This window comes from Mesorhizobium caraganae (assembly GCF_016836705.1).
Taxonomy (GTDB): Bacteria; Pseudomonadota; Alphaproteobacteria; order Rhizobiales; family Rhizobiaceae; genus Mesorhizobium; species Mesorhizobium caraganae.
Genome location: NZ_JAFCGY010000005.1, coordinates 112,704 through 224,643, shown reverse-complemented (window position 1 = coordinate 224,643; position 111,940 = coordinate 112,704). Strand labels below are relative to the sequence as shown.

At 63.2% G+C, this 111,940-nt stretch carries 113 protein-coding genes and 2 tRNA genes (2 of these 115 only partly in view); 56 read left to right on the top strand and 59 right to left on the bottom strand.

Annotated elements, in window-relative coordinates; genetic code table 11:
- The 7 genes from JQK88_RS14350 to JQK88_RS14320 form a co-directional block, all read right to left on the bottom strand.
- On the bottom strand, nt 1-496 hold the 5' portion of the coding sequence (locus tag JQK88_RS14350; protein WP_203278640.1) for a DUF4142 domain-containing protein. It extends 269 nt beyond the left edge of the window; the window shows 496 of its 765 coding nt (coding positions 1-496); it begins with the start codon at nt 494-496; its stop codon lies off the left edge, out of view.
- A gap of 266 nt (nt 497-762) precedes the next feature.
- Complete coding sequence (locus JQK88_RS14345; protein WP_203278639.1) at nt 763-930, bottom strand: hypothetical protein; 168 nt, start codon at nt 928-930, stop codon at nt 763-765.
- Nucleotides 931-1,012: 82 nt separating this feature from the next.
- A complete protein-coding gene (locus tag JQK88_RS14340; protein WP_192259083.1) occupies nt 1,013-1,651 on the bottom strand; it encodes a DUF6766 family protein in 639 nt (212 codons plus the stop codon).
- 20 nt (nt 1,652-1,671) lie between these two features.
- Entirely contained in the window at nt 1,672-2,280 is a 609-nt protein-coding gene (locus JQK88_RS14335; protein ID WP_203278638.1) for a cysteine hydrolase family protein, read from the bottom strand.
- 34 nt (nt 2,281-2,314) lie between these two features.
- Nucleotides 2,315-2,836, bottom strand: a complete 522-nt coding sequence (locus tag JQK88_RS14330) for a DUF6894 family protein (protein ID WP_203278637.1) — start codon at nt 2,834-2,836, stop codon at nt 2,315-2,317.
- A gap of 99 nt (nt 2,837-2,935) precedes the next feature.
- A complete protein-coding gene (locus tag JQK88_RS14325; RefSeq protein WP_192259080.1) occupies nt 2,936-3,445 on the bottom strand; it encodes a YciE/YciF ferroxidase family protein in 510 nt (169 codons plus the stop codon).
- Between the two features lie 135 nt (nt 3,446-3,580).
- Nucleotides 3,581-3,790, bottom strand: coding sequence for a hypothetical protein (locus tag JQK88_RS14320; RefSeq protein WP_112559176.1), 210 nt, complete (start codon nt 3,788-3,790; stop codon nt 3,581-3,583).
- Between the two features lie 103 nt (nt 3,791-3,893).
- On the opposite strand from JQK88_RS14320, the gene JQK88_RS14315 reads away from it, so the two are divergent.
- Complete coding sequence (locus JQK88_RS14315; protein ID WP_203278636.1) at nt 3,894-4,427, top strand: inorganic diphosphatase; 534 nt, start codon at nt 3,894-3,896, stop codon at nt 4,425-4,427.
- Nucleotides 4,428-4,454: 27 nt separating this feature from the next.
- Here JQK88_RS14315 and JQK88_RS14310 read toward each other — a convergent pair whose 3' ends face one another.
- Both JQK88_RS14310 and JQK88_RS14305 read right to left on the bottom strand, forming a co-directional pair.
- On the bottom strand, nt 4,455-4,718 hold the full coding sequence (locus tag JQK88_RS14310; protein ID WP_162711959.1) for a hypothetical protein: 264 nt from the start codon (nt 4,716-4,718) through the stop codon (nt 4,455-4,457).
- A gap of 91 nt (nt 4,719-4,809) precedes the next feature.
- Entirely contained in the window at nt 4,810-4,956 is a 147-nt protein-coding gene (locus JQK88_RS14305) for a hypothetical protein (protein ID WP_203278635.1), read from the bottom strand.
- Between the two features lie 192 nt (nt 4,957-5,148).
- Between JQK88_RS14305 and JQK88_RS14300 the strand changes: the two genes are divergently transcribed.
- From JQK88_RS14300 to JQK88_RS37390, 6 genes are all read left to right on the top strand, one after another.
- Nucleotides 5,149-5,487 (top strand): hypothetical protein, encoded by a 339-nt coding sequence (locus JQK88_RS14300; protein WP_142866117.1) that lies wholly within the window; start codon nt 5,149-5,151, stop codon nt 5,485-5,487.
- Between the two features lie 192 nt (nt 5,488-5,679).
- Nucleotides 5,680-6,267, top strand: coding sequence for a TetR/AcrR family transcriptional regulator (locus tag JQK88_RS14295; RefSeq protein WP_203278634.1), 588 nt, complete (start codon nt 5,680-5,682; stop codon nt 6,265-6,267).
- Between the two features lie 108 nt (nt 6,268-6,375).
- Nucleotides 6,376-6,951 carry a DUF308 domain-containing protein gene (locus JQK88_RS14290; RefSeq protein ID WP_203278633.1) on the top strand — a complete coding sequence of 192 codons (576 nt, stop codon included), beginning with the start codon at nt 6,376-6,378 and terminating at the stop codon, nt 6,949-6,951.
- Nucleotides 6,948-7,388 (top strand): type 2 periplasmic-binding domain-containing protein, encoded by a 441-nt coding sequence (locus JQK88_RS14285; RefSeq protein WP_376740403.1) that lies wholly within the window; start codon nt 6,948-6,950, stop codon nt 7,386-7,388. The genes JQK88_RS14290 and JQK88_RS14285 overlap by 4 nt, the downstream gene beginning before the upstream one ends.
- Before the next feature lie 139 nt (nt 7,389-7,527).
- A complete protein-coding gene (locus JQK88_RS37155; RefSeq protein ID WP_312037271.1) occupies nt 7,528-7,737 on the top strand; it encodes a hypothetical protein in 210 nt (69 codons plus the stop codon).
- A 63-nt stretch (nt 7,738-7,800) separates the two neighbouring features.
- Nucleotides 7,801-8,070, top strand: coding sequence for a PilZ domain-containing protein (locus JQK88_RS37390; protein ID WP_376740402.1), 270 nt, complete (start codon nt 7,801-7,803; stop codon nt 8,068-8,070).
- Nucleotides 8,071-8,368: 298 nt separating this feature from the next.
- On the opposite strand, the gene JQK88_RS14280 is transcribed toward JQK88_RS37390, so the two are convergent.
- Nucleotides 8,369-8,668, bottom strand: a complete 300-nt coding sequence (locus tag JQK88_RS14280) for a DUF1236 domain-containing protein (RefSeq protein WP_203278632.1) — start codon at nt 8,666-8,668, stop codon at nt 8,369-8,371.
- 196 nt (nt 8,669-8,864) lie between these two features.
- Between JQK88_RS14280 and JQK88_RS14275 the strand changes: the two genes are divergently transcribed.
- Nucleotides 8,865-9,479, top strand: coding sequence for a DUF1236 domain-containing protein (locus JQK88_RS14275; RefSeq protein ID WP_203278631.1), 615 nt, complete (start codon nt 8,865-8,867; stop codon nt 9,477-9,479).
- Nucleotides 9,480-9,650: 171 nt separating this feature from the next.
- Entirely contained in the window at nt 9,651-10,628 is a 978-nt protein-coding gene (locus JQK88_RS14270) for a L,D-transpeptidase family protein (RefSeq protein WP_312037270.1), read from the top strand.
- Between the two features lie 51 nt (nt 10,629-10,679).
- Here JQK88_RS14270 and JQK88_RS14265 read toward each other — a convergent pair whose 3' ends face one another.
- Both JQK88_RS14265 and JQK88_RS14260 read right to left on the bottom strand, forming a co-directional pair.
- The gene (locus JQK88_RS14265) at nt 10,680-10,871 is read right to left on the bottom strand and encodes a hypothetical protein (protein WP_192259073.1); all 192 of its coding nucleotides are present in this window, start codon (nt 10,869-10,871) and stop codon (nt 10,680-10,682) included.
- Nucleotides 10,872-11,266: 395 nt separating this feature from the next.
- A complete protein-coding gene (locus tag JQK88_RS14260; RefSeq protein ID WP_203278630.1) occupies nt 11,267-12,211 on the bottom strand; it encodes a DMT family transporter in 945 nt (314 codons plus the stop codon).
- 354 nt (nt 12,212-12,565) lie between these two features.
- Between JQK88_RS14260 and JQK88_RS14255 the strand changes: the two genes are divergently transcribed.
- Nucleotides 12,566-14,566 carry an AI-2E family transporter gene (locus JQK88_RS14255; protein WP_203278629.1) on the top strand — a complete coding sequence of 667 codons (2,001 nt, stop codon included), beginning with the start codon at nt 12,566-12,568 and terminating at the stop codon, nt 14,564-14,566.
- Between the two features lie 119 nt (nt 14,567-14,685).
- Here the strand turns inward: JQK88_RS14255 and JQK88_RS14250 are convergent.
- Nucleotides 14,686-14,775 (bottom strand) — tRNA-Ser (locus JQK88_RS14250).
- 360 nt (nt 14,776-15,135) lie between these two features.
- Here JQK88_RS14250 and JQK88_RS14245 point away from each other — a divergent pair.
- The 3 genes from JQK88_RS14245 to JQK88_RS14235 all read left to right on the top strand — a co-directional run bounded on the left by JQK88_RS14245 (nt 15,136) and on the right by JQK88_RS14235 (nt 17,540).
- Nucleotides 15,136-15,879, top strand: coding sequence for a hypothetical protein (locus JQK88_RS14245; RefSeq protein WP_246749828.1), 744 nt, complete (start codon nt 15,136-15,138; stop codon nt 15,877-15,879).
- A gap of 116 nt (nt 15,880-15,995) precedes the next feature.
- Nucleotides 15,996-16,319 carry a hypothetical protein gene (locus JQK88_RS14240; protein WP_203278627.1) on the top strand — a complete coding sequence of 108 codons (324 nt, stop codon included), beginning with the start codon at nt 15,996-15,998 and terminating at the stop codon, nt 16,317-16,319.
- Nucleotides 16,320-16,550: 231 nt separating this feature from the next.
- Nucleotides 16,551-17,540 carry a BMP family lipoprotein gene (locus JQK88_RS14235; RefSeq protein WP_203278626.1) on the top strand — a complete coding sequence of 330 codons (990 nt, stop codon included), beginning with the start codon at nt 16,551-16,553 and terminating at the stop codon, nt 17,538-17,540.
- Nucleotides 17,541-17,645: 105 nt separating this feature from the next.
- Here JQK88_RS14235 and JQK88_RS14230 read toward each other — a convergent pair whose 3' ends face one another.
- Nucleotides 17,646-18,065 (bottom strand): hypothetical protein, encoded by a 420-nt coding sequence (locus tag JQK88_RS14230; RefSeq protein ID WP_203278625.1) that lies wholly within the window; start codon nt 18,063-18,065, stop codon nt 17,646-17,648.
- A 13-nt stretch (nt 18,066-18,078) separates the two neighbouring features.
- Nucleotides 18,079-18,288 (bottom strand): SlyX family protein, encoded by a 210-nt coding sequence (locus JQK88_RS14225; RefSeq protein ID WP_192259064.1) that lies wholly within the window; start codon nt 18,286-18,288, stop codon nt 18,079-18,081.
- A gap of 215 nt (nt 18,289-18,503) precedes the next feature.
- Here JQK88_RS14225 and JQK88_RS14220 point away from each other — a divergent pair, with 215 nt between their 5' ends.
- The 6 genes from JQK88_RS14220 to deoA all read left to right on the top strand — a co-directional run bounded on the left by JQK88_RS14220 (nt 18,504) and on the right by deoA (nt 24,803).
- Complete coding sequence (locus JQK88_RS14220) at nt 18,504-20,036, top strand: ABC transporter ATP-binding protein (RefSeq protein WP_203278624.1); 1,533 nt, start codon at nt 18,504-18,506, stop codon at nt 20,034-20,036.
- Nucleotides 20,033-21,172 (top strand): ABC transporter permease, encoded by a 1,140-nt coding sequence (locus JQK88_RS14215; protein WP_112559200.1) that lies wholly within the window; start codon nt 20,033-20,035, stop codon nt 21,170-21,172. The genes JQK88_RS14220 and JQK88_RS14215 overlap by 4 nt, the downstream gene beginning before the upstream one ends.
- A 1-nt stretch (nt 21,173) precedes the next feature.
- Nucleotides 21,174-22,145, top strand: a complete 972-nt coding sequence (locus tag JQK88_RS14210; RefSeq protein WP_023671125.1) for an ABC transporter permease — start codon at nt 21,174-21,176, stop codon at nt 22,143-22,145.
- Between the two features lie 114 nt (nt 22,146-22,259).
- A complete protein-coding gene (cdd, locus tag JQK88_RS14205; RefSeq protein WP_192259063.1) occupies nt 22,260-22,652 on the top strand; it encodes a cytidine deaminase in 393 nt (130 codons plus the stop codon).
- A 10-nt stretch (nt 22,653-22,662) separates the two neighbouring features.
- Complete coding sequence (locus tag JQK88_RS14200; RefSeq protein WP_203278623.1) at nt 22,663-23,484, top strand: purine-nucleoside phosphorylase; 822 nt, start codon at nt 22,663-22,665, stop codon at nt 23,482-23,484.
- Nucleotides 23,484-24,803 (top strand): thymidine phosphorylase, encoded by a 1,320-nt coding sequence (gene deoA, locus JQK88_RS14195; RefSeq protein WP_203278622.1) that lies wholly within the window; start codon nt 23,484-23,486, stop codon nt 24,801-24,803. Before JQK88_RS14200 ends, deoA begins: the two co-directional genes overlap by 1 nt.
- Nucleotides 24,804-25,100: 297 nt before the next feature.
- On the opposite strand, the gene JQK88_RS14190 is transcribed toward deoA, so the two are convergent.
- The 3 genes from JQK88_RS14190 to JQK88_RS14180 form a co-directional block, all read right to left on the bottom strand.
- Nucleotides 25,101-25,664 (bottom strand): TIGR02281 family clan AA aspartic protease, encoded by a 564-nt coding sequence (locus tag JQK88_RS14190; RefSeq protein ID WP_203278621.1) that lies wholly within the window; start codon nt 25,662-25,664, stop codon nt 25,101-25,103.
- A gap of 129 nt (nt 25,665-25,793) precedes the next feature.
- Nucleotides 25,794-26,423, bottom strand: coding sequence for a uracil phosphoribosyltransferase (gene upp, locus JQK88_RS14185; protein WP_095084682.1), 630 nt, complete (start codon nt 26,421-26,423; stop codon nt 25,794-25,796).
- Between the two features lie 100 nt (nt 26,424-26,523).
- The gene (locus JQK88_RS14180; protein ID WP_192259059.1) at nt 26,524-27,498 is read right to left on the bottom strand and encodes an adenosine deaminase; all 975 of its coding nucleotides are present in this window, start codon (nt 27,496-27,498) and stop codon (nt 26,524-26,526) included.
- Nucleotides 27,499-27,632: 134 nt separating this feature from the next.
- On the opposite strand from JQK88_RS14180, the gene ubiE reads away from it, so the two are divergent.
- From ubiE to coaBC, 3 genes are all read left to right on the top strand, one after another.
- Nucleotides 27,633-28,409 (top strand): bifunctional demethylmenaquinone methyltransferase/2-methoxy-6-polyprenyl-1,4-benzoquinol methylase UbiE, encoded by a 777-nt coding sequence (ubiE, locus tag JQK88_RS14175; protein ID WP_203278620.1) that lies wholly within the window; start codon nt 27,633-27,635, stop codon nt 28,407-28,409.
- A gap of 58 nt (nt 28,410-28,467) precedes the next feature.
- On the top strand, nt 28,468-30,042 hold the full coding sequence (gene ubiB, locus JQK88_RS14170; RefSeq protein WP_203278619.1) for a 2-polyprenylphenol 6-hydroxylase: 1,575 nt from the start codon (nt 28,468-28,470) through the stop codon (nt 30,040-30,042).
- Nucleotides 30,043-30,122: 80 nt separating this feature from the next.
- A complete protein-coding gene (coaBC, locus tag JQK88_RS14165) occupies nt 30,123-31,595 on the top strand; it encodes a bifunctional phosphopantothenoylcysteine decarboxylase/phosphopantothenate--cysteine ligase CoaBC (RefSeq protein WP_203278618.1) in 1,473 nt (490 codons plus the stop codon).
- 23 nt (nt 31,596-31,618) lie between these two features.
- Here coaBC and JQK88_RS14160 read toward each other — a convergent pair whose 3' ends face one another.
- Nucleotides 31,619-32,944: an aspartate aminotransferase family protein gene (locus JQK88_RS14160; RefSeq protein WP_203278617.1), complete on the bottom strand. Its 1,326-nt coding sequence runs from the start codon at nt 32,942-32,944 to the stop codon at nt 31,619-31,621.
- Nucleotides 32,945-33,041: 97 nt separating this feature from the next.
- Here JQK88_RS14160 and JQK88_RS14155 point away from each other — a divergent pair, with 97 nt between their 5' ends.
- On the top strand, nt 33,042-33,881 hold the full coding sequence (locus JQK88_RS14155) for a LysR family transcriptional regulator (RefSeq protein ID WP_203278616.1): 840 nt from the start codon (nt 33,042-33,044) through the stop codon (nt 33,879-33,881).
- A 46-nt stretch (nt 33,882-33,927) separates the two neighbouring features.
- Here the strand turns inward: JQK88_RS14155 and JQK88_RS14150 are convergent, their stop codons facing one another.
- The 8 genes from JQK88_RS14150 to JQK88_RS14115 all read right to left on the bottom strand — a co-directional run bounded on the left by JQK88_RS14150 (nt 33,928) and on the right by JQK88_RS14115 (nt 40,204).
- Complete coding sequence (locus tag JQK88_RS14150) at nt 33,928-35,364, bottom strand: MFS transporter (RefSeq protein WP_203278615.1); 1,437 nt, start codon at nt 35,362-35,364, stop codon at nt 33,928-33,930.
- A 153-nt stretch (nt 35,365-35,517) separates the two neighbouring features.
- The gene (locus JQK88_RS14145) at nt 35,518-36,000 is read right to left on the bottom strand and encodes a DUF992 domain-containing protein (protein ID WP_112559212.1); all 483 of its coding nucleotides are present in this window, start codon (nt 35,998-36,000) and stop codon (nt 35,518-35,520) included.
- 90 nt (nt 36,001-36,090) lie between these two features.
- The gene (locus JQK88_RS14140) at nt 36,091-36,564 is read right to left on the bottom strand and encodes a DUF992 domain-containing protein (RefSeq protein WP_192259053.1); all 474 of its coding nucleotides are present in this window, start codon (nt 36,562-36,564) and stop codon (nt 36,091-36,093) included.
- Nucleotides 36,565-36,705: 141 nt separating this feature from the next.
- The gene (locus tag JQK88_RS14135; RefSeq protein ID WP_192259052.1) at nt 36,706-37,365 is read right to left on the bottom strand and encodes a DUF4274 domain-containing protein; all 660 of its coding nucleotides are present in this window, start codon (nt 37,363-37,365) and stop codon (nt 36,706-36,708) included.
- A 65-nt stretch (nt 37,366-37,430) separates the two neighbouring features.
- Complete coding sequence (locus tag JQK88_RS14130) at nt 37,431-38,285, bottom strand: tetratricopeptide repeat protein (RefSeq protein WP_192259051.1); 855 nt, start codon at nt 38,283-38,285, stop codon at nt 37,431-37,433.
- 214 nt (nt 38,286-38,499) lie between these two features.
- Nucleotides 38,500-38,778, bottom strand: a complete 279-nt coding sequence (gene rpsU, locus JQK88_RS14125) for a 30S ribosomal protein S21 (RefSeq protein ID WP_023671138.1) — start codon at nt 38,776-38,778, stop codon at nt 38,500-38,502.
- 176 nt (nt 38,779-38,954) lie between these two features.
- Nucleotides 38,955-39,341 carry an SET domain-containing protein gene (locus JQK88_RS14120; RefSeq protein WP_203278614.1) on the bottom strand — a complete coding sequence of 129 codons (387 nt, stop codon included), beginning with the start codon at nt 39,339-39,341 and terminating at the stop codon, nt 38,955-38,957.
- 104 nt (nt 39,342-39,445) lie between these two features.
- Complete coding sequence (locus JQK88_RS14115; RefSeq protein ID WP_203278613.1) at nt 39,446-40,204, bottom strand: SDR family oxidoreductase; 759 nt, start codon at nt 40,202-40,204, stop codon at nt 39,446-39,448.
- Between the two features lie 236 nt (nt 40,205-40,440).
- Between JQK88_RS14115 and JQK88_RS14110 the strand changes: the two genes are divergently transcribed.
- The 5 genes from JQK88_RS14110 (at nt 40,441) to JQK88_RS14090 (ending at nt 45,913) form a co-directional block, all read left to right on the top strand.
- Nucleotides 40,441-41,694: a sarcosine oxidase subunit beta gene (locus JQK88_RS14110; protein ID WP_112559217.1), complete on the top strand. Its 1,254-nt coding sequence runs from the start codon at nt 40,441-40,443 to the stop codon at nt 41,692-41,694.
- Between the two features lie 63 nt (nt 41,695-41,757).
- Nucleotides 41,758-42,054: a sarcosine oxidase subunit delta gene (locus JQK88_RS14105; RefSeq protein WP_112559219.1), complete on the top strand. Its 297-nt coding sequence runs from the start codon at nt 41,758-41,760 to the stop codon at nt 42,052-42,054.
- Complete coding sequence (locus tag JQK88_RS14100) at nt 42,051-45,044, top strand: sarcosine oxidase subunit alpha (protein ID WP_192259049.1); 2,994 nt, start codon at nt 42,051-42,053, stop codon at nt 45,042-45,044. The genes JQK88_RS14105 and JQK88_RS14100 overlap by 4 nt, the downstream gene beginning before the upstream one ends.
- Nucleotides 45,037-45,609 (top strand): sarcosine oxidase subunit gamma, encoded by a 573-nt coding sequence (locus JQK88_RS14095; protein ID WP_192259048.1) that lies wholly within the window; start codon nt 45,037-45,039, stop codon nt 45,607-45,609. Before JQK88_RS14100 ends, JQK88_RS14095 begins: the two co-directional genes overlap by 8 nt.
- 76 nt (nt 45,610-45,685) lie before the next feature.
- Nucleotides 45,686-45,913, top strand: coding sequence for a hypothetical protein (locus JQK88_RS14090; protein WP_192259047.1), 228 nt, complete (start codon nt 45,686-45,688; stop codon nt 45,911-45,913).
- Nucleotides 45,914-46,032: 119 nt separating this feature from the next.
- Here JQK88_RS14090 and JQK88_RS14085 read toward each other — a convergent pair whose 3' ends face one another.
- The 6 genes from JQK88_RS14085 to JQK88_RS14060 all read right to left on the bottom strand — a co-directional run bounded on the left by JQK88_RS14085 (nt 46,033) and on the right by JQK88_RS14060 (nt 50,388).
- Complete coding sequence (locus tag JQK88_RS14085; protein ID WP_203278612.1) at nt 46,033-46,266, bottom strand: DUF680 domain-containing protein; 234 nt, start codon at nt 46,264-46,266, stop codon at nt 46,033-46,035.
- 187 nt (nt 46,267-46,453) lie between these two features.
- Nucleotides 46,454-47,098, bottom strand: a complete 645-nt coding sequence (locus JQK88_RS14080; RefSeq protein WP_192259046.1) for a TetR/AcrR family transcriptional regulator — start codon at nt 47,096-47,098, stop codon at nt 46,454-46,456.
- 125 nt (nt 47,099-47,223) lie between these two features.
- Nucleotides 47,224-48,000: an SDR family NAD(P)-dependent oxidoreductase gene (locus JQK88_RS14075; RefSeq protein WP_192259045.1), complete on the bottom strand. Its 777-nt coding sequence runs from the start codon at nt 47,998-48,000 to the stop codon at nt 47,224-47,226.
- Nucleotides 48,001-48,029: 29 nt separating this feature from the next.
- Nucleotides 48,030-49,064, bottom strand: a complete 1,035-nt coding sequence (locus tag JQK88_RS14070) for a phosphotransferase family protein (RefSeq protein WP_192259044.1) — start codon at nt 49,062-49,064, stop codon at nt 48,030-48,032.
- Nucleotides 49,061-49,555: a MaoC family dehydratase gene (locus JQK88_RS14065; RefSeq protein WP_210328423.1), complete on the bottom strand. Its 495-nt coding sequence runs from the start codon at nt 49,553-49,555 to the stop codon at nt 49,061-49,063. The genes JQK88_RS14070 and JQK88_RS14065 overlap by 4 nt, the downstream gene beginning before the upstream one ends.
- Before the next feature lie 17 nt (nt 49,556-49,572).
- Nucleotides 49,573-50,388 carry an SDR family oxidoreductase gene (locus JQK88_RS14060; RefSeq protein WP_203278611.1) on the bottom strand — a complete coding sequence of 272 codons (816 nt, stop codon included), beginning with the start codon at nt 50,386-50,388 and terminating at the stop codon, nt 49,573-49,575.
- A 137-nt stretch (nt 50,389-50,525) separates the two neighbouring features.
- On the opposite strand from JQK88_RS14060, the gene JQK88_RS14055 reads away from it, so the two are divergent.
- From JQK88_RS14055 to JQK88_RS14040, 4 genes are read left to right on the top strand one after another with little or no spacing between them, the layout of a single operon-like run.
- On the top strand, nt 50,526-51,167 hold the full coding sequence (locus JQK88_RS14055) for a TetR family transcriptional regulator (protein ID WP_192259041.1): 642 nt from the start codon (nt 50,526-50,528) through the stop codon (nt 51,165-51,167).
- Nucleotides 51,164-52,405: an acyl-CoA dehydrogenase family protein gene (locus JQK88_RS14050; RefSeq protein WP_192259040.1), complete on the top strand. Its 1,242-nt coding sequence runs from the start codon at nt 51,164-51,166 to the stop codon at nt 52,403-52,405. The genes JQK88_RS14055 and JQK88_RS14050 overlap by 4 nt, the downstream gene beginning before the upstream one ends.
- Nucleotides 52,406-52,409: 4 nt before the next feature.
- Complete coding sequence (locus tag JQK88_RS14045) at nt 52,410-53,378, top strand: NADPH:quinone oxidoreductase family protein (protein WP_203278610.1); 969 nt, start codon at nt 52,410-52,412, stop codon at nt 53,376-53,378.
- Nucleotides 53,379-53,389: 11 nt separating this feature from the next.
- Nucleotides 53,390-54,427, top strand: coding sequence for a zinc-binding dehydrogenase (locus JQK88_RS14040; RefSeq protein ID WP_192259038.1), 1,038 nt, complete (start codon nt 53,390-53,392; stop codon nt 54,425-54,427).
- Between the two features lie 185 nt (nt 54,428-54,612).
- Here JQK88_RS14040 and JQK88_RS14035 read toward each other — a convergent pair whose 3' ends face one another.
- From JQK88_RS14035 to JQK88_RS14025, 3 genes are all read right to left on the bottom strand, one after another.
- On the bottom strand, nt 54,613-57,744 hold the full coding sequence (locus JQK88_RS14035) for an efflux RND transporter permease subunit (protein WP_203278609.1): 3,132 nt from the start codon (nt 57,742-57,744) through the stop codon (nt 54,613-54,615).
- On the bottom strand, nt 57,741-58,904 hold the full coding sequence (locus JQK88_RS14030; protein WP_203278608.1) for an efflux RND transporter periplasmic adaptor subunit: 1,164 nt from the start codon (nt 58,902-58,904) through the stop codon (nt 57,741-57,743). Before JQK88_RS14030 ends, JQK88_RS14035 begins: the two co-directional genes overlap by 4 nt.
- Before the next feature lie 167 nt (nt 58,905-59,071).
- The gene (locus JQK88_RS14025; RefSeq protein WP_203278607.1) at nt 59,072-59,896 is read right to left on the bottom strand and encodes a MurR/RpiR family transcriptional regulator; all 825 of its coding nucleotides are present in this window, start codon (nt 59,894-59,896) and stop codon (nt 59,072-59,074) included.
- Nucleotides 59,897-60,041: 145 nt separating this feature from the next.
- Here JQK88_RS14025 and JQK88_RS14020 point away from each other — a divergent pair, with 145 nt between their 5' ends.
- The 13 genes from JQK88_RS14020 (at nt 60,042) to JQK88_RS13960 (ending at nt 76,169) form a co-directional block, all read left to right on the top strand.
- On the top strand, nt 60,042-60,860 hold the full coding sequence (locus JQK88_RS14020; protein ID WP_203278606.1) for an N-formylglutamate amidohydrolase: 819 nt from the start codon (nt 60,042-60,044) through the stop codon (nt 60,858-60,860).
- A gap of 18 nt (nt 60,861-60,878) precedes the next feature.
- Nucleotides 60,879-62,423, top strand: coding sequence for an amino acid permease (locus tag JQK88_RS14015; protein WP_203278605.1), 1,545 nt, complete (start codon nt 60,879-60,881; stop codon nt 62,421-62,423).
- Between the two features lie 78 nt (nt 62,424-62,501).
- A complete protein-coding gene (locus tag JQK88_RS14010; RefSeq protein WP_192259032.1) occupies nt 62,502-64,058 on the top strand; it encodes an amino acid permease in 1,557 nt (518 codons plus the stop codon).
- 85 nt (nt 64,059-64,143) lie between these two features.
- Entirely contained in the window at nt 64,144-65,514 is a 1,371-nt protein-coding gene (locus JQK88_RS14005; protein WP_192259031.1) for a glutamine synthetase family protein, read from the top strand.
- A 193-nt stretch (nt 65,515-65,707) separates the two neighbouring features.
- On the top strand, nt 65,708-67,096 hold the full coding sequence (locus JQK88_RS14000; RefSeq protein WP_192259030.1) for an aldehyde dehydrogenase family protein: 1,389 nt from the start codon (nt 65,708-65,710) through the stop codon (nt 67,094-67,096).
- An 18-nt stretch (nt 67,097-67,114) separates the two neighbouring features.
- Nucleotides 67,115-68,287, top strand: coding sequence for an iron-containing alcohol dehydrogenase (locus tag JQK88_RS13995; protein WP_203278604.1), 1,173 nt, complete (start codon nt 67,115-67,117; stop codon nt 68,285-68,287).
- Between the two features lie 242 nt (nt 68,288-68,529).
- Nucleotides 68,530-69,636: an ABC transporter substrate-binding protein gene (locus JQK88_RS13990; protein WP_142866056.1), complete on the top strand. Its 1,107-nt coding sequence runs from the start codon at nt 68,530-68,532 to the stop codon at nt 69,634-69,636.
- Between the two features lie 63 nt (nt 69,637-69,699).
- Entirely contained in the window at nt 69,700-70,614 is a 915-nt protein-coding gene (locus JQK88_RS13985; RefSeq protein WP_112559240.1) for an ABC transporter permease, read from the top strand.
- Nucleotides 70,611-71,402, top strand: a complete 792-nt coding sequence (locus tag JQK88_RS13980; protein ID WP_203278603.1) for an ABC transporter permease — start codon at nt 70,611-70,613, stop codon at nt 71,400-71,402. Before JQK88_RS13985 ends, JQK88_RS13980 begins: the two co-directional genes overlap by 4 nt.
- A gap of 30 nt (nt 71,403-71,432) precedes the next feature.
- Nucleotides 71,433-72,497, top strand: a complete 1,065-nt coding sequence (locus JQK88_RS13975; protein ID WP_203278602.1) for an ABC transporter ATP-binding protein — start codon at nt 71,433-71,435, stop codon at nt 72,495-72,497.
- Nucleotides 72,498-72,648: 151 nt separating this feature from the next.
- Nucleotides 72,649-74,202 (top strand): cation:proton antiporter, encoded by a 1,554-nt coding sequence (locus tag JQK88_RS13970; protein ID WP_192254606.1) that lies wholly within the window; start codon nt 72,649-72,651, stop codon nt 74,200-74,202.
- Between the two features lie 205 nt (nt 74,203-74,407).
- Nucleotides 74,408-75,316 carry an endonuclease/exonuclease/phosphatase family protein gene (locus JQK88_RS13965; RefSeq protein WP_192254604.1) on the top strand — a complete coding sequence of 303 codons (909 nt, stop codon included), beginning with the start codon at nt 74,408-74,410 and terminating at the stop codon, nt 75,314-75,316.
- Between the two features lie 7 nt (nt 75,317-75,323).
- Nucleotides 75,324-76,169: an EamA family transporter gene (locus tag JQK88_RS13960; protein ID WP_192254602.1), complete on the top strand. Its 846-nt coding sequence runs from the start codon at nt 75,324-75,326 to the stop codon at nt 76,167-76,169.
- Here the strand turns inward: JQK88_RS13960 and JQK88_RS13955 are convergent.
- The 14 genes from JQK88_RS13955 to JQK88_RS13890 form a co-directional block, all read right to left on the bottom strand.
- Complete coding sequence (locus JQK88_RS13955) at nt 76,166-77,401, bottom strand: MFS transporter (RefSeq protein WP_210388302.1); 1,236 nt, start codon at nt 77,399-77,401, stop codon at nt 76,166-76,168. The two genes, JQK88_RS13960 and JQK88_RS13955, sit on opposite strands and share 4 nt — an antisense overlap.
- A 72-nt stretch (nt 77,402-77,473) precedes the next feature.
- A complete protein-coding gene (locus JQK88_RS13950) occupies nt 77,474-77,791 on the bottom strand; it encodes a Dabb family protein (RefSeq protein ID WP_203278600.1) in 318 nt (105 codons plus the stop codon).
- Nucleotides 77,792-77,811: 20 nt separating this feature from the next.
- Nucleotides 77,812-79,440, bottom strand: coding sequence for a GMC family oxidoreductase (locus JQK88_RS13945; protein ID WP_203278599.1), 1,629 nt, complete (start codon nt 79,438-79,440; stop codon nt 77,812-77,814).
- 10 nt (nt 79,441-79,450) lie between these two features.
- Nucleotides 79,451-80,218, bottom strand: a complete 768-nt coding sequence (locus JQK88_RS13940) for a 3-ketoacyl-ACP reductase (RefSeq protein ID WP_192254627.1) — start codon at nt 80,216-80,218, stop codon at nt 79,451-79,453.
- 193 nt (nt 80,219-80,411) lie between these two features.
- Complete coding sequence (locus tag JQK88_RS13935; RefSeq protein ID WP_203278598.1) at nt 80,412-81,914, bottom strand: FAD-dependent oxidoreductase; 1,503 nt, start codon at nt 81,912-81,914, stop codon at nt 80,412-80,414.
- Nucleotides 81,915-81,919: 5 nt separating this feature from the next.
- Entirely contained in the window at nt 81,920-83,035 is a 1,116-nt protein-coding gene (locus JQK88_RS13930) for an ABC transporter ATP-binding protein (RefSeq protein WP_192254592.1), read from the bottom strand.
- 21 nt (nt 83,036-83,056) lie between these two features.
- Nucleotides 83,057-84,016, bottom strand: coding sequence for a carbohydrate ABC transporter permease (locus JQK88_RS13925; RefSeq protein ID WP_192254590.1), 960 nt, complete (start codon nt 84,014-84,016; stop codon nt 83,057-83,059).
- Nucleotides 84,013-84,963: a carbohydrate ABC transporter permease gene (locus tag JQK88_RS13920; RefSeq protein ID WP_027043147.1), complete on the bottom strand. Its 951-nt coding sequence runs from the start codon at nt 84,961-84,963 to the stop codon at nt 84,013-84,015. Before JQK88_RS13920 ends, JQK88_RS13925 begins: the two co-directional genes overlap by 4 nt.
- A 148-nt stretch (nt 84,964-85,111) precedes the next feature.
- Nucleotides 85,112-86,365: an ABC transporter substrate-binding protein gene (locus tag JQK88_RS13915; RefSeq protein ID WP_192254588.1), complete on the bottom strand. Its 1,254-nt coding sequence runs from the start codon at nt 86,363-86,365 to the stop codon at nt 85,112-85,114.
- 59 nt (nt 86,366-86,424) lie between these two features.
- A complete protein-coding gene (locus JQK88_RS13910) occupies nt 86,425-87,936 on the bottom strand; it encodes an aldehyde dehydrogenase family protein (protein ID WP_203278597.1) in 1,512 nt (503 codons plus the stop codon).
- Nucleotides 87,937-87,946: 10 nt separating this feature from the next.
- Nucleotides 87,947-88,723: an enoyl-CoA hydratase/isomerase family protein gene (locus JQK88_RS13905; RefSeq protein ID WP_192254584.1), complete on the bottom strand. Its 777-nt coding sequence runs from the start codon at nt 88,721-88,723 to the stop codon at nt 87,947-87,949.
- The gene (locus JQK88_RS13900) at nt 88,716-90,317 is read right to left on the bottom strand and encodes an acyl CoA:acetate/3-ketoacid CoA transferase (RefSeq protein ID WP_203278596.1); all 1,602 of its coding nucleotides are present in this window, start codon (nt 90,315-90,317) and stop codon (nt 88,716-88,718) included. Before JQK88_RS13900 ends, JQK88_RS13905 begins: the two co-directional genes overlap by 8 nt.
- Entirely contained in the window at nt 90,314-91,330 is a 1,017-nt protein-coding gene (locus JQK88_RS13895; RefSeq protein ID WP_203278595.1) for a Gfo/Idh/MocA family protein, read from the bottom strand. The genes JQK88_RS13900 and JQK88_RS13895 overlap by 4 nt, the downstream gene beginning before the upstream one ends.
- The gene (locus JQK88_RS13890; protein WP_203278594.1) at nt 91,327-92,385 is read right to left on the bottom strand and encodes a LacI family DNA-binding transcriptional regulator; all 1,059 of its coding nucleotides are present in this window, start codon (nt 92,383-92,385) and stop codon (nt 91,327-91,329) included. Before JQK88_RS13890 ends, JQK88_RS13895 begins: the two co-directional genes overlap by 4 nt.
- 228 nt (nt 92,386-92,613) lie before the next feature.
- Between JQK88_RS13890 and JQK88_RS13885 the strand changes: the two genes are divergently transcribed.
- The 4 genes from JQK88_RS13885 (at nt 92,614) to JQK88_RS13870 (ending at nt 97,351) form a co-directional block, all read left to right on the top strand.
- On the top strand, nt 92,614-93,768 hold the full coding sequence (locus JQK88_RS13885; protein ID WP_203278593.1) for a dihydrodipicolinate synthase family protein: 1,155 nt from the start codon (nt 92,614-92,616) through the stop codon (nt 93,766-93,768).
- A gap of 105 nt (nt 93,769-93,873) precedes the next feature.
- A complete protein-coding gene (gene gmd, locus JQK88_RS13880) occupies nt 93,874-94,944 on the top strand; it encodes a GDP-mannose 4,6-dehydratase (protein WP_203278592.1) in 1,071 nt (356 codons plus the stop codon).
- A 9-nt stretch (nt 94,945-94,953) separates the two neighbouring features.
- The gene (gene fcl / locus JQK88_RS13875) at nt 94,954-95,922 is read left to right on the top strand and encodes a GDP-L-fucose synthase (RefSeq protein WP_281434862.1); all 969 of its coding nucleotides are present in this window, start codon (nt 94,954-94,956) and stop codon (nt 95,920-95,922) included.
- Nucleotides 95,867-97,351: a hypothetical protein gene (locus tag JQK88_RS13870; protein ID WP_246749827.1), complete on the top strand. Its 1,485-nt coding sequence runs from the start codon at nt 95,867-95,869 to the stop codon at nt 97,349-97,351. The genes fcl and JQK88_RS13870 overlap by 56 nt, the downstream gene beginning before the upstream one ends.
- Nucleotides 97,352-97,355: 4 nt before the next feature.
- On the opposite strand, the gene JQK88_RS13865 is transcribed toward JQK88_RS13870, so the two are convergent.
- Nucleotides 97,356-99,401 carry an alginate lyase family protein gene (locus tag JQK88_RS13865; protein ID WP_203278591.1) on the bottom strand — a complete coding sequence of 682 codons (2,046 nt, stop codon included), beginning with the start codon at nt 99,399-99,401 and terminating at the stop codon, nt 97,356-97,358.
- A gap of 578 nt (nt 99,402-99,979) precedes the next feature.
- Between JQK88_RS13865 and JQK88_RS36070 the strand changes: the two genes are divergently transcribed.
- Both JQK88_RS36070 and JQK88_RS36065 read left to right on the top strand, forming a co-directional pair.
- On the top strand, nt 99,980-100,375 hold the full coding sequence (locus tag JQK88_RS36070) for a Stf0 family sulfotransferase (protein ID WP_246501665.1): 396 nt from the start codon (nt 99,980-99,982) through the stop codon (nt 100,373-100,375).
- Nucleotides 100,336-100,734, top strand: coding sequence for a Stf0 family sulfotransferase (locus JQK88_RS36065; protein ID WP_312037269.1), 399 nt, complete (start codon nt 100,336-100,338; stop codon nt 100,732-100,734). Before JQK88_RS36070 ends, JQK88_RS36065 begins: the two co-directional genes overlap by 40 nt.
- 73 nt (nt 100,735-100,807) lie before the next feature.
- Here the strand turns inward: JQK88_RS36065 and JQK88_RS13855 are convergent.
- Together JQK88_RS13855 and cpdR are read right to left on the bottom strand one after the other, a co-directional pair.
- Nucleotides 100,808-100,882: transfer RNA gene (locus tag JQK88_RS13855), tRNA-Val, on the bottom strand.
- Between the two features lie 116 nt (nt 100,883-100,998).
- A complete protein-coding gene (cpdR, locus tag JQK88_RS13850; RefSeq protein ID WP_023671195.1) occupies nt 100,999-101,361 on the bottom strand; it encodes a cell cycle two-component system response regulator CpdR in 363 nt (120 codons plus the stop codon).
- Nucleotides 101,362-101,524: 163 nt separating this feature from the next.
- Here cpdR and JQK88_RS13845 point away from each other — a divergent pair, with 163 nt between their 5' ends.
- Nucleotides 101,525-102,466, top strand: a complete 942-nt coding sequence (locus JQK88_RS13845) for an N-formylglutamate amidohydrolase (protein ID WP_203278590.1) — start codon at nt 101,525-101,527, stop codon at nt 102,464-102,466.
- Nucleotides 102,467-102,803: 337 nt separating this feature from the next.
- Entirely contained in the window at nt 102,804-103,577 is a 774-nt protein-coding gene (hisN, locus tag JQK88_RS13840; RefSeq protein WP_203278589.1) for a histidinol-phosphatase, read from the top strand.
- A gap of 12 nt (nt 103,578-103,589) precedes the next feature.
- On the opposite strand, the gene JQK88_RS13835 is transcribed toward hisN, so the two are convergent.
- The 4 genes from JQK88_RS13835 to JQK88_RS13820 form a co-directional block, all read right to left on the bottom strand.
- Nucleotides 103,590-104,420, bottom strand: a complete 831-nt coding sequence (locus tag JQK88_RS13835) for a helix-turn-helix transcriptional regulator (RefSeq protein ID WP_203278588.1) — start codon at nt 104,418-104,420, stop codon at nt 103,590-103,592.
- 110 nt (nt 104,421-104,530) lie between these two features.
- On the bottom strand, nt 104,531-104,767 hold the full coding sequence (locus JQK88_RS13830; protein ID WP_203278587.1) for a DUF1127 domain-containing protein: 237 nt from the start codon (nt 104,765-104,767) through the stop codon (nt 104,531-104,533).
- Between the two features lie 3 nt (nt 104,768-104,770).
- Nucleotides 104,771-104,941: a hypothetical protein gene (locus tag JQK88_RS13825; protein ID WP_181057448.1), complete on the bottom strand. Its 171-nt coding sequence runs from the start codon at nt 104,939-104,941 to the stop codon at nt 104,771-104,773.
- Nucleotides 104,942-105,113: 172 nt separating this feature from the next.
- Nucleotides 105,114-106,073, bottom strand: a complete 960-nt coding sequence (locus tag JQK88_RS13820; RefSeq protein ID WP_203278586.1) for an alpha/beta fold hydrolase — start codon at nt 106,071-106,073, stop codon at nt 105,114-105,116.
- A gap of 461 nt (nt 106,074-106,534) precedes the next feature.
- On the opposite strand from JQK88_RS13820, the gene JQK88_RS13815 reads away from it, so the two are divergent.
- Nucleotides 106,535-107,002: an Hsp20 family protein gene (locus JQK88_RS13815; RefSeq protein WP_203278585.1), complete on the top strand. Its 468-nt coding sequence runs from the start codon at nt 106,535-106,537 to the stop codon at nt 107,000-107,002.
- 175 nt (nt 107,003-107,177) lie between these two features.
- Entirely contained in the window at nt 107,178-107,930 is a 753-nt protein-coding gene (locus tag JQK88_RS13810; RefSeq protein ID WP_192254556.1) for a sulfite exporter TauE/SafE family protein, read from the top strand.
- On the opposite strand, the gene JQK88_RS13805 is transcribed toward JQK88_RS13810, so the two are convergent.
- Nucleotides 107,927-108,823 carry an MBL fold metallo-hydrolase gene (locus tag JQK88_RS13805; protein ID WP_192254554.1) on the bottom strand — a complete coding sequence of 299 codons (897 nt, stop codon included), beginning with the start codon at nt 108,821-108,823 and terminating at the stop codon, nt 107,927-107,929. The genes JQK88_RS13810 and JQK88_RS13805 overlap by 4 nt on opposite strands.
- 8 nt (nt 108,824-108,831) lie before the next feature.
- The gene (locus JQK88_RS13800; RefSeq protein WP_203278584.1) at nt 108,832-109,881 is read right to left on the bottom strand and encodes a threonine aldolase family protein; all 1,050 of its coding nucleotides are present in this window, start codon (nt 109,879-109,881) and stop codon (nt 108,832-108,834) included.
- A 497-nt stretch (nt 109,882-110,378) separates the two neighbouring features.
- On the opposite strand from JQK88_RS13800, the gene gltB reads away from it, so the two are divergent.
- Nucleotides 110,379-111,940: the start of a glutamate synthase large subunit gene (gltB, locus tag JQK88_RS13795; RefSeq protein WP_203278583.1), read on the top strand. The gene runs 3,187 nt beyond the window's last position; only the first 1,562 of its 4,749 coding nucleotides appear in the window; its start codon is at nt 110,379-110,381; its stop codon lies off the right edge, out of view.

Genomic DNA, 111,940 nt, shown 5'->3' with positions numbered 1-111,940 from the left:
AAGCACCGGTGGCGGCGATCTTCTCGACCATTTCCTGGTGCATCTTGAGCGTCGGCAGCGTCTCAGCGGCGAATGCCTTCAACGGAGCGTTGTCGCCGTCCTTGGCATAGCTCTCGAACAGGGTGACCGCCTCCGAATGCGCATCGCGCTGCAACTGGACATAGGGCTTGTCGACAGCGTCCTTGGCATTCTGCAGGCTGTCGAGATCGGCCTTGTGCTTGGCGTCCAGTTCCTTGGGCACTGTCAGCTTCTGCTCGCCGGCGATGGTCTCGAGCTTGGCGTTGGCTGCGCCATGATCGTCGATCATCTTCTTGGCGAAATCCTTGACGCCCTGGTCCTGCGCCTTGCCCTCGGCGATCTTGCTGGAATCGACCTCGAACATGCCGCCGACGGCGGCCTTGTCGACGAAATTCTGCGCGCTGTCGGCGGCGAACGCGGGCAAGGCGAAGGTCATGGCAGTGGCAGCGGCCAGAGCCAGAAGCATACGGTTTTTCATGAATAGGATCCTCGTTAGGCACACATCGTGCTGAGGGGCTAACAAGTACCGGAGGGCTTTGTTCCGCCGCGCGAACGTTTATGGCGGGTACGCAACGTCAGCGGAACAAGATGGCGCGGGCAGCGTTGCACGGCTATGAGTAAAGATGCCCATCTTGTTTGAACCCGCCCGTCAGATGTCCTGGCAGGCGGGCTTTATTCATGCAGGTAGCCGGACTATTTTCTGGCTGGGCGCGAGGCAGGCTTCGGAGGATTTTGGCCGTCGGACTAATGTGTCTTGTCGTCGACGTCTCCGACGGGCCGGGTTAAGCCCATGCCACTTGGCGGCTTCTTGTTGGCCGCGGCATCCTGGAAGAAATCGTCCGAAGGGTCGGGACCGGTCCGTGCCGGGTATTTGGTGGCACCGGTCTCACGATGGTTTTCGTTCGCGGTCATGTTTCCATCCTCCTGGGCTTGATCGTAAACAAAGATCCGAGCCGCCGGTTCCGCCAATAGCTGGGCAAAGCCACGGACCTGCCTAGTCACCCGTATCGGAATGTGCCGCACCCACCGGCTTCGATTCCGGCGAGCCCTTGTGCCGCAGGACGATCGAGAGCAGCACCAGCACCGCTGTGGACAAAAATTCCGACTGCCAGTTCTGGAAAGACTCGAACCAGAGCTTTGCGTCGAAGAGGTAGCTTGCGAGCGATTGAGTTTGGCCGCCATGGCGCAGCGCCTCGGCATTCGACGCCGCCATACTCCCCCACCAGTGCAGGACGAAGGATGCTATGAACAGCACGGCCAAGGCTATCCCCAGCGAGTATGAATAGAGCCAGGACAGGATTGGCATCTGCCGGCGCATGGCCGACCGGATCTGGTCGTTGGGTCTGTCGGGATCATCGGGATCGCGGGACTCGGACGAGCCGCGCTGATAGAGCATCGCGGTCAGCATCACATAGGCCGACATCTGCAGGAATTCGCTTTCCCAGTTTTCGAACAAGGCAGCCAGGAAGTCGCCGCTCGTCACATAGGCTGCCAGGCCGACCAATGGCGCGCCGTGCTCTCGGAGATCTTCATTATGCGCGGCCTGACCTGACCAGATCATGCCCAGAACGCTGAGCAGGAACATCGCGATCAAGGCAATGGTCAGTCCGTTGTTTCGGAGGAAGGCTCTCATGCTCGTGGTCCTGTCTTCGCCTAGTGCCAGTTTTCCAGGACGTCCTGCATGGCAACGGCCTCGACCTGTTCGCTAAAACGCGATCGGTAGAGTTCCATTAGCGCATTATGGGTCTGGTCGGCCGAGCTGCAGACGGCATCAGTCACCACGACCGCCCGGAAGCCTCGATCAATCGCGCCCAGCAGTGTGGCAAGCACACACACGTCCGTCTCCACGCCCGTGATGACGAGCGTGTCGACATCCCGCCCCGCCAGCGCAGCGTCCAGGCGGCCTCCCGTCCATGGTGAATAAACCCGCTTGTCGAGCACGGTCGCGGGCGGAACGAAACGCGCCAGCTGCGGCATGATATCCACGAGCCTGCGATCGATATTGGCAAGGGTGACGTCCGCCCAGCGTCGATAATAATGCGCCCACATGCCGGTTCCATCGCCGGGCTTCTCGGCAGGGATGAAGCGGGTAAACACGGTTTGATGGGGGTGTTTGCCGGCAAGCTCTTCAATCGCCGGGAGCACCTTTTCCGCCCAGGGTACTGCCCAAGGCCCTTCGGGCGCGAACAGCCGTTGCATGTCGACGCACAGATGAAGGCAGGTTTCTCCCAGAGGGCCATGAACCAGGCCACGCGCCGCCATCCTCAACTCCCGACTACATGGATCCTCACCGCTTTCAAAACGCGGCAACCTCGGCTTGGCGCGCTGCTTCCGCCTCGGAAACGTCGATCGAGCAGAGCAGGCCGCCGTTCTCGTCGAGCACCCGCACCAGCCAGCCCGACAGATCGTCGGTGCCCGGTTGCAGGTCGGCCAGCACGTCGACGGCACAGCGGATGGCTTCCTGGCGCGCCGCCTCGAAACTTGGCATCGTCGAGGCCGGAACCTGGCGGGCGCCGTCGCCATCGCGATACTCAAAAATGTAGGTCGCACCGCTCTCGTCATTGACGGCGGTCACCGCGACTTCGTCGAAATTGCCGCTGCTTTCAGCCTCGTAGTCGTTGGCCGCCAAACCGAAGGTCGCGGACTGCACGAGCACCGCTCTCGCCCGCTCGATGGTGGCCCCCTCATTCTCGGCTGCTTGCGCCTTTGCCATGTCGACGCTGACGCATTCGCCGCCTTCACCGCAAAACACCACGCGCCGAACGGGTTGGCCGCCGCGCCCGATCGTGTCGTCGACCTCAGTCCGGATTATTTGCATGGAAGAATTCCGATCGCTGGTTGGATGCGTGAAGAGCCCCGATGCGTGAGCATCGAGGCTCCACGGCACGTGCTGTGAAGCGCCCATAAGTGCGGCTGTTTACGCTGCTTCCGCCGCGACGTTGACCGCCGACTCGGCGAGTTGGGTCAGCGCCGCATCGGTTTCCTTTTCCTCGCTCAGCGTCAGCTCGAGCAGGTTCACCGCCTCGTTGTAGCCGAGTTCCGCGGCCCAGGTGCGCAACGTGCCGTAGCGCGAAATCTCGTAATGCTCGACGGACTGTGCCGCGGCCAGCAGGCCGGCATCGAGGGCCGCCGCGCCCTTGTATTCGTCCATGACATCGGCGCCTTCCTCGGTGATGCCCATGATCGCCGCACAGGTCTTGCCGACCGGCTTCTTGCCGATGACCGCGAACACTTTCTCCAGCCGGGCAACATGCTCTTCGGTCTGGCGGCGATGCTTTTCGAAAGCTGCCTTCAGGTCACGGCTCTGCGCTGCCTTGGCCATTTTGGGCAGTGTCGCCAGGATCTTCTTTTCGGCGAAATAGATGTCCTTGAGGGTATCGTGAAACAGGTTGCTGAGGTCTTTGGAGGATGCCTTGGTCGTTGCCATTGTTGCTTGTCCTTTCTTTGGGGTGGAGTTCAGGTCAACTCCGGCATCCGGAACAGGTTCCGCCGAGATATCGATTAATCAGGGATTGGTTCTGCGCTCTTGCGAACCCTCCGCGTCCATACGGCGGGCCGGTGTCTATTTGTCCTCCTGGCGCTTTTCGATCTCATAGGTGAGCCATCGGCAGAACATCCCGACGATCGATGCCGCGGCGCCGCCGAGCAGGCAGGCAACCAGCAACGGATCTTGTGAAGCGCTCGACCAACTCACGATGGCCAGCAGGACGACACTGGCGGTCGAAATCAGATAGCCGACGCCCTTGAGCAGATGCAGAGCAGCTCTTGTCATCCTGAAATCTCCTTAGCCGGGATCTCCGTGGCGGCCTGTCCTCCGGAACATTCTTCTGGTCTTGAAGTTCCATTCGAAGCGAACCCGCGACAGAGTCACGCCGATGCCCGACTATCTGAAACTGCCGACCACGACCAAAGGCCTGGTGAGAGTGGTGATCGAGACCCCGCGCGGCGCCGCCGCCAAAATGGCCTATGACCCGGCCATCCAGGCCTTCGCCTATGTCCGCCCATTGCCGGTCGGGATGGCCTATCCCTACGACTGGGGCTTTATCCCTTCGACACTCGGCGAGGATGGCGATCCCCTCGACGGGCTGGTCATCCATCAGACGGCGACCGCCCCCGGCATCGTCATCAAATGCGACCTGCTGGGCGCCTTGCGGGTCAAGCAGAAGGACAAGGGTGGCGCCGCCCTGCGCAATGACCGCTACATCTTTTGCCCACGCAAGGAGGATGCAGAAGACGAGCTGGTCGCCGCGGACCACGTGCCCGAGCATCTAAGGCGCGAGATCGAACAGTTCTTTCGCTCGTCGGTGTCGGAAACGGGCAAGGAGATCAGGTTCAAAGGCTGGCAGGACGCCAAGGCGGCCCGCAAGTCCATCAAAAAGGGAATGAAAGCCTTCGCGACCCGCAAATGAACACCGCTCGCAGTGACATGCGGAGGTTCAGCGATCGTTGCGTTCGAGGCTGCGCGCAACCTCTGTCTGGGCGACCTGCAGCAGCGTGTCTATTTCGAACATCGCCACCGCGTGACCGCCATCGCGAATGACAAGGCGGGCGCGGTGAAGCAGGTCGGACACCGTCCGCAACGTTTCAGCATGGCTTGATGGATTCGACAAATGCGTGCCCTCCATCAGGCACAACCGTTGGATCGGGAGACTGTTCCCAAAAAGCATGTCGCTGTCGTTTTGCAGGGACTCGGCTGTCAATGGCGGGGCTGCCGTCTTCGAGTCGATCAAGCACTGGCAGCGAATGCTAAATCCGCGCGATCTTTTCCAACCCCAGCCGCATTCGCTGGCCCTAAGCGAAGGTCAGAGCGAACGCCTCGAGTTCGAACGACGTTGTGGTTGCCTTGCCGTCTTCGACCACGCGAACGAACCATTCGCCGCAGGCTTCGACCACTTCGATGGCGGGTGGATCAACTTTGTTGCTCTGGACGTTATCCATCGCAATTCTCCTCAAGAGCAATGGGAAACTCTCCTCAAGAGCAATGGGAAACGTCTATTTTTATAAGCCTCGCGCGAAGCGTTTTTCAACATCAAAAGTTAGCGGCCGGCCAGGCGAATGGCGGTGAGCGCGGGCAGCGGAACCATCCTTGTCTGTTCGCCGTTCCCTTTACTTCAACGAAAGGAACAGCCCATGGCCGACAACGAAACCCCGAAGATTTCCGCCCGAGAAGCCCAGGAGGCCCTGGAAAAGCAGGTTGCATCGCTGAAGCGCGAGATCAGCAAGATAAACCGGACACTTGCCGACCGTGCCGAAGATGCCGTCGAGGAGGCAGGTGGCTGGTATGGCAGCGCGACCGAGCGTGCGGCCCGGGCAGCGCAGCAGCTGAGATCGCAGGCGCAGACGGTATCCGAAACCGTCCAGCAGAATCCCGGCACGATCAGCAGCGCTTTCGTCCTTGGTGGCATTGCCGGGCTGCTGATCGGCCTGCTGCTCGGGCAAACCCTGGAACGCGACCGCCGCTGGTTCTAGCCGGCGGCAAAGGCGTATTTGCGGCTTGTTCCGTTCTTGCGGAATGGCCGTAAGGTTTCCTGCCCTATCGCCCGCTGGCTCGACCGGCGGGCTTTTCATTTCTGGGTGGATTGCCAATTCAGCCTCTGGCCTTGGCGCCTCGCCCAGAAATCCAGGGTTGACAACATCCCTACTAGTAGGTAGGCAGCAGCCATGAGCAATCTTGTAATGACCTCCGATCAGATTTTGGCGTCGGCGCGAAACTTCATCGTGGCGGGCGGCTACAACGGATTCAGCTACGCCGATATCGCCGGCGAAGTGGGAATCCGCAAGGCGAGTATCCACCATCATTTCCCCAGCAAGGTCGACCTTGTTCGCACGCTTGTGGCGCGCCATCGCGAGCGTACCGAGATCGCCATGGCAGATCTGGAAAGCAAATTGCCTGACCCGCTTGCACTGCTTCAAACCTATGCCGGCTACTGGGCAAAATGCATTGAAGATGCGAGCGTCCCGTTTTGCGTCTGCGCGCTGCTTGCCAGCGAACTCCCGGCACTGCCGCCTGAAATTGCCGTCGAGGTGCGGGCCTACTTCAGGTTCCTGTCGTCCTGGCTGACCAAGGTCATGCAGCGAGGCGTCGAACAGGGGGCTCTCCAATTCGCCGGCTCTGCCGAGCTGGAGGCTGAGACGTTCATGGCGACTGTCCATGGCGCGATGCTGTCGGCGCGTGCCTATGGCAACCCTGCCATATTTGACACCATCCTGACGCCAACCGTGCAACGTCTATCGGCGAAGGTTCACTAACAGGAAATCTGGCGACAGAGGGCGAGCCACGACCGATTCCCGCAACGTGCCCGCGATGCCTACCTTCTAGTAGGTATATCAAATCAACCACGAGAAAGGAAAATCAGAATGCTTGCCAACACGAATGAAACCAACCAATCCACCTGGCTCAAGAGCTACTATTTCACACGCTTTGCCGTGGCGGCCGCATGGGTGCTGCTGGCGTTCACGGTCGCCAGGGCAATGCCGTCCCTGGCAGCCATCATGCTGGTCGCCTATCCCGCCTGGGATGCGCTGGCCAACTTCGTCGACGCCCGGCGCAGCGGCGGCCTGAACCGCAACAAGACGCAGCTGCTTAACTTCATCATCAGCATCGTCACCACGGTCGCGGTCGCCATTGCGCTTGGCAAGTCCATGAATGCGGTGCTCGCGGTGTTCGGCGTCTGGGCGGTCCTGTCCGGCCTTTTCCAGCTCGCCACCGCCATCCGGCGCTGGAAGTCCGGCGCGCAGTGGGCAATGGTGCTGAGCGGCGCCCAGTCGGCGCTGGCCGGCATCTTCTTTGTGAAGATGGCGGGCGGTGCGGCGACGATCGACATCACCAACGTCGCACCCTATGCCGCCTTCGGCGCTTTCTACTTCCTGGTCTCCGCTGTCTGGCTGACGGTGAGCGACGCGCGGCGCAGGTCGGCGCAGGCCGCGGGATGAAGATACCGCACGGCTGGCGAGGATGGGATGGCGGCCTTGCGGTGGACGTGACGCCAATGCTGGCGCCGTCCCTGCTCGGAGCGCATTCGCTCGCCGTTCCGGCGGAACTGGCCGATTTCGAACTCTTGCCGCATCCCGACTGGGAACAATGGTTCATCATGGCGCACGGCGAAATCCCGTCGGCCATACAGTTCGCCGCAGTCGATTTCCCGACCCATGAACTCAACGCCAATGCCGCATTGGCAGGTGGTGGTGTGGCGCTGCTGTCGCCCACACTGTTCGGTTCTCTGTTGGCCCAAGGCCTTCTGGTCGCCCCCTTCCGTCACGTGCTGAGCGGTCCCGCTTGGCACTTTGCGCTGATGCGCGTCGACGACCGCCGCATGGCTCCGAGGCATTTCTGCGCCTGGCTGCGGGAGCAGGCCGGCAATCCGCCATGAAGATGGCGAGCGCGGCACAGGCCGCTGGGTGAGAGCTTCGCACGTCCGAAACGGCATTGCGCGCCTGGGCGTCCTCAACAGCGGAGTTGAGTTTCCTGGCCGCGGTCGTATGTTCGTTGACCGCGGTGGAGGATAACAAGTGCCCATTCGATGCAAAGCCACGGAGGCTGGCATTCTGCAGCCATCCGAACTCGAACTGTTGGGGCGAGTATTCCAGCAGCTCAAGCTCGACGGTCAGTCGCCAGAAGCACGCGAGGCTCTCGCATCCCGGATTATTGCGAACTATATGGCCGGCGTGGTCGACGAAGCCGAGCTCGTCAGTCTTTCGAGGCAGCCGCTGGGCCGGTAGTTTCCTTCCATCCCGCGTTCCGGAACGAAAGGTTTCGGTTCGTCAAATCAGAGGAATAAGGCAGTGCCGACTGACCCACCAATAGAGCGACGGTCGCATATCCGTGACCTTGTTCTGAAGGAAGCGACAATCGACTCCGGCGACGTCAGCATCAATTGTCTGGTTTGTAACCAGCACGCTCACGGTGCGGAGTTGCGGGTGAAGGCCGACATCGCAATTCCCGACCGTTTCGTGCTTCACGTTCCTGTAGATCGCACCAGCTACCGCGCCGTGGTGCGGTGGAGAAGGAAGGAGCGACTTGGGGTGCAACTCGATTCGGGAAGGCAGACATAGATGGCGGTGGCCCCTGGAAACCCCTCGGTGTGGATGTCATCCGATTTGCCCGCAATCTCCGCTCGGATTGGCCAGCCGAATCGTAACCGGCTGCGCCGATGCGGACGCTATTTCCGATCGACCGTCCAATGTCCCGTTGCCTGGCAGGCCGTTCCGCCAAAAAGGGTCTCATCGAGAGCATCTCGATCGCCCACGCCGGCCCCCAGCCAATCAATTAGGCCGGGGTTAGCTCAATCGGCCGACTTGGCACGGCAAAAGCCCGCCACTCCGGAAAGCGGCGGGCTTGGACGAACTTGGATCACTGAATAATCTTCACGATCTTGCGTGTGCCAGGATCAACCACCAGGGTTTGGTTGTCGACCACGACATAGCGGTATTTGACGTTGGGAACTTCGTGAAGTTCGACGGTATCGGGCAGAGCCGTACCGACATTGAGTTCCACGCCCGGAAGCTTAATGGAAGCCAGCGGCTGTTTGTGCACATACTCCTTGATTACCGTTTCCTGCTCAGGCTGGATGATCACATCCTGAGCGGCTGCAGCGCCAACGCCGGCGAGTAGCAAAAGACCTGCCGCGGCGGTGGTAAGATGTATTCTCATGATCGTCTCCTTTCCACTGTGAGCGAGCCCTTGCGCTGCGCGTTTCGCAGCCGGGTCTCCTGGTCGTAAACGCCATCGGATGGGGCTTGTTCCGTCAAATTTCTGCCTGTCGGTTTTGCCAATTCTCCTTGGAACAAAGCTTTTCGGTTGAGGTTTACCCAATGAAGGGACGGACACCTTTCGATGAGACTTCCTTATGAAACATATTCTGATCACCAGCATGCTGGCGCTCGGCGTTGGCTGTGGGGCAGCAGCAGCGCAGACACAACCAGCCGAGACCAAACCCGGCGCCGACGCCAATTGCGCGGCCGGCACGGCCGACTGTCAAAAAGGCTCGAAAATGAAGATGGACGAGCACGCCCAGGGTAAGCCCAAGGTCCAGACGGATGAGCAGGCCCAGGGCAAGACCAAGCTCAAGACCGACGAGCAGGCCCAGGGCAAGGCTGGTGCGGCCACCGATCAGCAGGCCCAGGGTAAGCCCAAGGTCCAGACGGACGAGCAGGCTCAGGGCAAGACCTCGACACAGACCGATCAGGGGTCGACTGCTTCCATCACCAATGTCACGGTCGAACAGAAAACTCAGATCACCCAACTCATCAAGCAGACCAGGATCGAGCCGGTGTCCAATGTCGATTTCGACATTTCGGTCGGCATCGAGATTCCCCGGCACAAGATTCGGCTTCATCGTCTGCCGGCGCGCATCGTCAAGATCGTACCCGCCTACGAAACCTACGAGTATTTCGTTTTGGCCGACGGTCGGATCGTCATCGTCGATCCGGACACGCTGAAGATCGTGCTTATCCTGACGTGACCAGTGCCCGTCGCACTGAAAAGGCTCGCCACATCGACGTGGCGAGCCTTCCATAAGATCTGCCGATGAATCAGCTGTCGGCGAACGGAACCACAAAGGCCGTTCCGCGTCATAAGGGAGGTCCTATGCAACTCCGGAGTTGACTCGATGTTTAGGCTCCTCCTTTTCGCCGTGGCGCTCGTCCTCGCTTGCGGCGGGGCAGAGGCGGCCAAGCTGGACCAAACCGCCGTCAATCAGGCCCAATTCGTCGCCAGCCCACCCAAAGGCGTCAATCCAGCTGTGCTGAAAGCCCAGATTCTTCTGGATCGCGCTCGATTCTCGCCGGGCATGATCGACGGCCGCCTTTCAGAGAACCTCGCCAAGGCGGTTGGGGCCTTTCAGGCCGCGAACGGATTCCCATCAGATGGCAAGCTCACTCGGGAGACCTGGGACAAACTGATGGCAACCTCCGCTAGTCCCGTTCTGGTGGCCTACGAACTGACACCCAAGGATGTGCGCGGACCTTTCACCAAGCGCATTCCGGCTCGCCTGGAGAGGATGGCCCGTCTGTCGAGGCTTGGCTATCACAACGCGGCGGAGAAGATTGCGGAGCGGTTCCATATCAGCGAGCAATTGCTCAGAAAGCTCAATCCCGGCATCGGCTTCAGGAAGGCCGGCACGATGTTGGTGGTCCCAGATGTTGGCCGAGGCGATTCTCCCGCCGCTGTTGCTGGGGTCGAGATCGACAAGGGCACTCGCCAGGTGCGCGTGCTTGACGCCTCTGGCAAATGGCTCGCAGTCTACCCGGCCTCGATCGGGAGCAACGAGAAGCCGGCGCCAAGCGGTCAGGCAGAGATCAAACGTGTCGTACGCAATCCCACATACCACTATGATCCGGACTTCGCCTTCAAGGGAGTAAAGACCAGGCGGCCCTTCACCATTGCTGCAGGGCCGAACAACCCCGTTGGATCGGTCTGGATCGACCTCTCTATCGAAAGCTACGGCATTCACGGCACGCCCGAACCCGGCAAGATCGGCACGACCTTCTCGCATGGCTGCATCAGGCTGACCAACTGGGATGCCGAAGACCTCGCCTCGATGGTGCGGAAGGGCACGAAAGTTAGCTTCAAGGACGAGATGGCGAACGCAGACATTAAGCTCGCCGACTAGACCACACGCACTTGGGCTGCCTAAGGGCCGAGCATGCAAGGCTACTAGGGTCTACAATCGCTTGAAGTCCGCAAGCCCCAACCGTATTCGCTGACCTTCCGCATAGGCCAGTGCGAACGATTCCAGATTGAATGATCGGGTCAGCTCCTGGTCATCCTCGACCACGCGGACGAACCATTCGCCGCGGGCCTCGATCACTTCAACACAGGGGCAAACCCAGGCGTTGAATGTTACATCATCCATTTCGCACTGCTCCCGCGGAAATGTGGCCAATCACGAATTTATGGGACCGCCGAAATCAGTTCTTCAAGTAACAAAAAGTCTTTAGAGTCTCGGCCAAATTCAAACCGACAACCCGCGCCTTCTCCCTACACGGAAGAAGCGCGCAGGCCGCCGGCTACCCCGCCCTGTCAAGCAAAGGGATTATCCGCCGGGGGACCATTGCCAGCAATAAAGTTTGACATAGTGGGGCGAAAATCCTGCGACGAGGCAATCGCGCGATAACCACCGACCTTGCGATCAGCGCGGTTCAGCGCCTGCGGGACGGCTGCGGACGAACATCGCAACATCGCACGCGGCAGGAGCATGGTCGCGGGTCAAAGCAATCGCTTGTCGAAGTTGCGTTGTCGGTTTGGTGGTTAAGCTGGCCTTGGTTTGATCACTGTGGCAAGTACGATGCCGGCGACGATGAAGGCCGCACCGACCAGGTCGTAATCGTGCAACTTTTCGCCGAGCAGAAGATAGGCGAGCATAGCGACGAACACCGTCTGCAGATAAAGCAGCATGCTCGCCCGGCTCGCGCCGAGCGTTTCCACGCTTTTGTTGTAGAGATAGTACATCAAGGCACCACCGGGACCTGCCAGATAGGCGAGCGCGAGAATGCTGTCGACGTTCATGGCGGAGCGTTCGTCGTTGAACAATTCCCACAAATGGAAAGGCAAGGCGACCAGCGCACCAGCGCCCAGCAGCAGCACGACCATCGGCAGGAGTTCGATGCCGAATTTGGCACGGCGCAAAAGCACGGTGTACAGGCCCCAGCAGAACGCGCTGCCGACGATCCACAGCTCACCAGCGTTGAACTTGAGTTGCAGCAGCGCCGTCAGGTTCCCGTGGGCAACGATGAAAACCATCCCGGCGAGCGCAACCAGCGCGCCAAGCGACTTCCACAGCCCGAGCGGCTCGCCGAGCACGAAACGGGCGAGCACCATCGTCATGACAGGCGACAGCGCCATGATGATGCCGGCAGTGGTGGCGTCGGTGTCGTTGAGTCCATGGTAGATCATACCTTGGCACAGCGTGAGACCGATCGCCCCCACGGCGACGACCTCCAGGGCGCGAGTGCGCAAAAGCCCGATCATCGCGTCGTGATGACGGTGGACAATCGGCAGCAGGATGGCGCAAGCAAGCGTCAGCCGCCAGAAACAGAGGCCCCAGGGTGGCATCTCAGGCGCCACCCATTTTGCCGCAATATAGACACCAGCCGAAAGCAGCCAGCACAGAACGGCGGCGGGATAGCCGGTCAAGGAGGATATGGGCTTGACCTCGGATTGCGCGGCTTGATGCGCTATCGGCATTGCCTGCATGTCATGCGCTCCCTTGGATGACGTAGGCCCGGCGGGGCAACATAGCCTGCGTCGTTGGGTTGTGCATCCGTTTTGAAAGGATGAGGCGCCGCCAGGACACCGACCCAAACATCAGCAGCCAGGCCGAGAAACTGGCCCACATGACACCTCTTTGAGCATATTCGTGACCCGAAGCGGAGTGGGAACGCAGATCGACATACTCACAGTCGGGAGGTTCCCGAGCTCGGTTTCACGGTTGAGAGAGCGTGAGGCGGAAAATCAGTCTGCAAGCCGCAAAACGCATGTATTCGACCCTGCTAACATTGCCCGGCAGCCGAATGGGTCTAACTATCGTTAGGCAACGGGGGGAATCAGGTGGCTGCCAATCGTCGAAACGACATCCCATCGTCCGAGCGAGGGCTAGGACGGATCCTTGCGGCCGGGAGCGCCCATCCGCGCACGGCTCTGCCCACCGTCGCAACTGTCGTCACGACGGTAGCTGCCCTGTATTTCGGTCGCGAAGTTTTTCTCCCGATTGCCATCGCGCTGCTTTTGACCTTTGCGCTGGCGCCGGTTGTCTCCGCACTGAAGCGCGTCGGATTGCCTCGGCTTCCTGCAGTCCTTCTCAGCGTGATTGGTGCATTTGCGGCTCTGGGCCTGTTCAGCTTCATTGTTGCGACGCAGGTGAGCGAGCTCGCCCAGAACATTTCGGCCTACCAGACAAACATTCTGACCAAGGTGCGTTCCCTCAAGGAGACGGGCGTTGGTGGCGGCATCATTGCCAGGCTAAGCGGGGTGATCGAGCGTGTCGGTCAGGAGATCGACAAGCAGGAGGTGACGCCGCCTGCGGCGGACAAGCCCCGCCGCGAGCCTGTACCCGTCGAGATCGTCGCCCGAGAGCGACCGCTCGAGGTCCTGCAAAACATCATCGGACCGTTGATCAGCCCGTTGGCATCGGCTGGCCTGATCATCATCGTGGTCATCTTCATGCTGCTCGAGCGCGAGGATCTGCGCGACCGGTTTATCCGCCTGGTCGGTTACGGGGATCTCCATCGCACGACACAAGCATTGCAGGACGCCGGCAAGCGGGTGGGCCGCTATCTCATCATGCAATTGGTGGTCAACATCGTCTACGCAATACCCATTGCGATCGGGCTTTGGGTGCTCGGCATTCCCAACGCGCTGCTGTGGGGTTTGCTGGCACTGGCGCTTCGCTTCGTTCCCTATATCGGCCCGGTGATAGGCGCGCTGCTGCCCTTGTTCCTCGCCTTGGCCGTGGCACCGGGCTGGTCGCTGGTGCTGTGGACCGCTGCACTGTTCATCGTGATGGAACTGGTAACCGGCAATGTCGTCGAACCGTGGCTCTACGGTTCGCGCACGGGACTTTCCCCTTTGGCCATCATCGTTGCGGCGATCTTCTGGACATGGTTGTGGGGGCCGCTCGGCCTGGTCCTTTCGACGCCGCTGACAGTCTGTCTCGTCGTCCTCGGGCGACACGTTCCGCAGTTCGAATTTCTCGACGTCCTGTTTGGCAACGAGCCCGTCCTCGAACCTCACGCCCGGCTCTATCAGCGGCTCCTGGCCGGCGATCCCGACGAGGCCACTGACCATGCCGAGGAGATCCTCGAGGAGAAGTATCTGATCGATTTCTACGACAAGGTCGCCATTCCCGCTCTCCTGCTGGGCGAGCAGGACCGCATGCGCGGCGTGATGGGCGATCAGGAGCGAAGGCAGGTGGCGGCGAGCGCCCAAATGCTTGTGGCAAATCTTGCCGACGATGCGCAGGAGGAAGCAAGCGAGGAAGAAGAACCTACAGCCACCGCGGAAGGGAGCGCGAGCAAGGAACTGGATGGCGCCGAAGAGGAGGAGATCGAGTTGCCCGATGGCAAGGACATGTCGGTGCTTTGTGCCGGCGGTCGCGGGGAACTCGATGATGCGGCGGCCGCCATGCTCGCTCAGGTGCTGGAGGTGCAAGGTGCAACAGTGGCGAAGGCAAGTTTCGTCGATATGGAGCCGGCAGGTATCCGTCATCTCGACCTAGAGACGATAGACACCGTCGTGGTCGGTTTCCTCAATCGGGACTCCCTCAAGCATGCTCGCTTTCTGGTCCGCCGACTGAAACGCGCCAAGGCAGGATTGAGAATTGGGATTGTGTTCTGGTCGGACGCGGAGCAGGGCGGTGCCGGGCAAGAAAGGCAAGCTCTGGCCGCCGACATTAGCGCCGATTTCGTAGCTGACGGCATGGTCAACGCTGTGCTTGGCGCGCTGTCTCCAGCGCCGGCCGTCCCTCTAAAAGTCGTTTCAAAACGCCGCGATCGACGCCGTCCTGCCCCTCGAAAACGGGTCCCGGCTCAGGCGACCGCCGCAACAGCCTAGCCCCGACGCTGTGTTTTAGGTTGCTGCGAAGGCCGAATGGGGTCGAGGGCCGTAGTGACGCCAATCCTCGGATAGGCGTTCATAATTATCTACAAAATCAATATGTTAGGCAAGAAAACTGGCGGAGAGAGCGGGATTCGAACCCGCGTTACGGTCTCCCGTAAACACACTTTCCAGGCGTGCGCCTTCAACCACTCGGCCACCTCTCCGTCCTTGCATTCGCGCCGGCCGGTTTTGCCGCGCGGGTTGGGGAGATGCATCCCTTTGGGAAGTGCGGGGGAGACCCGCGTCACGGGCGCCGCCAACCAGCGGATGCCCTTCCCGGCGCCCGTCAATCAAACAGGCGCGGGGCTCATCTAGTCGATCCGGCGCCGAATGCCAAGCCATAACGGCAGTCTATTCGCTTTGCCGGCCATGCATCGTTTCGTGGGGCACCAATGCCTCCGCCTCAGCGGCGCTTCGGTATCCGAATGGTGTGCACAGGCAAGGCGGCAGGGCCGGCCGTGCTTGACTTCGCCCCCGGCCACCTGTCGAGTGAGGCGGAGGCTTTGCGGGGGCAACGTCGGGACATGACATCGAGCAATGAACAGCCGGCCAGCGGGACCGTGGCCGGAGGCGTGCAAGGCAGTGGCGTGCCGGGCGGGCTGCCGCCGCCCGGGCGTTCCGACCTGTCCTTCATCCCGGTGGTCTGGCTCCTCTTCGTCATCTATGGGCTGGTCTCGGCCTGGTGGCTGGTCGGCAGTTCCGGTCTGCCGGACACGGTCTTCTATTTCGTCCTTGGCGCGCTGGCCTTCGACATCATCACTATCCTGTGGGGGCTTTATCTGCTCGGCCTCGCCTTCGGCCGTTCGGCACACTTCCCGCGCCATTTCACCTTCTGGCAGATCGCCATCATCGTCTTTCTGCTGGCAAGGCAGGCCTATGTGCTGGCCGTGCCCGAATTCGTCTTCTCCGCCAGAAGTCTGGCCATCACCGCAGCCGAAATCGGCATCGGCCTGTTCTGCATCTACCTGCTGCGCCGCGATGCCGGACCTGCGGCTGCCTATACCGCGCGGCAAGCGCAAGCGCCGTCAGTCTTCGCCTCGATTGCCGCAGCCCTGCTCGGCATCATCCTCGGCGCGGTCGTCGGCGCCGTTGCCGGCTTCGGGCTGGGTGCTGCCATCGCCGAAGTCACCGACATCAGCTGTTTCGAGGGCGGCTGCGGCTATTTTGCCGTGTTCATCGGCCTTGCCGGGCTGGTGGTCGGCGCGATTGCCGGCGGTATCCTCGGCGTCTGGCTTGTTCATCGGCGCAGCCGAAAGGCGGCGATATAGGCAGACGGGGGGCTTCAAATTCGCGTAGGCCGATTGCGCGCCGGGCCTACGCATTCTATTCCTCGTCTTGACCGGAAGGTCCTCGGGAGGAGCTTGAGGACCGGAGGAAGATTTCGATGTTGCGTTTTCTGTTTCGCCTTGCGGCTATGGTCGCACTTTCGGTTGCCGTCATCATGGCGGTGCTCGACGCGACGCGCTCGGTGGCGGCCTCCGCGCTGGTCATGACGCCGCTCAATTCGAGCTGGCTGGCGGTGTCGCCCGACACCCGCGCGGCTTTCGAGACCTTCGTGCGCGCCAAGGCTAGCCCGATAGTATGGGATGCCGGCATCGCCTGGGTGCTTGCCCAGCCCGGCTTTGCCGTGTTCGCGGTGCTTGCCTTCCTCCTCCACGCGATCGGCTACCGGCGCCGGCGGCGAGGCGGAGAATTCGCCCCGGGCTGACAGGTTTTCCCGGTGGGCAGGCGACGACAAGGCGGCAACCGTCCACGGTTGTCACCGCCTTGGGCATGCTTTTCCAAAAGGTCAAAATTCCGCGTGAATTTTGTTTCGGGCCGTGCCAGATTGCCTGGAGCGGGAGGGGAGTACGCTCCTGGCTGATGTCGAATGCCTGCCGGAGAACCGGGCAGGTCGGCGGCGCGTAACGGAAAAAATAACCGACAGGGTGTGGATCACATGAAACGTATCGTTCTCGGCCTCCTGGCCGCAACCGCAATGGTTCTTCCGGCTTTCGCCGCGGATGTCCAGCCGGCCATCCTCTACGATCTCGGCGGCAAGTTCGACAAATCCTTCAATGAGGCTGCCTATCACGGCGCCGAAAAGTTCAAGACGGAAACCGGCACCGCCTATGTCGAGTTCGAAGTGTCCAACGCCTCACAGCGCGAGCAGGCGCTGCGCCGCTTCGCCGAGGACGGCCGCAATCCGATCGTCATGGCAGGCTTTGCCTGGGAGGATGCGCTGAAGGTGGTCGCGAAGGAATATCCGGACCTTAACTTCGCCATCATCGACGATGCCGTCGACCTGCCCAATGTCCGCTCGCTTGTCTTCAAGGAGAACGAAGGCTCCTATCTCGTCGGCATCTTGGCGGCGATGGCCTCGAAGACGAAGAAGGTCTCCTTCATCGGCGGCATGGACATTCCGCTGATCCGCAAGTTCGAATGCGGCTATGTCGGCGGCGCCAAGTCAGCCGGTGCTACCGACGTCATCCAGAACATGACCGGTGACACGCCGGCGGCGTGGAACGATCCGGCCAAGGGCGGCGAGATCGCCAAGACGCAGATCGACCAGGGCTCCGACGTGGTCTATGCCGCGGCCGGCGGCACCGGCGTCGGCGTGCTGCAGGCGGCGGCGGATGCCGGCAAGCTCGGCATCGGCGTCGATTCCAACCAGAACGGCCTGCAGCCCGGCAAGGTGCTGACCTCGATGCTGAAGCGCGTCGACGTGGCTGTCTACACCGCCTTCATGGACGGCAAGAACGGCACCTTCAAAGGCGGCCTGCAAAACCTCGGCCTCAAGGAAGGCGGCGTCGACTACGCCATGGACGACAACAACAAGGCGCTGGTCACCGACGAGATGAAGGCGGCGGTCGAAAAGGCCAAGGCCGACATCATCGCCGGCAAGATCGAGGTGCATGACTACACCGCCGACAACGCCTGCCCGTATTGATAGGCAAGGACTAAGGTTCGGAACCGCCGGGTGAAAGCCCGGCGGTTTTGTTTTGGGGCAGGGCTGATCGCGTAGGGTAGCGCCTTATGCGACTTGCTCCGCCGTTCAAGGCAGAAGCGCACTTCCTGCCGACAACAAGCCCAAGAGATAACCCAGCGCAAACACCACGATCAGCGCGATGGCGATGACGGCGCCGCGCCGGCCGCCGAGCGAATGCACACCCACGCCATACGGGCGGCGCTCCAGCTTGCTGATCACCGGCGCCGGCTTAACCTCGTCGTGGCCGACCACACGCATTTGCGGCATTTCGGCGATGCGTTGCGAGATCAGCCGCCAGCGGTCGCTGCCACCCGACGGCGGCCCCGTGCGGTCGAAGACATGCATACGCTCGGCCAGCCGCATCACCGTGTCGCGGAAGGCGGGATCGATCTCCAGGTCGCGCTCGGCGCGTTCCCGGTCGCGGTCGTTCATCAGGCCAAGCACATAGTCGCCGGCACGCGCAACGGGATCGCTCTCACTGGCCATCGGCTTCTCCTTGCTACCAGTGCGGTGGTTTGGTTATCGGCACATCCGGCGCCGACTGTTCCTCAAGCGCCATGAAGCGCTCGGTCAGGGCATCGAGCTTGCGCTGCATGCGCTCGATCACCTGCCACTGCTCGGCGATTTGGCCGGACAGTTCTTCAATGGTCTTTTCCTGCTCGGTGGTGCGGATTTCCAGCGTCGTCAGCCGGTCGGCAGGCATTGTCATTCGAAATTCCCCAGGTCTCGGTGCACGCAGTTACAAAGTGATGCGACTATTGAGCCTTGTATATTAGTGAATGTGAAGGTCTCCGGCCACGTTCGAAATTGACAATCGTACCGGGATTTGTCGAGAGTGGTCGCTGCGCCGCCAATTGGCACAGACGGGGCATCATGCTAGGCGTTTTGACCAAGCGATAAAAAAATAAGAGTGGGACAGGCTGCATGGCGCAAGCCGCAATCGAACTGATCGGCATCAACAAGAGTTTTGGCGCCGTGCGCGCCAATCGCGACATCAATCTGGAGATCGCGCGCGGCACCATCCACGGCATTGTCGGCGAGAACGGCGCCGGCAAGTCGACGCTGATGTCGATCCTCTACGGCTTCTACCAGGCCGACAGCGGCGAAATCCGCGTCGGCGGCAAGCCGGCGTCGATCAAGACCTCCAATGACGCCATCGCGCTCGGCATCGGCATGGTGCACCAGCACTTCATGCTGGTCGACAATTTCACGGTGCTGGAAAACATCATCCTCGGCGCCGAAAGCGATGCGCTGTTGAAAAAGAGCATCGCCAAGGCGCGCTCCGAACTGGAGCGCCTCGAGCGCGAATACGGGCTGGAAGTCGATCCCGATGCCATCATCGAGGAACTGCCGGTCGGCCTGCAGCAGCGCGTCGAAATCCTCAAGGCGCTTTATCGAGGCGCCGAAATCCTGATCCTCGACGAGCCGACGGGCGTCTTGACGCCGGCCGAGGCCGACCACCTCTTTCGCATCCTCAAGCAATTGAAGGAACAGGGAAAGACGGTGGTGCTGATCACCCACAAGCTGCGCGAGATCATGGCCATCACCGACAATGTCTCGGTCATGCGCCAGGGCACGATGGTGGCGACGCGCGAAACAGCCAAGACGACGGTGGGCGAACTGGCCGAACTGATGGTCGGGCGGCGCGTGCTGCTGCGGGTCGAAAAGGGCGAAGCGGAAGCCGGCGCCGTCAAGCTCGCGGTCAAGAACCTGACGGTGAAGGATTCCCGCGACGTCACCATGGTCGACGACATCTCCTTCGATATCAAAGCCGGCGAGATTGTCGGCATTGCCGGTGTCGCCGGCAACGGCCAGTCCGAACTGCTGGAGGCGATTTCCGGCATCAGGCGCGCCGTTTCCGGCTCGGTCATGCTCGACGGCAAGCCGATCGATCTGACCGGGGCAGCCGATCCCGGCGAGCTGCGCGACCGCGGCCTCGCTCATGTGCCGGAAGACCGCCATCATGTTGGGCTGGTGCTGGCCTTCGAGGAGAACGAGAATTCGATCCTCGGCTATCATGACGACCCGCGCTATCTCAAAGGGCCGTTCCTCAACATCGATGCGATCATGGCCGACGCCAAGGACAAGATCGAGAAATACGACATTCGTCCCGGCAACCCACGCCTGAAGACGGCGAATTTCTCCGGCGGCAACCAGCAGAAGATCGTGCTGGCGCGGGAAATGGAACAAGACCCGGGTGTTCTCATCGTCGGCCAGCCGACGCGCGGGGTCGATGTCGGCGCCATCGAATTCATCCACAAGCGGCTGATCGCCATGCGCGACCAGGGCAAGGCAGTGCTGGTGGTGTCGGTGGAACTCGACGAGATCCGTTCGCTGTCCGACCGCATCCTGGTGATGTTTGCCGGCCGCATCGTCGGCGAACGCGGGCCCGAGGCGACCGAGGGCGAGCTTGGCCTCTTGATGGCGGGTGTCGAGCGCCAGGAGGCTGCAGAATGAGCACGCCTTATGCCAAATTGCCCGCCTGGGCCGATTATGGGCTGATCCCGCTGATCAATCTGTCGGTGGCCTTCATCGTTGCCGGTTTCGTCGTCATGCTGGTCGGCGAGAACCCGTTCCGCGCCGCTGTCATCCTGGTCGAAGGCGCCTTCGGCAAGGGAACCGGCATAGCCTTCACGCTGTTTTACGCCACCACCTTCATCTTCACCGGCCTGTCGGTGGCGGTGGCCGCGCATTGCGGCCTGTTCAACATCGGCACCGAGGGCCAGGCCTATATTGCCGGCCTCGGCGTCGGCGTGGTCTGTCTCGCCTTCGACAGTGTGTTGCCGTGGTGGCTGACCTTCCCGTTGGCGATCGCCGCCGGGGCCGCGGTCGGCGCGCTGTGGGCGCTGATCCCGGCCTATCTGCAGGCCAAGCGCGGTTCGCACATCGTCATCACCACCATCATGTTCAATTTCATCGCTGCCTCGATCATGGTCTATCTCCTGGTCGGGCCGTTGAAGCCGGCTGCCTCGCAGGCGCCGCAGACACGCAACTTCCTCGCCGGCGCAGAACTGCCCAAGCTCAACTGGATCATCGAACTGTTCGGCGCCAAGATCCGCTCGGCGCCCTTCAACATCTGCTTCCTGCTGGCGCTGGTGATGGCCTTCCTGGTCTGGCTGCTGATCTGGCGCACCAAGCTCGGTTACGAGATGCGCACCTATGGCCACAGCCCGAAGGCGGCGCGCTATGCCGGCATTTCGGAGACGCGCATCATCCTCATCGCGATGATGATCTCGGGCGCGTTGGCCGGCATGATGACGCTGAACCCGGTGATGGGCGACCAGCACAATGTGGCGATCGATTTCGTCTCCGGCGCCGGTTTCGTCGGCATCGCCGTGGCGCTGATGGGCCGCCTGCATCCGGTCGGCATCGTGCTGGCGGCGATCCTGTTCGGCATGCTCTATCAGGGTGGCGCCGAACTCGCCTTCGAAATGCCGGCGATTTCCCGCGACATGATCGTCATCATCCAGGGTCTCGTCATCCTGTTTGCCGGTGCGCTGGAGCACATGTTCCGGCCCTATGTCCAGGCGCTGTTCGCCTCGTTCAGTCCAAGGTCAGTCGGCATTGAAGCGGTCAAAGGGAAGGGCGCCTGAGATGGATGTGTTCATCGCCATCGTGCAGATACTCGACTCGACCATACGCTTGTCGGTGCCGCTGCTGCTCGCCTGCCTCGCCGGCCTCTATTCGGAACGCGCAGGCGTTTTCGACATCGGGCTGGAAGGCAAGATGCTGGTCGGCGCCTTCGCCGGTGCGGCCGCAGCTTCGGTCTTCCATTCGGCCTTCCTCGGTCTCGGCATGGCGATCGTCATGTCGGTCGCCTTCGCCCTGGTGCACGGCTTCGCCTCGATCACCCACCGCGGCAATCAGATCGTCTCCGGTGTGGCAATCAACTTCGTCGCCGCCGGGTCGACCATCATTCTGGGCCAGGCCTGGTTCCAGCAGGGCGGGCGAACGCCGGCGCTGCAGCCGGGCGAGCGCTTCGAGGCCATCACTCTGCCTGGCGCGGCCGCCATCCACGACGTGCCGATCATCGGACCGATCTATTCCGAGCTTCTGTCCGGGCACTCGATCCTGGTCTATCTCGCTTTCGCCATGGTGCCGTTCACCTGGTGGGTGCTGTTTCGTACCCGCTTCGGCCTCAGGCTGCGCGCGGTCGGCGAGAACCCGGCCGCCGTCGACACCGCCGGCATCTCGGTCGCCTGGCTGCGCTACCGGGCGCTGATCTGCACCGGTATCCTCACCGGCATTGCCGGCGCCTATCTGTCGATGGTGCAGAATGGCGGCTTCGTGAAGGATATGACCGCGGGCAAGGGCTATATCGCGCTGGCGGCGCTGATCTTTGCCAAATGGCGGCCGGTCAACGCCATGTTCGCCTGCCTTCTGTTCGGCTTCCTCGACGCGGCGGCGATCCGCCTGCAGGGCTCGCCGCTGCCGCTCATCGGCAAGGTGCCGGTCCAGTTCATGCAGGCGCTGCCCTATGTGCTGACCGTGATCCTGCTGGCCGGCTTCATCGGCAAGGCGATCCCGCCACGCGCCGGCGGCGTGCCCTATGTCAAGGAACGTTGATCCGGGCAGGCTAGTCTGGGAGGGCTGAGCCGAACACGCGGCTCGGTGCTTGAAAGGCGCGAGGAAAACGCAAAGCGCCGGGTTTTGACCATGATCGTCGGAGAGAACACCTGAATGTCGCATGATCTGTTCGAAGCCGCGCAAGAGGCCATGGCCAAGGCCTACGCGCCCTATTCGAAATTTCCGGTGGGTGCGGCGTTGCGCACCGAGGACGGCCGTGTCTTCACCGGCGCCAACATCGAGGTGGCATCCTATCCGGAAGGCTGGTGCGCCGAGACAACCGCGCTCGGCCATTACATCATGGGCGGCGGCGGCAAGATCGTGGAGATCGCCGTCATTGCCTCGCGCATGGCGAAGTGCTCGCCCTGCGGCGGCTGCCGGCAGAGGCTGGCGGAATTCTGCCGGCCGGACACGAAACTCTACCTCTGCGACAATGGCGGCGTGGTCGAGACCGTGACCATGGGGGAGATGCTGCCCTACGGATTTCGCGGTGACATTTTGAAATGAGAGTGCTGACATGAAGGAAGCTCTGGACCACCTCGTCGAAAGGCTGGACGGGCTGGCGCCTACCACCGCCATGGTGCTGGGGTCGGGCCTTGGCGGGCTTGTCGACCAGGTCGAGAATGCCGTGCGCGTTTCCTATGCCGACCTGCCGGGTTTCCCCCGCAGCGGCGTTACCGGCCATGCCGGCGAGGTGGTGGCGGGGCTGTTTGCCGGCACGCCGGTGCTGATGCTGTCGGGCCGCGCCCACTATTACGAGCACGGCGTTGCCGCGGCGATGCGGCCGGCGCTGGAGGTGCTCGCCGGCATCGGCATCACCAAGCTGATCCTGACCAACGCCGCCGGTTCGGTCGATCCCGATATGCCGCCAGGATCGGTGATGCTGATCACCGACCATATCAATTTCTCCGGTTCCAACCCGCTGATCGGCGAGCCGAGCGACCGCCGCTTCGTCGGCCTGACCGAGGCCTATGACGTCGGCCTGCGTGCGGCGATCGAACGCGCCGCCAAGGCCACCGGGACCCGGCTGCATCAAGGCGTCTATATGTGGTTTTCCGGCCCCTGCTTCGAGACGCCGGCCGAAATCCGCATGGCCCGTATCATGGGCGCCAATGCGGTGGGCATGTCGACCGTGCCGGAGGTCATCCTCGCCCGCTTCCTCGGCCTGCGCGTTGCCGCCTGTTCGGTGATCACCAACCTCGCCGCCGGGATGACCGGGGCGGAGCTGTCGCACCAGGAAACCAAGGACATGGCGCCGATCGGCGGCGCGCGGCTGGCGACGATCCTCGCGCATGTGTTCCAGGACGGTCTGCCGGAGCCGAAGGGCGACGGCGCCTGATGCTTCCGCAGGAAATCATCCGCCGCAAGCGCGACGGCCAGAAACTATCGGCGCAGGAGATAGCGGCCTTCGTTGCCGGCGTGACCTCGGGCAGTGTGTCGGACGGCCAGGTCGGCGCCTTTGCCATGGCGGTGTTCTTCAACGGCATGAGTCGCGACGAAGCGGTGGCGTTGACATTGTCGATGCGCGATTCCGGCGACGTGCTCGACTGGTCGGACCTGCCGGGTCCGGTCACCGACAAGCATTCGACCGGCGGCGTCGGTGACAATGTCTCGCTGATGCTGGCGCCGATCGTCGCCGCCTGCGGCGCCTATGTGCCGATGATCTCAGGCCGCGGCCTCGGCCACACCGGCGGTACGCTGGACAAGATGGACGCCATCCCCGGCTATATCAGCCAGCCGGATGTGGGGCGCTTCCGCAAGACGGTGCTCGAGACCGGCTGCGCCATCATCGGCCAGACCGCTGATCTCGTGCCCGCCGACCGCCGGCTCTACGCGATCCGCGATGTGACGGGGACGGTGGAATCGGTGCCGCTGATCACCGCCTCGATCCTGTCGAAGAAGCTGGCGGCCGGCCTGCAATCGCTGGTGCTCGACGTCAAGGTCGGTAACGGCGCCTTCATGGAGAAGTCGCGCGATGCGACCGCACTGGCCAACAGCCTGGTCGAGGTCGCCAACGGCGCCGGCCTGAAGGCCTCGGCGCTGGTCACCGGCATGAACGAGCCGCTCGCGTCGGCGGCCGGCAATGCGGTCGAGGTGCGCAACGCCGTCGACTTCCTTACCGGGCGGTTCCGCGACAAGCGGCTGGAGGATGTGACGCTGGCGCTGGCCGCAGAGATGCTGCAGTCGACGGGACTGGTGTCATCCCAGCAAGATGGTCTCAGGCGCGCCGCCGAAACGCTGGCCGGCGGCCGCGCGGCGGCCATTTTCGCGCGCATGGTGGCCGCCCTTGGCGGCCCCGCCGATTTCGTCGAGAAGCCGGAAAAATATCTGCCGAAGGCCGCAGTGGAGTTTGCGGTCAAGGTAACCGAAAACGGCTTTGTCACGGGGATTGCCACCCGCGACATCGGCCTTGCCGTGGTCGGGCTCGGCGGCGGGCGGACGCGGCCGGACGACCGGATCGATCATGCGGTCGGCATCACCAGGCTGCTGCCGATCGGCGCCGAGGTGCGATCCGGCGATGCGCTGGCGCTGGTCCATGCCCGCACGGATGCCGAAGCCGCGGCCGCCGCGGCCGCTGTGCTTTCGGCCTACACGATCGGGGCTTCCAAGCCGGCCGCCGACAAGACCGTCATTCGCCGGGTGCTGGCGCGCGGTTAAAGCGAGTCGGATTGAAACGATCGTTAGGGGTTCATTCAACATCGTCGGTTCGCGCCGCCCCTCATCCGCCTGCCGGCACCTTCTTCCCGTATAGTGACGGGGAGAAGGGAACTGTCCGCGACCCTGGCGGCTCTCTTGCACTGCTGGCGATTGGCGAAATCTTTAGGTGACGGCTTTTTTCTCCCCGTCACTATACGGGGAGAAATGTCCGGCAGGACAATGAGGGGCGGCGCTGCGTCTGATTGAACTGAACTCGGTTCGACGCGACGTGCATTTGTTACCCGAACCCGTGGCAGCCTACTGCACGAGCAGCAAGGTGCCGTTTTCGACCTGGTATTTTGCCAGCCGCTGCAAAAAGCTCATGCCGATCAGGTTGGTGTGCAGCGCCCTGTCGTCGAGCACCACCGCCTGGATGTTGTCGACGCTGATCTTGCCGATCTGCAGGCGGTCGATGTTGACCACGGCTGCCCTGATCGCGCCGTTGGCTGTGTTGACTTGATGGCTGAAATCCGACGGGTTGAGCGAGATGCCGATGCGGCGCGCCGTCGAGGTGTTGATGGCGACCAGTGTGGCGCCGGTGTCGATCATGCCGTCGACCTGGCGGCCGTTGAGCTTGAAGGCGGAGGTGAAATGGCCGCGCTCGTCAGCCGCCACCAGCACCTTGCGGCCGGTGGGCAACGGTGTCGCCGGTTTGTCGGGAACCGAGGCGAGGTTCAACTCGGGCTGCGGTTGCGCCGCCGGCTTGCTGGCGACGGTCGACTTCAGCAGGCCATCGAGCATTTGCGGGTTCGACTGGTAGACGATCGGGATCGACGCCGATGTTTCGGCGAAAACGCCCAAAATGAGAAGCTTGCGCAGCATGAATGGACCTTCGTGAAGGCCCATTCTTGTCCGCACATGGTGTTTGCCGCTTTAACGCCGACCCGAAACCGCCGCTTTGCGTAAACGGGCGGTAAACGGTGGAATGTCAGCTGGCTTTGCCAGCCGCCGTCATTTGGTCCCGTACATGCGGTCGCCGGCATCGCCGAGGCCGGGCATAATGTAGCCCTTCTCGTTGAGCTGGCGGTCGATTGAGGCGGTGAACACCGGAACATCCGGATGCGCCTTGGTGAAGCGCTCGATGCCTTCGGGTGCAGCCAAAAGGCAAAGGAAGCGGATGTTGGTGGCGCCGCGGCCTTTCAGCTTGTCGATGGCAGCGATCGCCGAATTGGCGGTCGCCAGCATCGGGTCGACGACGATCACCAGCCGGTCGGCGAGATCGCTCGGGGCCTTGAAGAAATACTCCACCGCCTCCAGCGTCTCGTGGTCGCGGTAGAGGCCGATATGGGCGACACGCGCCGCCGGCACCAGGTCGAGCAGGCCTTCGAGCAAGCCGTTGCCGGCGCGCAGCACCGAGGCGAAGACCAGCTTCTTGCCCTCCAGCGTCGGCGCCTCCATGGTCTCGATCGGCGTCTCGATGGTGGTCGTCGTCAGTTCGAGGTTGCGGGTGACCTCGTAGCCGAGCAGCAGCGAGATCTCGCGCAGCAGCCGCCGGAAGCCGGCTGTCGACGTCTCCTTCTTGCGCATGATGGTCAGCTTGTGCTGGACAAGCGGGTGGTCGACGACGGTGACGCCCTGCATGGGTTACTCCTGAAATTTTCGCTGCTTGCAACAACCCTAGCGACAATGCGCCGGCCAAGGAACCGCCTGGCGGCGCCGGCCACAGCTTTGTCGCGGGAAATCAGCGCGCGACGGCGTTCAGCCGCGCAAGAAGCGCCGTCTTGGTCTTCCTGTCGACGAAAGCGGCTTCGATCGCCGTGCGGGTTACGGCGGCCAGTGCTTTTTCGGTCATGGCGAAATGTTCGGCGGCGATGTCGTATTCGCGTTTCAGCGAGGTCCAGAAATAGGGCGGGTCGTCGGAGTTCAGCGTCACCTTGCAGCCGGCTGCCTGCAGGGCGGTGAAGGGATGGTCGGCGAAAGTCTCGTAGACCTTGAGCGCGATGTTGGAGCCGGGGCAGCATTCGAGCACGATGCCCTCGTCGGCGATGCGCCGTACCAGGTCGGGGTTCTCGATGGCGCGCACGCCATGGCCAATGCGCGAGGGGCGGATGTGGTCGAGGGCTGCCTGCACCGTCTCCCATCCGGTCAGTTCGCCGGCGTGGATGGTGATGCCGAGGCCGGCTTCGCGGGCGATCTCGAAAGCCCTGACATAATCCTCCATCTCGCCTATCCGCTCGTCGCCGGCGACGCCGAAGCCGGTGACCAACGGGTTGCCGCAGCGCGCGGCGAAGCGCGCCGCCTGCTCGATCGATTCGACGCCGACATGACGCACGCCGGTGACGATCATGCGGCCCTCAATGCCGGTCTTGGCTTTGGCGCGCAGCATGCCTTCGCCGAGCGCGTCGGTGTAGGTCTTGGGTGACAGGCCGGCCCTGACGGCATGGTCGGGCGAGGTGAAGACTTCAGAATAGATGGCGCCGTCGCGGGCAAGGCTGGTCAGATAATGGTCGGCGAGGCGCGCATAATCCTCCTCGGTGCGGAACAAATCGGAGGAAAAATCGTAAGCCGCGAGGAAGGAGCTGAAATCGTGCCAGACGAAGGAACCGTTCTGGATATAGGGCGAGGTGTCCTTGCCGTATTTCTGCGCCTGGCGAATGACGAGCTCGGGCGGCGCCGCCCCTTCAATATGGCAGTGCAGTTCTGCTTTCAAAGGCATTCAAATATCCCGTCGGTCAGTCCAGGTCTTGAAAACCCGCCACCTGGAAGCGCGGCTGAACACCGCGCCTTAAACAATAGCGCCCGCACCATCGATCGGCTATGGTCCCGCCGGTTTTATGACGGATCAAAATAATGTCAGTTGAGAGAACCACGGCCGCGGGCGGCATGGAAACCTCCTATGGTTTCAAGAGCGTAGGACCAGGCGACAAGCAGCCTCTGGTCAACGAGGTTTTCCACAAGGTGGCGAACCGCTACGACCTGATGAACGACCTGATGTCGGCCGGACTGCACCGGCTGTGGAAGGACGCCATGGTGACATGGCTCAATCCGCCGAAACGTCCGGGCTGGAAAGTGCTCGACGTGGCCGGCGGCACCGGCGACATCGCCTTACGCATCGTCGACGCCAGCCAAGGCAATGCGCATGCCACGGTGCTCGACATCAATGGCTCGATGCTCAGCGTCGGCCGCGACCGGGCCGAGAAGAAGGGGCTCTCCGGAAGCACCGATTTCGTCGAGGCCAATGCCGAAGAACTGCCTTTTGCAGACGCTACCTTCGACGCCTACACCATCGCTTTCGGCATCCGCAACGTGCCGCGCATCGATGTCGCGCTCAGCGAGGCATTCCGCGTGCTGAAGCCCGGCGGGCGGTTCCTGTGCCTGGAATTTTCCGAGGTCGAGATGCCGCTGCTCGACAAGGTCTACGAAGCCTGGTCGTTCAACGCCATTCCGCAGATCGGCAAGATGGTGACCGGCGACGGCGAGCCCTATTCCTATCTGGTCGAATCGATCCGCAAATTTCCCAACCAGCAGAACTTTGCTTCGATGATCACCCGGGCCGGCTTCGAGCGGGTATCGTTCCGCAACTATTCCGGCGGAATTGCCGCGCTGCATTCGGGCTGGAAGCTTTGAGGCAGGACAGTTTGCAGCGGGCCAATTTGCAGCAGGTCAATTTGCAGCAGGTTTGGGCATGAGCAGCGTCGGCGCCGCCTTTCGGCTCGCACGGGCCGGCTGGGTGCTGGTCCGCGAGGGCGTGATCGCAGCACTTCCGGGCGACGAGCTCAGCGGCCTGCCGAAATTCGGCTGGGGCATGGCGCGGCTGTTTACCCGCCGTCGCGCGCTTGCCTATGAGCGCAGCGACCGGCTGGCCAAGGCGGTGGTCCGGCTTGGGCCCTCTTACGTCAAGCTAGGCCAGTTCCTGGCGACGCGGCCCGATGTCGTCGGCAACGACATGGCGCTCGACCTCGCCATGCTGCAGGACAAGATGCACACCTTCCCGCAGGCGGAAGCTGTGGCGGCTATCGAGGGCTCGCTCGGGCGCAAGATCGGCGAGCTCTATACCGAGTTCGGCGATCCCGTCGCGGCGGCCTCCATCGCCCAGGTTCATCCTGCGCAAGCCATCCATGATGGCGTTGATACCAAGGTGGCGGTGAAAGTGATCCGGCCGGGCGTGCGGCGCCGCTTCTTCCAGGATCTCGAAAGCTATTTCCTCGCCGCCCGCCTGCAGGAGAAATACATCCCGTCATCGCGCCGGCTGCGGCCGGTCGAGGTGACCGAGACGCTGGCGCAGACCACCAAGGTCGAGATGGATCTTCGGCTCGAGGCGGCCGCGCTTTCCGAGCTCGGCGAAAACACCAAGGATGATCCCGGTTTTCGCGTGCCGTCGGTCGACTGGGAACGCACCGGCCGCGACGTGCTGACCATGGAGTGGGTCGACGGCGTCAAAATGAACGACGTGGCTGGTCTCGTGGCGGTCGGTCACGATCTCAAGGCGATCGCCACCAACCTGATCCAGTCGTTCCTGCGCCACACGTTGCGCGACGGCTTCTTCCATGCCGACATGCATCCGGGCAATCTGTTCGTCGAGGCGAACGGCGATATCGTCGCCGTCGATCTCGGCATTGCCGGGCGACTCGGCAAGAAGGAGCGCCGCTTCCTCGCCGAAATCCTCTACGGCTTCATCACCCGCGACTATCTGCGCGTGGCCGAAGTCCATTTCGAGGCCGGCTATGTGCCGCGCCAGCACAATGTCGCGGCCTTCGCCCAGGCGATCCGCGCCATTGGCGAGCCGATCCATGGCCAGCCGGCCGAGACCATCTCGATGGCCAAGCTTCTGACGCTGCTGTTCGAGGTCACCGAGCTGTTCGACATGGCGACGCGGCCGGAACTGATCCTGCTGCAGAAGACCATGGTGGTGGTCGAAGGTGTGGCGCGCACGCTCGATCCGGCCTTCAACATGTGGAAGACGTCCGAGCCGGTGGTCGGCCAGTGGATCGCCGGCAATCTTGGCCCGAGCGGACTTTTGATGGATGCGCGCGACAGCGCCAAGGCGCTGCTGGCGCTGGCGCGCCAAGCACCCGACCTCGCCGCCCGCACCGAGCGGCTGTCGCGGGAGATCGATTTGATGGCCGAGCACGGGCTGCGTTTCGACGAGGCGACATCGCGCGCCATCGGCAAGGCCGAAGCCCGCTACACCCGCTCAGGCCGGCTGGCGCTGTGGGTGATCGCGCTGACGCTGGTCTATATTGCCTGGAAGCTGCTCTAGCCGTCTGCCGGGAACGGCTTGTCTCAAAATGATTGCATTGCTATCGTTGCATCCGGCGATTTCGAGCAGGGTGCAATCATATGGCCAGCATCACCATTCGCAACCTTGACGACGAGGTCAAGGATCTGCTGCGCCGGCTTGCGGCGGAGAACGATCGCTCAATGGAAGAGCAGGCGCGGGTGATGATCCGCGCCGCGGTCGAGGGACAGCTTGGCCCCTCCGGCCGCATCGATCGGATCGAAGAGACGCTGCGCGAACTGGCAAGCGCACGCAGCCCGATAGCGCCGACTGCCGCCGCGGCCAGCAAGGTCATGTTGCGTGGCAGCCTCTCCGGCAAGCATATCCTGCTCATCATCGGCGGCGGCATTGCCGCCTACAAGGCGCTCGACCTGATCCGCCGGCTGCGCGAGCGCGGTGCAGCGGTGCGCGTGGTGATGACATCGGCCGCGCAGGAGTTCGTCACCACGCTTTCGGTCGGCGCGCTTTCGGCCGACCATGTCTTTACCGAATTGTTAGATCGCAATGACGAGCACGATGTCGGCCATATCAGGCTGTCGCGCGAGGCCGACCTTTTGGTGGTGGCGCCGGCCACCGCCGACCTGATGGCCAAGCTCGCCAACGGCCATGCCAACGACCTCGCCTCCACCGTGCTGCTCGCCACCGACAAGAAGGTTTTGCTCGCGCCGGCGATGAACCCGAAAATGTGGTCACATGCCGCGACGCGCCGCAACCGTGCGACGTTGGCCAAGGACGGCATCGCCTTCGTCGGGCCTGCCAAGGGTGAGATGGCCGAAAGCAACGAGGCCGGCGAGGGCCGCATGGCTGAGCCGCTGGAGATCGTGGCAGTGATCGAAGCGATGCTCGACAGCAAGCCGAAGCCGCTCGCCGGCCGCCGGATCATCGTCACCTCGGGGCCGACGCATGAGCCGATCGACCCGGTGCGCTACATCGCCAACCGCTCGTCCGGCAAGCAGGGCCATGCCATTGCGGCAGCGCTGGCGAGGCTTGGCGCCGACGTGCGCCTGGTCTCCGGCCCGGTCAGCATCGCCGACCCGGCCGGCGTTGCGACGACGCATGTCGAGACAGCAAGCGAGATGAAAGCAGCGGTCGAGCAGCTGCTGCCGGCGGACGCCGCTGTGTTCGTGGCGGCGGTCGCCGACTGGCGTACCGCCGGTACGGCTGGCGAGAAGATCAAGAAGGTGGCAGGTGAGGGGCCGCCGGCGCTGCAGATGGTCGAAAACCCCGACATTCTTGCCGGCGTTGGTCATCACAAGCAGCGTCCGGGCCTGGTCGTCGGCTTCGCAGCCGAGACGCAGGACCTGATTGCCAATGCCGAGGCCAAGCTGAAGAAGAAGGGCGCCGATTTCATCGTCGCCAACGACGTTTCGCACGAAAGCGGCGTCGGTCCCACCGGCGTCATGGGCGGCGATCGCAACAAGGTGCGCATTGTCTCCAAATCCGGCGTCGAGGAATGGCCGGAAATGGGCAAGGACGAGGTGGCGACGCGGCTCGCGGCGCTGATCGCCGAACGGCTGAAGACCATCGTGGTCTGAGCGGCCGCTCCGGCCGCCGATACTCACTCGGCGGCGACGCCGGGAGCGCTCGCTGCAAGCCCGGCTTTAATCGACTCCGCGATGATCCGCAGGCCGAGATCCAGTTCCTGCTCGGAGATGGTCAGCGGCGGGGCGATGCGGAAGACGCCGCCCATGCCGGGAAGCTTGACGATGTTCATGCTGAGACCGCGCCGGAACGCCTCCGCCGCGATCGTGGCGCCGAGCTGATGATCGGGCTGCTTGCCGTCCTTGACGATCTCGACGCCGAGCAGAAGGCCACGCCCGCGCACGTCGCCGACGCATTCATAGCGCTGCTTGAGGCGCGACAGCCCGTCGAACAATCGTCCGCCCATATGCCGGGCGCGGTCGACCAGCCGCTCTTCCTCCACCACATCGAGCACGGCGAGGCCGACGGCCGCCGGCAGCGGGTCGGAGACATGCGTGGTGTAGAACAGGAAGCCTTTCTCGTGCGCGGCGTCTTCGATGTCGGCTGTCGTCATCACGGCCGACAGCGGCAGGCCGGCGCCGATGGTCTTGGACAGGGTAAGAATATCTGGGGTGACGCCGTCCCTCTGGAAAGCGAACATGTCGCCGGTGCGGCCAATGCCGGTCTGCGCCTCATCCAGGATAAGCAGCATGCCGCGCTCGCTGCATTTTTGCTTGAGCGCCGCGAGGTAGCCTAGTGGCAGTTCCAATATGCCGCCGCTCGACAGGATCGGCTCGGCGACGAACGCCGCCAGGCTTCCCGTCGACTGGCTGTCGACGAGGTCGAAGGCGTCGTCGAGTTCGGTGCGCCAGTCGAGCGAACCGTCGGCATTCCTGAATCGCGGCCGGAAGGTGTTAGGGGCGGGGATGACCAGCGATCCGAGCGTGGCCGGTCCGTAACCCTTGCGGCCGGCGCTGTAGGTCGCCGAGGCCGCGGCCCCGGTCATGCCGTGCCAGCTCTTGGAGAAGGCGACGACCTCGTGCTTGCCGGTCACCAGCTTGGCCATGCGGATCGCCGCTTCGTTCGATTCCGCACCCGTCGAAAGCAGCATGACCCGGTCGAGTCCTGGCGCCAGTGCCGCAAGGCGTTCGGCAAGCTCGACCACCGGTCGCGACAGCATGCCGCTGAACAGGTGTGCTACCTCCGCGACCTGGCGGGTCACAGTCGACACGATCCTGGGATGGGAATGGCCGAGCAGCGCGCTCATCTGACCGGAGGTGAAGTCGAGGATCGGCCTGTCGTCCGCATCGTAGACGAAGGAGCCAACAGCGCGCTCGATGATGGCGGGCTCGAAGCTGCCGCCATAGCGTATCAAATGCTTCTGCGCCGCCGCCCAGAATTCGCGATCCGCGTTTTTCGACATGCCGCTGCTCCATCAAACCGACCAGAGGAAAAAATAGCCGATGGCAGGGATACAGTAAAATTGATAGTAAGCGGATTCCGATATCACTGGAATTGATATGCAGGCTCCACTCGATCTCAAGCTGCTGACGACCTTCGTGCGTGCGGCGCATTCGGGAACGCTGAGCGCGGTGGCCATACAGGTCGGGCGCACCCAGTCGGCCGTGACCATGCAGATACAACGGCTCGAGGAGGCACTGGGCCAAAACCTGTTTCATCGCAGCGGCGTGCGGCTCACCGGCAGCGGCGAGCGGTTCCTCGCCTATGCCGAGCGCATTCTCAAAATCCATGATGAAGCGATCTCGGCGCTGTCCGACAGGGGCCTGCACGGCTCGATCATTTTCGGCAGCCCCGAGGATTATCTGAGCGCCTTCTTTCCCGCCCTCCTGAAGAGTTTCGGCACGATGTATCCCGATGTCGAGATCAAGGTGGTCTCAGCGCCGACCGTCGAATTGCGGACGCTGCTCAACGCACGCCAGATCGACCTGGCACTGGTTTCGAATGCGCATGATGCACAAGGCGTCGTGCGCACGGAACGGCTGGTCTGGGTCGGCAGCAAGCCGACCTTGGATCTCTATGAGTTCGGCGACACCGTGCCGCTGGCGCTGTCGGCGTCGAACGCTGTCGACCACAGAGCGGCGTGCGAGGCCATGGCCCGCGCCGGGCTGCGCTACAAAATCGCCTACGCCAGCAACAGCCTTGCCGGGTTGATCGCGGTGGCGCGGTCGGGTCTCGCCATCAGCGTGATGGCACAGGAGGCGGTGCCATCCGACCTGCATATTCTGCCGCTGCCTCCACTGCCGCGCCTTGGCATTCTGATTGCCTTTGCCGACACCGAGCGGTCGCCTGCGGTGGAGGCGTTTGCCAATCACATCCGCAGCGTTCTTCCGTCGCTTTGACAGGCTGGCCGGTCGGGAGGCGACCGGCCAGTTCCCGGCCGTGGCCTCAGCCTGCCGCCAATTGCGGCCGGCTTGCCGTCAAAGCCATCCTCAACGCCGCCAGGCAGCCGACAATGCCGAGCGGCACGAAGGCGAGGAACAGCCAGCCCGCGACGCTGGCCGCCGCATCGCGGTTCAGCCCTGCGGAGAAGCCGCTGGCATTGGCAATGATGCCGGCAACGGCAGCGCCGACGGCGTAGCCGATGCGCTGCATGGTCGGCACGGCGGCCGAGGCAATCGTCTGCTCGCCATCGCGAGCCGAGGCGACGATGATCCGCGTCAGGAACGGCCAAGTGACGCCGAAGCCGCCGCCTTGCAGCAGGGCGCAGACCAGGATCAGCGGGATCGACCCCCACGGGATCGAGTAAGCGAAACCGGCGAGGCCGGATGCAATCATCAGCGCGCCGATGACGATGATCTGCCGTTCGCGCTCCAGCGGCGCATTGGCGACGGCAATCGACAGGATCGACCAGGCGATCGATTCGGCGGCGATGATGTAGCCGGTGGTTAGGATCGGGATGCCGTGTAGCGTGGTCAGCAGCAGTGGCCCGTAGATCGAGAAGGAGACCGTAGCCACCGAAAAGGCAGCGACCACGGTCATGCCGCTGCCGACCGGCGAGCGCCACGAAAACAGCTGTGAGGGGAACAGCCGCGAGCGCGGCTTCATGGCGTCGACGAATACGAACAGCGCCAGGCCGGCGAGGCCGAGGATGAGCAGCAGCGAGGAGCGCAGCAGGGCGACGTCGACGCCGGCGGTGGCGATCAGCACGACAGCGATGGCGAGACAGCCAAGTGCTGCATAGGGGAAGGGTGGCGAGGTGCCGGCGGCGGCTAGCGGCTTTGTCGCTTCCGGCGTGTTCAGCACGATGAAACTCGCCAGCGCCATGGCGATGCCGCCGAGCACGAAGACGCCGAAGGCCCAGCGCCAGGATAAGAGCTCGACCATGATGGCGCCGAGCATCGGGCCGCTGAAGGCGGCAACGCCCCAGATCGCCGACATGATGCCGAACAGCTGCGGCCAAATCCTGCGGTCGAACAGCCGCTCGACCGAGACGAAGGCCAGCGACACCAGCGCGCCGCCGCCGAGACCCTCGACCAGGCGGCCGGCGAGAAACACCGGCATGGACGGTGCGGTGGCGCAGATCAGCGCGCCGGCGGCATAGAGCAAAGCCGCGACCGTGACGTTGGAACGCAGCGCGACATAGCTGACCATGCGCCCCGCGGCAGCACCGGCGACGATGGCGCCCAGTTCGTAGACCGCCAGCGACCAGCCGACGAACTGAACGCCGGCGAGGTCGCCGACCATGGCCGGCATGACGGTTGCCACCATCGTCTCGTTGGTGGCGTGCAGCAGGATGCCGAGGCTGATGAAGCAGAAGCGCGCGAGGTCGCCGCTTGCCCACAATGCCCGCCAGTCGACTTTGTTGCTGGTGATTTCAGTCATTCTTTTAACCCTGCCTTTGCATATCTCGATGCCGGCGCATGGCGCCAGAAGCCAGCGAGGCTTTCCGGCGGGGCCATGCGTGCTGTTTCAGTCAGGGCAGGCTTGTAAAACCTCAACCGAGGTTGAGTTCAAGCGGCTTTTTCGCCAGTGCGATCAGTTCTCGGTGCTGCGCAGCTGGAACTGGCTGACGCCGATGGCGATGTTGATGCCGGTCTGGGTCTGCAGGCTGAGCGGCTGCAAGGTGAAGGCCTGCGAGGAGCCGCCGACCAGGAGATTGGCCCCGGCGCCGACCGCCGCCGTGACCTCGGCGCTGGCGCCGACATAGTCGCCGGCCAGCGCGCCCGGCGCATAGATGTTCTTCAGCGGCGTCAGCACCAGCCACTGCATGACGGTCTGCTTGGTGGTGCCGATGTCGAGCCCGTATTTGTTGACGGCGCCGAAATAGGCTTCCGGCGAAAAGCTCTTGTCGGCCGGGGTGAAGGTGCAGCTCAGATCCTTGCTGGAGCCGAAGATGAAGCCGGTGCCGCCGCCTATGGCGCAATCGAGCACGCCGAGTTCTATGCCCTGGTCCTGCGCTTGAGCCTGTTCTGCCCAGGCAATGGCGATGATGGCGGCGGCGGCGATGGTCTTCAGCACGGCAGTTCCCCCCAAAAAGCATACGGCGCGAAACAGTATCCTGTTCCGCGCCGCACGTAGAGGGATCAGTTGATCCTTATTTGCCGATACTTACTTGAACGAGTGGATCAGTTCCAGCGAGGTCACCGCAACCGCCACGTTGACGCCGGTCTGGGCCTGGACGCTGAGCGGCTCCAGCACAAAGGCGCCGTCCAGCCCGCCGACCAGCAGATTGGCGCCGCCGCCGGTCACCACGCTCGCCTCGGCGTTGACGCCATAATAATGGCCGGCAAGGTCGCCCCCGTCATGGCTGCGGGTGGCGGCCAGAACAGCCCACACCAGCTGGCCCTGATGCGTCTGGCCGAGATCGACGCCGAGCTTGGAGATCATCCCCGTGTATTTCTCGGACGGCCCATGGTGGTAGGGGCGGAAGGTGCAGTCGACGCCCTTGTTCGACGTCACAACGTAACCGACGCCACCGTCGATGGTGCAATCGAGCGTGCCGAGTTGAAGCTTGCCGGCGCTGGCGGGAACGACAAACAGCGTCGTGGCGAGCGCTGCGGCGCAGCCGAGTTTCTTGATCATGGGTCAGTCCTTTCGAAAAATTGCCTTCAACAACGGTTGAACGACCCGGAGCGTTCCGCTGAAAACTTGGCGCGATCAAGGCAAGGGTTAACGCTTTGCCCCTCGGTGGTTAAGATTGAGTGATGGCGTGTCGGCCAGAGCTCAGTGGCGCCACAGGCGCCCGAGCGCCGACCAGGCCTTGTCCAGCGGACCTGGGTCCGGCAAATCGACCAGCACCGTGCCGTGGAAATCCCCGGGATAGCGCCGGTAGAAGTCGATGTCGTTGACGGGCCGCCGTCCGTGAAGGGCGCCGCGCATATCCGGATGCGGCTTCAGCGGCGAGTGCGCGAGCTGACCGGCTTTCTCGACCAGCTCTTCAAAATCCTGCTCTATGAAATCATCCACGTCGAAGGCGATCTTCGACCTGACATAGCCATTGGCGTTGATGCGCTGCGCAATGTATTTCAGCATCTGCCACACCGGGGCGTCGCTGTCGTCCGTCCCGCCGTTTTCCGCGGCCAGGATGAGGTAATAGGCCGGCTGCCCCAGCCAGAACATGGTCAACGCCGTGGCCTTGTCGCATTGCGGCTGGCGCGCGAGCCAGAACAGTGGGTCGATGTCCCCATCCCAGTTGAAGTCGAGGACGGCCCGGTGCCAATCGTCGGGCGAGGCAGTCTCAAGCCAGGCGATCTGTCGCTTGATCCGGAGTTCGTTGTCATCCATCGCGGTGCCGTTCCGATGTCGCGGTCGCTTCTCCGGCTTCCATTCTGGCACGCAAAGATTGCGATTTTGCTGCGCGGGCCGCTTTGCGGCGACCTGCACAGGGACGCGAACACTGTTGGATAAAACGTTGCGGGCGACGACTCGCGCGGCGAACCGGCTGGGTATCAGCCGGCGGTGGCGGTGGCGGTGCGCGACAGGCCGTCCTTGGCCGGCTGGTAGGTCGGGTCGAGATGGACGGCTTCACGGTAGGATTTGGATGCCCGCACCTTGTCGCCGCGGCGCTCGTAGATCAGCGCCTGGTTGGCCCAAGCCTCGGCGTTCTTGCCGTCGAGCTTGATGGCCATGTTGAAGTCGGAGAAAGCGTTGTCCTCGTCATTCATGGCGAGATAGGACAGGCCGCGGCCGTTATAGGGTTCGGCGGCATCCGGCGCCAGCGAGATGGCGGTCGAGAAATCCTCGATGGCAAATTTGTGCTGGCCCTGGCTCTGATAGATCAGGCCGCGATTGTGGTAGGCGCGGGCATCGGTGGTGTCGAGCTGGATCGCCTTCTGGAAATCGTTGAAGGCCTGCTGGGTCTGGCCGGCCTTGCGATAGAGATTGCCGCGGCCGATATAGGCGGCGTCGTAATTGCCGTTGATCTGGATCGAGCGGTTGTAGTCGGCAAGGGCGGCGGCCTGGTTGCCGAGGAAGCGCTGGATCAGCGCCCGGTTCGAATAGGCCTGGTAGAAATTCGGATTGAGCTGGATGGCGGTGTCGAAGTCCTTCAGCGCCGCCTGGTACTGGCCGCCACGGCCATAGGCCGAGCCGCGCACATTGTAGCCTTCGGGATCCTGGGGATTGCGCTGGATCACCGCCGACAGCGAGGAGATGTTTTCGGTCGAGCCTTGCGCCTTGTCGATGTTGTTGAACTCGCCGGTCGGGACGCTCTGGCAACCGGCAAGCGCCAGGCCGGAGAGCAAGGCAGCCGTCAGGGCGAAACCGCGCATTGTGGTTCTGCGCTCTACGCTGATTGCGTTCATGTCTGCCCTGTCCTCACTTCAGTCGCGTCGCTCAGTCCAGGTCCCCCCTCCGGGCCGGGTCCACAGATTGTCGTAACAAAATCTAGAGCGCCGTTTGCGCGTTCAAGGGAACGCCCTTCATTCTAACGAAAAGGCGGCGCTCTAAACAAAAAGGTGGCGGCGATTCCGCATCGCGCCACCTCTGATATCCTTCGAAAAGGACGAAAAATTGGCGTTAGAACCGCGGCGGGCGCGGAGCACCACCAGGACCACCGGCGGCGCCGGCAGCAACCGGGCGCGGCGTCATCGGCAGCAGGCCTTCGCGCTGAGCGCGCTTGCGGGCCAGCTTGCGGGCGCGGCGAACGGCTTCAGCCTTTTCACGGGCGCGCTTCTCAGAGGGCTTCTCGTAGTGGCCGCGCATCTTCATTTCGCGGAAAATGCCTTCACGCTGCATCTTCTTCTTGAGAGCGCGAAGCGCCTGATCAACGTTATTGTCGCGGACGAGTACCTGCACGGGCAATCCTGTCTTTCGGGTTTGATATCAACAGGCAAGCGGCCATAGCCACATGCCTCCGCGGCGATTTACACCACGAATTGTGGCGGCTGATAGCAGAATCAGGCCGCGCTGTCCACACTCGAAATGAAGGACAACCGCCAATTTGCCACGGTCACCTCGAGATAGGGCGCCAACTAGGCGCTGGCCAGGTGCAGTCGCGCGAAATCCTCGAAGAATTCGCCGTAGTCGCAGGTGATTTCCTCCCCAGCTGCAATGTCGCGGGTCGCGGTGGCGCCACCATATTGCGAAAAGTCGGTGTTCGGCCGTTCGGCGTGGTTCATGAAGCGGCCATTGTCGACCTCATAGACCATGAAGCCGGGACGGTCGGGGCTCGGATAGGCGTAGCGGTCGAGCAATTCGCGGAGATGCGGCGGGGCCGTCTCGTATCTATCCATCGGGATCAGCCGGTCGAACTCCGGATCGAGCCGCCAGATCGAGGCGCCCTTTTTGATCGGCTCGGCGGCGAACACGCCGACGCCTTCGATTGCGCTTTGGGCGATATAGGTTCTGATCAGCAGCATGTCCGTCTCCTCACTCGAAACCGAATCGCCAAATCGCGTGGAAAAAGCAAGGCCGGTTTCGAGGCTCTATGGCTGATCGGTGCAGGCTGTGACCGCGAAATGCTTCACGTCCGGGTGATCGAGATGCCGCCATCGGCAAACAGCGCCGATCCGGTGGTGAAGCTAGAAGCATCCGAGGCCAGAAAGAGCGCCGCGCGGGCGATCTCTTCGGGCTCCGCCACACGCTTCAAGGCGTGCAGGTTTTCGACGAAAGCACGCGATTCCGGAGTCTTGAACGTGGCCGACGGCGTGTCGGTGCCGCCCGGCACCAGCGCGTTGACCCGCACGCCCTTGGGACCATATTCGGCGGCCAGCACCTGCGTCAGACCGATCAGTCCGGCCTTGCTGGCGGCATAGCTGGTCATACCGGGCATGCCGACGGTGTGACCGACAAAGGTGGAGGTGAAGATCAGCGATCCGCCGCCACGCTCGACCATTGCCGGCACCTGGTATTTGGCGCCGAGAAAGGCGCTGGTCAAATTGGTGTCGAGCGTTTCGCGCCAGCCCTTGAGCGACAGGTCCGAAATCGGACCCATTGGGCCGACTGCGCCGACATTGTTGAAGGCGATATCGAGCCCGCCAAACCTTTCGATGGCCAGATCGACAAGGGCTTTTGCACAGGCCTCTTTAGTGACGTCGCCGGCCAGCGCGATTGCCGTGCCGTCGGCTTCCTCGATTTCGGCGACCAGCGCGTCAAGCTCGGCCTGGCGGCGGGCGGCGACAACGACCTTGGCGCCTTCCTCGGCAAAGAGTTTTGCCGTGGCGCGGCCGATGCCGGAACTGGCGCCAGTGACAATGGCGATCTTATTGGCGAGTGCGAACATTTTCTGCATCCTTTTTTCGCGCCAGCATCGCCGGCAATCGGGATGGTGATCGCAGGCTGGGGCGGCGCGAGCCACCCGATACGTGCGAAGCCTGCCGAGACCTCTTTTCCACCACGGCGCAAAACGGCAAGCGCCGTCGCAAACAGCGCAAGGGTGGAAGCGCTGTTTCGCTAGTGATACACCTCGCGCGCCGGGGCCGAGTGAATGCCCCTGCCGCCATTTGCGAGGCTGAAACGTTGAAAAAATATTCGGTATTCGCCATCGCCCGCGAGGCCATGCGCGGCCATAAGGGCTGGGAGGAACAATGGTCCTCGCCGGAGCCGAACAAGGAATACGACGTCATTATCGTCGGCGCCGGCGGCCATGGCCTTGCCACCGCCTACTATCTCGCCACCGTGCACGGCATCACCAATGTCGCGGTGCTGGAAAAGGGTTGGCTCGGCGGCGGCAATACGGGGCGCAACACCACCATCATCCGCTCCAACTATCTCTATGACGAGAGCGCCGGCATTTACGACCATGCGCTTAAGCTGTGGGATGGGCTCAGCCAGGAGCTCAACTACAACGTCATGTATTCGGCGCGCGGCGTGATGATGCTGGCGCACAATGTGCACGACATCCAGGTGCTGAAGCGCCATGTCCACGCCAATCGCCTCAACGGCATCGACAATGAATGGCTAACCCCTGAGCAGGCGAAGGAATTCTGCCCGCCGCTCAACATTTCGAAGCAGGCGCGCTATCCCGTCGTCGGCGCAGCCCTGCAGCGCCGCGGCGGCACGGCGCGCCACGATGCGGTCGCCTGGGGTTATGCGCGCGGCGCCTCGGCACGCGGTGTGCACATCATCCAGAACTGCGAGGTCACCGGCGTCAAGCGGGCGGCCAATGGCGCAGTCATGGGTGTCGACACGACGCGCGGCTTCATCGGCGCCAAGAAGGTCGGCGTGGTTGCCGCCGGCCATTCCTCCGTGATCATGAACATGGCCGGCGTGCGCATGCCGCTGGAGAGCTATCCGCTGCAGGCACTGGTGTCAGAGCCGGTCAAGCCGGTGGTGCCCTGCGTGGTGATGTCGAACACGGTGCACGCCTACATCTCGCAGTCCGACAAGGGCGAACTGGTGATCGGCGCCGGCACCGATCAATATGTCTCCTATTCGCAGACCGGCGGCCTGCACATCTTGCAGCATACGCTGGACGCCATCTGCGAGATGTTCCCGATCTTCACCCGCATGAAGATGCTGCGCTCGTGGGGCGGCATTGTCGACGTCACGCCCGACCGCTCGCCGATCCTGGCCAAGACCCCGGTACCTGGCCTCTACGTCAATTGCGGCTGGGGCACGGGTGGCTTCAAGGCGACGCCCGGCTCGGGCCATGTCTTTGCCCACACCATCGCCAAGGACGATCCGCATCCGATCAACGCGCCCTTCACCATCGAGCGCTTCCGCACCGGCCGCCTCATCGACGAGGCGGCGGCGGCGGCGGTGGCGCACTGATGGCTGCCATGAGGCTTTGCGACCAACCGGCCATCGGCCACGGCGAATTTTAGGACCAAACAGATGCTTCTCATCCGCTGCCCCTATTGCGAGGAAGAGCGCCCGGAGCTCGAGTTCCGCAACGCCGGCGAGGCGCACATTGCGCGCTCGGCCAACATGGCGGGCGAGAGCGACGACGACTTCGAAAAGTTCTTCTTCATCCGCTCGAACCCCAAGGGCATCATCTATGAGCGCTGGCGCCACATCCATGGCTGCGCGCGTTTCTTCAACGCGGTGCGCGACACCGTCACCGACAAGTTCGTCATGACTTACAAAGCCGGCGAGCCGAAGCCGTCCAAGCTTCCGGGAGCTGTGAAATGAGCGGCGCCTTCCGTATCCCGAGGGCCGGCCGCCTCAGCCAGGCCAAGACCGCGCGCTTCAGCTTCGACGGCCAGTCCTATACCGGCATAGAGGGCGACACGCTGGCTTCGGCGCTGCTGGCCAATGGCGTCCATCTCGTCGGCCGCTCGTTCAAATATCACCGTCCCCGTGGCTTCCTGTCGGCTGGCGCGGAAGAGCCCAATGCGCTGGTTCAGGTCGAGCGCGATGCGGCGCGCAAGGCGCCGAACATCCGCGCAACCGTGCAGGAGCTCTATGACGGGCTCGTTGCCCAATCGCAGAATCGCTGGCCCTCGCTTGCCTTCGACATCGGCGCGGTCAACGACATTGCGTCGCCGCTGTTTTCGGCCGGTTTCTACTACAAGACCTTCATGTGGCCGAAGGCGGCCTGGAAGAGCCTGTACGAGCCGAAGATCCGCGCCGCGGCAGGCCTCGGCGTTTCTCCTGACAAGCCCGATCCCGATCATTATTCGTCGCGCTATGCGCATTGCGATGTGCTGGTGCTCGGCGGCGGTGCCGCCGGCATCACGGCCGCTCTGGCTGCGGCTGAAACCGGCGCCCGCGTCATCCTCGCCGACGAGCAGGCGGATTTCGGCGGCAGCCTGCGCTTCGAGACCGGCGCGAAGATCGATGGCCAGGACGGCTATGGCTGGGCGCAAGCGGCGATCGCGAAGCTCAAGGGCATGGACAATGTCCGTGTGCTCTCCCGCACCACGGCGTTCGGCTATTACGCGCAGAATTTCGTCGGCCTGGTCGAGCGCGTCAGCGACCATCTGCAAAGCCCTGGCCACGATCTGCCGCGCGAGCGGCTGTGGCAGGTCCGCGCCAAGCGCGTGGTGCTGGCGACCGGCTCCATTGAACGCCACATGGTGTTTGCCGACAATGACCGGCCCGGCATCATGCTGGCCTCGGCGGCGCGCATCTATCTCAACCATTATGGCGTGGCGGTCGGCAAAAATGTCGGCGTCTACACCGCCAATGACTCGGCTTATGCAGCCGCGATCGACCTGAAGAAGGCCGGCGTCAACATCGCGGCGATCGTCGATTTACGTGACCATCCGACCGGGCCGGTCATCGACGAGGCGAGGGCGCTCGGCATCGAGGTCAATTTCGGCCGTGCGGTGATCCGGGCCGGCGGCAAATTGCGCGTGACGTCGATGACCGTGCAGCCGAAGAATGGCGGCGGCGAGCGGACCATTCCGGTCGATGCCATCCTGATGTCGGCCGGCTGGACGCCATCGGTGCATCTCTTCTCGCAATCGCGCGGCAAGGTCGCTTTCAACGACGAAACCAAGCGTTTCGTGCCCGGAATTTATGCGCAGGATTGCATCTCGGTCGGCGCCTGCAACGGCACGGACGGGCTGTCGGCAAGCATCGACGAGGCCTATGCGGCCGGCGCCAAGGCGGCGAAGGACGCCGGTGCGAAAACCGCGAAGGGTACGAAGCCAAAGGTCGATGCGTCGGAAAGCTGGTCGCGCGGCATGCTGGGGGCTGCGCCCGGCGCCGGGCCGGACAAGACGGTCAAGGCCTTCGTCGATTTCCAGAACGACGTTGCCGCCAAGGACATCCGCCAGGCGGTGCATGAAGGCATGCGCTCGATCGAGCACGTCAAGCGCTTCACCACCAACGGCATGGCGACCGACCAGGGCAAGACCTCCAACATGCACGGCCTGGCGATTGCCGCCGAGACGTTGGGCAAGCCGATCCCGGAGGTCGGCCTGACCACCTTCCGCGCGCCGTACACGCCGGTGACCTTCGGCGCGATCGTCAGCCATGCGCGCGGGCCGCTGTTCGACCCGACACGCAAGACCGCGATCCATCCGTGGGCCGAAGCGCAGGGCGCGGTGTTCGAGGATGTCGGGCAGTGGAAGCGCGCCTGGTATTTCCCAAAGGCGGGCGAGGACATGCACAAGGCGGTCGACCGCGAATGCGTCGCGGTGCGCACCAATGCCGGCCTGTTTGACGCCTCGACGCTGGGCAAGATCGAAGTCGTTGGGCCGGATGCGGCCAAGTTCATGGAGCTTCTCTACACCAATCCGTGGGAAAAGCTGGAACCCGGCCGCTGCCGCTATGGCATCATGCTGCGCGAGGACGGCTTCATCTATGATGACGGCGTCGTCGGCCGACTGGCGCCGGACCGCTTCCATGTGACGACGACGACCGGCGGTGCGCCGCGCGTCATGAACCATATGGAGGATTATCTCCAGACCGAATTCCCGCATCTCAATGTCTGGCTGACCTCGATCACCGAGCAGTGGGCGGTCATCGCCGTGCAGGGACCGAAGTCGCGCGACATCATCGCGCCGCTGGTCGAAGGCATCGATATGTCGGATGAGGCGCTGCCGCATATGTCGGTGCGCGAGGGCAAGATCTGCGGCGTGCCGACCAGGCTGTTCCGCATGTCGTTCACCGGTGAGCGCGGCTTCGAGGTCAATGTGCCGGCCGACTACGGCCAGACCGTCTGGGAAGCGCTGTGGGCCGAGGGCCAAAAGCATGGCGCCACCGCTTACGGCACCGAGGCCATGCACGTGCTGCGCGCCGAAAAAGGCTACATCATCGTCGGCCAGGACACAGACGGCACGGTGACGCCGAACGATGCCGGGCTCGACTGGGCGGTCGGCAAGAAGAAGACCGACTTCGTTGGTATCAGAGGCCTGACGCGGCCCGACCTCGTCGCCAAGGGCCGCAAGCAACTGGTCGGGTTGAAAACCAAGGACCCGAAGGTGGTGTTGGAGGAAGGCGCGCAGATCGTCGCCGATCCCAAACAGGCGATCCCGATGAAGATGATCGGCCACGTCACGTCGAGCTACTGGTCGCAAAATTGCGGCCGCTCGATCGCGCTGGCGCTGGTCGCAGGCGGGCGCGACCGGATGGGCGAGACGCTTTACGTGCCGATGCCAAACGGGGTGATCGAAGTGGAGGTTACCGGCATGGTGTTCTTCGACGAGACGGGAGGGCGCCTCAATGACTAAGGCTGCTGCGAAAACCAGTGCATCTTCGGCTGAGCGCCGTCCGGCACAGGCCGGGCGCAGTGTATCGGCGAAGAACGTGAAGGTTGAGGTGCTGCCGCCGGCTGAGCGTGTGTCGCTGCGCGCGCCGGAGGCTTCCATTGCCGCGCTGTCGAAGGCGCTCGGGCTGACCTTGCCGAAAAGCCCGAAGACGTCGGCTTCGAAGGCCGGCCGCATGGCGCTGTGGCTCGGACCGGACGAATGGTTTCTGATCGACGAGGCCGGCAAGAACCTGCTCGCCGACTGCGCCAAGGTATCCGCGCTGCATTCGGCGGTCGGTATTTCACACCGCAACGTCGCCTTCGAAGTCACCGGGCCGGCAGCAGCCGCTGCGATCAATGCCGGCTGTCCGCAGGATCTGTCGTTGGAAGCTTTCCCTGTGGGGGCGGCCTCGCGCACCGTTCTCGGCAAATGCGAAATTCTGCTGCTGCGCACGGCAGCCAATGCCTTCTGGGTCGAGTGCTGGCGTTCCTTCTCCGACTATGTCTTTACTTTCCTGTCGGAAGCAGCAAGCGACGCGGCGGCGTAGAGCAATCCTTTTGGATTGCTCCGGGAACGTCTGACACGCGCGCTCGTTCTGCTTGCGCTGTCGAGGGAGAATGCCGATGCCGTCGAAATCCGCGCCGAAGTCAGCCAGGAAAACCGCCGCGGTCCGCTCGCTCGAACGTGAACAGCACCACGAGGTGAGTGCCGAAGAGGAACTCGAGGAAGGTCTCGAGGACACGTTCCCGGCCAGCGATCCGGTGTCGATCACCGCGACCTCCATCTCCGGCGCGCCGGCAAGGCCCGGTAAGGCCAAGACCGTGCCAGGGCGGAAGCCGCGGAAGACATAGTCTCTCCGCCACGGCTTGAGTTCAAGAAAACCCGGCCTGCGCCGAGGAAAAAACGGGCGGCCGGGATTTATCCTGCCGCCCTTAGTCGTTGTGCTGTTCGGTGGTCGAGCTTAATCACCTCAGAACGTGCTCGGCACGATCCACGGGTTGATCTCGATGCCGAGGCGCGGGCCCTTGGCCTTGACGTCGGACTTTTCGACCGAACCGGTCACGCTGCAATCGAGCTTGGCATGGGTCGTGGCGTCGACGCAGGTCGCGGCCGGAGCCTGCTTGGGCGAAACATTGTTGCTGGCGGCGAAGGCCGAGCCCGAGAGCGCCAGCACGGTGGCGAGGGCGAGAAGGGTCTTGTTCATGTCAGTCTCCAACGGGTAAATTGTTTTCGTACATGTACGATACAGCGTACACATACGTCCGAGGAAACTGGTTTTCAAGTAGAAAAACGTACACGTACGACAATTTTTTTGAACGCCGAAAATCGCGGACACAGCCGAAGCTGTCAGGCCGGACGTTCAATTGAAGGGGCGGGGGATACCCAGGTGCTCAGCAGGTGACGGGGGTCTTGGTCAGCGGTGGCACGTCCTGCATGGTGAGCGAGGCAAGGGTGGAATCGCACATCCGCTTCACGAAAGCCTGCGGATCGCCAAAGGGGTAAAACGGAAAGGTAATGAGCAACGAGATGGTGCCGTGGCCGACCGCCCACAGCATGGTGGCGATGGCGCGCGCATCGCCGTGCAATTTGCCGGCGGCGACGCAAGCCTCGACCCTTGAGATCAGCGCTTTCATCGCCGGGTTGCCCTCTTCCATGTCCTCATAGCTTCTGCCCTCCGGCAGCTTGGTCTTTTCGGTCATGAAGACGGTACGGTATTCGTTGGGGTTGCCGAGCCCGAAGGCGGCATACTCGGTCATCACTGCCTTCAGCGCCTCGATCGGGTCGTCGGAGGGATGTGCCTCGATGTTGCGGGCAAGTGTTTCGAACGCATCCTCGGCCAGCGCAAACAGGATGTCCTGCTTGTCGGCGAAGTAGGAATAGACCGACATCGGGGCATAGCCGACCCGGTTGGCCAGCTTGCGGATCGTCAGGCCTTCATAGCCCTCTTCCTTGACGAGCTTGTGGGCTGCGTCGAGCAGCTCGGAACGCAGTTCGGCCTTTTGTTTCTCGCGGCGTTTCTGGACGCTCAGCGGCACGTGAGTCTGCCTTCATATGGTGGGGTGTTGGCTAAATTATATACGCTGTACGAAAACGGACAAGGGCGCGGTAGGTTCCCTTGCGGCAATGGTTACCAAATCTGGGGTTGCCCAAATCGTAGCTATCAAATTGCGCCGACGCCGCCGTCCACGGCCAGCGTGTGGCCGGTCATGAAGGAATTGGCGGGGTCAGCGGCAAACAGGATGGCGGTCACGACCTCGTCCACTTCGGCGACCCGTTTCATCGGCACGCCGCGCGTCAACTCGGCCAGCGCTTCGGCTTCCGGCGCGCCGGAGATGCGCACGAAGCTGTCGACCATGGCTGTGCGGGTGTGCGCCGGGCAGACGGCGTTGATGCGTATGCCCTTGGTGGCGTATTCGGCGGCCGCCGATTTGGTCAGCCCGACGACGCCATGCTTGGCGGCGGCATAGACCGACAGTTTCGGTGCGCCCACCAGCCCGGCAACCGAGGCGATGTTGACGATGGCGCCGCCTTTCCCGTCCGATTTGAACTGCCGCTCCATCTGCGGGATCTGGTGCTTCATGGCGTAGAAGACGCCGAGCAGGTCGATCTCCAGCACGCGGCGCGCCTCGTCGGAGTCCACTTGCGGCAGGCGCACGAAGCTCTGGACGATGCCGGCATTGTTGATGGCGATGTCCAGCCGGCCGAATTTCTCCGCCGCCAGTCTCACCAGATCCTCCGACAGTTTTTCGTCCGCTATGTTGCCAGCAAGGATAGCTGTTTCGGCCTGCAGCGAGCCGGCAAGTTCGGCCAGCGCCTTTTCGTCGATGTCGGACAACACCAGGCGGGCGCCTTCAGCGGCAAAGCCCTTGGCCGCACCGCGGCCGAGGCCGCCTGCGGCCCCGGTGATCAGCACGGTCGCTCCGTCAAAACGGCCCATTGCGTCTCCCACTGTGTCTCATTGTCGATTCAGGTTCGACCGATCAGCTTGACGGCAAGATGCGACAGCAGCTTCACTGCCTCGCCATACGTCTTTGCCTTTTCGGGATTGGAGGCGTTGCCGTCGAGCGCCCGTTTGTAGACGCCCTGGCAGATGGCCGCCAAACGGAAGAAGGAGAAGGCGAGGAAGAAGCTCCAATTGTCGATGCCTGCCAGCCCTCGCCGTCGGCAATAGGCGGCGACATAGGCTTCCTCGGAGGGCAGGCCCAGGGCGGCGCGGTCAATACCGCCAAGGCCGCGAAAGCCCGAGGCATGCGGCAGGCGCCATTGCATGCACTGGTAGGCGAGGTCGGCGAAGGGGTGGCCGAGTGTCGACAGTTCCCAGTCGAGCACCGCCAGCACCTTTGGCTCGCCGGCTGCAAAGATCATGTTGTCCAGCCGGTAGTCGCCATGCACCAACGAGACACGGCCGTCATCGGCCGGCATATGCGTCTCCAGCCAGGCGATCAGCCGGTCCATGTCGTCGACGGTGCCGGTCTCCGAGGCGCGATATTGGCTGGTCCAGCGGGTCAGCTGGCGTTCGAAGTAATTGCCCGGCCGGCCGAAATCGCCGAGCCCGACGGCTTCGACATCGACATCGTGTAACGCAGCAAGCGTGGCGTTCATGGCGTCGTAGAGCGCGGCACGCCCATCGTTGCCGGCGGCTTCCGGCACGGCCGGATCCCAGAAGATGCGGCCGTCGAGGAACTCCATGACGTAGAACATGCGGCCGATTGGCGAGTCTTCCGCCGATAGATGCAGCATTCGGGGCACCGGCACCGCGGTTCCGGCAAGCGCCTTCATCACGGTGAATTCGCGGTCGACCTGATGCGCCGATTTCAGCAGTTGGCCCGGCGGCTTGGCGCGCAGCACATAGCGGCCGCTCGCCGCAGTCAGCAGATAGGTCGGGTTCGACTGGCCGGATTTGAATTTCTCGATGGAATGAAGCCCGGCAAAACCCGGAATGTGCGCTTCGAGGTAAGGGGCAAGTGCTGCCTGGTCGATTGCGTTGGCGTCGCCGCTCATGCGGTCTCCGGCTCACGCTCGATCAGCGTCAGCGTCAGCCAGCGTGCGGTCAGCGCCGGCTTCTTCGAGCCCTCGATCTCGATGGTCACGTCATGCGCCGTCTGCACCCAGCCGGACGGCCGGACCTTGACGTCGGCCAGCACGAAACGGGTGCGGATGCGTGAGCCGGTCTTTACCGGCGCCAGGAAGCGCAGCGAATCGAAACCGTGATTGACGCCCATCTTGCTCTTTTCCAGCGGCGGCATGGTCTCGAAGGTCATCGCCGAGAGCAGCGACAGCGACAGGAAGCCATGCGCAATGGTGCCGCCGAACGGCGTCTCCAGCTTGGCCCGCTCGGGGTCGCAATGGATGAACTGGTGGTCGTCGGTGGCGTCAGCGAACTGGTCGATCATGGTCTGCGTGACCACGCGCCAAGGGGAGACGCCGACTTCCTTGCCGACGCTGGCCAAAAGCACATCGAGACTGATCGGTTCCACTGCGACGTCCTCCATCTGCCGCCGACCGCGGCTCATTCCTTGAACAAGGTCAGCCCATGCTGCACCGACTGCCCGCCGTCGATCGGCAGGATGGCGCCAGTGACATAGGAGCCGGCACGGCTGCACAAATAGAGCGTTGCGCCGCCAATGTCATCCGCCACGCCGATACGGCCGATGGGGACATGGCTGCCGACATGTCTGGCCTTCTCCTCGGTGCCGGTGGCAAAGGCGGTCATGCGGCTCTGGAAAGGGCCAGGAGCGAAGGCGTTGACGGTGATGCGCCGCGCCGCAAGCTCGATCGCCAGCGTGCGGGTCAGATGGTGAACGGCGCCCTTGGACGCCGTGTATGAGTACGCATCGTCGGCCAGCGGCTGCGTTCCCATCACCGAGCCCAGATTGATGACGCGGGCCGGATCGGCATCGCTGGCGGCGGCTTCCAGCAGCGGCAGCAATTCTCGCGTCAGATGAAAGACAGCGGTGACGTTGACGGCGAACACCTTGGCCCAGCCGTGGTAGGGAAAATCCTCGAGCGAGGCGCCCCAGGATATGCCGGCATTGTTGACGAGGATGTGCAGCTTGTCGGTGCGCGCCTTGACCTCGGCGACCAGCGCGGCAATGCCGGCCTCGGTGGAGACGTCACCGGCGAAGCCTTCGGCGCGGCCGGAGGCACCGAGCCCGTTCAACTCGGCCGCGACGTTGATGCAATCCTCGCCCTTGCGCGAAGCGATCATCACGGTGGCGCCGGCCTGGACCAGGGCGGTCGCAACCATGCGGCCGATGCCGGTCGCGGCTCCGGTCACCAGCGCCGTCTTGCCGGCAACTGAGAACAGCTCGTCGAGATAGCTCATCGATCCTCCCCGCGGAAACTTCGCCTCGTTGGGCGGTTGCCGCATTGACAACATACCCGGTAGTATGTTGATCTTTTGCCCGGACGTAAAGGCCTTGAATGCAGCATCGCTGCGGAAGCAGGCGAAAGGCGAAACCGATGCTCAGCGTCGAAGCTCCACTGCTCGATCGCCCGCGCGCCGATATCTTGCGCGCCGCTGCCATCTGTTTCATGCAGCGCGGCTATGCCGCGAGTTCCATCGACGACGTCGCGCGCAGCCTAGGCTCGACCAAGGGCCGCATCTACCACCACTATCCGTCCAAGGCAGATCTGTTCGCTGATGTGTTCCGCGCCGGCATGGACATGAATTTTGCGGCGATCGAGCCGGTGCGCGCGCAGCCCGGCCCGGCGATTGGACGATGGCGCAAGATGGCTGCCATCCATTGCGGCCAGATGATCCGCACCAAGCCGTTCCAGCGTGTCGTCTGGGAAGGTGTCGAGCTTTACCTGCGCGGGGCGACCACCCCTGAACAGCGCGAGGAGTTCACCCGGCTGATGCAGTCGCGCGACGCTTACGGCCGCATCTTTCGCGAGGCCATCGCCGCCGCGCGCGACGAGGGCGACATGCGCTTCGACACGATCGGCATTGCCGAGCAGCTGATGTTCCTGACGCTGAACTCGCCGCTGTTCTGGTACACGCCGCGCCCGACAGAGACGGACGGGGATATCGAGGCAATTGTCGGCGAGGTCGTCGCGTTCGCGGCGCGCGGTCTGGGTGCGGCTGAGGAGAACACACGATGAGCGACATGAATCTCGGCATGACCGAGCGGCTGAAGCCGATCCACGCCCGCATCGCCGCCATGGTGCGCGACGAGATCATGCCGCTCGACCATGAATTTCTGAGCGAGGTCGGCAAGGGCGGCGACCGCTGGGTCTACACCACACGGCAGACCGAAATTCTCGAAGGGCTGAAGAACAAGGCCAGGGAGCGCGGCCTGTGGAATTTCTGGCTCACCGGCTCCGAGCGCGGCTATGGGCTCTCGACGGTCGAATACGCCTATCTGGCCGAGGAGATGGGTAAGGCGCATCTGGGTGCTGAAACCTTCAACTGCTCGGCGCCCGATACCGGCAATATGGAGGTGCTGGAGCGCTATGGCTCCGACGACCACAAGAAGGCATGGCTTGGGCCGCTGCTCGAGGGCAAGATCCGCTCGGCCTATCTGATGACCGAACCGGATGTCGCCTCCTCCGACGCCACCAACATCGCCATGCGCTGCGAACGGCAAGGCGACGAGTATGTGCTCAACGGGGAGAAATGGTGGGCATCGGGCGCAGGCGATCCGCGCTGCGCCATCTATGTCGTCATGGTCCGCACCGGCGGCGAGGCCGAGCCGCAGCACCGCCGCCATTCGATGATCCTGGTGCCGTCCGACACCAAGGGCGTGACCAAGCTTCGGCCGATGCAGGTCTATGGCGACGACGACGCGCCGCATGGCCACATGCACCTTCGCTTCGACAATGTGCGGGTGCCGGCATCGAACCTGATCCTCGGCGAGGGCAGAGGCTTCGAGATCGCGCAAGGCAGGCTCGGGCCCGGCCGCATCCACCATTGCATGCGCGCCATCGGCCAGGCCGAGATGGCTCTGGAGATGCTGTGCCAGCGCTCAGTCCGCCGCGAGGCCTTCGGCCAGCCCTTGGCCAAGCTCGGCGCCAATTTCGACATCATCGCCGAATGCCGCATGGAGATCGAGATGGCGCGGCTGCTCTGCCTCAAGGCAGCGTGGATGATTGATCAGGGCGATGCGCGCGCCGCGGCGCCCTGGATCAGCCAGATCAAGGTCATTGCACCGCGCGTCGCGCTCAAGGTCACCGACGAGGCCGTGCAGATGTTCGGCGCGCAAGGCATCAGCCAGGACACGCCGCTGGCGCGTTCGTGGACACATCTGCGAACCCTGCGGCTGGCCGACGGGCCGGACGCCGTGCATCGCCGGCAAGTGGCGCGCACCGAACTCAGGAAATACACGCAGGAAAAGGTGTGAGGGCATGAAAGCCATCATCGCCCGCGATTTCGCGCCGCTCGACCAGCTCGTCTATGGCGACTGGCCGGAGCCGGAGGCCAAGGGCAATACGGTCGTCATCGAGGCCGAGGCGATCGGGGTGAACTATCCCGACGGCTTGCTCGTCCAAGGCCTCTACCAGATGAAGCCGCCGCTGCCTTTCGTGCCCGGCATGGAGGTCGCGGGACGGGTGGTCGCGGTCGGGCCGGGGGTCAAATCGGTCAAACTCGGCGACCGCGTTGCCGCACTCTCGACCCATGGCAGCTATGCCGAGCGGGTGGGCGCTGCCGAACCCTTCGTCATGCCTTTGCCGCCCGATATGCCTGCCGCTGACGCCTGCGCGCTGCTGGCCGGCTACGGCACGTCGCACTATGCGCTGAAGCAGCGCAGCGCGCTCAGGGAAGGCGAGACGCTCTGCGTGCTGGGTGCGGCCGGCGCCACCGGCATCGCCGCCATCCAGATCGGCAAGGCGCTTGGCGCGCGCGTCATCGGCGTCGCCTCGTCGGAGGAAAAGCGCCGCATTGCCGCTGAAGCCGGCGCCGACATTGCGCTCGGCTACGACAATCTGAAAGAAGCGCTGAAAGAGGTCACCGGCAGCAAGGGCGTCGATGTCGGCTTCGATCCGGTCGGCGGCGAAACCTTCGACGTGCTCGCCCGCTCGATGGCGTGGAACGGCCGCCTGCTGGTCATCGGCTTTGCCTCGGGCGCCATCCCGCAATTCCCCGTCAACCTGGCGCTGGTCAAGGGCTTTTCGGTCGTCGGCGTGTTCTGGGGCGCGTTCACGACCAAGGAGCCGCGCGTCTATGCCGGCAACATGAAGGAGCTGGTCGGCTGGTATCTCGCCGGCAAGGTCCGGCCGGTGATTGAAGGCACGTATCCGCTGGCCGACGCCGCCGCTGTGCTGACACGCGTGCTGGGCCGCGGCGCATCCGGCAAGCTCATCCTCAAACCGTAAGGAGCCCCGCCATGGCGATCCCCTCCGACATGAAAGCGCTGCTGCTGACCGGCGACGGCTATACCAGGACGCCGACTGGCACTGTGCTGGAGGCGATGGAGCCTTATCTCCAGCCGGGCAGCATCGGCGTGCCGACGCCCGGACCGAGCCAGGTGCTGATCAAGGTCGGCCTCGCCTCGATCAATCCGTCCGATGTCATGTTCATCAAAGGCCAGTACGGCCAGCCACGCGTCAAGGGCCAGCCGGCCGGTTTCGAGGGCGTCGGTACTGTCGTTGCCGGCGGCGACGAGCCTTATCCGAAAAGCTTGGCCGGCAAGCGCGTCGCCTTTGCCACCGGCGTCACCAACTGGGGCTCCTGGGCCGAATACGCGGTCGCGGAAGCCGCTGTCTGCATCCCGCTGCTCGACACCGTTCGCGACGAGGACGGTGCGGCATTGATCGTCAATCCGCTGACCGCGATCGCCATGTTCGACATCGTCAAGGAGGCCGGCGAAAAGGCCTTCATCATGACCGCCGGCGCCAGTCAGCTCTGCAAGCTGATCGCGGGCTTGGCCAAGGAAGAAGGGTACCGGCCGATCGTCACCGTGCGCCGCGACGAGCAGATCCCGCTTTTGAAGGAGATCGGTGCCGCGCATGTGCTCAACGAGAAGGCGCCGGACTTCAAGGCGGCGCTGCGCAAGGTGATCAAAACCGAGCAGCCGCGCATCTTCCTCGACGCAGTGACCGGACCGCTGGCCTCGGCCATATTCGACGCCATGCCGAAGCGCGCGCGCTGGATCATCTATGGCCGGCTCGACCCGGACACGACTGTCATCCGCGAGCCCGGCCAGCTGATCTTCCAACACAAGCATATTGAAGGCTTCTGGCTGGTCGAATGGATGCGCCAGTTCCGCGACAGACGCGGCCCGGCGATCATGGAGGCGCTGAAGCGCTTTTCCGACGGGCGCTGGTCGACGGATGTGACGGCGGTGCTGCCGCTGGACGAGGCGATGGCGAAGGTGCCGGTGGAACTGGCCAAGCCGAACGGGAAAGTGTTTATACGGCCGTGACGGCACCCTTCCTTCTCCCCGTTCTACGGGGAGAAGGTGGCCCGAAGGGCCGGATGAGGGGCGGCGCCGACGTCAGTGACTGGCTTTGCTGCTGCGGTCGTCCAAGGCGATAACCTCGAAACTCCGCGCTGCCCCTCACCTGCCTGCCGGCATCCTCTCCCCGTAAACGGGGCGAGGAAAGCTAGCTACTCCGCCGGCTCTACATTGGTATAGGCGGCTTCTTCCAGTTCGCGCTTCAGCCTGGCTTCCTCATGGGTCTTCGGCGTGACGAAGCGGCCGAGCAGGAGGTAGGCGACCGGGGTCAGGAACAGCGTTGAGACCGTGGCGAGGCCCAACCCGCCGACGATCACCCAGCCAAGCGCGATGCGTGCCTCGGCACCGGCGCCGGCGGCCAGCACCAGCGGCACGCCGCCAAGGATGGTGCAGATCATCGTCATCATCACCGGACGCAGGCGGATGATCGAAGCCTGCTCGATCGCCTCGCGCACACCCAGCCCACGGTCGCGCAACTGGTTGGCGAATTCGACGATGAGGATGCCGTTCTTGGCCATGACGCCGACCAAAAGCACCAGGCCGATCTGGCTGTAGGCGTTGAGGCTGGTGCCTGACAAAAGCAACGCAAAGATCGCGCAGGCGAGGCCGAGCGGCACCGTCGCCATGATGATGACGGCACTGACGAAGCTCTCGAACTGGGCAGCGAGCACCAGCAGGATGATGACCAGCGCGAAACCGAAGATGGTGACCATGGCGCTGTTGGTTTCGCCCAGCGTCGCCGCTTCCGCCAAAGGCAGGATGCGGCTGCCCGGCGGCAGAAGCGGTGTGGCGATCTGCTCGGCGACACCGAGCGCATCGCCGAGTGCGAAATTGCCGTTCAGATTGGAGGTGATCGCCACCGAAGGCTGCTGCTGTTCGCGGGTCAGCGACGGCGGCACGGCGCGCTCGGTCAGCGTGGCGATGGTCGACATCGGCACGAAGCGGCCGTCGGCGGTCTTCAGGAAGATGTTTTCCAGATCGGTCGGATCGTTGATCGGATTGGTGGTCGAAACCAGCTTCACGCCATAGCTGCGGTCGGCGATGTAGACGTCGACGACATCATTGCCGTCGAGCATCGCCTGCAGCGTGTTGGCAAGCCCGGTGATGTCGATGCCGAGATCGGAGGCGCGCTCGCGGTCGATGGCCACCGCCAGTTGCGGCTGCGTCGGGTCGACGGAAAGGCGCGGGTTCTGGAAGCGCGGGTCTGCCTGCATCTGCGCGATGATCTTTACCGCCGTGTCGCCCAGCGCCTTGCGGTCGTTGCCGACCAGCGCGAATTGCAGGCCGTTGCCGGCGCCTCTGATGCCGAGGCTGTTGGCCTGCACCGGGAAGATGCGCACGGATGGCACCTGCCGGGTCAGCTGGGTGATCTCGGCCATGATCTCCTGCTGGCTGCGCGCGCGTTCGTCCCACGGCGCCAGTGTCATCACCATGAAGCCTGAGTTGTAGGCGCCGTTCTGGCCGGCATTTTCGAAGGTCGAGACGATCTCGCCGGAATCGCGCAGCGGCTGGATCAGCCGCTCGATCTTCTGCATCTGCTGCGCGGTGTAGTCGAGGCTGACGCCTTGCGGCGCGTTGATGCGCAAAAGCACGACGGCGCGGTCCTCGCTCGGCGTTAATTCCTGGCGGATGGTACCGAACAAGGTGAAGGCGGTGGCGGCGAACAGCACCGCGACCAGAAGCACGATCCAGGGCGCGCCAAGGCAGGCATGCAGGCCGCGCTTGTAGGCTGAATTCAGCGCGCCGCCGATGCGCGCGCCAATGCCATGGCCGCCTTCGTGGTGGAGCGATGCGCCGGTCAGCATGCGCGACGCCAGCATCGGACACAGCGTCAGCGCTACCACGCAGGAGAGCAGCACCGACATAGCGAGCACGAAGCCGAATTCGCGGAACAGGCCGCCGGTCTGTCCGGGCAGGAAGGAGATCGGCACGAAGACGGCGACCAGCGTCAATGTCGTGGCGATGACGGCAAAAAACACTTCCTGGGCGCCGAGCACTGCCGCCGCACGCGGCCCCATGCCTTCATTGCGCCGTCGCACGATGTTTTCCAAGACGACGATGGCGTCGTCGACGACGAGGCCCGTCGCCAGCACCAGCGCCAGCAAGGTCAGGATGTTGATCGAGAAGCCGGCGAGATAGATCGCGGCGATGGTGCCGATCATGGCGACCGGCATCGACAGACCGGGGATCAGCGTCGCGCGCCAGTCGAGCAGGAAGACGTAGATGACGATCAGCACCATCGAGATCGACAGGCCGAGCGCGATCTCGACCTCATGCACGGCGCCGTTGACGAAGACGGCGTCGTCGCTGGTGATCTTGATCGACATGCCCTTGGGCAGGTTTTCCTGCAGCGTGGCGACGGCCGCCTTCACGCCGGTGGAAATATCCAGCGTGTTCGATTCCGCCTGGCGGATGATGCCAAGGCCGATGCCTGTCTTGCCGTCGGAGCGCAATGAGGTCTGGCCGATGTCGGGGCCGAGCGTGACGGTGGCGACGTCGCGGATGCGCGTCGTGCCGCCGATGATGATGTTTTCGAACTCTTCCGGCGTCGTCACATCGGCTGTGGTGCGAACAATCAAGTCCTGGTTGGTGGTGGTGATCGAACCTGCCGGCGAATCGAAGGCCACAGAGCCAAGTGCCGCCCTCAAATCGGCGACAGTGAAGCCTAGGCTCGCCAGCTTGTTCTGGTCGACATCGATGCGGAAGATCTTGTCGCGATCGCCATAGACCTGGACGTCGGCGACGCCCGGAACGGCGGCCAGCTCGTCCTCGATCTGGTCCTGGACGATCACCGTCATGTCCTGCACCGACATGCTATCGGAGGTGACGGCCAGCCGCATCACCGGATCGGAGTTGGCGTCGGCCTTGACGATGCGCGGCGGATCGGCGGTGTCCGGCATCTGGTTGGCGACACGGCCGACGGCGTCGCGCACATCGGAGGCGGCGACGTTCAGATCGACGCCGTCATTGAACTCGATGGTGACGCGGCTCTGGCCGAAGGAAGAGGTCGACGAGATCGACTTGACGCCGGAGACACGCGCGACCGCGCCCTCGATCGTGTCGGTCAGCTCACGGTCGACCGTTTCGGCGGCAGCACCTTCGAACGCCGTCGACACGGTGACGACGGCTCGGTCGACATCGGGCAGTTCGCGGATCTCGACGCCGTAGAAGGCGGCAAGGCCGGCCACCGCGATCAGCGTGTTGAGCACGAAGGCCATGACCGGCCTGCGGATGAAGAGCGCGGTGAAGCCGGTTTCGCTGGCGGCGTTGGCGGTTGCGGTCATGAGCCTTCGGCGGCGTTGGCGGCGCGCTGGGCCTGGCCAGCTATGCGGACCTCGCCGCCTTCGCTGACGCTCTGGGTGCCTTCGGTGACCACCATGTCGCCATCCTCGATCTCGGCATCGATCAGCACGGTCTCGGTGTTGCGCTGGATGATGCGCACGGGAACGCGCCTGGCCTTGCCATCCTCGACCTGCCAGACATAGGCGCCGTCGGAGCCCCACAGGATCGCCAGCGGGCTGACCGCCGGATAGGTGTCGCCGGCAAAGCGCATGGTGATGCCGAACGACATGCCGGCGCGCAGCGAATCCGCCGGGTTGGCGATCGCCGCCTTGACCAGAAGGGTGCGGCTCTTTTCGTCGATATGGTTGTCGATGGCCGACACCGTGCCGGTATAGGCTTTGCTCGGATTGGCGATCGGTGTCGCCGTCAGCTGCGCGCCGACCTTGACGGCGGCGGCGAAGCGCTCGGGCACCAGGAACTCGACCAGGATGGAAGAGCGATCGTCGAGCGTGGCGATCGCCGACTGGCTGGTCACGTAATTGCCGGCCGATATCGGCAGGATGCCGACCGTGCCGGCGATCGGCGCCACGATCGAGCGGCGCTGCAGGGCAAGTTCAGCATCGCGAAGTGCCAGTTTAGCGCCGGCAAGCACCACTTCGGCATCGGCGACGGCGACCGGTGTCGCGGCATTGGAGGCCCTCAGTGATTTCACCCGCTCGAGTTTGGCATGGGCATCCTGCAAAGCGAGTTTGGCACGATCCTGCGCGATCACCTCGGTTTCGGAATCGAGGACGGCGATGATCTGCCCCTTGTCGACGCGGGTGCCGGACTGGACCAGAAATTCAACGAGCCGGCCTGAGCTGTAAGGATTGACCGTCACCGAAGCGTTGGCGCGGCCGGTGCCGATCGCCTGCAAGCGATCGTTGATGGTTGCGGTGCCCGCCGGCAAGACAACGACATTTGCCAGCCGGCCGGCGGCGTTGCGGCCGCCTGCCTGTTTCGTCGTGTCGACCGCGCCGGTCGTGGCGGGTGCCGAGGCATAGGCCCAGTCAATGCCCCAGCGTGCCAGAACCTCCGGCGCGCCTGGAAAGAAGCGCGCCCAGGCGAGGACAGCCGCGACCAGGATCACAAGCGCAAAAACGATCTGTTTCCAGGCGGCCATCGGCACTCCGGTAGGCAAAATCGACCGGTCTCCCCAAGCAAAAAACGCGCAGCGACGCACCCGGCATGGTGCGAAGCCACGGCAATATCATGGCTTTATGGCAATTCTGCCGCGGCCATGCACATTAAATCTGCGTAACGTTGCGCCTGAGGCCGGGATTGAGGCTGTCAGCGCAGTCCTTCCAGGTCGCGGATACGCTTGGCGCTGTCGGCCTCGAGCTGCCGGGTGACAGCGCCGATCAGTGTCTCGGCGACAACGAACAATGCCGCCGAGGAATCCCACGCTGACGGCACGGCGGTGCGTCCGGCGATGACATGGCGGGCGAAACGGGCGATTGGCGAAAGCCACTGGTCGGTGAACAACACGATCTGCACCCCGCGCTGGTGCGCCGTCTCGGCGAAGCGCACCAGGCTGTCCTGGTAGCGCCTTATGTCGAAGATCACCAGCACGTCGCGCTTGCCCATGTCGATCAGCCGGTCGCGCCAGATGCTTTCCTGGCCGGCAAGGTGGTAGACATCGGGCTGGATGATGGCGAGGTGGGCGGCCATGTAGCGCGCCAGCGGATCGGTGAAGCGGCCGCCGATCAGGAAGGTCTTGCCGCGTCGCTCGGCAAGCCTGGCGGCGATATCGGCAAGCTGCCTGTCGGAGAGATGCCGGAAGGTCTCGCGCATGTTGTCCAGCGTCGCTTCCAGCATCGGCGATATCGCACCGCTTGGGGACGCCGGGTTGAGCGTGCGCGATGCCGGCGACTGCAATTGCGCCGCCAGCTCGTCCTGCAGCGCCGACTGGAATTCGGGATAGTTCTGGAAGCCGAGCCTGGAAACAAAGCGCAGGATAGTCGGCGACGATACGCCGGCGGCGGCCGAGAATTCGGCGACCGTCTTCAGCCCGATCAGCGGGTAGTTGGCAATCAGCGTCTGCGCAGCCCGGCGCTCGCCGGCCGGCATCGTGCCGATGCGGTCCGAGATCAGTTCGGCAATGCTGGAAATCATGGTTTTCCCCACCCTTGGCCATGTCTACACCGCTTCCCCGAAATCGCGTTTGACAAAGCCGGATAAACTGTATGAAATCATCCACAGGGACGCAATGAGGCAAAATACGTAACATAAGATACAGCGCTCCCCAGGGGACGGCAGTATGGAGAGAGCACGGCCCGCCAGCCTTGCATCGTCTGATACCGTAGGGGTGACGAATCCCGGCGGATCCAGCCCTTTTGTGCTGACCTGCGACCACGCTTCCAATTTTATGCCGGCCAAATTCGGCACGCTCGGCCTGCCCGCCGAAGATCTTTTCCGCCACATCGCCTGGGACCCGGGCGCGCTGCCAGTGGCCCGCCGCATGGCCGCCGCCCTCGACGCGACGCTCATCGAAACCCGCATCTCGCGTCTCATCGTGGACTGCAACCGTCCGCTCGACGCGCCCGACCTGGTGCCGCCGGTCAGCGAGACGACGATCATTCCAGGCAATGCCGGCCTCTCGGATACGCAGCGCGCCGAGCGCATCGCTTTGTCGTGGCGACCGTTCCACGACACGATCGCAAAGATCATCGACGACCGGCTGGCGCGCGGACAGGAAACGCGACTGGTGTCGGTGCATTCCTTCACCCCTGTCTACAAGGGCAAGAACCGGCCCTGGCATATCGGGATCATCCATGATGACGATCGCAGGCTGGCGTCGCCGCTGATAGCGGCGCTACAGCGTCTTGCCGGCGTCACCGTCGGCGTCAACGAACCCTATTCGCCTGCCGACCGCGTCTATTTCACCCTCGAGCGCCATGCGCGCTCGCGCGGCCTGGCCTGCGCAATGATCGAAATCCGCAACGACGAAATTTCCGGCGAGACCGGGCAGCGGAAATGGGCGGATCTGCTCACCGGCATTTTTTCGAATCTGGAGCCCGAGGCGGCCAAGGGTTCCCGACGACATGCAATGAGAAGATCAGTCCAATCGGCCAGCTAGAAACAACAGGGGACGAAAATGGCAGGACCGCATACATCAGACCATGAGAGGTCGGAGGACGTAAAAACCCTCCATAGCATGGGCTATGCCCAGGAGCTGGCTCGCCGTATGAGCGGTTTCTCGAACTTCGCAATTTCCTTTTCGATCATTTGTATTCTGGCGGGCGGCATCACGTCCTTCCCGCTGGCCATGACTACCGGCAGTGGCTTCGAGGCGACTGTCGGCTGGGTCATCGGCGGCGTCTTCGCACTTGTCGTGGCTGCGTCGCTTGGGCAGATTGGCTCGGCCTACCCAACCGCCGGCGGTCTCTACCACTGGTCGTCAATTCTTGGCGGGCGCGGTTGGGGCTGGGCCACGGCCTGGATCAACCTGCTCGGGCTGATCTTCGTCGTCGCCTCGGTCAATGTCGGTGTCTATGCACTGTTCAAGGACCTTGTCTGGTCCGGCGTGTTCGGGCACGACGTATCCGCCTGGGGGTATCAGGAGCAGGTGATCGGCGTTGTGATCATCACGGTCGCGCAGGCGCTGATCAACCATTTCGGCATCAAGCTCACCACCGTACTGACCGATTTCTCGGGCTACCTCATTCTGGTCGTCGCCGTCGTGTTGACCGCGATGTTCCTGATCTGGGGCGCAAGCTGGGATTTCTCGCGGCTCACCACCTTCGTCAACAATACCGGTGATCCAGGCGCAGGATACGTTCCCACCGCACGGACGGCACTGGTCGCCTTCCTGATCGGCCTTCTCTACCCACTCTACACGATTACCGGCTTCGACGCTTCGGCCCACACATCCGAAGAGACCCACAATGCCCGCGTGGCGGTGCCGCGCGGCATGATCCATTCGGTTCTGTGGTCGCTGGTCTTTGGCTTCGTCATGGCCGTGTCGTTCGTGCTTGCCAGCCCCGATCTGGCAGCAACGGCCAAGGATGGCGCCAATGCCTGGTTCAATCTCTTCAACAACCTGCCGGCACCGTTCTGGCTGAAGAGCATCATTGCCATCGCGATCGTGCTGGCGAACTTCATCTGCGCGCTTGCCGGACTGACGTCGACCTCGCGCATGATCTTTGCCTTTGCGCGTGACGGCGGCCTGCCCGGTTCGTCGGTGTGGAAAACCGTCAGCCCGACATGGCGTACGCCGGTGGCGGCGATCTGGCTCGGAGCGGTGCTCGCGGTCGCAGCGACATTGTACTCGCCGGCTTTTGCCGCACTGGCCGCCGGCTGCGCATTGTTCCTCTACGTGTCCTACGCCATGCCGGTGGCGGCTGGCCTGCTTGCGGAGGGCAAGACCTGGACCGAATTCGGTCCGTTCCGCCTCGGCATCTGGTCCAAGCCATTCGCCGTCATCACGGTGCTTGGCGTTCTGGTCCTGATGTATGCCGGCATCCAGCCGCCATTCGACATCCTGATCAACTATGCCATCGGCCTGATCATTCTGCTCGTGGTTCTGTGGTTCGGTATCGAGTCGCGCCGCTTCAAGGGCCCGCCGATCGGCGCCGATATTGCTCGCCGCGCGCTGGAGATCGCGGCTGCGGAAAAAGCCGTTGGCCAAACGGCGGGCTAACAGCAAGACTAGATGCTCCGGCCGGCGCAAGCCGACCGGGGCAGGGCCGGCCAGCTAAGAACGCAAAGGGGACTTCAAATGGCAGCACCGGGTTATTCAGACGTCGACAAGGCGGAGGACGTAAAGCACCTCCACAGCATGGGCTATGCCCAGGAACTGGAGCGGCGGCTCAGCCGCTTCTCGAATTTCGCGGTTTCCTTTTCCATCATCTGCATCCTGTCGGGCGGCATCAATTCGCTGGCGCAGGCAACGTCGGGCGCCGGCGGCATCGGCATCGGCATCGGCTGGCTGGTCGGCTGCTTCGTCTCGCTGACCTTCGCGGTCGCCATGTCGCAGATCAGCTCGGCCTATCCGACGGCCGGCGGCCTCTATCACTGGGGTTCGATCCTCGGCAATCGCGGCACCGGCTGGGTGACGGCATGGCTCAATCTGCTCGGCCTGATCACCGTGCTTGGCGCCATCAATGTCGGCACCTGGACGTTCTTCATCGGCGCTTTTGGGCCGACGCTCGGCATCGAGGGCACGCTCACCAACCAGATGATTTTTCTGATTATCATCACCGGCGCCCAGGCGCTGATCAACCATCTCGGCATCAAGCTGACGGCGAAGCTGACCGACTTTTCGGGCTATCTGATCTTCTTCGGTTCGATCCTGATCGCGGTCGTCTGCCTGTTCTCCGCCGAGACCTGGGATTTCAGCCGGCTCTTCACCTTCCACAACTACTCGGGCGAAGCCGGTGCCAGCGTCTGGCCGTCCGTATCGAACGCCTGGGTGTTCGCGCTTGGCCTCCTGCTGCCGATCTATACGATCACCGGCTACGATGCTTCGGCGCACACTTCCGAGGAAACCATCAAGGCGGCCTCATCGGTGCCGCGTGCCATGGTCATGTCGGTCATCTGGTCGGCTCTGTTCGGCTACCTGTTCCTCGCTGCCTTCGTGCTGATGATCCCCAACATGGACGACGCCGCCAAGCAGGGCTGGAACGTGTTCTTCTGGGCTTTCGATCAGCGTGTCGGCACGGGGCTCAAGGAGTTCGTCTATCTCGTCGTGTTCATCGCCCAGCTGCTGTGCGGCCTCGCAACCGTCACCTCGGCTTCGCGCATGATCTTCGCCTTCTCGCGTGACGGCGGCCTGCCCGGCTCGGCGGCGCTCGCCAAGGTCAGTCCGACCTACCGCACGCCGGTGGCGGCGATCTGGACGGCATCGATTCTGTCGGTGCTGTTCGTCTGGGGTTCCACGCTGGTTTCGGTTGCCGGCACCTCGGCCTACACCATCGTCGTGTCCTGCACCGTCATCTTCCTGTTCCTTTCCTTCATCGTGCCGATCGTGCTCGGCATGCTGGCCTGGGGCACGCCGAAGTGGGACAAGATGGGGCCGTGGAATATGGGCCGCGGCATCTTCATGCTGTTCGGCGTTCTCTCGATCGTGTCGATGATCCTGATCTTCGTCATCGGCATCCAGCCACCGAACGACTGGGCGCTCTACATCACCGTCGGCTTCTTCATCCTGACGGCGATCGTCTGGTTCGCTTTCGAGCGCAATCGCTTCCAGGGCCCACCGCTCGGCGACATCATCGCCGCGCGCCAGGCGGCGATCAAGGCGGCCGAACAGGCGGTTGGCGAAACCGGCCACTGATACATCAGCCAAGCCATGGCCGGCATGTTGCCGGCCATGGTTTCGTTTACCCCTCTCAATCGTCCAGCGCTGGAGTGCCAAAGGAATGGCCGGAAATTTCTCGTTCGATCAGTTGAAGAAAGCGGTCTCCAATGGCGAGATCGACACGGTGCTGGCCTGTATCGTCGACATGCAGGGCAGGCTCGCGGGAAAGCGTTTCCTGGCGCAGTACTTCGTCGATTCCGCCCATGACGAGACGCATGGCTGCAACTATCTCTTGGCCGCCGACATCGATATGGAGCCGGTGCCGGGCTACAAGGCGGCAAGCTGGTCGAAGGGTTATGGCGACTTCGTCATGAAGCCGGATCTGGCGACACTGCGGCGCCTTCCGTGGCTGGAAAAGACAGCACTCGTGATTTGCGACGTGCTCGACCACCACACCCATGACGACCTGCCGCATTCGCCGCGCGCCATCCTGAAGAAGCAGGTCAAGCGGCTCACCGAACGCGGCTATATCGGCTACTTCGCCTCCGAGCTTGAATTCTATCTGTTCAACGAGACCTACGATTCCGCCCGCAAGAAGCACTGGCAGGGCCTCGACACCGCCTCGCCCTATATTGGCGACTACCAGATCGGCATCACCACCAAGGAAGAAGGCGTCATGCGCCGGCTTCGCAACGAGATGGAAGCGGCCGGCATCCCTATCGAGAATTCCAAGGGCGAATGGGGCCCGGGCCAGGAAGAAATCAATGTGCGCTATGCCGAGGCGCTCGACATGGCCGACCGCCACGTCATCCTGAAGAACGGCGCCAAGGAGATTGCCGAGTCCGAAGGCAAGTCGATTTCCTTCATGTCGAAGTACAATTATGGGCTCGCCGGCAATTCCAGCCACATCCACAATTCGCTGTGGAGCGCCGACGGCAAGACGCCGCTGTTCTTCGACAAAAAGGCGGACTGGACTTTGTCGACGCTCGGCCAGCAATGGGCGGCGGGACAGCTGAAATACGCCAAGGAGTTCACCTGGTTCCTGGCGCCCTACATCAACTCCTACAAGCGTTTCCAGGCCGGCACCTTCGCGCCGACCAAGATCATGTGGAGCGAGGACAACCGCACCGCCGGCTTCCGCCTGTGCGGCGAGGGCACCAAGGGCATCCGCATGGAATGCCGGATCGGCGGCGCCGACCTAAACCCCTATCTCGCCTTTGCGGCGCTGATCGCCGCCGGCCTTGCCGGCATCGATGAGAAGCTGGAGCTGCAGAAGCCGTTCGTCGGCGATGCCTATCAGGCCTCGCGCCTGCCCGAGATTCCGAAGACGCTTCGGGACGCCGCCGAGACGCTGGCCAAGTCGAAGATGCTGAAGCAGGCGCTCGGCGACGACGTTCTCGAACATTACGTCCACACCGCGAAGTGGGAGCAGTTCGAATACGACCGCCGCATTACGGATTGGGAACTGCACAGGGGGTTCGAGCGGTACTAGGGTAGCCGGCGAAACGTCGGCGCTGCCCCTCACCCTTACCCTCTCCCCGTGAAGAACGGGGAGAGGGGGCGTCGACGTTGGAGCTTTCCCTTCTCCCCGTCGCTATACGGGGAGAAGGTGCCGGCAGGCGGATGAGGGGCGGCACAAAGCCAGATGATTTTCGATTTTAAAAAGAAGTGCGAGGACTTAAACGATGACCGAAACGGTCAAACTCAAATCCCCCATCGATGGTTCGATCTATGCCGAGCGGCCTGTCGCCACGGACCAGGCGATCAATGCTGCGGTCGAGCGCGCCAAGGCGGCGCAGGAGAAATGGGCGCTGACACCGATCGTCGAGCGCGGCAAGTATATGCTGGCGATGCTCGAAGCGTTAGTCGCGATGACCGACGAGATCGTGCCGGAGATCGCCTGGCAGATGGGGCGCCCGGTGCGCTATGGCGGCGAGTTCGGCGGCGTTAGGGAACGCACCAACTATATGGTCGAGATCGCCGAGCAAGCGCTGAAATCCGTGCCGGCCTCCAACCCGAAGGACGGCTTTCGCCGCTATGTGAAGAAGGATCCGCTCGGCGTCGTCATGGTCATCGCGCCGTGGAACTATCCTTATCTGACCGCGGTCAACACCATCGTGCCGGCGCTGATGGCCGGCAACACGGTCATCCTGAAGCATGCGGCGCAGACGCTGCTGGTCGGTGAACGTTTTCAGCAGGCGTTCGACAAGGTTGGCCTGCCAAAGGGTGTGTTCCAGAATGTCGTGCTCAACCATGCCCAGACCGAGAAGCTGCTTGGCTCGGGCAAGATCGACCATGTCAATTTCACCGGCTCGGTCGGCGGTGGCCGCGCCATCGAGAAGGCGGCGGCCGGGACCTTCATGACGCTCGGCCTCGAACTCGGCGGCAAGGATCCGGCCTATGTGCTGCCCGACGCCAAGCTCGATCATGCGGTGGCCAATCTGGTCGACGGCGCCTTCTACAATTCCGGCCAGTGCTGCTGCGGCATCGAGCGTGTCTATGTGCATGAGAAGGTCTACGACCAGTTCGTCGAAGGCTTCATTGCCGAGACCAAGAACTATGTCGTCGGCAATCCGCTGGAGCAGGCGACGACAATGGGGCCGATGGCGCAGGCGCGCTTTGCCGACCTGATTCGCGAGCAGAAGGCCGAGGCGCTGCGCAAAGGCGCGGTAGCACATATCAATATGAAGGTGGCTAATGACCAAGCCGGTTCGCCCTACCTGGCGCCGGAAGTGCTGACCAGTGTCGACCACCAGATGAGCGTCATGCGCGAGGAAAGCTTTGGTCCGATCGTCGGCATCATGAAGGTGCGTAACGATGAAGAGGCGATCGCATTGATGAACGACAGCCCCTACGGGCTGACGGCCTCGATCTGGACGCGCGACACTGAGCACGCCATCGCGATCGGCGACCGCGTCGAGACCGGCACCGTGTTCATGAACCGCTGCGACTATCTCGATCCGGCGCTGGTGTGGACCGGTGTCAAGGACACCGGCAAGGGCGTTGCCCTGTCGGCGCTCGGCTACGACAATCTGACCCGACCGAAATCCTTCCACCTGCGCGAAGCCATCTGATTTTTTGAAAGACAAGACATGTCCAAGCTGATCTCCAAATGGAACTACCCGACCACCGTCCGCTTCGGCGCCGGGCGCATCAAGGAATTGCCCGAGGTGCTGGAAGCGACCGGCATCAAGCGGCCGCTGTTCGTCACCGATCCGGGGCTGGCGAAACTGCCTGTGGTCGCTTCGACGCTGAAGATCCTCGACGACGCCAAGGTGCCCTATGGCGTGTTTTCCGAGGTGAAGCCGAACCCGGTCGATTCCAACCTCACCGCCGGCATCGCCGTGTTCAAGAAGGGCAAGCATGACGGTGTCATCGCCTTCGGCGGCGGCTCGGCGCTCGATCTCGGCAAGCTGATCGCCTTCCAGGCCGGGCAGACGCGGCCGGTGTGGGATTTCGAGGATGTCGACGACTGGTGGACGCGTGCCAATTCCGACGCCATCGCGCCGATCATTGCCGTGCCAACGACGGCCGGCACCGGCTCGGAGGTCGGCCGTGCCGGCGTCATCACCAATGAGGCGACGCATACCAAGAAGGTCATCTTCCATCCGAAGCTTTTGCCGGCAATCGTCATTGCCGATCCGGAATTGTCGGTCGGCATGCCGGGCTTCATCACCGCCGGCACCGGCATGGACGCGCTCGCCCATTGCCTCGAAGCCTATTGCGCGCCGGGCTATCATCCGATGGCCGACGGCATTGCGGTCGAAGGTATCCGGCTGGTGTTCGTGAACCTGCCCAAGGCTTATGCCAACGGCAAGGACCTCGTCGCCCGCGCCCATATGATGAGCGCGGCCGCCATGGGCGCCGCCGCCTTCCAGAAGGGGCTGGGCGCCATTCACTCGCTGTCGCACCCAATCGGAGCGCTCTACGACACCCATCACGGCATGACCAATGCCGTGTTCATGCCCTATGTACTGGCTTTCAACCGGGACTCGATCGAGGAGCGCATCGCCCGGCTTGCCGCCTATTGCGGCATCAAGGGCGGCTTCGACGGTTTCGCCAAGGCGATCATCAAGCTCCGCAAGGAGCTCAAGGTGCCGCATGCGCTGCCCGGTCTGATCAAGGGGCTCGACATGGACAAGAAGCGCAAGGGGCTGATCGCCGACATGGCGGTGGTCGATCCGACCGCCGGCGGCAATCCGGTCAAGCTGACCAAGAAGGCGGCGCTGACGCTGCTTGAGAACGCCATTGCCGGCACTGTGTGAGGCGGCTTGCGGCGCCGGAAGTGATCTGGAAACGAGGGGAAAGGAAAGGGCAAGGGGGCAAAGGGCAAGGCAATAAACCATTAGCCGGGAAATTAAGTGGAGGCTAATTGCTACAGCCCGTTAAAAAGAGTTAACTTTTCGTGCCGCCGGGGGCCAGTTTCAAAAAGCTTTCATCTGGCTGTCACATGAAAAAGATACCGCATCGCAGGCGTCCAGCGACGCCAGTTCAACGGAGAGAACACATGTTCAAGTTTACGGGGAAAGTGCTTTCCCTATCGGCCGTCGCCCTCATGGCGACCTCTGCTATCTCGTCGGCCCAGTCCATGGATGAACTGGTTGCCGCGGCAAAGAAGGAAGGCCAGCTCACCACCATCGCGCTGCCGCATGACTGGTGTGGCTATGGCGCCGTCATCGACGGCTTCAAGGCGAAGTATCCGGAAATCACCGTCAACGAACTCAACCCCGATGCCGGTTCCGGCGACGAGGTCGAGGCGATCAAGGCCAACAAGGACAATAAGGGCCCGCAGGCTCCCGACGTCATCGATGTCGGCCTGTCGTTCGGCCCGACCGCCAAGGCCGACGGCCTTATCCAGGCCTACAAAGTGTCGACCTGGGACTCGATCCCGGACAGCGCCAAGGATGCCGACGGTTTCTGGACCGGCGACTACTACGGCGTGCTGTCCTTCCTGGTGAATAAGGACCTCGTCAAGGAAGCACCGGCTGACTGGGCTGACCTGCTGAAGCCGGAATTCGCCAACACCGTGGCGCTTGCAGGCGACCCGCGCGCCTCGAACCAGGCCATCCAGGCCGTCTACGCGGCTGGCCTTTCCGGCGGCGCGGCTGCCGGCGAAGCTGCCGGTACCGCCGGCCTCGACTTCTTCAAGAAGCTCAATGCCGCCGGCAATTTCGTGCCGGTCATCGGCAAGCCGGCGACCCTGGCTCAAGGCCAGACGCCGATCCTGGTGACCTGGGACTACAATGCACTTGCCGGTCGCGACACGCTGAAGGGCAACCCGCCCGTCGACGTCGTCGTGCCGAAGACGGGTGTCGTTGCCGGCGTCTACGTGCAGGCGATCAGTGCTTTCGCACCGCATCCGAACGCTGCCAAGCTGTGGCTGGAGTATCTCTACTCCGACGAAGGCCAGATCGGCTGGCTGAAAGGCTATTGCCACCCGATCCGCTTCAACGATCTTGCCAAGAACGGCAAGCTCCCGGCGGACGTGATGGCCAAGCTGCCGCCGGCTGAGGCTTACGCTGCGGCGGTGTTCCCGACGCTGGACGAGCAGGGCAAGGCAAAGGAAGCCGTCACCAAGAACTGGGATGCCGTCGTCGGCGCCAACGTCAAGTAAGGCTTGAAGCCAACCGGGCGGCCTCGCGGCCGCCCGGTTTTCCTCGGAGACGGTAGCCGGCGCATGACAGATCTCTCGCTTTCCGATCACGCAGTCGCCGGGAAGACCGCGCCCCCCAGCGAGGCGCGCGCATTGCGACTGCCGACGCAATGGCTCGGTGTCGCGCCATTTTTCATCTTCGCAATCATGTTCCTGATCTTGCCCACGCTCTATCTGATGCTGGGCGCATTCCAGAACGATGCCGGCGAATTCACGTTCGAAAACATAGCGGCGCTGGCGCAGCCATCGATTGTCGCCGCCTACTGGATCTCGCTCAAGGTCAGCCTTTCCTCGGCGCTGATCGGTGCCTTCGCCGGGCTCGCCATCGCCATCGCGATCGTGCGCGGCGGCCTGCCGGAGTGGATACGCTCGGCAACGCTAACCTTTTCCGGCGTTGCTTCCAATTTCGCCGGCGTACCGCTGGCCTTCGCCTTCCTCGCGACACTCGGACGGCTCGGTCTCGCGACGGTGCTTCTGAACACGGTGTTCGGCCTCAACATCTACGCACACGGCTTCAACATCCTGTCGTTCTGGGGCCTGACGCTGACCTATGTCTATTTCCAGATCCCGCTGATGGTGGTCATCATCACGCCGGCGATCGACGGTTTGAAGAAGGAATGGGGCGAGGCCGCCGCGACGCTCGGCGCCACCCAGGCGCAATACTGGCGCATGGTGGTGATCCCGGTGATCTGGCCGAGCTTCCTCGGCACGGTCATCCTGCTCTTCGCCAATGCCTTCGGCGCGATCGCCACCGCTTATGCGCTGACCGGCTCCTCCCTCAACATCGTGCCGATCCTGCTCTACGCGCAGATCCGCGGCGACGTGCTGCACAATGCTCATCTCGGCTATGCGATCGCCTTCGGCATGATCGTCATCACCGGGCTCGCTAATGTCTTCTACATCTGGTTCCGGACGCGTTCGGAGAGGTGGCTGAAATGAAGTCCGGCAAATTCTGGGCCTGGGTCGTCTTCGCGCTGGGCGCGGCCTATTTCTTCATTCCGCTGATCGCAACCGTGGAATTTTCCATGCGCATGCGGCGCGGCGCCTATTCCTTCGATGCCTATCAGATCGTGCTTGGCGACCCTCGTTTTCAGGCGACCTTTGGCTACTCGGTGCTCGCCGCCGTCTTCACCATCATTCTCGGCGTGTTGATCGTGGTGCCCGCCGCCTACTGGATTCGGCTGCGCCTGCCGCACCTGCGGCCGATCGTCGAGTTTATCACGTTGCTGCCGCTGGTCATTCCGGCCATCGTCATCGTCTTCGGCTATATCAGGATGTACGGTTCGAATTCGCCGCTGCCGTTCCTGGCGACCGACATGGGTACAAATGCCTTGCTGGTCATCGGTTATGCAATGCTGGCGCTGCCCTACATGTACCGCGCCGTCGATACCGGCCTTCGCACCATTGATGTCAGGACGCTGACGGAAGCGGCGCAGATTCTGGGCGCCGGTTGGGGCACGATCATTGGTCGAGTGATCCTGCCCAATGTGCTGATCGCGGTGTTGTCGGGCGCCTTCCTCACGTTCGCCATCGTCATCGGCGAATTCACCATGGCCAGTCTGCTCAACCGACCCGCCTTCGGCCCCTATCTGCAAAACGTTGGCGCCAACCGCGCTTATGAGCCGGCGGCGCTTGCCATCATCGCCTTCGCCATCACCTGGGGCTGCATGTCGCTGATCCAGATCCTGTCCCGGTTCGCGCCGAGATCGGCGAACCGCCCGAACTGATCGACAAAGTACTGATCGAAAGAAAAAGCCATGGCCGAACCATTCCTCTCCATCCAGCATGTGCGAAAATCCTTCGGCGCCACCACAGTGGTCGAGGATTTCAATCTCGATGTCGAGCCGGGCGAGTTCGTTTCCTTCCTCGGGCCGTCCGGCTGCGGCAAGACCACCGTTCTGCGAATGGTCGCCGGTTTCGAAGAGCCGTCGGCGGGCAAGATCGTCGTTGCAGGCAAGGATATCACCCGGTTGAAGCCAAACCAGCGCAATGTCGGCATGGTGTTCCAGGCCTATGCGCTGTTCCCCAACCTGACGGTGGCGCAGAACATCGGCTTTGGACTGAAGGTCGCCGGCATGCCCAGGGCAGATATCGATGCCCGCGTTGCCGAGATGCTCGACATCATCAAGCTGCCGCAGATGGCCGACCGTTATCCCTACCAGCTCTCCGGCGGCCAGCAGCAGCGCATTGCGCTGGCGCGGGCGATTGCGCCGAAGCCGAAGCTTTTGCTGCTTGACGAGCCGCTGTCTGCGCTCGACGCCAAGGTGCGCGTGTCGCTGCGCGAGGAAATCCGTTCCATCCAGAAGAAGCTTGGCATCACCACCATCTTCGTCACCCATGACCAGGAAGAGGCGCTGTCGATCTCGGACCGTATCGCGGTGATGTATGGCGGCAAGGCCGAGCAGGTCGGCACGCCGTTCGAGATCTACAATCGCCCGGCAACCAAGTTCGTCGCCAATTTCGTCGGCACGCTGAACGTGCTCGAAGGCAAGGTCACCGATGCCGCGGCCGGCACGGTGCAGGTCAACACGCAGGAGGTCTCGCTCAAGGGCAAGCTCAACGGGTCGAAGTCCGGCGACATGCTGTCTCTGGCGCTGCGGCCGGAGGCGATTTCGCTGGGGCGCCAGCCTGGCCGTGACTCCAGCCTGTCAGGCGAAATTTCCGAAGTGCACTTCCTCGGCTCGGTCATCCGGGTTCGCGTCGGTATCGGCGGTCACACGGTCTCGCTCGACACATTCAACAGCCCGGCAACGCCGCCGCCGGCAGTCGGCGAGAAGGCCGAGATATCGTTCTCATCGAGCGATATGCTGGTGCTGCATTAGCAAGCAGCCTCCTAGGGCGACCGAGATGGTCGATTCAAGCTGGCGCGATGAACGGCCGTATCATTGCTAAAGCCGGGAAGCGTGCTGACAATCAACAGCATCTTGCCATCCAGCCACTGCCCACCATGCCGCTTCGCCGCTACGATGGGCCATGGCTCTTTTCGAACTGACCCTTGTCCTGCTTCTGGCTGCCGTCGCGCTGACGGCGCTGTCGCGGCGGCTGGAGATTCCCTATCCGTCCTTGCTGGCTCTAGCCGGGGTGGCGATTGCCTTCGTGCCAGGCGCGCCGACGATCGAGATCGATCCGGAACTGGCGCTTGCTTTGTTCATCGCCCCGGTGCTCCTCGACGCTGCCTACGACACCTCGCTGCGCGACCTGAAACGCTACCGGCTGTCGCTGGCGCTGCTGGCGCTTGGCGCCGTTGTCTTCACCACCGTGGTGGTTGCCCTCGTCGGCTGGAAGATGGCCGGCCTGCCGATCGCGGCGGCAATCGCGCTTGGCGCCATTGTCGCGCCGCCGGATGCCGTGGCGGCGTCTGCCGTTCTCAGCCAGTTCAAGGTGCCGCACCGCATCACCGCCATCCTGCAGGGCGAGAGCCTGCTCAACGATGCCACCGCGCTCTTGATCTACCGGCTGGCGGTTTCGGCGGCGCTCGGCACGATCATGCTGAGCAACGCCATTCCGGTGATCCTGCTGGCAACGATCGGCAGTCTGGTCGCGGGCTACGTGTTCGGCCGGATCTCGCTGCTGACGCTTGGCCGCATCGAGGACGCGGCGAGCAGCACGGTGGTGCAGTTTGCCGGAACCTTTGCCGTCTGGATCATCGCAGACAAGCTCGGCCTTTCCGCCATCATCACCATCGTCGTCTACGCCATCACCATTGCGCGCAGGGCACCCCGCCGCATGTCGGCCAGACGCCGCGTCAGCACCTATTCGGTCTGGGAATCGGCGGTGTTCGTGCTCAACGTGCTGGCCTTCGTGCTGATGGGCCTGCAGGCTCGCTCGATCGTCGGCCGGCTTGCCGGCGACGGGCAAGGCGAAGCCTTTCTCTTTGCCGGAACCGTGCTGGTCGTCGTCATCGTCGCGCGGCTGGTCTGGGTGGGGAGTTACGTCGCCATCATCCGCTGGCTTGCCCGCCTCGGCAGCAAAGAGGCAAGGCGCGATCTGCCGACATTTGGCGGCGCCGTGCTGGTCGGCTGGTGCGGCATGCGGGGGCTGGTGACGCTGGTCGTGGCTATTGCCCTGCCGGCCGATTTTCCCCACCGCGACCCGATCGTGCTTGCCGCCTTTGCGGTGGTGCTGGGCACGCTGGTGCTGCAAGGCATGACCCTGAAGCCGCTGCTGCGCTGGATCAACTTCGCCCCGGACAGAACGGTCGACAACGAGGTGGCGCAGGCGCGTGTCGCCGTCATGCAGGCCGCACTCGATGTGCTCAGCCGCAAGACCTCGGCGGCGGCTGCCGTCGTGCGAGAACAGTATGAAGCTCAGCGCGTGATCGCGGAAAACCCGGACGACGCCCAAGCCGCCACCGAATACGACCGGCTGCGCCTCTATGCCATCAACCGCCAGCGCGACACGCTCGAGGAGCTGCGCCGCAACGGCACGATCGGCGACGAGGCCTATCACCGGCTGGAGGAAGAGATCGACTGGGCGGAACTGGCCGCATCGCCGGCGGGCCGGTTCCAACCGCTGACGACCGACTAGCGCCTCCTTTTTGCGCCGTCACTTTCCACGGGACGTCTCGCGGCGTTTTCCGGCGTGCGGAGGATACCGAGCCGGGCGGGAATCGGTGCATGATCGCGCGGCAAAGGCGGGGAGGCTTCTGGCACAAGCCGCTTCCATTCTCGTGCACATTGCAACCAATCCACTGAACCGCTACTGCCATCACCGAAAGTGAGCCGGATAAGCAATGAAGCTGGTCAGCTACAACATCCAGTACGGGTTCGGCAGCGATGGCCGCTACGATCTGACGCGCGCGGCGCGCATCGTTGGCGGCGCCGACATCATTGCGCTGCAGGAGGTGGAGAGGCACTGGCAGAGGACCAATGAGGACGACCAGCCCGAGGTCCTGTCAAAACTGCTGCCGGACTATCACTGGGTCTACGGCCCGGCCTTCGACATGGACGCCAGCGAGCGGCGCGATAGCCGCATCATCAACCGCCGCCGGCAGTTTGGCACCATGCTGCTGTCGAAGCTGCCGATCGTCTGGTCGCGCCTGCACACGCTGCCGATGCGCCGCACGCTGAGGCCGCTCAACACCCGCAATGCCGCGCTTGAATGCATGATCCGCACGCCGGCCGGGCCGGTGCGATTCCTGTCGCTGCATCTCGCCCATATCGCGGCGGAAGAGCGGCTGGAGCAGATCGACTATCTGCTTGCCGAACATCGCCGCGCGCCGTCCGAGGGCGGACCGTGGAGCGGCATCGATGACGAGCCTGCGCGCAACTGGACCAGCGGTGAGGTCGAGCCGGAAAATCCGATGGCGGCGATCTGGATGGGCGATTTCAACATGGAGCCGGGGAGTGCTGAATACAGCCGCATCGTCGGCAGCACGCCCTATCATCGCGGTGCCGCCTATCTCGACGGTTTGGTCGATGCGGCGTCCATTGCCAGCGAGCCGACCGCTGATTTCCACACCCATGTGAAGACCATCGACGGCAAGGTGGCCAAGCGCCGGCTCGACCATTGCTTCGTCGGTGGCATGTTCGCCGATCGCGTCCGCTCGGTCGGTGCCGATATTGGCGAGGTGGCGTCCGATCACTTCCCCCTCCGGGTCGACATCGATCTCGAAACGCCCCTGGGCTCGGGAGGTCGGTGAGCCCTCCATGACGCTTTTCGTCTTCTTCGCGGTGCTTGCCGCGGCCGCTATGCACGCGATCTGGAATGCGCTGGTCAAGGTGCATCTCGACCGTTTCCTGTCGATCACTCTGATGACGCTGGGCATGGGGTTTGCCGCGCTGTTCGTGCTGCCCTTCGTCGAGTTTCCGAAGGCCGAAGTGTGGCCCTACATCATCGCCTCGGTAATCTTCCATATGGGCTACCGGACCTTCCTGATCGGCGCCTACAAGGCCGGTGATTTCGCCCAGACCTATCCGCTGGCGCGCGGTACGGCGCCGCTGCTGACCGCGCTCGGCGGCGTTGTCGTGGTGCAGGAGATGCCGGCGCCGTTCGCCATCCTCGGCATCCTGCTGCTGTCGGCCGGAACGCTGGTGATGTCGTTTCGCGGCGGCGTACATCTGGAGCGGTTCAATCTTCGCGCGGTCGGCTTTGCGCTCGGCACCTCGATCTTTATCTCCAGCTACACGCTCTCCGACGGCAGCGGCGCGCGGCTGGCGGCGACGGCGCAGAGCTACGCCGCCTGGCTGTTCGTCTGCGATGCCCTTGGCGCGCTGGTGCTGTGCCTCATCTTTCGCGGGCCCAAGGCACTGCCCGTTCTGGCGCGTGACTGGAAGGCCGGGCTGTTCACCGGCGTGCTCAGCGGCGCCGCCTACTGGATCGTCATGTGGGCAATGACCAAGGCGCCGATCGCCTCGGTGGCGTCGCTGCGCGAGACCTCGATCCTGTTCGCCATGATGATCTCGGTCTTCGCGCTGGGCGAAAAGATGACGGGCTGGCGCGGTGCTGCCGCGCTCAGCATTGTTGCCGGTGTCGTGGCGTTGCGGCTGGGTTAGCCGAGCACCGTCATCACCTGGCCGCGCCGCTCCGGGCTGAAGCGGATGACGACGATGATGCAGACGGCGACCACGCCGGCAAACAGCGCCAGCGCATAGCCATAGCTGCCTCCGGGTGCCTCGGCGATGCCGGCCTGGTAGGGGCCGCCATAGGACGCTGCGAGATTGCCGGCCTGGTAGATGAAGCCGGGCAAGGTCGCCCGCACCGCACCGGGCGAGAGCTCGTTGAGGTGCACCGGAATGACGCCCCAGGCGCCCTGCACCGCGACCTGCATGACGAAGGCGCCGATGGCCAGCATGAAGGGCGTCGAGCTGTAGGCCCAGAGCGGGATGGCCGGCAGGGCGATCAGGCAGGCCAGTGTGATTGCATTGATGCGGCCGATCCGTTCCGACAGCGCGCCGAACGCCAGGCCGCCGACGATGGCGCCGATGTTGGCGACGATGGTGATCCAGCTCACCGTATGCGGGTCGAAGCCGTGCTGCTTCTTCAGGAAGGTCGGGTAGAGGTCCTGCGTGCCGTGGCTGAAGAAGTTGAAGAACATCATCAGCACCACGGCATACACGGCGACGCTCCAGTGCTTCTGCAGCGTTTCAAGGAGCCCCGGTTTGACGGATTTCTGCGCCTCGACGAAAGCCGGCGATTCCGGCACGTGCGAGCGGATGAACAGCACGATCAGCGCCGGCAGGAAGGAGAGCAGGAACATGGCGCGCCAACCGATCGTGTAGCCGCCGATGGTCTGCTGGTAGAGCAGGCCGTAGACCACAGCCGCCAAGAGATAGCCGGTGGGGTAGCCGCATTGCAGGATGCCAGAGACCATGCCGCGGGCGCTCGGCGGGATCGATTCCATGGCGAGCGAACTGCCGAGCCCCCATTCGCCGCCCATGGCGATGCCGAACAGAGCACGCAGCGCCAGGAAGATGCCGAGATTGGGCGAGAAGGCGGCGAGCGCGCCGATCACCGAATAGCTGACGATGTTGAGCATCAGGATGAGTTTGCGGCCGTATCTGTCGGCCAGCATGCCGAAGAAGAAGGCGCCGACAAAGCGCGTTGCCAAGGTCAGGAACAGCGCCTTGGAGACCGCGGGGACGTCGGTGTTGAATTCGGTTGCGATGTCGGTGAGCAGGAAGGTCAGAAGGAAGAAATCAAAAGCGTCGAGCGTCCAGCCCAGGAAGGAGGCAAGGACGGTTTTCTTCTGTTGCGGGGTGAGGGTCACGACGTTGCTCCAATGCATCCCCCAGGGAACGATATGTCCCTCGGCTCGCAAAAGAGAACAGCGATCAGCCGGCTTTCGAAAAGACGACGGTCACTTTTTTGAGATATCGAGATCGAATACCATCAGCCCGTCGGTGCCGCCTTCGAGTGCAGCGACCAAACGGGCGCCGGCGCGTTGATGCGCCCCATGCACCAGGTAGGCGTCGCGGGCGATAGCATCGCGGAAGTCGATGGTGAAGCCATGGCTGAAACCGCGCGCGAATGGCTCCGGGCTGACATTGGCGCTGAAATGGACCGTGTCCATGCCGTCGATTACCTGGCGCAGCGCTTCGAGGTCGGCGTGAATCGCCGACCGCTCGGCGTCGGGAACATCGCTCCGGAATTTGACGAAGACGCAATGCCTGATCATTGAGTGGCTCTCCCGAATGACTATGCGGCGCGATTGCCGGAAAACACCGCCGGCGGCAGCGGCTCGCGGCCAAGGATAATATCCGAGCCCTTTTCGCCGACCATGATGGTCGGCGCATTGGTGTTGGAAGAGGGCACGCGTGGCATCACCGAGGCATCGCAGACGCGCAAGCCTTCGATGCCGCGCAGGCGCAGGTCCGGTGTCACCACGGCCATATCGTCATGGCCCATGCGGCAGGTGCCTACGGGGTGATGATCGGTCTTGGCGGTGCGGCAGGCATAATCGATCAGCTCGTCATCGCTGGCGAGCGATGGGCCGGGCAGCACTTCGCGCAGCACGTAAGGGGCAAGCGCCTTCTGCCGCATGATTTCGCGCGCGAGTCTCAGCCCCTTGATCGACATCGCGCGATCATAGGGATCGGACCAGTAGTTCGGATCGATCAGCGGGTGGTCGGCCGGATCGCCGCTCTTCAGCCGCACGGTGCCGCGCGAGCGCGGGCGCAGGAAGGCCGAGTTCAAGGTGACGCCCGGGTTGTTCAGCTTCTCGACGCCGGCTTCGATGCCGGAGCCGAGGCCGAGATGGAACTGGATGTCGGGCGATGCGGCTGTCGGATCGGCGTACCAGAAGCCGCCGGTCTCGAACAGGCTGGACGCGACGGGCCCCTTCTTCAGCAACAGATACTGCAAGCCGGCCCATGCCGTGCGATGCAGTTTGGCGTAATTGTCGTAGGTGTGGTCGCCGGTGCATTCGGCGATGACGAACAAATCGAGATGGTCCTGCATGTTGGAGCCGACGCCGGGCAGATCATGCACCGGCGTCACGCCGACCGATTTCAGGTGATCGGCCGGGCCGATGCCCGACTGCATCAACAGCTTCGGCGAACCGATGGCGCCGGACGAGACGATCACTTCGCGTTCGGCGCGCAGGATGGTCTTCTGGCCGCCCGGCCTGTCGACGATCTCGACGCCGATGGCGCGGCCTTTCTCGACGACGATGCGGGTCACCAGCACATCGGTCCTGACGGTCAGGTTCTTGCGGGCGCGGATCGGCTTCAGATAGGCGACCGACGCGGATGAACGCCGGGCGTCCTTCTGGGTCAGCTGGTAGTAGCCGACGCCTTCTTGGGCAGCGCCGTTGAAATCCGGGTTGAAGGGGATGCCCATCTCCTGGCCGGCACGGAAATAGGCCTCGCAAATCGGAAGCGGGGAAATCGGGTTCGACACGCCGAGCGGCCCCTGGTCGCCATGAAAATCGTTGGCGAAGCGCTGGTTGTTCTCTGCCCGCTTGAAATAGGGCAGCACGTCCCGATAGCCCCAGCCCGCGAGACCCTCTTCCTTCTCCCACGCGTCGTAGTCGCGGGCGTTGCCGCGCGTGTAGATCTGGGCATTGATGGAGGAGCCGCCGCCGACCACCTTGGCCTGTGTGTACCAGAAGACGCGGTCCTGCATGTGCTTTTGCGGCACGGTCGACCAGCCCCAGGAAGCGATGCCCTTGGTCATCTTGGCAAAGCCCGCCGGCATGTGGATCAGCGGATGCCAGTCCTTGCCGCCTGCTTCCAGCAGCAATACCGAATTGCCCGGATCCTCGCTCAGCCGGTTGGCGAGAACACAGCCGGCGGGGCCGGCGCCAACGATGATGTATTCGGTCATGGCATCACCCTTACAATCGCGGCACGGACAGCGCGCCGTCGACATTGATGATCGAGCCGGTGGAAAAGCCGAGCTTACCGGCGGCAAGCGTCGCCACAACAGCGCCGATGTCGGACGCTTCGCCCCAGCGCTTTGCTGGCACCAGGCCGCCATCGATCAGCGCGTCGTATTTGGCTGTCACGCCCGCCGTCATTTCGGTGCGGATGATCCCTGGGCGCAGCTCGAACACGCCGATGTTTTCCGGCGCGAGCCTGAGCGCCAGGTTCTTCACCCACATGGACAGCCCAGCTTTCGAGATGCAGTAATCCGAGCGTTCCGGTGAGGCCATTTCCGCGCTGACCGAGGTGATGGTGATGATCGAGCGCGGATGATCACCCGGTGCCGCCAGCATCGCCTTGGCGACGGCCTGGCTGAGGAAGACGGTGCCGCGCAGATTGATGTTCAGCGCACGGTCGAAATTCTCCGGCTTCAGCTCCAGCAGATCGCCGCGCACCACGGCGCCGACGCCGGCATTGTTGACGAGACAGTCGATGCGGCCGAAGGCGTTTGTGGCGGCGTCGACCAACGCGGCGTGACCGTCGAGGTTGGCGATGTCGCATTTGATGTAGGCGAACTTGGCGCCGCGTGCGGTGATGTCGGCGGCAAGCCCATCCGGCGCTCGTTCGGCGAGATCAGCGACCAGGATGTCGAAGCCGGCATCGGCCAACGCTTGACTACAGGCCAGCCCGATGCCGCGCGCGCCGCCGGTGACGATGGCAGAGGGCCGGGTCATGGGGATATGTCCCTTCGAATGTCAGCGCCGCCCCTCATCGCCCTGCCGGGCACTTCTCCCCGTATAGTGACGGGGAGAAGGACGCCTTCATCGCAGGCTTCGCCAATCGCCGCAGGAGCGCCGGGGTTGCGGCCAGCTGTCTTCTCCCCGTTTACGGGGAGAAGGTGCCGGCAGGCGGATGAGGGGCGGCGCTGACCGATCATGCGGTAAGCTCCACCTTGCGGATGTGATCAGCCACCCGCAACGCCTGCGCGGCGATCGACAGTGCCGGGTTTACCGCAGCCGAATTCGGCAGAAAACTGCCGTCGACGACGAACAGGTTCCGGTGATCAAAGGCGCGGCAGAACGGGTCGAGCGGCGAGGTCGCCGGATCGTCGCCCATCTTGACCGTGCCGCACTGGTGCGACGGCGTGCGCTTGTCGAAGGGGCGCGACAGCACGATTGGGTAGCCGCAGGCGCGGAAGTTTTCGCGCATCACCTTGGTCAGCCCGTCGAGCGACTGCATGTTGGAGCGCCGCCACTGCATGACGATGTCCTTGCCATCGACCATGATGCGGCTTTCCGGATCGGGCAGGTCTTCGCACATCAAATACCAGTCGACGGCGTGACCGGCCATGAAATCCAGCGCGAATTTCGGCACTCGCTTGACGTTGGCCTTCAACATGTTGCCGTCGATCTTGCCCAGCAGCTGGACATTGCCGAGCGGCTTGCCGCCCTTGCCGTCGGAGAGATAATAATCGTTCAGCATCAGTGTCTTCTGGTAGACGCTGTCGTTCCTGCGGCGCGGATCGATCGCCAGCATGGCGCTCGAATTGTGGTTCATGAAATTGCGGCCGACCTGGTCGGAGCGGTTGGCGAGACCTTTGCCATCTGAGGATGGCGAACGCAGCAGGATCACGGCGGAGTTGACCGCGCCGGCGGACAGGATGACCAGTTTCGGCGCTACCTTTTTCAGCTCACCATTCTGCCGGTAGTGGATGGCCGATATGCTTTTGCCGTCCGGCGCCGCTTCGAGATATTCGACGTAGCAGCCGGTCTCCAGCCGGATGTTGGTGTCCTTGAGTGCAGCCGCCAGCGGCGCCGTCTGGGCGTCCATCTTGCCCTGGCCGGTGTTGGGGAAAGCGTCCCAGCCGGTCTTGCCTTCCTTCAGCCAGGTGTCGATGTCGACGCCGAGCGGCAGCGACGCCGGGTGCAGGCCCAGCCCCTTCAGTTCCGCGCGGGCGCGGGCGATCGGCGCTTCGTCGGGCACCGGCTTGTAGGCATAGGGGATCGAATGGAACGGCTCGGTCGGGTCTTCGCCGAGTGAGCCGCGGACGCGAAACAGCTGCTCGGCTTTCGAATACCAGGGTTCGAATTCGTCATAGGAGAACGGCCAGGCCGGGGAGACGCCGCCAAAGTGCTCCATGGCGGCGAAATCCTCTTTGCGGTAGCGGATCAGCACCGCGCCGTAGAATTTCGAGTTGCCGCCGACATAGTAATAGTTGCCGGGGTTGAAGGCGGCGCCGCCGGCCTCGCGCCACATCTCCTTGGGACGGTAGTGGCCGTCGACGAAGATCGAGCGCGTGTCGCGCGCATGCGGCGTTGCCGGCAAGGGTTCGCCGCGCTCCAGCATCAGGATCGAGGCGCCGTTGCCGGCCAGACCGGAGGCGATCGTGGCGCCGCCGATGCCAGAGCCGATGATGACGATGTCAGGATTTGTCATAGCCGTCAGCGAATGCGGCTCTCGGTCGCCGGATCGAAGAACACTGCCTTGGTCAGATTGAAGGCCAGCGGCGTGCTGGTGCCCGGCTGGATGTTGGCGTCGGCGCGCAGCCGCGCCACAACGGGCTTGCCGCCGAGATTGGTCACCGCGAACGTGTCGGAGCCCGCAGGCTCGACCACCTCGATGTGCAGGTCGGCAGTGGCGATGTTGGAAGCGTTGCGTTCGGCGCCTTCCGGATCGGTCAGCGCTTCTGGCCGGACGCCGAAGATGATCGGCTTGCCCTGGAAGGCCGAGAGGCCCGCCGGCGCATTGGCCATCGGCAGCGTGATCGGCTCGCGCGCCTCGCGCTGCAGCACCACGGACAGCGCGTTGCCCGATGTGGCGATGGTCGCCGGGATCAGATTCATCGCCGGCGAGCCCATGAAGTCGGCGACGAACAGATTGCTGGGGTTGTTGTAGATCTCGGCCGGGGTGCCGAACTGCTGCACCTCGCCGTCGCGCATGACGGCGATCTTGGTCGCCAGCGTCATCGCCTCGATCTGGTCGTGGGTGACGTAGACGATAGTGGTACCGGTGGTGGCATGCAGGCGCTTGATTTCGATCCGCATGTCGACCCGCAGCTTGGCGTCGAGGTTGGACAGCGGCTCGTCGAACAGGAACAGTTTGGGGTCCCGCACCAGCGCCCGTCCCATGGCGACGCGCTGGCGCTGGCCGCCCGAAAGCTGGCTCGGCTTGCGCTGCAGGAGGTGGCCGATCTGCAGGACCTTGGCCACCTTGTCGATCGCCTTCTGGCGCTCGTCGGCCGGCACGCCGCGCATCTCCATGCCGAAGGAGATGTTTCCGGCCACCGTCATGTTCGGATAGAGCGCATAGCTCTGGAACACCATGGCGATGTCGCGCTTGGAAGGATGCAGATCGTTGATGGCGCGGCCGTCGACGCGGATCTCGCCCTCGGTGATCTGCTCCAGGCCGGCAATGGTGTTGAGCAGCGTGGACTTGCCACAGCCGGACGGGCCGACCAGCACCAGGAAGCCGCCCTTTTCGAGCTCGACATCGATGCCCTTCAGGATCTCAACATTCCCGAAACGCTTCTTCAGCCCATCGATTTCCAGAAAAGCCATGGGTTATTCCTTCCTGATCGTTCAGCCTTTGACCGCACCAGCCATCAGCCCGCGCACGAAATAGCGGCCGGCGACGACATAGACGATCAGGGTGGGCAGCGCCGCGATCATCGCGGCCGCCATGTTGACATTGTATTCGACGACACCCGTCGAGGTGTTGACGACGTTGTTGAGCGCCACCGTCATCGGCATGGAGTCGCCGGTGCCGGCATAGGCCGACGCGAACAGGAAGTCGTTCCAGATGTTGGTGAACTGGTAGATCACGGTGACGACGAAGATCGGCATCGAATTCGGCAGCATGATGCGGCGGAAGATCTGGAAGAAGGAGGCGCCGTCGACCTGTGCGGCCTTGATCAGCTCGTTCGGGAACGCCTCGTAGTAGTTGCGGAAGAACAGAGTGGTGAAGCCAATGCCGTAGACGACGTGGACGAAGACGAGGTTGACTGTCGAATTGCCCAGACCGAAGCTGGTGCCGACCGAGTTCTGCAGCGAGACACCGAAACGTCCCAGGCTGCCGAGTATGGTCGCCATCGGCAACAGCACCGACTGGAACGGAATGAAGCAGGCAAACAGCATCAGCCCGAACACCAGCGTGGCGCCGCGAAAGCGCCATTTGGTCAGCACATAGCCGTTGAGCGCGCCGAGCATGGTCGAGATCAGCACGGCCGGAACCACCATCTTGATGGAGTTCCAGAAATAGCCCTTGATGCCGGCGCAGGTGAGGCCGACGCACGTCTCGCCCCAGGCCTTCAGCCACGGGTCGAAAGTCGGCGCCTTGGGCAGGGACAGCATGTTGCCGTTCTGGATCTCGTCCATGGTCTTGAACGACGTCACCAGCATGACGAACAGCGGCATCAGATAGAACAGCGCGAACAGCGTCAGCAGCCCGTAGATGACGATGCGGTTGAGCGTCTTGGTGCTCATGCCGCCGGAGGCCTGCCGGGAAGCAGTGGGGCGGGCAGGGGTGGCGACAGCGCTCATCGCGGCTTCTCCCGCAGTTCCGAATAGAGATAGGGCACGATGATGGCGACGATGGTCATCAGCATGATCACCGCACTGGCCGAGCCGACGGCCATTTCGTTACGCTTGAAGGTGTACTCATACATGAAGTTGGAGGGCAGCCAGGCCGAGCCGCCGGGGCCGCCGCTGGTCAGCGCGACCACCAGATCGTAGGACTTGATGGCGAGGTGGGCGAGCACGATGAAGGCCGACAGGAAGATCGGCCGCAGCAGCGGGATGACGATGCGGCGGTAGAGCTGGAAGGTTGTGGCGCCATCGATCTGCGCCGCCTTCATGATCTCGCCGTCAATGCCGCGCAGCCCGGCCAGGAACATCGCCATGATGAAGCCGGAGGCCTGCCAGACGCCGGCGATGACCACGGTGTAGATGACGAAATCCTTGTTCTTGATCCAGTCGAAATGGAAGCTCGTCCAACCCCATTGATGCAGGGTCTGCTCAAGGCCGAGACCGGGATCGAGGAACCATTTCCAGGCAACGCCGGTGACGATGAAGGACAGCGCCATCGGGTAGAGATAGATCGGCCGCAACACGCCTTCGCCGCGGATCTTCTGGTCGAGCAGGATGGCCAGGAACAGGCCGAGCGCCAGGCAGATGGCGATATAGAGAAAGCCGAAAATGCCCATATTGGTGATCGACGTGTACCAGCTCGATGGCGGGTCGGTGTCGAAGGTCCAGCCCCACAGGCGCTGATAGGCGCGCGAGCCGGTGATGACATAGGACGGGAAGGTCTTGGAATTGGTGAAGGACAGATAGATCGTCCACAGGATGAAGCCGTAGACGAACACGATGGTGATGGCGAAGCTCGGTGCCAGCACGATCTTCGGCAGCGCGTCCTGCAGACGCGAGCGCACCGAGGGGCGCGACCGCTCCGGCGTCAGCTTGATCTGGGTTGTCGCTACACTGCTCATGAGGCTCCTCCCGTTTCGGGTCGTCCGTGCTCTGCCGTCAGGCGGCAAGGCGGCCCCGTGCATACGGGTCTTTGGTCGGCATGGTGTTCAGGCCGGCCAATCCTGAGGTGAAACCTTCCCCGCCGAAGCGGGGAAGGTGTCTTTAGGCTTACTTGGCGTCGTCGATTGCCTTGACCAGTTCGGTCACGGCTTCGTCCGAGGTCTTGATCTGACCATGGACGAACTTCGAAACGACGTCCTTGTAGGCATTGGCGACCGCCGGAGGCGCGCCATAGCCCTGGGCCAGCGAGCCGAACAGCGTGCCGCCTTCATTGGCAGCCTTCAGGTCGGCGATGCCCTTCTTGCCGCACGCGTCGAAGTCGGTGTCCGGAACGTCGGTACGGGCCGGAACCGAACCCTTGACGACGTTGAAGGCCGACTGGAAGCTCTTCGACAGGGTGGCGGTGGCCAACGCGACCTGGGCGGCCTTGCGATCGTCCGGAACGTTAAACATGCCGAACATGTCGGAGTTGTAGATCACGGAGCCTTCGGTGCCCGGGAACCGATAGCACAGGAAGTCCGTGCCCGGCGTTTTCTTGGCGGCGTTGAACTCACCCTTGGCCCAGTCGCCCATGACCTGCACAAGGGCGTCGCCCTTGATGACCATGGCGGTGGCAAGGTTCCAGTCGCGGCCCGAGAAGTTCGGGTCGACATAGGTGACGAGCTTGGCAAGATTGTCGAACGACTTCTTCATCGTGTCGGATTTGAGCGACTCGTCGTCGAGGTCGTTGAAGGCCTTCTTGTAGAACTCAGATCCACCGGTCGACAGTACGACCGAGTCGAACATGGTGGCTTCCTGCCAGTTCTGGCCGCCGAGAGCGAGCGGGATGACGCCAGCCGCTTTGGCCTTGTCGAGCAGGGCGACGAAGTCGTCGAAGGTCTTCGGCTCGGCGCCGCCGATCTTGTCCATCACCGCCTTGTTGATCCACAGCCAGTTGACCGAGTGGACGTTGACCGGAGCCGCGACCCACTTGCCGTCATAGACGGAGAACTTCTGCAGGGCTGCCGGAACCGACTTGTCCCAACCTTCCTTCTTCGCCGTCTCGGTGAGGTCGCCCATGACGCCGGCCGCCGCATAGTCGAGCACGGTGTAGCCGAGCATCTGCGAGGCGGTCGGGTAATTGCCGGCCGCGACCATTGCCTTCAGCGCGGTCATGGCGGCGTCGCCGCCACCGCCGGCCACCGGCACGTCCTTCCAGGCATAGCCTTCCTTGGCCAGGTCGCCCTTGAGGACGTTGAGAGCAGCCGCTTCGCCGCCCGACGTCCACCAATGCAGCATCTGCACTTCCTTGACGTCCTCGGCATGGGCCGAGAAAGCAAAGGTCGTCGCCAGAGCCGTTCCGATAAGCAGTTTGCGCAACATCTACTACCTCCCTTGTTGCATTCACATAACCGACGGATGCCCGCCGGGTTCTTCCAAACTCAGCCGACCCACCAACCGGTGCGCTGGCCGCGATGAAACTGGATTGTTTTTTCCTCGGTATAGTCCTCGACAGCGCGTTTGCCGAGTTCGCGTCCGATGCCGGACTGCTTGTAGCCCCCGAAAGGCAGCTCGGGATAGCCTTCCATGAATGTGTTCACCCAAACCGTCCCCGAACGCACACCACGCGCCACCGACATGCAAGTGTCGATGCTGGCGCTCCACACACCCGCCGACAGACCATAGGGCGTGTTGTTGGCGATGTGCAACGCCTTATCAATCGATTCAAAAGTCAGCACCGAGAGCACCGGTCCGAACACTTCCTCACGCGCAATGGCCATGTCTTCGGTGACGCCGCGAATGATGGTCGGATCGAGATATTGCCCCGCAGTCGAGGCGAGCTGCTTGCCACCACTGTAGACATCGCTGCCGCCGCTTGCAGCTGCAGTGACGTAGCCGGCTACCTTGGCCAGATGGTCCGACGAAATCATCGCGCCGACCTTGGTGCGGTCGTCGAGCGGATCGCCTACCGTCACTTTAGCGGTGAGGGCCTTCACGGCGGCGAGGAAATCGTTTGCGATCGCCTCATGCACGATCAGCCGGCTGCCGGCATTGCAGCATTCGCCGGCGTTGAAAAAGCCGCCGAACACCGCGGCGTCGGCGGCCGCTTCAAGGTCCGCGTCGGGGAAGACGATCTGGCCGTTCTTGCCGCCGAGCTCCATCGAGACTTTCTTCAGCGACTGCGCGGCTGCAGCCATGGTCATCTTGCCGACGCGGGTCGAGCCGGTGAAGGACACCATCTCGACCAAGGGATGGCTGACCATCGGTGCGCCGACATCGGCGCCGAGACCGGCCAGGATGTTGACGACGCCGGCAGGCAGGCCGGCCTGCATCAGGATATCGCCGAGCAGGAAGGTCGAGGCCGAGGTCATTTCGCTGGGCTTCACCACCGCCGTGCAGCCGGCGGCAAGCGCGAAGGGCAGTTTCTGGCTGACGATGAGGAAAGGGAAATTCCACGGCGTAATGATCGAGACGACACCGATCGGCTCGCGCACGACCACGCCCAGCATGGCGTCGCCAAGATTGGCGTAGCTCTCGCCATGCAGCGTGCGGGCAAGCGAAGCGGCATAGCGCCAGATGTCGACGGCGCCGCCAATCTCGCCGCGCGCCTGGGCGATCGGCTTGCCGGATTCCAGCGCATCGAGCCGGGCGATGTCTTCCAACCGGGCTTCGATGAGGTCAGCCGTCTTGAGCAGGATCGCGGCCCGTTCAGCCGCCTTCATGCGCGGCCACGGGCTGGTCTCGAAAGCCTTGTGCGCCGCCTGCATCGCCGCTTCCACCTCGGCCGCGCCGGCCTGTGCATAGCGCGAAACGGTGAAGCCGTGGCCGGGGCTGTTGCGCTCCAGCGTACGGCCGTCGCGGGCATCGACATGCTTGCCGTCGATCAGGAGCTTGTAAGCCTTTGGCGCCTTGGACGCCTCAGTCGGCATGGAAATGTTGAGCGGTGCGTTCATCATGCTTTCTCTAGGATCTCGAAAAGGCCGGCTTTTGCTTCGTCTTGAAGGCGCCGACGCCGGCCTTGAGGTCGCCGGTCAGGGCAATAAAGCCGCTGGCCAGCGCCTCGGTCGCGGCAGCGCTTTCCTCGCCTTCGGCGACTGCGATCATCAGCTTGGCGGCTTCGGTTGCGAGCGGCCCGCGCTCGGCCATTTTTTCGGCCCACGTCTTGGCCTCTGCCAGCGCCTGGCCGGTCTCCACCACGCGGTCGACGATGCCGAGGGCAAGCGCGTCGGGGGCAGCAAAGACTTCACCGCCAAGCGCCATGCGGCGCACGACCTGCGCACTGAGGCGGCGCACGGCGCGCTGTGTGCCGGACCAGCCGGGGACCACGCCGATCGATGTTTCGGGCAAGCCGAGCTTCACCTGCGTTTCGGCGACGCGGAAATCGCAGGCGACTGCCAATTCCAGCCCGCCTCCCAGCGCATGGCCGGACAGCACCGCAATGGTCGGTTGCCTGAGCCTTGCCAGCCGGTCGAAGACGCGGTGGCCATAGCGCACCCACTGCACCTGGAAATCGGCGGCGCTCATTTGCGCCCAGGCCTCGACATCGCCGCCGGCGCAAAAGCCCTTGCCTTCGCCGCGGACGAGCACGACGCGCACGCCGTCAGCTATCTCGGCTTCGTTGAGCGCTGTCTCAAGCGCCCGCAACATCGGAATGTCCAACGCGTTGAACTTTTCCGGCCGACGCAGCGTGACGATGCCGATGGCGCCGTCCTGCTCGAAGCTGACGAGGCGCTCAGCCATGTGCGCCTCCGAACGAAGCGCCGCCATTGAGCGACAGGCCGATCGGCCGATCCTGGTAGAGGGCCGTCGGTGTGACCTTGAGGTCGTTGGCGATGCCGAGTGGTGTCTCGGACTGCGCCAGCACATCGCGCTCGAGGTCGATGCCCGGCGCCAGTTCCGTCACCATCAGGCCGTCCGGCGTCAGCTTCATTACGCAGCGTTCGGTGACATAGGTGATGTCCTGTCCCTGCGCGACGGCGCGTTTTCCCGAGAAGGAGATGTGCTCGACCTCGTTGACCACCTTCTTGACCTTGCCTTCGACGTCGATGCGGATGCCGCCTTCGGCCAGCGACAGTTTCGCACCGGCATTGAAGAAGCCGGAGAAGACGATCTTCTTCGCCCGCGCCGTGATGTCGACGAAGCCACCGGCGCCGGCGGTGACATGCGGCCGTGCCGACAGCTTGGAGACATTGACCGAGCCGTGGCGGTCGATCTGCAGGAACGACAGCAGCGAGGCGTCGAAGCCGCCGGCCTGGAAATAGATGAACTGGTGCGGCGAGGGCATGATCGCCTCGGCGTTCGAGGCACAGCCGAACTTGAAGTCGAGCAGCGGCACGCCGCCGACAGCGCCTTGTTCGATCACCCAGGTGACCTTGCCGTGCTGGCCTTCCTCGAGGAGGATGCGTGGCACGTTGGCGGAGATGCCGAAGCCGAGGTTGACGGCCATGCCGTCGCGCAATTCCATGGCAACGCGGCGTGCTATGACCTTCTGGACGTTCATCTCGGCGTTGCGGAAGCTCGACAGCGGCCGGAAGATCTCGCCTGAAATCGCCGGATCATAAGGCGTCAGCGTCGTCTGCAACTGATCCGGCGCGACCACGATATGGTCGACCAGAACGCCGGGCACGCGCACATCATGCGGCTTCAGCGTGCCGTTCTCGACCACGCGCTTGACCTGCGCGATGACGATGCCGCCATTGTTGCGGGCAGCGAGCGCCTGTTCGAGACCGCCGAGATAGGCGCCTTCATGCTCATAGGTGAGGTTGCCGCGTTCGTCGGCGGTGGTGGCGCGGATGATCGAGATGTTGGGTACGATCGAGCGGAAATAGAGCCATTCCTCGCCGTCGAACTGCTGCACCGAGACGATCGGCTCGCTGGCGGCCGCATTCATGGCGCAGCCCTGGTGGCGCGGATCGGCGAAAGTGTCGAGACCGACCTTGGTCAGCACGCCCGGCCGCTTGGCGGCGGCCTCCCGATGCATGTCGAACAGGATGCCTGAGGGGACGTTGTAGGCGGCAACCGAATTGTCGCCGATCATCTTCCAAATCTGCGGCGGCTCGGACGAGGAGGGGCCTGAGGGGTAGGAGCCGCACAGCGTGCGCTTCAACAGGCCGGGCTTGGCCAGATGGTCGATGCCCTTGATGCCGTACATGTCGCCGGCGGCGATCGGGTGCAGCGTGGTGATACCCTTGGGATGGCCTTCGGTGTCGAAGCGCTCGCCGATGGCGGCCAGCACCGCGTCCGGGCAGCCGAGGCCGCTCGATGAGGAGACGGATACGGTCATGCCGTCCTTGATCAGGCCGGCGGCTTCCGCGGCGGAAACGAGTTTGCTCACTTGGCGCTCCCGAGCTTGGGATCGATTGCGACCGCCTTGCCGGATTTCTCCGACTGCAACGCCGCTTCGGCTGACGCAAGCGACCAGACGCCGTCCTCGCCGGTGGCGGAGGGCTGGCCCTTTCCGCTGATGGCGGCGTGGAATTGGCGGAGCGACCGGACGTAGAGGTCTTCGTGGTCGAAACTCAGTTCCTCCTCGCCCTTGGCTGTGCGCAGCAACACCGTGCCGACCGGCTTTTGCGTCATCACATTTTTGCCGATCAACGAGCCTTCCGAACCATGCACCTCGAAGCCGGTGTCGGCGAACTTTGTGGTGAAGCCTTCATGCGACTGGGCAATGACGCCGGACTTGAAGCGCCAGATGCACATGGCGCCGTCTTCCAGCCCACTGCCGGCCATGCCGGCCGACTGGGTGAAGGCGGAAATCTCGATCGGGTCGTCGCCAAGCACGAAACGCAGCGTGTCGGCATCGTGCACGGTGATGTCGAGCACCACCCCGCCGCCGGCCTCAGGTTTGGTGATGCGCCAACCCTGCAGGTTCTCCGGCAGGTAGACGGAATGGAAGACACGCGCGGCGATCGGCTTGCCGATGCGGCCGGCTGATATGGCATCGCGCATGGTGCGGTGGGCGCCGGCATTGCGCAGATGATGGTTGGTGCCAAACACGATTCCGGCTGCCTTGGCGGCGGCGACCATGGTGCGCGCATCGGCGCTGGTCAGCGCCAGCGGCTTTTCGCACAGAACATGCTTTCCCGCCTTGATCGCGGCCTGCGCCTGCTCGAGATGCAGTTCATTGGTGGTCGAGATGTAGACGGCGTCGATGCCGGCGCCGAGCAGGTCGTCGAGTGTCGAGACGGCGAGCGGAATGCTGTTTTCCGCGGCATAGGCCTTGGCCCGCTCCGGGCTGGAGCTCATCACCGCTGATATCTCGCCACCCTCTTGCGCACGGATGGCGTTGATCATGAACTGTCTGGCGATCGTGCTGGCGCCGATCAATCCCCATCTGACGCTCATGCGGCGTCTCCCATTCCTGCAGGCGTGTTCCGGGCGCGGCGATCGGGACCGCAGCTTTCCCTGACGACCAGATTGACGGCGCCGATATGGTCCTCGGCACGCGTGGTGCGCGACTGGATCATCTTCAGCATGACATGCGCGGCGCGCTCGCCAAGGCCTGCCGTGTCCACCGAGACGCTTGTCAGCGCCGGCATGTAGTGCTCGGCCTCGACCACGTCGTCGAAACCGACAACGGCGAAATCCGCGCCAGGCTCCAGCCCGCGCTTGCGCAGCGCCAGCATGACGCCGAAGGCAACGGCGTCGTTGAAACACAGCGCCGCCGTCGGCGGCTCGGGCATGGCAAGGGCGGTCTCCAGGCAGGCGATGCCGCCCCTGCGGCTGGTCTCGCCTTCGACGACGAGCACGTCGCGCCTGGCAATGCCAAGCGTTTCGCATGCCTCGCGAAAACCGCCCAGGCGCTCCTGATAGACGACCAGATCGGCGGTGCCGCCGAAGAAAGCCAGCCGGCGATGGCCCTTGCCGATCAGATGGGCGGCGGCGAGATACGCGCCGCGATGATTGTCGGGCGCGATCACAGGGATGCGGCTGTCCGGCAGGCGGCGCATCGCGAAGACCACCGGCACGCCGGCCGTCTCGAGGCGGCGGAAGGCGCCCGGCGTCGTGCCGCGCGCCGGCGAGACGATCAGGCCTGCGACGCCCTGTTCCATCAGCGACTTCAGCACTTCCTCCTGGCGCACCGGATTCTCCGCCGTATTCGCGATGAACGGCACGATGCCGGCTGACTGGAAGACACGCTCCATGCCGACCGCCAGCTCGGCGAAAAAGGGGTTGGTGAGATCGTTGATGACCATGCCGATGACGTTGGAGTGGGCCTTGCGCAGATTGGCGGCGCCGCGGTTGTAGACATAGCCGACATCCTCGATCGCCTTGCGAACCTTGAGCGCGGTTTCAGGCCGGATCAGCCCTGAGCCTTGCAGCACGAGCGACACCGTCGATTTGGACACACCGGCCTCGCGGGCGATGTCCAGGATCGTTGCCTTGGGCCGGCTGGCCATACGGGTGGTTTCCTCCGCTTGAATTGGAAAATCTATTGGAACGTTCTAATCACTGTGCCAAACGAGAGTCAATCGGGATTCTGGGGAAGACCGAAAAATTGATGGATATGATGTACAGAAAGGCTCTTGGCCTCTTTTGACATTTGGACCGGTTCAATCTCAGGAATCATAAAGGTTCTTGATTTATTGGAACGTTCCATTTATAGGGTGCCGGAAACGGAGGTTGCCATGATCATCACCCTGCCTGCGGAGAATGGCGGCCGCGTCAGCTACAAGCTGGTGGGCGACCCGGTGGAGCCCAGAATAGGTGCTGCTTTCCCGCGCATCGCCTATGCCGCGGCGCATGTCGTCGCCGACCCGCTTGCGATGACCAATCCGTGGTCGAAGCCTGTGGTCGACTGGGACAGGACGATGGCGTTTCGCCACCATCTGTGGCGGCTCGGCTTCCGCATCGCCGAAGCGATGGACACCTCGCAGCGGGGCATGGGGTTCGACTGGACAAATGCGCAGGAATTGATCCGGCGCTCGATCGCCGAGGCGCGCAGCGTCGAAGGCGCCGATCTGGCATCGGGCGCTGGCACCGATCATCTGATGCCGGCGGCTGCCAGGACGCTCGATGACGTGATCGCCGCCTATGAGCAGCAGTTCGCTTTCATCGAAGGGCAGGGCGGCAAGGCGATCATGATGGCCAGCCGGGCGCTGGCCGCGGTCGCCGAGGGTCCGGATGATTATATCAGGGTCTACGACCGCATCCTCAGCCAGGCCGCCGGCAAGGTCATCCTGCACTGGCTGGGCGACATGTTCGATCCGGCACTGAAGGGCTATTGGGGCAGTGAGAATTTCGAGACTGCGCTCGACACCGTCGTCGCCATCATCGAGCGCCATGCCGGCAAGGTCGAGGGGATAAAGATTTCCCTGCTCGATGCCGGCAAGGAAGTCGCCTTACGCAACCGGCTGCCTGACGGCGTCGTCATGTTCACCGGCGACGACTTCAACTACCCCCAACTGATCGCAGGCGACGGGAAACGTCACTCGCATGCCTTGCTCGGCATATTCGACGCCATCGCCCCGGTCGCCAATGCCGCCCTGTCGAAACTGGCTGACGGTGACCGCACCGGCTATGACACGCTGATGGCGCCGACGGTGCCACTGTCGCGCAAAATCTTCGAGGCGCCGACCGAGTACTACAAGGCCGGCATTGTCTTCATGGCCTGGCTCAACGGCCATCAGGATCATTTCACAATGGTCGGCGGCATGCAGTCGGCGCGCGGTATCCTGCACTATGCCGATATCTTCCGCCTTGCCGACCAGGCAGGTTTGCTCGCCGATCCCGCGCTTGCGTTGGCCAGGATGAAGCATTTCTGCGCGGTCGCGGGTGTCTGAGCACAACGCAATCGTTGACTGAAAAGTATTCCCCGTGTGGGGGATTTGCGTTCTCGCGTCAAATCTGTATTCCGTTGCCGGGATTAGATGCGGACGAATGCGGCAATGACGGAAAAAGTGGCGCTCATCACCGGTGTAACCGGGCAGGACGGGGCCTATCTTGCAGATTTGCTTCTGCAGAAGGGCTATATTGTCCATGGCGTCAAACGCCGCTCGTCCTCGTTCAACACCGAGCGCGTCGATGACATCTATGTCGATCCGCACGAGCGCGGTGCGCGCTTTTTCCTGCATTATGGCGACCTGACCGACGCAACCAATCTTATTCGCCTCGTGCAGGAGACGCGGCCGAGCGAGATCTACAATCTCGGCGCCCAGAGCCATGTCCAGGTGAGTTTCGAGACGCCCGAATACACCGGCAATGCCGATGCGTTGGGCACGCTCAGGCTGCTGGAGGCGATCCGCATCCTCGGCATGGAAAAATCGGTGCGTTTCTACCAGGCCTCGACCTCGGAGCTTTACGGCAAGGCGCGCGAGGTCCCGCAAAGCGAGACGACGCCCTTCCATCCGCGCTCGCCCTATGCTGCGGCCAAGCTCTACGCCTACTGGATCACGGTCAATTACCGCGAAGCCTACGGCATGTTCGCCGCCAATGGCATCCTGTTCAACCACGAAAGCCCGACGCGCGGCGAAACCTTCGTCACCCGCAAGATCACCCGAGCCGTCGCCTCGATCCAACACGGCCTGCAGGACACGCTCTATCTCGGCAATCTCGACGCCAGGCGTGACTGGGGCCATGCGCGCGACTACGTAGAAGGCATGTGGCGCATTCTGCAGCACAGCGAAGCCGACGATTTCGTGCTGGCGACCGGCGAGGCGCATTCGGTGCGCGAATTTGTCGAACTGGCCTTTGCCGAGACCGGACGGAGCATCCGCTGGCAAGGCGAGGGTGTCGACGAAGTTGGTGTCGATGCCGGCTCGGGCACGGTCCTGGTGCGTATCGATCGGCGCTATTTTCGGCCGACCGAGGTCGACTTTTTGCTTGGCGACCCCGCCAAGGCCAAGGCGAGACTTGGCTGGTCGCACACGACCGGGTTCAGGGACCTTGTGGCGGAAATGGTGCAGGCCGATCTGGCGCGCGCGGCCGGCGGCACGCGGCAGAACAGCCGCTCCGCGTGAGGCAGGCCGATGGACGTGACATTTGAGCTGAAAGGCAAGCGTGTCTTCGTCGCCGGGCATCGCGGCATGGTCGGTTCGGCCGTCGTGCGACGGCTGGCGAGCGAGGATTGCGAGGTGCTCACGGTATCGCGCGACAGGCTCGACCTGCTCGACCAGGCCGGCGTGCGGCGCTGGATGGCCGAGCACCGGCCGGATGCGGTGGTGATGGCGGCCGCCAAGGTTGGCGGCATCCTGGCCAATCACCGGTTCCCGGTCGATTTCCTGCAGGACAACCTGGTCATGCAGAGCAATGTCATCGACAGCTCCTTTCGCAGCGAGGTTGGCAAGCTCTTGTTTCTCGGCTCGTCCTGCATCTATCCCAAGCTCGCGCCGCAGCCGATTCCGGAAGATGCACTGCTGACCGGCCCGCTCGAGCCCACCAATGAATGGTATGCGATCGCCAAGATCGCCGGGCTTAAACTGTGCCAGGCCTATCGGCGCCAGTACGGCGTCGATTACATCTCGGCGATGCCGGCCAACCTTTACGGCCCAGGCGACAATTTCGACCTTCAGAGCAGCCATGTCGTGCCGGCTCTGATGCGAAAGGCGCATGCGCTGGCGCTGAGCGGCGCCACCAGCCTCGAGGTTTGGGGCTCGGGCACGCCGAGGCGCGAATTCCTGCATGTCGACGACGCTGCCGATGCGCTGGTCTGGCTGTTGAAGAATTATACCGGCGACGGCCACGTCAATGTCGGTTCGGGAGAGGATGTCACCATTGCCGAGCTTGCCCAAACCGTCGCATCCGTCGCCGGCGTCGAGGCTACGATCGCCTTCGATACGACCAAGCCGGATGGCACGCCGCGCAAGCTGATGGATGTGTCGCGGCTGTTTGCAACGGGATGGCGCCCGCGCTACGTGCTTCGCCGTGGATTGGAACAGACATATGCGTGGTTTCTCAGCCATGTTGAGAAGGGTGACGTCCGCCTCGGCGCGGCCTGATCCCAATCCTCAGCATGCAAAGTTGATTGCCGCGACCAGGGATGACGGGCTGGGCGGCCGGCTTCTGGCCATGGTCAATGCAAAGGCGCTTGCCGATGCGACAGGCCACCGCTTTGGATTCACCTGGAAGAGAGCCGTCTCGGACAAGACGTTTCACATCGTCGATACGGTCGACAAAATATTTAATCCCGAATTCATCGAGAAACACTGGCTGGGCGAAAAGATCAGAGAGACGGATCTCGAGGTTCTCAAGAAAGGGAAATTCACCCGCGCAAGCCTGAATGCATCAGCCGGCCGAAGCTTCTTTCGGGGCTGGCTCTGCAACGATTTCAACGTTCTAGAGTCTTTTCGCGACAAGGGAAAGCGGATCGCGACATCCGAAACGATCAGGACTCTCGGCTTTGCCGAGCCGGTGAACCATGCGCTGCACGCGGCCCAGTCCTGTCAATTTCCGGGGCAAATGGCCGGGCTGCACCTTCGCAGCGGCGATATCGTTCGCGGCAAATACCGTTCGATGCTGAATTTCAACGGCAAGGTAATCCCTTCCACGCTGGCCAAGGCGATTGTGGCCGAGCTCGCGTCACAGGGTATTGCGACTCTGCTGGTCGGCCAGGATCGTGCGACGCTCGACTATCTGAGGTCGGAAACCGGCGCGTTGCTGACCGACGATTTCGGCGCCAACGAATTCGAGGATGAGACGCTTAGGGCATTTTTCGAGATGGGCCTTCTGGCGCGTTGCCAGCGGATCTACGCCGGCAGCAGCGTGTTCGCATCCGTGTCGTCGGTGATGAGCGGCATTCCACGCACCAGGACCACGGCGCTGTTCAGCCCGCCCCTGGCGGCGCAACTCATGCTCGAAGAGCTGGAGCGGCATCAGTCCGACTACCATCCATTCGAAGCGGCGTTCGGCTATCTGTCGGCGTTCCTGAACATTGAGGACGACATCAGCCCGGCCAGGGCAAGGGATATTCTCGGCAAGGCCTACGCGCTCGATCCTGAAAACGACGCCTATGCGCTGAAGATCGTGGCCTCCTATTTTCGCGAGAAGGACTACGCTTCAGGCGAAGCCGTCCTGAAGTCGCGCATGACGGCGCAGTTCGAGGCGCGTCCCAAGGTACCGCTGCCAATGCTTTTGGCCTTGTCGCGCAAGACAGTGCACGGCCACGCCATGGGCAAGGATTTCGCGTCCTATTTTGCCGCGGCGAAGGCCGGTCATCCCTATGCCACGGCCTGTGCGGCCCATATTCTGCATGACGACTTTGGCGAACTGAAGCAGGCGCTTGAGATGATCGCCAGATCGCAGGCTGCCGAACCGGCCAATGCATTGTTCAGGACGATCAGGCGTTACATCCGGCCGATCGCGACCCGTGAATCCAGCCCGCTGTTGAAAGCGCGGCTGCGGCTCTGGAAAGCCGGGATCAGGATCTAGTCTATCACTGCCTTCGCCAGACCCAGAACGGCGCGATGCCCTGGTCGGGATGGAAAAGCGATCTCCCGGGGCTGACATCAAGCGCTGGCGTCGCGGGGTCGTGGCATGCGAGATCCAACAGCAGTGGCCGAGCCAGATCCCGATCGATGGTCTCAATATCTTGCCTGCCGATATCGGCTGCAAACCGGCGCAGCGGCGTGACCAGGCACTGTCCCTCGGCAGCCTGGTGCCGCCACAAATCGTCGCCGACCGCGGACAAGACCCGCGCCAGGGCTGTCCAGCCCTGCAAGGCGAACATGGCGTCGTGCAGGTTGGACGTTTCGTTCAAAAACGAGCCGTCGGGTGCGATCTCGGCTGCCAGCCTTTCGCGGGCCTGGAGGCGGACCCTGGCCAGCGTTGCGCCGTCGTTCAGAAACATTGCGATCGATGTACGCTGAAGATCACTGAGGACACCGTGCTTGCCAAACTCCGTCGCCGGTACGGCGGCCAGCCATTTGCCGCAGCCGCCAAGCCAGGTCCGGAAGTCCTCCCGGTCCCGCCCGGTCAGCGCCCCGGCCCGCTCGACAAGGCGGATGGCATCGAGAAAGAAGTGGAGACCACCGAGCTCGAAGATACCTTGCTTTGCGCGAGACGGGTTCATCCTTGTGCCGGGGTCGATGAAGCATGTGCGTATCCATTGCGCGGCATCGGCGGCAAAGCGCTGCTCACCGAGCACGGCCGCCGCCAGCGCCAGCACGGTGGCGTCGTGCAGGACATGGCGCAGGCGGGCAGGATCGCCCGCTTGATGGAGATCGGTGCGACGAGCGCGGGCGAGCACCTCGCTCGCGGCAGTCTCGAGATGGCGGCGAAGCTCGACGTCATTGCCTTGGGATACTGCTGCAAGAACAGCGTCGTCGTAAAAAACCAGGCGCGACGGGTCGAGCCTGGCGGCGGTCGCCAGGGCATCGCAGCGGTCGATCATATCGACGATGGCTTCGTCGCGGCTGCTCCAGCGGGCGACGAAACCGGCCTTGCCGATTTCCAGATGCGAGCGCCCGGAATCCAGGCGCGCCACCCAGCCGGCCTTGTGGAAAAGCCCGGCATCGGGGGCCAGCGACGGGCGTTGGAAATCCCACGGGTCGTCGCGGAAACGGTCCCATGGTCCGGGAACGCCGAGCCGCCACAGCATTTCGACCTTGGGCCGGCGGCCATAGGCATAGTCTTCGTCGAACAGTTCGGTTGTATCGGCGCGAAAGATGATCTGGGGCTCTTCCCTGGCCGGCGGTTTGAAATTCTCGTCGAGCAGAGCCAGGTTTTCGACAATGCGCGCCATCGGCACGATGACATAGGGCAGATACGGCCTTGCCTCGATTGCCCCGCGTATCTGCCGGAATGCCTGCTCGGTCAGATAGCAGTTTCCGTCCCACGGCATCAGCCACTTCGCCCGCGTGCGGGCGATCTCAAGCGCCTTGTTGCGGGCGCCGTTGTTGTTCATCAGATAGCGGTTCTTGCTGTGCCTGATGAGCGTTTCGTAGCGCGCCGGCGTGAGTTCAGCTGATTGGCCGCTCTTGCCGGAAAACCGGAGTTGCTTTGCCGCCAGCCTGTCGATGTCCCACGCAATCCGGCTATAGGCCTCGAGGTCGAAAGGGATGCGCACAAAGCTCTGGCCGCGGCCCTCCAGCAGCCTGACGATGCGGGCCTCCTCATCCGGATCGGCTATCCGATTGACGATCCAGAACTTGTCGCAGTCAGGAAAGGCAGGCTCATTGTCGAGGATGAAGCTGGCATTGTCGAAGGACTGGCCTTTGCGGTGCCGCGGCTCGAGATCGTTGCCAATGATGCGGACGAGCATGAAGCTGTCCTTCTGCGGCGCAATCGGCAAGGCAGGGTATGCGTGACGCGCCGCCCTGATGCGAAGCCTGATGTCGCGCCTGTGTTCGAGCGTTCGCTTTGCCGCAATCAGCACGCCGCCAAGGCTTGAACCTGGCGATTGGAGATATTTCCTCGCCCGTTTGAGCTCGAGGTAGATGCGTTGCCAGGTCGACTTCCGCTCCGCCGGAGTTGACGTCATGGCCACCCGCCGAAGCGAGCGCGCCAGTGGTCGGAGATCATCGATGTCGTCACTCGCATTGTTCCCCCCGAACATCGCGTCTGTCCCCAGCCTTAAAGCCATCGCGCCCGGTCGTCACGACTGAAAATTTGTCCCAGGCATTGTCGTGCCCGCTCGCCGGCCTGCGCCGCGAAGGCTTTGCCGGCAATTTCAGTTTGCCCGTGAACCATTTCGTTGCCGCCCGCGACCAAGCGCCGTGTAGCAAACGCCGTCCATCAAGGAGAACGTCCATGTTTATCAATTCAAGAAACGTCTTTCTCGCCGCCATCGCCGTTTCGGTGCTGGCGGGTGTCAGACGGTACCTCCAAGGGAATGCGACAAGGGCAAGCCGAACCTCGACCAGTACGGACAATGCTGCGGCGCGGGCAATCCGGATTGCCGGCAAAGCGGAGGCGGCGACAAACCCGGCCACAGGCCAGATCCGCGGCCACAATGATCAGCCGACAGGCTGTCGCTCGCCCCGGCTCGCGCCGGGGCGGTTCTTGCGCCTCTAATTTAGCAAGTGGACTCGGCAATGACCTCGTTGGTATCTGTTTACCATGTCGATCAGTCCGCCTGCCAGTTGGAGGCGTCCGCACAAGACGCTTATCATTGCCAGCACACCACGTAGCGGGAGCAATTTTTTTTGCAGGAAGCTGCGCAGCACTGGCGTGCTAGGCAACCCCACCGAGTATTTTCGACATTGGGACACGCCTGATGTGACTACGGCTGAACGCTGTCTGCTGGTGGCCGAGAAAGGCAGAACCGACAACGGTGTGGTGGCCTTCAAGCTCTTCCCGGAGCATTTCGAAAGACTCCAAAAAGACATTCGTCTCTCGGAATGGTTCCCCGATCCGATATGGGTTCATCTTGAGAGGAAGGACCTGCTCGGCCAGGCAATCTCGCTCGCCAGGCCATGCAGGATGGGGTTTGGAGCAGCGGCAAGGAACCCATGAAAGATGCCTTATATTCAAGATGGGCGATCGAGGCGTCATTGGCCAAGATAGTTGCCAACAACGGGCGCTGGGCGGCCTATTTCGCCCGAACCGGAATCGAGCCGTTGCGAGTCTTCTACGAAGACATTAGCGACGAAGTCGACAATGTGTGCCAACGCATAGGCACTCGGCTGGGTCTGGCCGCACCCGTACCATCGACGGGGGATGTGGACATGAAGCAGCAACGCGACGCGCAAAACGATGATTGGCGGCGGCTGTTTCTCGCCGAGGCCGGCGACCAGAGCAGCTTTCCGGCAACGATCATCCCGACCGGGGCACTAAAGCGCAAGAAGCCGAAATGGATGTTCTGGAAGCAATGACCGGCGACGATGCCGTTCCGCAAGGATCACTGACGCGCATGCCGGATCAACTAAGACGAAGCTTTGGTCTGGATGGTGGGCGTGACAGGGATTGAACCTGTGACCCCTGCAATGTCAATGCAGTGCTCTCCCGCTGAGCTACACGCCCATCCGAAGCCGCGCATACACCATTTTTGATCCAGCGCGTCAATAGCCGGAAAAGGGAAAGAACGGCTCGTTTTGTCGCGCCGCCAAGGCGAGCGGCGGCATCGCGCCCGAAGTGCTTCAGGCGGCCTGCAGCATTTTTTCGACCTCATTGACGAGATCGCGCAGATGGAAGGGCTTCGACAGCACCTTGGCGTCTTTCGGCGCCTTGGAATCGGGGTTGAGCGCGACGGCAGCGAAACCGGTGATGAACATCACCTTGAGGTCGGGATCGATCTCGGTGGCGCGACGAGCGAGCTCGATGCCGTCCATCTCCGGCATGACGATGTCGGTCAGCAGCAGGGAGAAGGGTTCTTCTCGCAGCCGCTCATAGGCGCTGGCGCCATTGTCGAAATCGCTGACATGGTAGCCGGCCCGCTCCAGTGCCTTGACCAGGAACCGGCGCATGTCGTCGTCGTCTTCCGCCAGCAGAATGCGTGCCATCTTATCCCGTCCGAATCACCCACCCAAGCCTGCCGTCCGGCAAACCCGTTAACCATCCTGTATATGAGGAGGTGACGGTAAACATCAAGTGAACACTGGCGGCATTAATCCTGATTTGACGGGGGTCCTGACATGCCGAAATGCTGGACATGCGGCCGATGAGGTGGCAGTTTCCCATCATGATGCATCGCTGTTTCCGGGTTCGTTCAAATTGACGACGGCAGCCGAGGATTTTTCGGTCGTTCCACCCTTCGAAATCCGATCGGGCGCCGAGCAGCGCGTTCCCTTCGTCTTCAACTCACCGCACAGCGGCCGCTATTATCCCGACCGCTTCCTGGCCATGGCCAGGCTCGACCGCAACGCCATCCGCCGTTCCGAGGATTGCTATGTCGACGAGTTGTTCGGCGGCGCGGGGGCGCTCGGCGCGCCGATGCTGGCGGCGAATTTTCCGCGCGCCTATCTCGACGTCAATCGCGAACCCTGGGAACTCGACCCGCGCATGTTCGCCGAGCCGGTGCCGTCCTTCTGTAACATCCGCTCGGCCCGCGTCGCCGGCGGGCTCGGCACCGTGCCCAAGCTGGTGGGCGAGGGGCTCGACATCTATTCCGGCCGCCTGCCGCTGGCGGAGGCCGTGCAGCGCATCGAGGCCGTCTACAAACCCTATCACGAGACGCTGAAGCGGCTTTTGACCAGAACCCATGCCAGGTTCGGCTATGCCGTGCTGATCGACTGCCATTCGATGCCGGCGAGCATCAGGGTGGGCGACAGCGGCCTGCGGCCGGACTTCATCGTCGGCGACCGTTTCGGCATCTCGGCAACGGCTGCGCTGACCGAGACGGCGATCGGCCTGCTGATCGGCATGGGCTATACCGTCGCCCACAACAAACCCTATGCCGGCGGCTTCATCACCGAGCATTACGGCCGGCCGGCGCGCCATCTGCATGCGCTGCAGATCGAAGTCAATCGCGGGCTCTACATGAATGAGCGGACGTTCCAGAAATCGGCTGGTTTCGATGCGCTGGCCGACGACATGGCGCGCTTTTCGGCGGATCTGATGGCGATGCCCGACCACCATTTCGTCGACCTGCCACTGGCTGCCGAATGACGCCAGAGCGTCGGCTATTCATGAAATCCCGCGCCAGCCATGCGGCGGCGTAAAAAAAGACCGCATCGTTTGCACGACACGGTCGAAGTCTAGGGAGGAAACGCCCAAGGAGGGCATGGACAGGAAAACCTGTCCGAGAACAAATTTATTGTGCGATGCACAAATGTCAATCGAATTCGGGCTTATTTAATTCACTCTGATGTGGAAATTGCGTTTGAACAGCGCCGATGCGACATTTCTGCAACACTTATCTCAGTGATAAATCGATAAACCGGCTTGTTTTGGCGGGAATGTGCCGGCAGACCGGGTTGGGCACTCTGCAATGCGGGAGAATCAGGTGGACATCAGCATCGATTTCATGCGCCGGATCGCGCAAGCGGCGGCGGCTGAAACCTTGCCGCGCTTCCGCGCACAGGGCGCGGTGGCCAACAAGGAAAAGGGCAGTTTCGATCCGGTCACGGAAGCCGACCGCGAGACGGAACGCGCCATCCGGGCGCTGATATCGGCCGAGTATCCCGATCACGGCATTTTGGGTGAAGAGCACGGCAGCGAAAACATTTCCTCTAGGTATGTCTGGGTGATCGATCCCATCGACGGCACCCGCGCCTTCATTTCCGGCCTGCCTGTATGGGGGACGCTGGTCGGTCTCACGGTCGACGGCGACGCTGTCGCCGGCATGATGGCCCAGCCCTTCACTGGTGAGCTGTTCTACGCCAACGCTTCCGGCTCCCACTATGAAGGCCCCGGCGGACCGCGGAAGCTCGCGACCCGCAAGACGACGAAGCTCGACCAGGCGACCTTGTTCACCACCACGCCGGCGCTGTTCAAGGGCGAAGCGCGCACGCGCTACGATCAGTTTGAAAAGCAGATCCGGCTCGCCCGGTACGGCGCCGATTGCTACGCCTTTGCCATGATCGCGTCGGGAAGCGTCGACATCGTCGCCGATCCCGGCTTGAAGCCTTACGACATCGTGGCGCTGATCCCGATCATCGAAAAGGCCGGCGGCGTCGTCACCACATTCGAGGGTGGCCCGGCGGAGAAGGGCGGCGACGTACTGGCTGCAGCGACACCGGAACTCCACGCGGCGGCGATGGCGGCACTGCGCGGCTGATACTTGTCCCTGTCAACGCGGCTTGATCGACCGCTGGAATTCCGCCGGCGTTCGTCCATAGACCTGCCTGAATGACGAACTGAAATGGCTGTGGCTGGAGAAGCCTAGGTCCAGGCTGAGCGTCGTCAGATTGTCGTAGCGGCCAAGAAGGTCGAGCGCACGCGCCAGGCGCAGGCGAAGATGATAGCGGTAGAGCGGCATCGCCTCGACCTGCTGGAACACTTGTGTGAGATAAACCGGCGAGACGCCGACTTCAGCGGCAATCTCGGTCAGCGTCCAGCGCCGCGACAGATCCGAGGACAGGACGAGATTGGCGCGGTCGACCAGCTTCTGCCGGCCGGCGCTGGCACCTGCGGCATGCGAGGTGCATTCGCCGAGAGAGCGCCGCACCAGCGTCAGCGCCAGGGTTTCGGCCTCCAGCGTTTCGGCAATGTTGCGGCTCAGGCTGTGGCGCAGCACTGCCACCAGCGCCTGGGCCCGCGGGTCGATGCGGCGGCGCTGGCGGCGAAACGACAGCGCACTGCCCGAGCGCAGCTGCTCCTTCGGCGTCAGTTCCTGCAGTTGCGCCTCCTCGATGACGAGATCGAGGCAGGAATCGCCACCCTCGACCGGGTGGCTGATCCGGTAGGGTTCCGCCTCATTGAAGAACAGCAGCTGGTTGGCTTCGGCGACCGCATCGTTGCGGCCGACATGGCGCACGAAGACACCGCGATAGGGAAACACCAGATGGGTGGCGGCGGTGCATTCCTCTTCGCTCTTGTGCCGGCATTCGCCGCTGCAGACGACGTCCCTTACCCTGACGGTACCGGTGTCCAGGAGCATCTGTACCGTGAACTGCGACATGGCCGTTGCGTACCCCTTGCGCCGAAAGTTGTTCCAGTACTTTAGGCGATCGGCCTGCCCCAGACCTGTCAGGAGACTTCACCTGTCAGAGTTTTCGCAAACAGCCCGGCTCAGTCCCACAAGCGGCGCATATATTCCGTGTGGGCCTCTCCGCGCGACAGGCCAATGTCCTTGAGCTGTTCGTCGGTCATTTCGAGCAAGGCTAGCCGGCTTCGACGTCTCTCCAACTGACGGCCGACCCAATTGGCCACCGCGATGCCTTGTGTTCGCAAGGACCGCCAGAAGGTCGCGGATTGGGTTGTGGGTGCCTGTGCCAGGTGCACTATCGTTGCATGATCGGGGCGCATCGATCATGCCTCCCCGTTGCCGACCACTGAGGCGCCGGCCACCGAGGCGCCGGCTTCGTTCAGTGCAATCGCGCATTCCTCGCAGCAGACCTCGACGGTCTTGCCGCCGACCTTGACGCGGATCGGATTGGCGTCCAGCTGGCAATCGCAGGCAGCGCAGGTTTTCTCGGTCATGATGTCATCTCCTTGACGTTCAGTTCTATGTGGAGATGAGCATTCCGGTGCGGCACCGGCTGTCAGAATCTTTAGCTCTTTGCGTGCGGCTGGCGCTGCCGGGCGGTCCTCCTGACAGAAGGCTGTCAACAGGCGTAAGCTCAAGGCGTCGCAACCTGCGGCGCTGGCGGCATCAGGCAGTGGGGTCGTCCTGGCCTGGAATGAAGGCGTCGAAGGCGGCGAGCAACTGCTCGCGATAGACATCGGCTTCCTGCAGGATCTCGTGCTTGGCGCCATCGATCATCAGCAGCGAGCCGACGCGCAGACGCCTGGTGTAGGCTTCCACGGCCTTGGTCGAGACGACCTGATCGGCGCCGGCGGCGATCATGAGGAGGGGGACCTGAATCTTCGCCATGAAGTCCGGCTCGCTGATGGCTTCGCTTGCCTTGATGGCGGCCCGCAGCCAGCGGATCGTCGGGCCGCCGAGCGCCAATTGTGGATAGTCCTCGTAGATTTTCGTGTTGCGCTGATAGCGCTCAGGGTCCGATGTCACTTTGTTGACGGCAAAGGGCAGGGTCTGCCTGGGTCTAGGCCCCCAGGCAGCATAGAGCCGGCCAAGGCCGAGAAAGCACAAGAGCGAGCAGACGCGGCGCACCGTTTTTACAGACAGCGGAAAATCGGGCACCGTCAGGAATGGCGCGATCAGCACCATGCGGCGCACCCGGTTGACCATCGACGGCGCGGCGAGCAGCGCAATCACGGCTCCGGCCGAATGGGCGAGGATGTAGTACGGGCCGCGGCAGTCGGGCAGCACGATGTCCTCGAAGAACTGTTCAAGGTCGCCGGTGTAGTCGTAGAAGGAGCGGACATAGCCGCGTTGCCGGTCACGGATCAGCCGGTCCGAACCGCCCTGGCCGCGCCAGTCGAGCGTGGCGACGCCAAGGCCGCGATCGGTAAGGTCGCGGATGGTCTCGAAATATTTCTCGATGCACTCGTTGCGGCCGGGCAGCAGGACGACCGTGCCCTTCAGCGGCCGGGTGACCGCGGCAAAAAGGCCGTAGCGGATCTTCTTGCCGTCGCGCGTGGTGAAGAAGCCGCCGGCGACATTTTGCGGCGGCGGGTTGCCTGGCGTGGGGTGGAAGAGGTCCGTCATTCGGCGCTTGCGTTTGGTGGTGTCTCGCCCGGCAGGGCGTCGGCATGGTGATAGACGCCAATGGATGAAAAGCAAAGGGAGGGGCGCCAAGGGGGCGGATGAACAGCGAGTAAGGCCGGAAGCAGCCTGCGGCGGCGTGCTTCCGGCCTCTGTCGATCCGGGAGGAAGGGACGTTGCACCCGGTTCGGCCTCGTCGCGGCGCCTTCGTTCGGCGCCGCCTGGTTCTCTATCTTGATGCACTCTAGCGCCGGCCGGCTGAACGGGCGCCGAAGCGGCGGTTCATCTGCCGTTCATCGACGCCTCAATTCACAGCTGTTCAAAAATCCTTGAAATGCGCTTTTGCGCTCCCCAAATGTTGTATGCAGCCGCCGATGTTGGGGCTGCTGGTCCACCCGGAACGCCTTTTTCAGGGTTTCGTAACGGCCACACGCAAACCATGTTGCTCAACAGGAGAACACCTCATGCGTCACGTTGATTTTTCCCCGCTCTATCGCTCGACCGTAGGCTTCGACCGCCTGTTCACGATGCTCGACTCGCTGGCCCAGCCCGATGGCGCGCAGACCTATCCGCCCTACAATATCGAGCGCACCGGCGAGAACGCCTATCGCATCTCGATGGCGGTTGCCGGCTTTTCGGATGAAGAGATCTCGATCGAAGCCCACCGCAACGTGCTGACCGTCAAGGGTGAGCGCAAGGAAGACGGCAATGGCGAAGGCTCCGAGCTGCTCTATCGCGGCATTGCCTCGCGTTCGTTCGAGCGCCGCTTCCAGCTCGCCGACCATGTCGAGGTCGTTGGCGCCACGCTGAAGAATGGCCTGCTCTTCGTCGATCTCACGCGCAACATCCCCGAGGAGCTGAAGCCGCGCAAGATCGCGATTACCGCGAGCTCCGAGAAGGCCAAGCAGATCGAGGCCAAGAACGCCGCGTAATCAAGACGGCGGCGTCACGCCCAAGGGACGTAGTAACGCCCAGAAATAGAAGCGTCTCCTCCCGAGACGAAAGCGGCGCCGCGAGGCGCCGCTTTTTTGTTGCGCGGAATCTGTGTCAACCAGAACCGGGAGTTCTGGCTCTTTTGGAATAGGCGCCGTCTTCCCATGAAGGGCGATGTCTGATTTCTCGCTGACACTGACAGCCACCGTTGCCGTCACCTTCCTGCTCGCCGGCCTCGTCAAGGGCGTTACCGGCATGGGCCTGCCGACGCTGGCAATGGGCCTGCTCGGCACCATCATGCCGCCGGTCGCCGCGGCCTCGCTGCTGATCGTGCCCTCCTTCGTCACCAACTTCTGGCAGCTGTTCGCCGGACCGAGCTTTGCCTCGATCCTCAAGCGGCTATGGCTGATGATGATCGGCATCGTCACCGGCACGTTGGCCGGCTCATGGCTGCTCGCCAGCGACAACGTCAAATGGACGACCGCCGGCCTCGGTGCCGCGCTGATCGTCTATGCCGTCTATACGCTGCTGGCGCGGCAATTGACGGTCCCGATGTCGGCCGAACGGTGGTCGTCGCCCATTGTCGGTTTTCTTACCGGCCTCGTTACCGGCGGCACCGGCGTGTTCGTCGTCCCTGCGGTGCCCTACATCCAGGCATTGGGGTTGAACCGCGAGGACCTGATCCAGGCGCTCGGTCTTTCCTTTACCGTATCGACCATCGCGCTTGCCGCCGGCCTTGCCTCGCATGGCGCCTTCCAGGTCGAGCATATCGCGATGTCGTCGCTGGCGGTCCTGCCGGCGCTGCTCGGCATGTGGCTGGGACAGTTGCTGCGGCAGCGGATCAGCCCGGCGACCTTCCGGCGCTGGTTCCTGATTTTTTTGATCCTGCTTGGCCTGGAGTTGTTGGTGCGGCCTTTCTTGGCCTAGCGGCCAGTGCCGGTTGCGAGCACGGCCTCGACGTTTTGCCGATGAACGGGTTCGTATAGCGCGAAGTACTCTACCGCACCGGTGGCGAACATGTCGGCGCCGAAGGTTTTCAAATCCTGCTTCGCCAGATCGGGCTCGTGCCGGCAGCGGAGCAGTTTTTGAACGTAGGCTTGCGTGGCGGCGAGGAGGCCTTTGTCGTAGCCGCCTCGTTCTATCGCTTCGAGCGAACCGTGATTGGGCAGGATGCGGTCTATCGGCCAGCCGGCCATGCGTTCGAGATCGACCAGATGTTGCGCCAGACGATCCGCCTCGCTGACATAGGTGATCGGATCCTCGAGTGTGTCGCCTGGCAGAAGCAGGCCGGTTTCGGGCATGAACAGCACCGTGCCGTCATGGCTGTGGATTTCGACCTGGCGCAACTCGACGGCGATCGACCCAGCCGTGAGGTCAAGACTGCCTTCGAAGGTCCTGTTCGGCAGCACGAGCGGCTTGATCGGCGGAACGCCGCCTTCGATCTCGGCCCGGTTGTTCGCCAGCGCCGAGGCGGTGAGCCTATTGGCGATAATTTCGCAATCCTGAAACACCTCGTTGCCAGCAATATGATCGTCATGCCAATGGCTGAGCACGACCCGGATCGAGCTGACGCCCATGTCTTCGAGCGTCTGCCTGATAGTGCGCGCATGGGGCAGCGAAATATGCGTGTCGTAGACAAGCGCCTGTGGCCCGTCGACGATCGCATAGGTGCAGATCCCGAGGGCATAGGCGCCGTCGTCCAGCCAGTTCGGCTCGTCCGACCAGGCACGAACGCCGTCGATGCGGCCATCGTAGAAGCCCAGCACGTTTGGCGCCGGGCGAAGCAGCCGCATGGTTGAGCCGAGGGGTGGTCTGGTCATCGGAAAGCTCAGGCGATCATGTGGCCGAGGTGGTCCACCTCTTCGGTGGTCGTGGCGAAGCTGGCGACAAAGCGGTAGATCGCTTCATTGTCGCCGAGGTGGCCGTCGAAACTTTGCGGCACGCCCCATTCGTAGAATTTGGCGCCGTCGCCTTGCATTTTTTCCGCCTTGCTGCGGTCGAGAATGGCAAACACTTCATTGGCCTGCGGCAGCCAGGCCAGCCGGCCGGACGGCGCGTCCTCGATCGCCGCGGCCAGCCTTGCGGCCATCGCATTGGCGTGGCGCGCCATCCTCAGCCACAGATCGTCGGCAAAATAGGCCTCGAACTGGGCCGAGATGAAGCGCGCCTTGGAGAAGGTCTGCCCGGCGCGCTGACGAAGCAGGCGCAGGTCGCCCGCCACATCGGGATTGAGGACGACGACCGCGTCGGCCATCCAGCAGCCATTCTTGGTGCCGCCGAAGGAGATGATGTCGACACCGCTCTTCCAGGTCATTTCCGCTGGGCTGACTTCTGTCGCCGCAACGGCATTGGCGAAGCGCGCACCGTCCATGTGCAGCGGCAGCTTGTGACGGCGAGCCACCTCCGAGACAGCTTTGACGTCGTCGACGGTGTAAACGGTGCCGACTTCGGTCGCCTGGGTGATTGTCACCGCCATCGGCTGGCCGGCAGGGACGAGATCCTGCGAATAGCGCTTGATGGCCCGGTCGAGCGCCTGCGGATTGATGCGCCCCAGAGGTCCGGGGACGGGCGACATGCGCGCGCCGCCGGTGTAAAAACCCGCGGCGCCGAATTCATCGACATTCATATGCGCTTCCGCATGGCAGAAGGCGACGCCGCCGATCCGGTTCAACGACGCCATGGACAGCGCGTTGGCCGCCGTGCCGGTGGCAACGAAGAAGACCGCGACCTCGCGCTCGAAAATCTCGTTGAAGCGCTTGTAGATGGCGCGGTCGAGGTCGCCATCGCCATAGGCGGTGGCGATGCCGGCAGCATGGCGGGTCAGGTTGGCCGAGATATCGGGATGGACGCCCGCCCAGTTGTCGGATGCAAAGAACATTCGGAAAGTCCATGGCTGTTTGCGAAAAGGAGCGCGACCATGGCCGCTTCAGGGTTTGACGCGCAAGGGCCAAGGGCTGAAAAAGCGGTAAAGCCAGCGGCCGATCACGAAGGCGTGCAGGGACCGAAGTTTTCGTTTCGAGCGCGCGTCGCGTAATTTTCTGTCGCCAAACGTCCAAGATTTTTGTGAATCGGTCTTGTGTGTGCCCGGGATTTCTGCCATAAAAATTTAGGACAGTAGTGCTGTCTTATTTTGTCGCACACGTCAGGCTGGATTGGCGTATCATTTGGGCCACTCCGGCCGTTGCCGCGAGCGACGGGTAGACGGCTCGGCTGTGGCCTGTACGATACCGGATACGAGCCGGCGGCGCATCGCTCGGTTCGCCAAGGATTTCGCAAGACGTGCCGCAAGAATGAGAGCGGAAGCCAGTCGCTTCCCAAGGTAGACCAGCGCCCCAAACGCAAGAAGTGCCAGGGGCCGGAACGGAGGACAGGACGATGACGGAACTGACGCCATCTGCGATTACCGGCCAGGCCGCGCAGACGAAAGCGGCAGCCGTTAAAAATCCATCCATTACCACTGGCCTGACCAATGGCGGCCGAACCACCAATGGTATGGCCGCGCAGGGTCTCTATGATCCGCGCAACGAGCATGACGCCTGCGGCGTCGGCTTCATCGTCAACATGAAGAACGTCAAGTCGCACCAGATCGTCAAGGACGGGCTGTTCGTGCTCGAAAACCTGACGCATCGCGGCGCCGTTGGCGCCGATCCGCTGATGGGCGACGGCGCCGGCGTGCTGGTGCAGATTCCGGACCGCTTCTTCCGCGAGGAGATGGCGGCCCAGGGCGTCGAACTGCCGGCGGCGGGCCAATACGGCGTCGGCCACTGGTTCATGCCGCAGGAAGCTGCACTGCGCGCTCATGTCGAAGACATCATCGCCGAATCGGCGCAGTCCGAGGGGCTGCCGCTGCTCGGTTTCCGTGACGTGCCGGTCGACAATTCGTCGCTGTCGAAGGCGCCCGATATCGCGGCATCCGAACCGTTCCATCGCCAGGTCTTTATCGGCCGCACGGCCGACATTCCCGACGACGAGGAATACGAGGCCAGGCTGTACCTGCTGCGCAAGGTCATTTCCGGCCGCATCTACGCCGAGAACGACAACAGGGATATCGGCGCCTACTGCGTGTCGCTGTCGGCACGCACCATCGTCTACAAGGGCATGTTCCTGGCCTATCAGGTCGGCGCCTACTACAAGGATCTGTCGGATCCGCGTTTCGAGACGGCGCTGATCCTCGTCCACCAGCGCTTCTCGACCAACACCTTCCCGTCGTGGAAGCTGGCGCATCCCTACCGCATGGTCGCGCATAATGGTGAGATCAACACTGTGCGCGGCAACAACAACTGGATGGCGGCGCGCCAGGCCTCGGTCGATTCCGAACTGTTCGGCAACAACATCTCGAAGCTGTGGCCGATCTCCTATGACGGCCAGTCCGACACTGCGTGCTTCGACAATGCGCTCGAATTCCTGTTCCAGGGCGGCTACAGCCTCAGCCACGCCATGATGATGCTGATCCCGGAAGCCTGGGCCGGCAACAAGCTCATGGATGCCGACCGCAAGGCTTTCTACGAATACCATGCAGCCCTGATGGAGCCATGGGATGGGCCGGCCGCGGTCGCCTTTACCGATGGCCGCCAGATCGGCGCCACCCTCGACCGCAACGGACTACGCCCGGCGCGCTATATCGTCACCGACGACGACCGCGTCATCATGGCCTCGGAAGCCGGCGTGCTGCCGGTGCCGGAGGAAAAGATCGTCAAGAAGTGGCGGCTGCAGCCCGGCCGCATGCTTCTGATCGACCTCGCCAAGGGCCGCATCATTTCCGACGAGGAGATCAAGTCGGAGATCGCGACCAGGCACCCCTACAAGACCTGGCTCAACAACACGCAGCTGATCCTGGAGGATCTGAAGCCGGTTGAACCGCGCGCGCTGCGCAAAGATGTCAGCCTGCTCGATCGCCAGCAGGCGTTCGGCTACAGTCAGGAAGACACCAAGCTGTT

Bases quoted from the DNA above. Each gene is read 5' to 3' on its own strand.
- JQK88_RS14345 (WP_203278639.1), bottom strand. From the start codon at position 930: ATGACCGCGAACGAAAACCATCGTGAGACCGGTGCCACCAAATACCCG.
- JQK88_RS14340 (WP_192259083.1), bottom strand. From the start codon at position 1,651: ATGAGAGCCTTCCTCCGAAACAACGGACTGACCATTGCCTTGATCGCG.
- JQK88_RS14335 (WP_203278638.1), bottom strand. From the start codon at position 2,280: ATGGCGGCGCGTGGCCTGGTTCATGGCCCTCTGGGAGAAACCTGCCTT.
- JQK88_RS14330 (WP_203278637.1), bottom strand. From the start codon at position 2,836: ATGCAAATAATCCGGACTGAGGTCGACGACACGATCGGGCGCGGCGGC.
- JQK88_RS14325 (WP_192259080.1), bottom strand. From the start codon at position 3,445: ATGGCAACGACCAAGGCATCCTCCAAAGACCTCAGCAACCTGTTTCAC.
- JQK88_RS14320 (WP_112559176.1), bottom strand. From the start codon at position 3,790: ATGACAAGAGCTGCTCTGCATCTGCTCAAGGGCGTCGGCTATCTGATT.
- JQK88_RS14315 (WP_203278636.1), top strand. From the start codon at position 3,894: ATGCCCGACTATCTGAAACTGCCGACCACGACCAAAGGCCTGGTGAGA.
- JQK88_RS14305 (WP_203278635.1), bottom strand. From the start codon at position 4,956: ATGGATAACGTCCAGAGCAACAAAGTTGATCCACCCGCCATCGAAGTG.
- JQK88_RS14300 (WP_142866117.1), top strand. From the start codon at position 5,149: ATGGCCGACAACGAAACCCCGAAGATTTCCGCCCGAGAAGCCCAGGAG.
- JQK88_RS14295 (WP_203278634.1), top strand. From the start codon at position 5,680: ATGAGCAATCTTGTAATGACCTCCGATCAGATTTTGGCGTCGGCGCGA.
- JQK88_RS14290 (WP_203278633.1), top strand. From the start codon at position 6,376: ATGCTTGCCAACACGAATGAAACCAACCAATCCACCTGGCTCAAGAGC.
- JQK88_RS14285 (WP_376740403.1), top strand. From the start codon at position 6,948: ATGAAGATACCGCACGGCTGGCGAGGATGGGATGGCGGCCTTGCGGTG.
- JQK88_RS14280 (WP_203278632.1), bottom strand. From the start codon at position 8,668: ATGAGAATACATCTTACCACCGCCGCGGCAGGTCTTTTGCTACTCGCC.
- JQK88_RS14275 (WP_203278631.1), top strand. From the start codon at position 8,865: ATGAAACATATTCTGATCACCAGCATGCTGGCGCTCGGCGTTGGCTGT.
- JQK88_RS14265 (WP_192259073.1), bottom strand. From the start codon at position 10,871: ATGGATGATGTAACATTCAACGCCTGGGTTTGCCCCTGTGTTGAAGTG.
- JQK88_RS14260 (WP_203278630.1), bottom strand. From the start codon at position 12,211: ATGCAGGCAATGCCGATAGCGCATCAAGCCGCGCAATCCGAGGTCAAG.
- JQK88_RS14245 (WP_246749828.1), top strand. From the start codon at position 15,136: ATGACATCGAGCAATGAACAGCCGGCCAGCGGGACCGTGGCCGGAGGC.
- JQK88_RS14240 (WP_203278627.1), top strand. From the start codon at position 15,996: ATGTTGCGTTTTCTGTTTCGCCTTGCGGCTATGGTCGCACTTTCGGTT.
- JQK88_RS14235 (WP_203278626.1), top strand. From the start codon at position 16,551: ATGAAACGTATCGTTCTCGGCCTCCTGGCCGCAACCGCAATGGTTCTT.
- JQK88_RS14230 (WP_203278625.1), bottom strand. From the start codon at position 18,065: ATGGCCAGTGAGAGCGATCCCGTTGCGCGTGCCGGCGACTATGTGCTT.
- JQK88_RS14225 (WP_192259064.1), bottom strand. From the start codon at position 18,288: ATGACAATGCCTGCCGACCGGCTGACGACGCTGGAAATCCGCACCACC.
- JQK88_RS14220 (WP_203278624.1), top strand. From the start codon at position 18,504: ATGGCGCAAGCCGCAATCGAACTGATCGGCATCAACAAGAGTTTTGGC.
- JQK88_RS14215 (WP_112559200.1), top strand. From the start codon at position 20,033: ATGAGCACGCCTTATGCCAAATTGCCCGCCTGGGCCGATTATGGGCTG.
- JQK88_RS14210 (WP_023671125.1), top strand. From the start codon at position 21,174: ATGGATGTGTTCATCGCCATCGTGCAGATACTCGACTCGACCATACGC.
- cdd (WP_192259063.1), top strand. From the start codon at position 22,260: ATGTCGCATGATCTGTTCGAAGCCGCGCAAGAGGCCATGGCCAAGGCC.
- JQK88_RS14200 (WP_203278623.1), top strand. From the start codon at position 22,663: ATGAAGGAAGCTCTGGACCACCTCGTCGAAAGGCTGGACGGGCTGGCG.
- deoA (WP_203278622.1), top strand. From the start codon at position 23,484: ATGCTTCCGCAGGAAATCATCCGCCGCAAGCGCGACGGCCAGAAACTA.
- JQK88_RS14190 (WP_203278621.1), bottom strand. From the start codon at position 25,664: ATGCTGCGCAAGCTTCTCATTTTGGGCGTTTTCGCCGAAACATCGGCG.
- upp (WP_095084682.1), bottom strand. From the start codon at position 26,423: ATGCAGGGCGTCACCGTCGTCGACCACCCGCTTGTCCAGCACAAGCTG.
- JQK88_RS14180 (WP_192259059.1), bottom strand. From the start codon at position 27,498: ATGCCTTTGAAAGCAGAACTGCACTGCCATATTGAAGGGGCGGCGCCG.
- ubiE (WP_203278620.1), top strand. From the start codon at position 27,633: ATGTCAGTTGAGAGAACCACGGCCGCGGGCGGCATGGAAACCTCCTAT.
- ubiB (WP_203278619.1), top strand. From the start codon at position 28,468: ATGAGCAGCGTCGGCGCCGCCTTTCGGCTCGCACGGGCCGGCTGGGTG.
- coaBC (WP_203278618.1), top strand. From the start codon at position 30,123: ATGGCCAGCATCACCATTCGCAACCTTGACGACGAGGTCAAGGATCTG.
- JQK88_RS14160 (WP_203278617.1), bottom strand. From the start codon at position 32,944: ATGTCGAAAAACGCGGATCGCGAATTCTGGGCGGCGGCGCAGAAGCAT.
- JQK88_RS14155 (WP_203278616.1), top strand. From the start codon at position 33,042: ATGCAGGCTCCACTCGATCTCAAGCTGCTGACGACCTTCGTGCGTGCG.
- JQK88_RS14150 (WP_203278615.1), bottom strand. From the start codon at position 35,364: ATGACTGAAATCACCAGCAACAAAGTCGACTGGCGGGCATTGTGGGCA.
- JQK88_RS14140 (WP_192259053.1), bottom strand. From the start codon at position 36,564: ATGATCAAGAAACTCGGCTGCGCCGCAGCGCTCGCCACGACGCTGTTT.
- JQK88_RS14130 (WP_192259051.1), bottom strand. From the start codon at position 38,285: ATGAACGCAATCAGCGTAGAGCGCAGAACCACAATGCGCGGTTTCGCC.
- JQK88_RS14120 (WP_203278614.1), bottom strand. From the start codon at position 39,341: ATGCTGCTGATCAGAACCTATATCGCCCAAAGCGCAATCGAAGGCGTC.
- JQK88_RS14115 (WP_203278613.1), bottom strand. From the start codon at position 40,204: ATGTTCGCACTCGCCAATAAGATCGCCATTGTCACTGGCGCCAGTTCC.
- JQK88_RS14105 (WP_112559219.1), top strand. From the start codon at position 41,758: ATGCTTCTCATCCGCTGCCCCTATTGCGAGGAAGAGCGCCCGGAGCTC.
- JQK88_RS14100 (WP_192259049.1), top strand. From the start codon at position 42,051: ATGAGCGGCGCCTTCCGTATCCCGAGGGCCGGCCGCCTCAGCCAGGCC.
- JQK88_RS14095 (WP_192259048.1), top strand. From the start codon at position 45,037: ATGACTAAGGCTGCTGCGAAAACCAGTGCATCTTCGGCTGAGCGCCGT.
- JQK88_RS14090 (WP_192259047.1), top strand. From the start codon at position 45,686: ATGCCGTCGAAATCCGCGCCGAAGTCAGCCAGGAAAACCGCCGCGGTC.
- JQK88_RS14085 (WP_203278612.1), bottom strand. From the start codon at position 46,266: ATGAACAAGACCCTTCTCGCCCTCGCCACCGTGCTGGCGCTCTCGGGC.
- JQK88_RS14075 (WP_192259045.1), bottom strand. From the start codon at position 48,000: ATGGGCCGTTTTGACGGAGCGACCGTGCTGATCACCGGGGCCGCAGGC.
- JQK88_RS14070 (WP_192259044.1), bottom strand. From the start codon at position 49,064: ATGAGCGGCGACGCCAACGCAATCGACCAGGCAGCACTTGCCCCTTAC.
- JQK88_RS14065 (WP_210328423.1), bottom strand. From the start codon at position 49,555: ATGGAGGACGTCGCAGTGGAACCGATCAGTCTCGATGTGCTTTTGGCC.
- JQK88_RS14060 (WP_203278611.1), bottom strand. From the start codon at position 50,388: ATGAGCTATCTCGACGAGCTGTTCTCAGTTGCCGGCAAGACGGCGCTG.
- JQK88_RS14055 (WP_192259041.1), top strand. From the start codon at position 50,526: ATGCTCAGCGTCGAAGCTCCACTGCTCGATCGCCCGCGCGCCGATATC.
- JQK88_RS14050 (WP_192259040.1), top strand. From the start codon at position 51,164: ATGAGCGACATGAATCTCGGCATGACCGAGCGGCTGAAGCCGATCCAC.
- JQK88_RS14045 (WP_203278610.1), top strand. From the start codon at position 52,410: ATGAAAGCCATCATCGCCCGCGATTTCGCGCCGCTCGACCAGCTCGTC.
- JQK88_RS14040 (WP_192259038.1), top strand. From the start codon at position 53,390: ATGGCGATCCCCTCCGACATGAAAGCGCTGCTGCTGACCGGCGACGGC.
- JQK88_RS14035 (WP_203278609.1), bottom strand. From the start codon at position 57,744: ATGACCGCAACCGCCAACGCCGCCAGCGAAACCGGCTTCACCGCGCTC.
- JQK88_RS14030 (WP_203278608.1), bottom strand. From the start codon at position 58,904: ATGGCCGCCTGGAAACAGATCGTTTTTGCGCTTGTGATCCTGGTCGCG.
- JQK88_RS14025 (WP_203278607.1), bottom strand. From the start codon at position 59,896: ATGATTTCCAGCATTGCCGAACTGATCTCGGACCGCATCGGCACGATG.
- JQK88_RS14020 (WP_203278606.1), top strand. From the start codon at position 60,042: ATGGAGAGAGCACGGCCCGCCAGCCTTGCATCGTCTGATACCGTAGGG.
- JQK88_RS14015 (WP_203278605.1), top strand. From the start codon at position 60,879: ATGGCAGGACCGCATACATCAGACCATGAGAGGTCGGAGGACGTAAAA.
- JQK88_RS14010 (WP_192259032.1), top strand. From the start codon at position 62,502: ATGGCAGCACCGGGTTATTCAGACGTCGACAAGGCGGAGGACGTAAAG.
- JQK88_RS14005 (WP_192259031.1), top strand. From the start codon at position 64,144: ATGGCCGGAAATTTCTCGTTCGATCAGTTGAAGAAAGCGGTCTCCAAT.
- JQK88_RS14000 (WP_192259030.1), top strand. From the start codon at position 65,708: ATGACCGAAACGGTCAAACTCAAATCCCCCATCGATGGTTCGATCTAT.
- JQK88_RS13995 (WP_203278604.1), top strand. From the start codon at position 67,115: ATGTCCAAGCTGATCTCCAAATGGAACTACCCGACCACCGTCCGCTTC.
- JQK88_RS13990 (WP_142866056.1), top strand. From the start codon at position 68,530: ATGTTCAAGTTTACGGGGAAAGTGCTTTCCCTATCGGCCGTCGCCCTC.
- JQK88_RS13985 (WP_112559240.1), top strand. From the start codon at position 69,700: ATGACAGATCTCTCGCTTTCCGATCACGCAGTCGCCGGGAAGACCGCG.
- JQK88_RS13980 (WP_203278603.1), top strand. From the start codon at position 70,611: ATGAAGTCCGGCAAATTCTGGGCCTGGGTCGTCTTCGCGCTGGGCGCG.
- JQK88_RS13975 (WP_203278602.1), top strand. From the start codon at position 71,433: ATGGCCGAACCATTCCTCTCCATCCAGCATGTGCGAAAATCCTTCGGC.
- JQK88_RS13970 (WP_192254606.1), top strand. From the start codon at position 72,649: ATGGCTCTTTTCGAACTGACCCTTGTCCTGCTTCTGGCTGCCGTCGCG.
- JQK88_RS13965 (WP_192254604.1), top strand. From the start codon at position 74,408: ATGAAGCTGGTCAGCTACAACATCCAGTACGGGTTCGGCAGCGATGGC.
- JQK88_RS13960 (WP_192254602.1), top strand. From the start codon at position 75,324: ATGACGCTTTTCGTCTTCTTCGCGGTGCTTGCCGCGGCCGCTATGCAC.
- JQK88_RS13955 (WP_210388302.1), bottom strand. From the start codon at position 77,401: ATGCATTGGAGCAACGTCGTGACCCTCACCCCGCAACAGAAGAAAACC.
- JQK88_RS13950 (WP_203278600.1), bottom strand. From the start codon at position 77,791: ATGATCAGGCATTGCGTCTTCGTCAAATTCCGGAGCGATGTTCCCGAC.
- JQK88_RS13945 (WP_203278599.1), bottom strand. From the start codon at position 79,440: ATGACCGAATACATCATCGTTGGCGCCGGCCCCGCCGGCTGTGTTCTC.
- JQK88_RS13935 (WP_203278598.1), bottom strand. From the start codon at position 81,914: ATGACAAATCCTGACATCGTCATCATCGGCTCTGGCATCGGCGGCGCC.
- JQK88_RS13930 (WP_192254592.1), bottom strand. From the start codon at position 83,035: ATGGCTTTTCTGGAAATCGATGGGCTGAAGAAGCGTTTCGGGAATGTT.
- JQK88_RS13925 (WP_192254590.1), bottom strand. From the start codon at position 84,016: ATGAGCGCTGTCGCCACCCCTGCCCGCCCCACTGCTTCCCGGCAGGCC.
- JQK88_RS13920 (WP_027043147.1), bottom strand. From the start codon at position 84,963: ATGAGCAGTGTAGCGACAACCCAGATCAAGCTGACGCCGGAGCGGTCG.
- JQK88_RS13915 (WP_192254588.1), bottom strand. From the start codon at position 86,365: ATGTTGCGCAAACTGCTTATCGGAACGGCTCTGGCGACGACCTTTGCT.
- JQK88_RS13910 (WP_203278597.1), bottom strand. From the start codon at position 87,936: ATGAACGCACCGCTCAACATTTCCATGCCGACTGAGGCGTCCAAGGCG.
- JQK88_RS13905 (WP_192254584.1), bottom strand. From the start codon at position 88,723: ATGGCTGAGCGCCTCGTCAGCTTCGAGCAGGACGGCGCCATCGGCATC.
- JQK88_RS13895 (WP_203278595.1), bottom strand. From the start codon at position 91,330: ATGAGCGTCAGATGGGGATTGATCGGCGCCAGCACGATCGCCAGACAG.
- JQK88_RS13890 (WP_203278594.1), bottom strand. From the start codon at position 92,385: ATGGCCAGCCGGCCCAAGGCAACGATCCTGGACATCGCCCGCGAGGCC.
- JQK88_RS13885 (WP_203278593.1), top strand. From the start codon at position 92,614: ATGATCATCACCCTGCCTGCGGAGAATGGCGGCCGCGTCAGCTACAAG.
- gmd (WP_203278592.1), top strand. From the start codon at position 93,874: ATGACGGAAAAAGTGGCGCTCATCACCGGTGTAACCGGGCAGGACGGG.
- fcl (WP_281434862.1), top strand. From the start codon at position 94,954: ATGGACGTGACATTTGAGCTGAAAGGCAAGCGTGTCTTCGTCGCCGGG.
- JQK88_RS13870 (WP_246749827.1), top strand. From the start codon at position 95,867: ATGCGTGGTTTCTCAGCCATGTTGAGAAGGGTGACGTCCGCCTCGGCG.
- JQK88_RS13865 (WP_203278591.1), bottom strand. From the start codon at position 99,401: ATGACGTCAACTCCGGCGGAGCGGAAGTCGACCTGGCAACGCATCTAC.
- JQK88_RS36070 (WP_246501665.1), top strand. From the start codon at position 99,980: ATGTCGATCAGTCCGCCTGCCAGTTGGAGGCGTCCGCACAAGACGCTT.
- JQK88_RS36065 (WP_312037269.1), top strand. From the start codon at position 100,336: ATGCAGGATGGGGTTTGGAGCAGCGGCAAGGAACCCATGAAAGATGCC.
- cpdR (WP_023671195.1), bottom strand. From the start codon at position 101,361: ATGGCACGCATTCTGCTGGCGGAAGACGACGACGACATGCGCCGGTTC.
- JQK88_RS13835 (WP_203278588.1), bottom strand. From the start codon at position 104,420: ATGTCGCAGTTCACGGTACAGATGCTCCTGGACACCGGTACCGTCAGG.
- JQK88_RS13830 (WP_203278587.1), bottom strand. From the start codon at position 104,767: ATGCGCCCCGATCATGCAACGATAGTGCACCTGGCACAGGCACCCACA.
- JQK88_RS13825 (WP_181057448.1), bottom strand. From the start codon at position 104,941: ATGACCGAGAAAACCTGCGCTGCCTGCGATTGCCAGCTGGACGCCAAT.
- JQK88_RS13820 (WP_203278586.1), bottom strand. From the start codon at position 106,073: ATGACGGACCTCTTCCACCCCACGCCAGGCAACCCGCCGCCGCAAAAT.
- JQK88_RS13815 (WP_203278585.1), top strand. From the start codon at position 106,535: ATGCGTCACGTTGATTTTTCCCCGCTCTATCGCTCGACCGTAGGCTTC.
- JQK88_RS13810 (WP_192254556.1), top strand. From the start codon at position 107,178: ATGTCTGATTTCTCGCTGACACTGACAGCCACCGTTGCCGTCACCTTC.
- JQK88_RS13805 (WP_192254554.1), bottom strand. From the start codon at position 108,823: ATGACCAGACCACCCCTCGGCTCAACCATGCGGCTGCTTCGCCCGGCG.
- JQK88_RS13800 (WP_203278584.1), bottom strand. From the start codon at position 109,881: ATGTTCTTTGCATCCGACAACTGGGCGGGCGTCCATCCCGATATCTCG.